Source organism: Bogoriella caseilytica (genome assembly GCF_003752405.1).
Taxonomy (GTDB): Bacteria; Actinomycetota; Actinomycetes; order Actinomycetales; family Actinomycetaceae; genus Allobogoriella; species Allobogoriella caseilytica.
This window is the reverse complement of sequence record NZ_RKHK01000001.1, coordinates 2,967,541-3,082,883: the sequence shown is the minus strand read 5'-3', so window position 1 is coordinate 3,082,883 and position 115,343 is coordinate 2,967,541. Positions and strand designations below refer to the sequence as shown.

Sequence of the window (115,343 nt, the reverse complement as noted above, 5' to 3'; positions counted from 1 at the left end):
AAGCCGACCACAGTGAAGCCGCGGTCTCGGAAGCGCCTGTGCAGTGCCTCGAGCTTCTCGTATTGCGGGCTCAGGCCGCAGCGGGAGGCGACATTGACCACCAGCGCCACCTTGCCCTCGCTGAGCGCGCCGAAGGTGGTCGATTCTCCGCTCAGTGTGGTGACGGGAACATCTGCGAGGTCCATCTGTATCCGCTCCCACCACGTGACAAAGGGCCGGCCCGAGTGCCGGCGTTCAGTAGCCAGGCTATCGCTGTACTCCCTCGTGAGTGGCCCCGGGCGATCCCGTACGCTCGACGCCGGGCCCACCGGCGGCGGCTCGGCAGAGCAACATCACGCGTGCTGTCCTGGGGAGGACGTTCATGATCTGGATCCTGCTGGTGCTCGCGGCACTCGGCACAGGCGTTGCCGCGGCCGGAGTCGTCGCCATGCGCCGGGACGGCCGACGCATGAGCGCTCTGATCTTCATACTCGTCGGCGCCGGGACAGCCCTGCTGGCCACAGCCCTGGTCCTGGCCCAGCGGGGGTATCCGACGATGCTCTACGGACTCGCCATCGCGGCGGTCGTGGTGCTGCTGCTAGGCAACCTCCTCGGATACCCGATTCTCGTCGTCTTTCTGCTGTGGAGTGGCGTGACAGTCCTGCGCAAGGAGTCGAGGACCTTGGGCAACGCTCTCGCACTCCTGGCCGGGCTTGTGCTCCTGTTCCTGCCGACCACGCTCGGCCTGCTTGCTCCCCCGGGGGTAGTGCGCGACGATCCGGCCTATATCGCCCGGTATGCCGCCCATGGCTCCGCGGTGTTGGTGGTGGGCTACCTCGCCGTGGCCTTCGCCGCCTTCCTCGGAGCTTCGCTGCTGTACCGGTGGCGCAAGAGCCCTGCGGAGCCCGAAGCGATCGTCGTCCTCGGATCCGGGCTGATCAATGGGCAGGTGCCGCCACTCCTGGCGGCCCGGTTGCAACGCGCCCTCGAGGCCCAACGGGCACAGCGTGAGACGCCGACGATCATCACCAGTGGTGGCCAAGGCCCCGATGAGCCCCGCCCCGAGGGCCTGGTCATGCGGAACTACCTCATCGAGCACGGGGCCGTCCCAGATCGCGTGCTCGCCGAGACCGAGTCGCGCAACACCGCCGAGAATCTGCGACTCTCCCGCGAGCTGCTCCCAGCACCCGAGTCTCCGATCCTTGTGGTCACGAGTAGCTATCACGTCTTCCGGGCAGCGCTGCTGACACGCACCCTGGGGCTTCGCGCCCACGTCATCGGAGCCCGGACTGCCTGGTACTACCTGCCCAGTGCGGTGCTGCGGGAGTTCGTCGGCGTGCTGCGCGACCGCTGGCGGTGGCATGCCATCGCCGTCACCCTCCTCGTCGCGTTCGCGACGGCGTTCTCGATCGTCGTGGTTCCCCTGATGGGCCCGCCGCCGGGGACCTGAGAGGGCCGGTGGCGTCAGTTGGACTCAGGCGTGCTCATCCAGCGGTGGGAGGGCGGGCTCCCGATGGGCCTTCGCTGGCTCAATGCGGACGATAGGTGGTGAGGACGACGCCGGATCGAAAGGACCTGGTTCGCAGGAGTTCGAGCCTGGGCACCGCGGACCCTGCGGGAAAGAGCCGCCGGCCACGACCCTGCACAGCGGGGTAAACAAAGAGCCGGTACTCATCGATGAGGCCTGAGGGAACGAGGGCGTGAACGAGGCTGATGCTGCCCGTGCAGACGATGTCCTGCCCGGCTGCGTCTTTCAGCGCGCGAACCTCCTCGATGGGGTCCCCTCGCAACACAACGGAGCCCTGCCAACCGGGATCATCGAGAGTGGAACTCACCACGTACTTCGTGACGGAGTTCAAGCTCTGGGCGATGCCCGTCTGGTCATCGCTCTGGTGCGGCCAGTATCCGCGCATGTCCTCGAAGGTCCGGCGTCCAAAGAGGACTGCGTCGTGAGTTTCGTCCTGGCGGGCCATCTCCTCGAAGAGGTCATCGGTATCGCTGCCGGCCTCAGGGGAGAACCAGGGATCGAGCATTTCGATCGAACCGTCCAGCGTGACGTTCTGGGTGACCACCAGTTTGCGCGTAGTGCTCATGGCCGCTCCCTTCGCCCGGGCGGCTACGGCGCCGCCCTACCGTGAAAGCTACATGCGACGGCGTCGTGTGGTGGGGTTCCACTGTCAGCCGGCAGTTCGATGCGGCTGGTGTGAAGAGGCGAGCTCACTCTGGTCGAGGAGGCGGGCAAGTCTCTTCTTGCGCCGGTTCTGCGAGATGATCCAAACGAGGTCGGGATCCCGCCCGTCGAGCGCGCCGAAAGCGGCCAGGCCAGGATCGGGGTCGGCAGCGACGGCCACACTCCAGCAATAGCCGAGCCCTTGCCGGAGGGAGCGCACACCCGGCTCACGGCGCGTGGACTGTGGCCGCCCGGCCAGGCTCGTCGTCGCGAGGCGGCACACGTCGATCGCCACCGCGGCGGCCTGTGGTGAGCGCAGCAGGCGGGGTTCGCAGATCGCGGCTGCTGCTGCCCGCTGGACCAAGGGATCGGCATCGCCGGCCCAGTCCAGCACCAGCGACTCCAGCGCGGCGAGATCGGCATCGCCGAGGCGCTGCAGCCCGATAGCGACCGCCTCGCGCACTCTCCAGCGTTCATCGGTCGCGAGCATCCGCAGCCTGGCTTCCACCCCTGGTTCAGCGGCACGGACGCCGAGGGCCAGGGTTCCGCAGAAGATCCGGTACTCGTCGCCGCTGGCGAGCAGTGACTCGACCAACTCGGCATCGGCGACCTCTGCGACGGCCATCGCCAGATCGATGTTGGCGCGCGGGCCCGGGAGCCCGGAGTGCTCGTCGAGGAACTCCGGCCATGATGAGCGGTCGAGTTCCGCGAGGTCTTCACGCCACTGCGCTTTCCCGGCCATAGGTCCAGGCTACGCCTGCACGTGGCCATCAGCGTGGCTGCGAAAAGTGCCCTCAGAATGGGTTGCGGAGAACTCGATCGATCACGGCGTCGGCTTGCTCGGAGGTGAGTCCGGAGGATCGAATCAGGGTGGCCCAGCGGTCGTGTGGGGCTGCGGCGGCGATGGTCTCGTACTCGGTGGCGAGTGGGGCGATCGAGCCCCAGTACTTCTGCTCGGCAGTGATGGTCTGGTGTGCGGACAGCTCGGCCCCGACGTGTTGGAAGACGCCGCGGCCGGTGGGGTCGAGGTTGTCATTCGGGTGGTCGTCGGGCCGGTCCAGGACCACATAGGCGCGGTTGGCGTACTTGCCGCGGGCCATCGCGACGTAGAAGGTCTCCCTCGTCGTGGTCGGTTCCACCAGGGCGTGTAAAGCTCCGACGGTGACGCCCTGCGCCCTATAGACGGTGATCGCGTGGCCAAAGTCCAAGTGCTCGGCTACGTAGAGGGCGGGCAGGACGATCCCACCTCAGCGACCTGAGCAGACTACCGAGAGTACTCCCCGGACATGACGAAGCCCCGGCGAGAAACGTGCTCTCACCAGGGCATATCCGTCGGGCTGGCGGGATTCGAACCCACGACCCCTTGACCCCCAGGCGTCCAGATGGCTCCCGAGAGAGCGATTTCCGCGTGATTCCGGACGCTAGATCATGCAGAGCGTGGCACGACATGCATGGTTCCCATGATTCTGGTCCCCTTCTGGTCCCCTCCCCCAGCGACTCAGACCCCTCACAGCCCCGGGAGGTCGAGTCATCCGGTCACGGAGCAAGCGCGACCAGCACTTCCCGTGTGAACAACTCGTCGAGGACGGAGACATCACCGCCCAGTAGTTCTACATCCGGTAGTACGTGTCCGGCTCAAAGTCAGCCTTCCACCCTCGATTCTTCGGATGCGTAGACATCCACCGCGCCAGCTCCCGGAGCGCATCGTTGAGGTCCTCGAGTAGCGCGACCTGACGATGCACGAAGGTCTTATCCGTAAGGTTGGTGCGCAATGCATGGGCTGGCTTCTGCCTGGCCTGACGTATCTCACGCAGCGGCCTCATTAGGTCTTTCACCACGGCCGCATCGATGCCCTTGCCATCAAGAAAAGCGGCGAGACGAGTGAGGCTGCCGAGGTTCTGGTCGTTCTTGTCCTTACGGGGTGCGCCCGCTGCGTCTAGGCCGTCGTGGCGGATGTTGTCAGACAGCACCTTGTCGAGCTGCACGATGAACTCGTCCCATTCACGCTGCGACGGACGCAGAAGCCATCCGAAGTCCTGCGGTCGATCGGTGTGCTTGAAGAGCGCTTCGCCGAAGGCTCCAGTCCAGAGCGCGTTGAGGTTCGCGAGCTCAATGAAGAGGTGGTCGAACGGCCCGATGCCGTCGGCCCAGTGGCCCATCTGTGTCATCCACCACGCAGGGTGCGGCTCTAGGCCGGTATCGACCACTTGATACGACTGCCAGCGTTGCTGATGCTCCGGGGTGAGTTTGGCGAGATCGCCATAGAAGGCAGCGACGCGGCGGACGATCGGCGTCGTCACGTCAGCGCGGTCGTAACCGGAAAGGTCATAGGCAAACCCAAGATGACTCAACGACACCTTGTCGCGCTCGAGCTCGGTCTCGTCGAGGTAGGCCTCATCGCCGATACCCATGTCAACGCCGAAGTCCCAGTAGCGGAAGTGGTAGCGCGGGTCGTTCCGGTATGGCTCGAGCACGTCGAAGCTGAAATAGGCGAGTTCTAGGGTGCCGCGGCCCTTCGCCATCGCCGCACCGAACGGACGCCCCTTCAGACGCGCCGGAACGCGCACACCCTTCAGAGCGAGCGGAGTCGGATAGAGCACCACGCCGTAGCCGGCCCCCGCCAACTCGTCGAGTGACTCGATCTGCGACTCGATCGTTCGCCGCGAGGGCCACGGCCGGATGTGCGGGTTCGGATAGTCAACCTCCGACACCATCACCTGAAGCTTGCCGTCGGCTACCAGCCTCTTCGCGACGTCAACCAAGGCGGGCTCGACATTCGTGTGCAGGTGGAGTCCGTTGAAGTCGCCGGACTTCAGATACCGGTCCACCACCGCCTTCATGAGGGCATCGGGGGTTGGATCGGTCACTACGCCATTCAACCGCATCCGAAGAATCCGCAATGTATTGGCTGCTGGCACAGCCCAGCGCCCACCGCAACAACGCCCCCTAGCGCCAGCGCTGCGTCGGTGCTGGCGATGCGTGCTGTCAGATCGATCGAAAGCGCTCCAGCCATTCTCAGGCGCCCTCACCGTTCCGCGAGATCGCTGCGTCCAGCCGACGATGGATCATGGACAGCGTTCCCAGAACGTCAAGAGCGTCCAGTTCGCTCATCGTCCAGTGCAACTTGGGCTCGTGGGCCACTGGGTTCCGGAAGGCGCTGAACAGCCCTTTCGCGAGGTTGGCTATACCGAGTTGCTCATCTCGCTCGGTGCGGGTTCGCCCCCCGTTGATCCTGAGTGGTGGGCTTGAGCCGGCCATCGTCTTCTCGATGAGGCCGTATCCATCGGCATCAACGCCGGTCTGAGAACGAATCCGTGCCCCCAAACCCTTGATCGCCTCGAAGACCGCTTCGTAGTAGTCCGCGCGGACGAGGTCTTCTCGACAGTATGTAAGTACCTCGGCATGCGCTCCGCTTTGTTCGAGAATCTTGTAGAGCCGTTCCGAGCGAGCCAGCGCCTCAGTATCGGTGGACGCCCTCTTGGCCGTTGCTACTCGTCCGTCGGCGAGCACTTTGAGGCTCACTAGCGATAGAACCTGATTGAGTTCATCGCGTGCGATGTCTGCACGAGACTTGCGATCGAGCGTGCGCTCCGCTCGCATTGCCGCCCGAACAAGAGCGATCAGCGCATTCCCGTTACCGGTCTTCGCTTGATTACTGGAGACGGCGTGGGCGAGTCGGCGCCACTTGGTGTGACCTTCGCCGGGGTCAGAGCGAAGCGGCACTTCGGCCATGATGCGTGTGAGTTCGGTGCCGCTGTAAAGGTCACCGACAATCTTGGAGACGCCCTCAATGGTCCCGAGGGGAAAGGCGCTGATCACATTGGTCACGTCCGGTTCACACCCACTTGGCGCGGGCCCGCTGCATCACCTTGCGCGCTCCGCTATGGTTCATTCTCCAGCGGGCGATCGCGAGGCTGACGTCGTAGGCATCCGCTGCCTCCTCGTCGGTGGCGTTCGCTCGGGCGAGCCGGAATGCTCCGTCGTTGGGGATCAGCATCTCCCCCGAGAGCCAGTCGGCTTCGGCTTCTTGGTCGCCGCCGAGCCCACACTTCCTCTCGTCGGAAAGCGAAACGCCGAACTCGTGCTCCAGGACGACGTGGGCGAGTTCGTGGCACATGGTGGTGCGACGACGAGTCAAGGGCTGAGCATCGTTCTCCAGGATGACCACGCCACTCCCGTTTGGGATCAGCGCCCCGGACAGTGCGCTTCCGTCCGCTCGCAGGAAGTGATCACGCGCGACACCATCAAGGTCACTGAGCTGGACGACCGGGATGCCGTACTCAGAAGCGAAGGCGTAGGGGTCGAAAGGCGCATGCGCGTCGAGGCCGATCTCGGCCCGTAGCTCCAGCGCGAGGCTCTTCGCCTCGGTCTTGAATCCTCGACGCACGAGTCATCCCTGAGCCCGTGCACGTTCGATGGTCGCACCGATGACCTGTTGCAGGTACTTGACGTCGGTCTCGCTGAGATCCTTCCGGGCGCGCAGGAGCGGTGCGAGCTGCGCCATGAGGTCGGGCTCACGTGCGTTGTCGTGCTGCCCCTCGTGGTCGAAGAAGTCCTCGGCCGGGAGTCGGAGCCAGGCAATGATCGTGGCGAAGCCGTCGGTGTCCGGTTTGAGGCCGTTGCCGAGCCGGGAGAGTAACGAGGGACTCACCCCTACTTCACCGGCGAGCGCTCGCCAAGAAAGCTGCCTCTCTTGACGCGCGGCGTCTAGGGCGGAGTACAGCGCGGCCGTCTTGATCGTGGTCTTGGCCATACCCTCAGTGTGTCACATCTGCGACAGCACGTCACCTTCGACAGAAGTGTGTTAGAATTGAAACACAGCATCGAGTCTGGAACATCGAGGAGGTGAGGAGCATGGCAGGCAAGAGAGGGCGCAGCGCGGTCACGGGTCGGTTCGTGAAGCAGTCCACGGTGAAGCGCCACCCAAAGACCACGACCAACGAGAGCACCGGCAAGCGCGGCGAGAAGTAGCACGCCCCCTGCCCTTCATGCTCGTCGAAGTGTCGGTGGTGTGAGGCAGGCTCAGAGAAGTCCAAGACATTCACAACAAGATCGGAGGGCCCGATGGCTCACCTCAAGCAGCAGTTCAAGGATGCGCTGAGCTCCATCGAGCCCGGCGATGACAAGGCCAACGCGCCGGAGGCGCACCGGCTGGTGCGCGATGCACTCGAAGCCGACGCTAAGCTCGCCGAGTACGGAGTGGACCCGGTGCTGATCGGCTCGTACAAGAGGAACGTGTCGATCAAGCGAGTCAAAGACGTTGACGTGTTCGTGCGGCTCCCGGACCTACCGAGCGACGTCACGTCGAAAGACATCCTCGACCGATTCTTCACCGTCCTGCATGCGGAGTTCGGTAGTGATGGCGATGGTCACCGGCGAACGAAGCGTCAGGATCGCAGTTTGCAGGTGTCGTTCCCCGAGTACGACCTGTATGTCGACGCGGTGCCTGCTCGTCCTTACTGGGACGGTGAGACGTGGGAGATCCCGCAGAAGGGCGATGAGGACGAGTGGGTGCGTACCAATCCGGAGAAGCTCACGTCGCTGTCGACCGCAATGAACTCGGCGCATGACGGCTATTACGTTCCCACTGTGAAGCTGCTCCGTCAGACCCGACGTTCGATACTCGGCTCCGGAAAGAAGCCTGGTGGGTTCTTCATCGAGGTCGCGACGTATCAAGCCTTCGCCTCCGGCCTGGTATCGGGCAACGATCATGCAGAGTATTACGTCTCTGCTCTCGAAGAGGTCAGCAAGATCATCAACGGCTACGTCACCTTCGGCCTCGGGGTAAACGACCCCACCCTGGCGGGGCACACCATCAGCATTCGTGCGACAGATGATGAGCTGGAAGCAGCCAAGACTCGTTTCGCTGAGGCTGCGGAAACCGCACGCGACGCGCTCGACGAGGAGGACGAGGGCAAGGCCGCGCTGGCGTTCCAGGGACTGCTGGGCAAGAACGGCGACGACGAGACAGTGTTTCCGATGCCGCCGGGATTCAACGAGGACGGGTCGAAGCGCGCGTCCGCCATCTCGGCTGGCGCACGGACCGTTCCGGCGGGCACGAGGACCTTCGGGTGACCCTCACCGAGTACGACGACTACGTCGCATACTCACGACAGCACTTCGAGGAAGGGCTGATCCGAGCCGGCTTCACGGAGGATGACCACGGCTGGCGAGGGACAATCGTTCACCCTGGCGGTGCAACCGAGGTTCTCATGACGCTGCGTTCCCGCTACCCCTTTCACCCTCCTCGCGTGGTTCCGCTCGACTCAGATGCGGTCGCGTGGTCCTGGCACAGGGAGTTGGACGGGGCGCTGTGCTTGGTCGCCGAAGACGATCACGACGGACTGTGGTGGACGGAAGCGCCAGCGTTCCTCGAACACGTCACTGCCTGGTTCGAACAGGCGGCAGCAGGCTGGCCAGACGATCGACCCGACCTAGACCTCGACCGTTACTTCAAGCCCTCCGAGGATGAGCGGCTTTATCTCTACGATGACCTGACCCGATATCCCAGCGGATTCGTTCGGTTCCGCCCGGCAGCGAACAACCTGATGCGAATCGCCGGCGGCGCCAAGCCAGCGAAATCCTCGAAGCACAGCAAGGATCGCTTCGGATACGTTGCCAACCTCGGCAATGTAGACGTGCCCCCAAGATCATGGGACGACATCTCCGCTCGCATCAACCCCAGCGTCGACCTGGACCGCAGAATCCGCAACCACACGATCGAGATCGTGGTGCTGATCTACAGCCGGGGCTCTCACGAGGGCGCAATCACACTCGAAGTGTGGCCCACGATAGGTGGCGGCGTCGCGGTCAGACGCCTGAGCTCGGGTGCCGACACCGATGCCGCCAAGTCCGCACGCTCAGGTCTGCTTGCTCCTGAACTCCGCGGACGTCGAGTAGCGATTGTGGGCGTCGGAGCCCTCGGCTCGTTCGTCGCGGACATGCTCGTGCGCTCCGGTGTTCACAATCTCACCCTGCTCGATGGCGACGTCGTTATGCCCGGAAATCTTGTCCGTCACCTTGTCGGCCCTGAGGCTGTGGGGCGGTCAAAGGTTGAGGCGGTCAAGCAGCATCTGGTTGACCGCAGTGGGATTGCAGCCGCCGACATTGCGGTGATCGATCACTCACTCACCTCGGGCGACGAGGCTGTCGAGCTTCTCGGAGACCACGATCTCGTGGTGAACGCGACCGCCGATTTCGCCACCACTGCACTTCTCCACGTCACTGCACGGGCATTGTCCAGGCGAATCGTCTCAGCGGCGATTCAGAACGGCGGCACGAGCTACCGAATCGATGTGCTGCCACCGCTCGACGGAGCTGAACCGTTGCCGCCCTCGTCAGTCGTTGTCGATCAGCCTGAGTCTGAACTGTTCGAAGCTGGCTGTGGCAGTCCAATCTCTCCGACGCCCCCTTACGCGGTGATCGAGGCGGCCGCAGCGACCGTGCGCCACGCCGTCGGCCTGCTCGTTGATCGCCCTCTCCACCCAGCGGGGGAAACGCGAGACCTGTCGATCGGCGCAGTGAGGAGTCACGAATGACTCGACCACCAACGCGCATCGAACTGCGCGTCGACGCTTACGAGACCATCGCCTTCGAGGCAGCGAACCACCTCCCTCGGGAGACCGGTGGCATCCTGCTCGGCTACCAGGACAACGGCACCATCGTGGCAACTCACGCCCTGGTTGTTGAGGGGCAAGGGGCAACGACGAACAGGTACGTTCGCGACGACATTCGCGCGGACGAGCTCTTGCAGGAGTTTCTGCAGCAACGAGCTGACGACGATCCGATCGGCTACGTCGGTGAGTGGCACAGCCACCCCTCCCCATCTGGACCGAGCACCGTCGATCACGCAGCGATGCGGGCGACCGCCAAGGTTAGTTCCACCCCGATCGCGCTGCTCGTCTTCGCGCCTGGCGCAACCGGTGCGATCTTCGGGCTCATCGCCCGCCGCCAACGGTTCGGGAAGACCACAACGAAGGAAGCAGTAGTCTCTGTCCCTCCTTCAAGATTCCCTCCCCTCGGTCCTTTACCGGACGGTGCCGTCCGCGGCGACGGCCCAGTATTCATCTCCTACCGCCAATCAGACGGCACCGCACAAGCCGACGCCCTCGAAGATCTCCTCCGGGCCGCCGGGCTTGTCGTGTGGAGAGACCACACCGACCTGCGACCCGGCACGACCACCGACCGCCTCGAACAGGCACTCACCCGAGGTCTCTCGGCGGGCGTGCTCGTCGTCACCCCCGACATCGCACACAGCGATATCGTCCGCGAACGCGAACTGCCACGTCTGCTCCAGCTCGACGCCGATCCCAACTTCAGCCTGTGCATCGCGAACACGATCACACGGGCAGGCGAAGAGGTGAAGTGTGACTACGACGCCCCGGATCGGCTCTTGCGACTCGCGCCAGCACGAACCCTGGCTGACAAGAAGCAGGCGAACATGCGCCAGCCGTCTGGCGAAGTCGAGATCGTGCGTGACCTTCTGATGCACCGCGTCGAGCAGCGAAAGCCGATCATTCGCGCAGAGGCACGCGATTTCACGATTCGTGTGCAAAGCCGCCCCGCATCATCTGCCCTTGACGCCGACGAGGAGGACCTTCACATCCGACTCAAACCGTCCGAGGATGGGCGGCTTCCTTCCCGAGGAGGGCTGGAACTGCTCCAGAAGACTCTCCCGCTGACCAGCGATGCCGTGTACACGGCGGACGCAAAGAGCGTGCGTATATCGGGCGGAGCTCACTTGTCAGTCGGCCTCGGAGTTGGCGCGGCGCTGCCTGAAACGAAGATCGGCAGGGTGATCGTGGTCGATCCAGAGGAAAATGCCTGGACATCCGCCGCGCCCGATGACGACCCGCAGACCACCGAGCTGACTATCGAGCCCGCCCAGATAGGGCAGGATCAAGCGGCAGCACTCAAACATCGCGTGGCGATCTTCGTGACCTTGACGCCACATGCAGATCGGACCGCTTTCGAACAGCTTGTGAACGACTCAGCCGATGGATTCGACGCAGCCGAGATCATCTCGCTTGGGAGTACAGAACGAATCGACCCACGAGAGGCAGCTCGTCTCAGCGCGGCCATCGCACAGCAAATCAAGAAATTCTCCGCCAGCCAAGGACGCGCCGAAGTACACCTCGCTTTCCACGGTCCTTACACGATGGCCGTACTCATCGGGCGCTACCTCAATACGCTGCGAACCGTCGTCTATGAATGGGATGGCAACAGGAAGGATGAGCCCCGCTACAAGCCCGTGCTCGTCCTCGAGCCTGGTGTAACGGGCGGACCGATCGCTGACGTCCTCCCGTAAGGATCGGCACGACGAGCACCGAGGATGCCTATACGCGTTCCCTCCGCAGGCACTTCCCGTCATCCAGCCAGACCAAAAGCCTGCTCAAGATGCTCAGCAGTGATGGGGTCGACGGTCTCGCTGCGCTGGATGTAGTGCTGCATCGTGATCCGCGGGTCGGTGTGCCCGAGGAGTTCGGATGCGAGGAGTGCACCTTGGGCGTCGTTGATGACGGTGGCGACGGTGCGGCGGAAACGGTGCGGGGTGACGTTCTCGATCCCGGCCTCATCCATCACGTCGCGCAGGAGCCGGCGGACGTTGTTCGTCGTGTGCGGCGTCCCGACCCGGGTACTAAACAGAAGCGCGCCCGGTTCGGTGTCTCCGCTACGCAGCAGGCGCGAGCGGATCGCCTGCAACGTGAATGACGGCAGCGCGACGCGGCGGACCGAGCGATCCGTCTTCGGATGATCCTGCCGATGCGTCGGCTCGCCTTTGCGGCTGATGATCGTCCCGGCGATCCGTGCGGTCGGGATCGGGCCGTCCAGGTCGAGATCCTGGAGGCGGATGGCGAGGACTTCGCCGATGCGGGCGGACGTGCCGAGCATGACTTCGACGATCTGCCCGAGTTGCCTATCCGGCCTCGGTCCCGCCAGTATCCGCCGGGACTCCCAAGCCTTGATCGCGGCACGGATGTCCTGCACCTCGCCGATTGTGAACGCGTCGGGGATGGTCTTCTTCCGGTGCAGCCGGGAGACGTGGTCCATCGGGCTGCGAGGCAGGATCTCATGGCGGACAGCAAGCGCGAGAGCGAGCCGGAGGACGACGCGGGCGTGCTTGGCGCGGCTGTAGCTGCGCTTGGCGAGGTGCTTGAGGAAGTATTCGCAGCGGGCGACCCCGACCTCACGGAGTGTGAGGTCTTTGAATGCAGGGAGGACGAGGCCACGCATGTCGCGGTCGTAGAGATTCTTCGTGGTTCGTGAGAGGTGGTCTTCGATCTCCATGTCTTCCAGCCAGTACGCGACGAGCTCCGGGAACGCGCTGTCGGCGCTCATCCCGTTGAATCCGGGCTGGTAGATGGAGCGTTCGGCGAGCTTCTGCTTCAGCTTTCGCTCGGCGGCGGAGCGCGAGGACCCGGTGGCCTGGACGAGTCGGCTCTTGCCGTCCCAGTCGCGGTAGCGGGTCTTCGCGATGTGGTTGCCGTTGGGCTGTGCGTTGGTGGCGAGGACTCCGAAGGTGCCGACGGCGTGCGGGGCCTACCCACGCGCGCTCTCCGCACCGCCGGGAAACCCGGCGGCGCGGCCGGGTTCGCGCGTGGCCTCCATCCAGGTGCGGACGTCGCTGACGCCGAACATGATGCGCTTCCCGAACCGGTAGGTGCGGGGACCCTTCCCGTTGGTGCGCCAGTCGTACAGGTAGAGACGGGGTCGCCGAGGTAGTCGGCGAGTTCGTTGATGTTCAGGAATAGTTCCAGCCCGTGGGAGCTGGGCTGTGGGTCATCGTTCATCCCTCCAGTCTCGAAGCCCTTGGCGTGTGACGCTGCCGCCGTTCTGGCACCGGCCCCTGAGCTGGTCTGGGAGCTGTCCGGGCTGCACATGCACTGGCAGTGCGCCTACGAGCCGGAGCAGAACGGGTCCGCACCAAGCGGCTGGCACCGCGACTTCGCCGCCACCCGCGGCTGGCTACGGGACTGGGTCGCCGCCTCCGGCACCCGCCTGGACCGCGACCGCCCCACCCGGCAGACCACCTGGCCCGGCGAGGGCCCTAAACCCGCGATCGAGGATATCGTGATCGCCGACCGCGAGCAGGTCTTCCGCGCGTTCATGGAAGCCGATGTCGCGCGTCGGGAGGAAGCCGAAGGAGCCTTCTTCGCGGCGCTGCCCGCCGGTGACCACGATGAGCGAGACCGTTGAACGTGGCGTCGGCTCGGTCGAGCCGCTGTGGTGCGCCCGGGAGATCTCGGAGTACCTGAACGGCTCCTAAGCCACCGTCTCGCGCTGGCGGTGCGAACGCATTGGCCCGCCGTTCCTCCAGATCGGCGGCGTCTCCCGCTACAACCCGGTCTCAGTCAGAAGCTGGGTGCGCGAGCAGGAGAACGGTCATGGCTGATCCGTGCAAACTCCGAATGCCGCCGGTCGGAGTGCGGCTGTCCACCGACGTCGAACGCCGCGTCGACGGGTTCCGCGCACGCGTGCGATGGACCGACCCCTAGACCAGGAAGCGCGTCGGACGAGTCAGCCACATCCGCACCACCGAGGATGTCGAGTATTCTTCGACCAGATGCGGGGCGGAGCTAGATGACCCGCTCCTACGCGGGTCACGCGGCGGCGTTTTCACCACCGCGACCTTCCGTGAGGCGACCCACTGGGATGACCTCGTGGCCAAGCTCGGCTTCTACAACCTCACCCGGCACGGGCTGCGCCACACCGGAGCAAGCTGGCTGGCCGACGCCGGCATCGCGCTGCACGTGCTCCAGAAGATCCTGGGGCACCAGTCGATGGAGCCAACCAAGGACTACCTGCAGCCCACCACCGGCACCTCGCGGAGGCCGCACGGCAGGCCAACCTGGTCTTCGCCGCACCACCGACACGAAGGAAGCCGGTCGGCGCGACAGCCCCCGCCTGTGAGTCCCGCCAAGCCCGCTCCGACCCTCCGCGGAGGAGCCGGAGCATCGCCTGCCCGCAGATTGGTCCACTCGGAAGGCCCTTTCTGGTCCACTTCCAAGCCCGCGGTCACGCATCCGCAGACGTCCTCGCCGTCCAGTGCATGAGGATCAGCACGGACGCCAGCCGGCTAGAACGGAACTGCCCCCCCCAGACACGACGAAGCCCTGGTGAAAGTTTCCTCTCACCAGGGCTTATTGTCGGGCTGGCGGTGTGTGGTCTCAGGACATCGGAATGGGGTGTCTCGCGTCATCGGAATAGGCATGTCTCAGGTGATCGGCATCAGTGTGGGTCTGGTTCCAGGCTTTGGAGATGTCGAAGCGTCGTCTGGTCATCACAGCCGTTCTTGCCGGGGCTACTCAGTCCGAGGTCGCTCGCCGCTACGGTGTCTCCCAGGGATGGATCAGCCGTTTGATGGCCCGATGGCGAGCCGAGGGCGAGGCCGCTTTCGAGCCGCGCTCACGGGCACCGAAGACCCGCCCGGGCGCCACCGCGCCGGCAACGGTCGACCTGGTTGTTGCCCTGCGCACCCAGCTGAGCGCCCAGGGTCTAGATGCCGGGGCTGAAACCATCGCTTGGCATCTCAAACACGACCACAACACTGCTATCTCCCGGGCCACGATCCACCGGATCCTCACCCGAGCAGGTCTGATCGACCCGAGCCCGAGGAAACGGCCTCGTGCTTCCTACATCCGCTTCGAAGCCGCACAACCCAATGAGACCTGGCAATCTGACTTCACCCACTACCGGCTCAGCGATGGCCGTGACGCCGAGATCATCACCTGGCTCGATGACCACTCCCGCTACGCCCTACACATCAGCGCCCACCGGCCGATCACCGCCCTGATCGTTGCCACGACCTTCCGCGACACCGCAGGCGAGCACGGCATCCCCGCCTCGACCTTGACCGATAACGGCATGGTCTACACCGTCCGCCTGGCCAGCCAAGGCCACCGAGGCGGGCGCACCGCACTCGAGGCCCAACTCCGCCTCTGGGACGTGATCCAGAAGAACTCCCGCCCGGGCCACCCCACGACCTGCGGCAAAGTCGAGCGCTTCCAACAGACCATGAAGAACTGGCTCCGCGCCCACCCCCACCAGCCCGCCACCACCGCCGAGCTCCAAGACCTGCTGGACCAGTTCCGCCACGAGTACAACACCCGACGACCGCACCGCTCCCTGCCAAACCGGGCCACCCCAGCCACGCTCTACACCTCGCTACCCAAAGCCCTCCCAGGGCCCAGTCGCGACACGCAGACCCACGAACGCGTCCGCCACGACATCATCGACGCCTCCGGCAAAGTGACCCTGCGCCACGCAGGACGCCTGCTGAAGCTCGGCATCGGGCGAGACCACGCTCGAACCCCCGCCATCCTGCTCATCCAGGACCTCGACGTCCGCGTCATCCACGCCACCACCGGCGAGATCCTGCGCGAGCTCACCATCGACCCCACCCGCACCTACCAACGCCAAAGCCAGAAACGACAAATGGGCTGAACCCCCACAACGGGGGTTCAGCCCATTCCGATGTCCTGAGACATCACATTGTCGGGCTGGCGGGATTCGAACCCACGACCCCTTGACCCCCAGTCAAGTGCGCTACCAAGCTGCGCCACAGCCCGCGGTCGTTCGGCGGATGAACACCACCGGAACGGCCTCGACGATGCTACCTCAGCCACAGCGCCGGACTCACAACCGAGCGGGTGTGAGCCTCGCGACCCTCGCCGCTCCCGGATAGGCCCCAGGCCGCCATCAGTGACCTGGGCTACGCTGGCGCCGCGATGCCGGCGGTGCAGTGGGCCCGCCGGTCGGCACCGGCGCGGGAGTGATCCATGAACGATCCACAATCCTGGGAGCGAGAACTCGCCACGGCCGGGCACGTGCGCATCACGAGTTCCCCGGGGAAGATCCTGCTCCTGATACCGATGGCACTGGTCTTCGTCGCTGTGGGCTACTGGCTCACCACGAGTTCAGACCTGACGATGCTCGTGGTCGGCTGGGTGTCGATCGTGTTCGGAGCTCTCGGCGTGGGAGCGGCCCTGCTCCAGTTGGCCATACCTGCCGTCATCACGGTGACCGCCGATCTCATTCGCGTCCGCCGCTTCACCACGACCGTCATCCCGTGGACCGCCGTGGAGGCCGTGATGCACCAACGCATTCATTCGACCAACCTGGTGACCTTCCTCCTCACCGACGAAGGCGCGGCTCAGCTCCGAGACTCCGCCACCCGAGCCACCCGGGCCGCGCTCGCCGCCAACCGGCGGAGTTTCGGGAGCGAGCAGCTGAGTCTGCCCACGGCGCTGACGGCCAGCGCCGCCGATCTCGCCGCATGGCTCGCCATCGTGCACGCCCGTGCCACGGGCCATCGAGCCCCGTGGACCGAGAGATTCCAACCACCTGCCCGGTGACGCACAGTCGCCAGAAAGGGAGAGCGTGACCGACAGCCACCACCAGGAGCCCGAGTCCTTCGAGGGGCACACGGCCATGGGTCGGCCGTTGTCCATCAACACGGCCTACAAGCGCTGGGAGCTGACCGCCAAGCGGGAGACCGTGATCGACACCGTCGCACCGCTGCGCCCGCTGCGGAGCCCCTACTTCTGGGGTTGCGTGCTGGCCACCCTCGCCAGTGTCGGGCTGCTCGTGCAAGGAGAGTTCCTCACCGGCACGCTCGCTCTGCTCGGCTTCGGGCTGCTCGGCCTACCGCTCAGCTACTTCGGCGCCACCGGTGGTCCCCAGCTGCGGCTCACGCGCGAGGGCCTGGCACTCCAGCGCCCCGGCCGGCGGAGGCGCGCACCACGCTGGACCCTTCCCTGGGACGGCTTCGACGTCGTGCGGGTGGACGCCTCACGCCGCCCTCTCAGCCTCGAGGTGAACCACCACGGCCAGCAGGCGCTGCGCGGCACGCGGGCCACGCTCGACGGAGGAGTCCTGCGCCTCCCCCGGCTCGCGTTCCCCCAGTTGTACGAAGCCGGCCCCTGGCTGGCCGAAGCGCGCGCCACCTTCGCCGGCAGTGAGGCGCGGCTCGACGACTCCGCCCGCCGCGCCGAGGCCTATCCGGAGCGCACCGTCACTGCCACCGCGCGCGAGCCAGAGAGTCAGAGCGGCCAGCAGGCCGAGTGGAACGCCCAGCTCCGCCAGGACGGGCAGGTGACCCTACGGACCTCCCGCAGAGGAGCTGCGGTCGCGACTGTCTTGTTCCTGGTGCTCGCCGCGATCTGCGGGGCCACCGCGTTGCTGGCCCCCCAGGCCCCGCCCTCACCGTGGAACTCTCCACTCGCTCTGGCCATCGTGGCGGCCGGCGCCCTGCTGCTCGTGGCCTGCGCGCTCTACACCGCCACCCGCATCCTCCGGCCCACGTCCGTGGTGATCCGGAGCGACGGGGTGCACATCGGCCAGGTCGCTGTGGCCTGGCACGAGGTCCAGGAGGTGACGAGCGACAGCCTCAGCGCCGTCCTACTGGTCCCCGAGCCCGCGCGCACCACAGCGGTGATGAGCCGGCTCCCAGCTCTGAAACGGGCGGGGCGGAGCCTCAACCGACGCACCGGGGAACGCGACGGCATCCGCATCCCCGGGCTGCTCGCCGAAGCCGAGGAGCTGCGAGGCTGGCTCCAGGAGCTGCACCGCACCGCCCGCAGCCAGTAGCTCGCACCGACGGCGCCCGCACGCGCGGTGCCGGCCCGCCGGGCAGACTAGACGAATGACCTCGGACCTACGCACCCGGCTGAGCCAGGCCCTCTTGGAGAAGGTGGCCGGCGAGGACGCCGCAGCGGTTCGCGAGCGGATCCACGCCACCCCCGGCCCGCGCTGGTTCGACGACGACTCCCCCATCCAGATCGTGCACGGTGACCCGAGCATGTACATCGGCGGCATCCGCGCGCTGCTCTTGCAGTCGCTGCACCCGCTGGCCATGGCCGCGGTGGCCGCGCACTCGGGCTACCGCGCCGATACCTGGGGCAGGCTGGCGCGCACCGCCACCTTCCTGGCGACCACCACCTTCGGCACTGCGGAGCACGCCCAGCAAGCCGTCGACATCGTGCGCGCGGTGCACGTGCGCATTGCCGGTACCGCCCCGGACGGCCGCCCCTACCGCGCCGACGACCCCGAGCTGCTGCTGTGGGTGCACTGCGCGGAGATCGACTCCTTCCTCACCGCCCACCACCTTTACGGGCGCACCCGGCTCACCCCGGAGCAGCGCGACACCTATGTGGCCCAGACTGCGGTCGTGGCCCGCAAGCTCGGCGCCCACCGGGTGCCCACCACGCACGCCGGGCTCCGCCATGCCCTCGCCGAGTTCCGCCCGCATCTGCAGAGCACCGAGGCCGCACGCGACGTGGCCGCCTTCCTGCTGCGCGAGCCCCCACTGCCGGGCTCGGCGCGCCTGGGCTACGGCCTGCTCGCTCGGGCCGCCGTCGCCACCCTGCCGCGCGCCACCCGGCCGATGCTCGAGGTGGCCGACCATCCCCGCCTGGACCGCTTCGTGCACCGCCCCGTCGGGCACCTGGGTACCGCAGCCATGCGGTGGCTCAATGACGCCGAGCCGATGGCCCGGCCTCAGCGCTCCCCCGACTGAGCCGGCCCGAGGAGACGCCGCGGCGCATCGGGTGGAGAAACTGGCGGTCAGCGCCACTTTCCCCACCCGATCGTCACGCCACGCCTCGTCACCTCACACCACTGGTGGTGCCCCTCTCCCAGCTCAGCGGCGCTTGCGCTTCTCCCGCACGCGCACGCTGATCTCGATCGGCGTGCCGGTGAACTCGAAGTGCTCACGCAGCCGGTTCTCGATGAAGCGCCGGTATCCCGGCTCCAGGAAGCCCGAGGCGAAGAGCACGAAGCGCGGTGGCCGGGTGGCGGCCTGTGTGGCGAAGAGGATGCGTGGCTGCTTGCCCCCGCGCACCGGGTGCGGGTGCGCTGCAGCCAGCTCCCCGAGGAAGGCGTTCAACCGCCCGGTCGGGATGCGGGTGTCCCAGGAACTCAGCGCGGTGTCCAGCGCGCGGGTGAGGCGGTTGGTGTGCCAGCCGGTCAACGCGGAGAGGTTCACCCGCGGCGCCCAGGTGAGCTGGACGAGGTCCTGCTCGATCTCGCGCTCCAGAAGCGGACGGCGGTCCTCATCCACCATGTCCCACTTGTTGAAGGCGATCACCAGCGCGCGCCCGGCGTCGATGACCTGCTGGATCACGCGGGTGTCCTGCACGCTCATCGGCTCGGAGGCATCGATGAGCACCAGGCCCACCTCCGCCTTCTCCAGGGCTGCCTGGGTGCGCAGCGAGGCGTAGAAGTCCGCGCCGGAGGTCTGATGGACGCGCCGTCGGATGCCGGCGGTGTCCACGAACCACCAGGGGCGCTGGTCCACCTCGATCAGCTCGTCCACCGGGTCACGGGTGGTGCCCGCCGTGGAGTCGACCACCACGCGCTCCGAGCCGGCCAGCCGGTTCAGCAGCGAGGACTTCCCCACGTTCGGCTTACCCACCAGGGCGATACGGCGGGGCCCTCCCTCGGGCAGGTCACCGGCCACCCCGGAGACCTCGGGGAGGATTCGCATCGCCTGATCGAGCACGTCGCCGCTGCCGCGGCCGTGCAACGCGGAGACCGCCCATGGCTCCCCCAGGCCGAGGGACCACAGCGCGCTGGCGTCCGCCTCTTGCATCTGGGAGTCCACCTTGTTGGCCACCAGCACCACCGGCTTGCCGGAGCGGCGCAGCAGGCGCACCACCTCCTCGTCGGTGGCGGTGGGGCCCACCACGGCGTCCACCACGAACATCACGGCGTCGGCCATGGAGATGGCGACCTCCGCCTGGTGGGCCACCGAGGCGTCCAGTCCGGCGGCGTCGACCTCCCAGCCGCCGGTGTCCACCAGAGTGAAGTCACGACCGGCCCACTCGGCCGGGTAGCTGACCCGGTCGCGGGTGACGCCGGGAACGTCCTGGACCACGGCTTCGCGGCGCCCGAGCACCCGGTTGACGAGCGTCGACTTGCCCACGTTCGGGCGGCCGATGACGGCGAGCACGGGCAGGCCGGGCCGGGGTCCCTCCTCAAAGGGAATCTCCTCGTCCTCCAGCAGAGCGAGGTCGGTCTCGTCGAGTTCGTAGTCGGCCAGGCCTGCCCGCAGCGCCTCGGCGTGGCGGGAGTCCTCGGCTGGGTCGACTACCTCGGGTCCCTCTCCCGACTCCGTGCCGGGCGTCGCTTCCGGCTCCTCGCCGATCGGCGCAGTGGCGTCGACGTCGTGGGGCTCGCGGTCATGCTCGGGGGTGGTCATGCCCCCATTCTCTCAGTCCGGCAGCTGGACGCCGGTCATCGTGATCGCGGCGTCCACGTGGGCCTTCATCCCGGTGCCGATCCCCTCCATGGCGCGAGTCAGCGCCGCGCGGCCGGTGAGCCCTTCGAGCTGGAGATCCAGCGGCCTGCCGATCACCACGTGCAACTTGGCTCGCGCAGGCGGCACATAGCCCCGCGGGTCGCCCGGGCGGCGGGTGCCGAGCACCGCCACCGGCACCACGGGCGCCTGGGTCTGGGTGGCCAGCCAGGCCACGCCGGCGCGCACCTCGGAGACATCGCCTCGCCCGCGGGTGCCCTCGGGGAAGATGCCGACCACGCGGCCCTCGGTCAACAGCTGCTTGCCCACGGCCAGCGCGGAGCGCCCGGCCTTGCGGTCCACCGGGATCTGGCCGGCCAGGGTCATGGCCGGGCCGCCGGCCCAGTGGTCCCAGAACTCCTGCTTGACCAGGATGTGACTGCCGCGCGGCAGTGCTCCGTGCAGCAGGGGCCCGTCCACGATCCCGGTGTGGTTCGAGGCGATGAGCACCGGGCCGCTCGCCGGTAGGTTCTCCTTGCCGTGCACCTGGGTGTTCCACCAGATGTGGTCGAGCACCCACCCCACCCGGCGGGACCAGATCGGGCCCCACCGGTGGATGTCCTGGGCTGTCACGCGCTGGCCACGCGTAGGTTGCTGGGTCATCGCGCCGCCTCCTCGGAGTGCGCGCAGGTCGTGTGGTCCGCGATAGCGCCGAGGACGCCCTCGACCACCTGCGAGATGTCCAGCTCGGAGGTATCGATGGTGAGCACGCCGTCGGCTGCCGTCATGAAGTTCGAGACGGTGGAGTCATCGGCATCGCGGCGCAGCACCTCATCACGGGTGGCCTCGATCGTGGCGAGGTCGGCCACGCCGTGGCGTTCCTTGGCGCGGCGGGCCAGGCGCGTGGACTCGGAGGCGGTGAGCAGGATGCGCACATCGGCGTCGGGGGCCACCACGGTGGTGATGTCGCGCCCCTCGGCGACCACGCCCGCGCCGGCGGAGCGGCCATCACGGGCCTCCTGGGCGAGGATCTCGCGCTGGAGCCGCTTGAGTTCGGCGCGCACCTCGAGGTTCGTGGCGATCTTGGAGACCACCTCGGTGAGTTCCTTGGCGCGGATGTCCTCGGTGATGTCGGTGCCCGCGCACACCACGTGCGGGTCGTGCGGGTCGGTGATCATCTCCAAGGGCATGGCGCGCACCACGGCCGCCACGGCGGCTTGGTCGTCGAGCTCCACGCCCTCATGCAGGCTCCACCAGGTGGCAGCGCGATACATGGCGCCGGTGTCGAGGTAGGACAGCTGCAGGCGGGAGGCCACCTGCCGCGAGACCGTGGACTTCCCCGTCCCCGACGGGCCGTCCACGGCCACCACGATCCCTCGGCCCGTCATACCTTCTCCTTCGTTCCTGCCGCAGATGTGCGGCCTGTCTTCCCCCGCGTCACGGAGCAACCACTTGCCAGCCCCGGCGTTCCAGCGCCTTCTCCAGCGGGCCGGCCGCAGCGGGCAGAACGGAGATCCGCGCCAGACCCACACGCTGCCCCGCGGAGTGTTCCAGGTGCAGATCTTCCAGGTTCACGCCCTCCTCGCCAACTTCGGCGAGCAGCCGGGCCAGGGCCCCGGGCTCGTCGGGCACCAGCGCGGTGACTTCGCTGTAGCGGCGCGGCGCACCGCCGTGTTTGCCCGGAATGCGCTCCACGCCGCGGTTCCCGGCGGCCACAGCCTGCGCGAGCGGCCCGGTGGCGCCCGGGGCATCGGGTCCGTGCTCAGCCGAACGATCCAAGGGCTCCAGGAGCTGGTCGAGATCCTCGCGCAACTGGCGCAGCACAGCCGCCACGGGTGCGGCATTGCCCACCAGGATCGTGGACCACAGCTGCGGATCGGAGGCCGCGATGCGGGTGACGTCACGCAGGCCCTGCCCGGCCAGGGCCAGCGCCTCCTCCGGAGCGTCCACCAGGCGGGTGGCCACCAAGGTGGCGGCGAGCTGGGGCAGGTGGGAGACCAGGGCGACGGCGTCGTCGTGCTCGCTGGCACCCATGCGCACCGGTGCCGAGCCGACGTCCGCGGCGAGTGTGCGCACCGCGAGGACGGCGTCCTCCGCGCTGCCGGCGTGGGGGACGATCACCCAGGGCCGGCCCGCGAACAGATCGGCGTGCGCGGCGGCGGCGCCGGATCGCTCCCGCCCGGCCATGGGGTGCGAGCCGACGTAGCGGGAGACGTCCAGTTCAGCCGGGCGGCTCGTGGCGAGGACTTCCTCCTCGATGGGTGCTTTCACGCTCGCCACGTCGGTGACGACCGCCCCCGGATGGGCGCGCAGCGCCTCGATCACCGCGACGGCCGCCACATCGGGCGGGGTGGCGACGACCACGATGCTCGGTGCGGCGGTGTCGGCCGGGTCGGGGATGTCGCCGGCACCGAGATCCCGGGCCAGGGCCAGGGCTTGCGGGGAGGCGTCCGCGAGCTGTACCTCGACGCCGGCGCCGCGCAGAGCCAGGCCCAGGGAGGCGCCGAGCAGTCCGGCGCCGATCACCTTGACCGGGCCGCGGGTGCCCACCGCCCCGGGGCCGTGGGTCGCGGCGGTCACAGGCCGACCGCCTGCATCAGGGCGCCGAGCTCGCGCCCAGCGATCGTGCGGGTACGGCCGGCGCGCAGGGAGCCCAGACGCACGGGCCCCACCTGGGTACGCACCAGCTGGGTGACCGGGTGGCCCACCTCGGCCAGGAGCCGGCGCACGATGTGGTTGCGGCCCTCGTGCAGGGTGAGTTCCACCAGCGAGGTCTGCCCGGAGATGTCCTTGATGGCGAAGTCCTCGACGGTGACCGGGCCGTCCTCGAGTTCGATGCCCGCGGTGAGCTTCCGGCCCAGCTTCGGCGCCACCCGGCCCTCGACGGTGGCCACGTAGGTCTTGGAGACCTCGTACGACGGGTGCGCGAGCCGGTGCGCGAGTTCGCCGTCATTGGTCAGGAGCAGCAGGCCGGTGGTCTCGGCGTCCAAACGGCCGACGTGGAAGAGCCGCTCGGCGCGGTCGGCCACGAACTGGGAGAGGTCGGGCCGCCCGTTCTCGTCACTCATGCTCGAGACCACGCCGAGCGGCTTGTTCAGCGCGATCGTCACCTGCGAGTCATCGAGTTGCACGCGCAGCCCGTCCACGTGCAGCACCGCGGTGGCCGGGTCCACCCGGGTGCCGAGTTCGCGCACCACGGCGCCGTCCACGCTCACTCGGCCCTGGGCGATCATGGTCTCGCAGGCCCGCCGCGAGCCCAGGCCGGCGTGGGCCAGCACCTTCTGCAGGCGCACGCCCTCGGCGTCGTCGGTGCTCACGTCAGCTCCTCATCGTCATCCAGGCCGTCAGGAAGGTAGGGCGCCAGTGGCGGGAGATCGTCGAGGGAACTCAAACCGAGGCGCTCCAGGAACGAGGTGGTGGTGCGGTAGCGCGCGGCACGCTCACCACCGGCGGACTCCGGCTCCACGTCCTCGATCAGGCCGCGGGCCTGCAAGGTGCGCACCACGCCGTCCACATTGACCCCGCGGATGGCGGCGATACGCCCGCGGGAGATGGGCTGACGGTAGGCGATCACCGCGAGAGTCTCCAGCGAGGCCTGGGTGAGTCGGGCTGTCTGGCCGTCGAGCACGAAGCGTCCGACCAGGTCCGCGTGCGCCGGGTGGGAGTAGATGCGCCAGCCGCCCGCGGCCTCGCGGAGCTCGAAACCCCGCGGGCGCGTGGCCGCCTCTCCCTCGCCGCGGTACTCCGCAGCCAGCCGGTGCAGCATCTCGGTCACTTGACCGGTGGGCAGGCTGAGCACCGCGGCCAGGCGTACCGCGGGCACGGGTTCCTCGGCCACCATCAGGATCGCCTCGATGGCTGCGAGCCACTCCTCGGGGGCGACGTCGTCCGGAACGGTCTCGTAGGGCAGCGGCGCCGCGGCCTCGCGGGGATCAGTCATCGAAGTCATCTTCCACCGTGACGGCGCCCATCTCGCTGCCGGACCAGCGGATGGTCAGCTCACCGAGCGCCTCAGCCTGATCGAAGACGACGTCACCGGAGCGGAAGAGCTCCAACAGGGCGAGGAAACGCGAGACCACGTGACCCAGCGTCGGGGCGTCCTCGGTAAGCTCCGCGAAGGTGGCCTGACCGGCAGCACGGAGGCGGTCCACCAGCAGCGCCGCCTGTTCGGCCACGGGTACGACGGCGTGATGCAGATGCGCGGTGGAGACCTCGGGGTCCTCGGGACGGCGCGAGAGCGCCACCGCGGCCAGGCGTGCGAGGTCGTGCGGGGAGATCCGGGTGATCAGTTCCGGCAGCAGCGCGGCGAAGCGCGGTTCCAAGGGCGCCGCTCGCGCGAAGCGGCGCGAGCCCTTCGTCCACTGCTCGTGCAGGTGCGCCGCAGCCTCCTTAAAGGCTTTGTACTGCAGTAGCCGGGCGAAGAGCAGGTCGCGGGCCTCAAGCAGCTCGAGGTCCTCCTCGTCCTCCACGGCGCCACGCGGCAGGAGGCGGGCGGCCTTGAGGTCCAGGAGAGTGGCGCCGATGACCAGGAACTCGCTGGCCTGGCCCAGGTCCCACTCGCCGCCCTCGGCGTTCTGCTGGGCGGTGATGTGGGAGATGAACTCGTCGGTGACCTGAGCCAAGGCCACTTCGGTGATGTCGAGGCGGTGCTTGGCGATCAGGGAGAGCAGGAGGTCGAAGGGGCCTTCGAAGTTCTCCAGTGTCACCGCGAAGGAACTCAGTGGCCGATGGCTGCCGGGCCGCTGGTGTTCGGTGACCGCGGTCATCAGGGTGCGTCGCCGCGGGCCACCAGCTCGCGGGCCAGGCGGCGATACGCGTGCGCCCCGGAGTGGGTGGGGGCGTAGCTGGTGATCGGCTCGGTGGCCACCGAGGCATCGGGGAACTTCACGGTGCGCCCGATGGTGGTGGTGTAGACCTGATCGCCGAAGGCTTCCTGGACGCGCTCGAGCACCTCCCGGGAGTGCAGGGTGCGCAGATCGACCATGGTGGCGAGAATGCCATCGATCTGTAGGCGCGGGTTGATCCGCTCCTGTACCCGTTCGATGGACTCCACCAGCAGGGCGACACCCCGCAGTGCGAAGTACTCGGTCTCCAGCGGGATAATGACGCCGTGCGCCGCGGTCAGGGCGTTCACCGTGAGCAGGCCGAGCGAGGGCTGGCAGTCGATGATGATGACGTCGTAGTCGTCCATCACCGGGCGCAGCACCCGCGCGAGCGCCTGCTCACGCGCCACCTCGGAGACGAGCTGGACCTCCGCGGCGGACAGGTCGATATTGGCGGGGATGAGATCCAGGCCGGGCGTGGAGGTGGCGGTCAGGATCTCGCGCACGTCCGTGCGCGGCTCCAGTAGCAGGTTGTAGATGGTGCGCTCCAGCTCGTGCGCGTTCACCCCCAGGCCCGCGGAGGCGGCGCCCTGCGGGTCGAAGTCCACGATGAGCACCTTGCGCCCGTACTCGGCCAGCGCGGCACCGAGGTTGATGGTGCTGGTGGTCTTACCCACCCCGCCCTTCTGGTTGCACATGGCGATCACCCGTGCCGGGCCATGGCTGTCCAGCGGCTCTGGCACAGGGAAATCCGGCGCAGCCCCAGGGGCGACGTCAGTGGCCGGAATCAGGCCCTCCTCGTGCATACTCACCGCGCCCAGACTAGTCGACATCAGCACCGGGGCCCGGCATCGACACCGGCGATCCGGATGCCGAGGCCAGGCCCCGTGCTGCTGTGGGTCAGTTGGTCCTCAGCTGACATCCCCACGCCAGCCACCGGTCTCGAGACCGCGACCCTCGATGAACGTCTTGAAGCGCTCGGCATCGCCCTTGACGCGCTTGCTGTCCACGCCCAGCGCCGAGCCGATCTTCTCGGCTGCGCCCTCCGGGTCCCAGTCCAGCTGGATCATGACCCGGGTCTTGTTCTCCTCCAGGTAGTGGAAGGTGACCACACCGGACTGCTTGAGGTCGCCCTCGACGGTGGTCCAGGCGATGCGCTCATCGGGATGCTGCTCGGTGATCTCCGTGACGAACTCGCGGGTCTGGCCCCCGATCTCGGTCACCCACCGGTTGCGCGTCTCGGTGAGCTGAGTGACGGACTCGACGCCCTCCATGAACTCCGGGAAGGACTCGAACTGCGTCCACTGGTTGTACGCGATGCTCAGGGGGACGTCCACATCAATAGACTGCTCAACGTTGCTCATGTCCTGCCTCCATCAGATCGATTGGCCTCCCCCAGCCTGACAAGGCATCGCCCACCCCGCGACCGGAGAGCCGAACCGGCCGTGGTTCGGCGGGGACGGCGCTGCCGGGAGTGCGCGCCCGCGATGCGTTCTGCTAACCCCGCACCCGCGATGGGTCCTGTTAGCCCCGCGCCCGGGGGTGTGCCGAGGCGTAGACCTCCCGCAGGGTCTGTGCTGTGACCTGGGTGTAGATCTGCGTGGTGGTCACCGACGCGTGACCGAGGAGCTCCTGCACCACGCGCACATCCGCCCCGCCGGCCAGCAGATGGGTGGCGAAGGAGTGGCGCAGGGTGTGCGGGGAGATGTGCTCGGCCACCCCGGAGCGCGCCGCTGCGGCCTGGAGTGCCGCCCAGGCACTCTGCCGGCTCAGGGCATTGCCGCGGGTGTTCAGGAACAGGGCTGCGTTGCCGCGACCGGCGCGGGCCAGCTCGGGACGCCCGCGCACCAGGTAGGCCTCGATGGCCTCGGCGGCGTAGCGCCCCACCGGCACCATGCGCTCCTTGCGCCCCTTGCCGTACAGGCGCAGCGCCGGAGCCTCGTCGTCGAGCCAGAGGTCGTCCACGGCCAGGCCCACGGCCTCGCTGATGCGTGCACCGGTGCCATAGAGGAGCTCGAGCAGCGCGCGATCACGGAGCGGGACCGGCCCCTCCCCCAGCGAGGCGGCCTCCAGCAGACGCTCGACCTCCTCCACGGAGATGGCCTTGGGGAGGCGCCGCGAGGGTGCCGGAGCTCGCACCTCCGCGCTCGGGTCGATCGTGGTGAGCCCTTCGGCCAGAGCAAAGCGATGCCAGCCGCGTACCGCAGCGATCACCCGGGACGCCGAGGACGCCGCCAGGGCGGTGCGGCCGTCCGAGCCGGAGCGCAACGCCTCGGCGAAGGAGGCGACATCCTCCTCGGCCACACCGCTCAGGCTGCGATGCCCGCGATCGCTGAGGTACGAGGTGTAGCGGCGCAGGTCGGCGGCATAGGCCGCAAGAGTGTGATCACTGAGGCCGCGCTCCACAGCGAGATGGGCGAGGTAGTCCTCGCGGGCGCGTTCCAGGCGCCCCCGGCCCGGCTCAGCCATGGTGCCCGGTCACCACGGGCTGCCGCACCGGAGCACCGTGCTGGCTCACCAGGGCAGCAGCGGGTCCACTGCCACCGCGAGGAAGACCACGGTGAGATAGGTGATCGAACCGTGGAAGAGCTTCATCGCGGCCTGCTTGCTGAGCTTGGCGATGTTGCCCTCGGCGCCGGGCTGGGCCAGGCGCTTCACTCGACGGAGCAGGGTGAGGCATCCGGCGAGGAACCAGGCGCCGGCCAGGGCGGCCACGCCGGTGTAGATCCACCCGAGTTCGGACAAGGGGACCAGGGCCAGAGTGCACGCCACCATGATGGCGGCGTAGACGATGATCTGCCGCGCCACGCGCACGTCGTCCGCGACGACCGGCAGCATGGGGACGCCGGCGCGGGCATAGTCCTGCTTGAACTTCATCGACAGCGGCCAGTAGTGCGGCGGCGTCCAGAAGAAGACCACCAGGAACAGCACGAAGGGCGCCCAGTCCAGGCTGCCGGTCACGGCCACCCAGCCGATGAGCACCGGCATGCACCCGGCCACACCGCCCCAGACGATGTTCTGCGAGGTCCGGCGCTTGAGCACCATCGTGTAGAAGATGACGTAGAGCAGGATCGCGCCGAGGGTCAGACCCGCCGCGGGGAGGTTCACGAAGGCTGCGAACCAGCCGATGGAACCCGCGCCCAGCACGGTGGAGAAGACCCAGGCCTGGCGCGTGGTGATCTCACCGGTGACCAGCGGCCGCGTCTTGGTCCGGTTCATGACCCGATCGATATCCCGATCGAGGATCATGTTGTAGGCGTTCGCGGAACCGGCGGCCGCCGCTCCCCCGACCAGGGTGAGCAGCACCAGGGAGATCCCGGGCCAGCCGCCCTCGGCGAGGATCATGGCCGGGATGGTCGTGACCAGCAGCAGCTCGATGATGCGCGGCTTGGTCAGGGCGACATAGGCCTTCCATCGCGGCCGGACCAGCGGGCGCAGCGCCACCTGGGCCTCGGGGTCTGCCAAGACGGCGCCGTCGGGCGCAGACGCAGAAAGGTGAGGGCTGGGCACGCACCTCACCTTACGCAAGACGACTCCCCGAAGCACTACTACGCCACGTCGGAGAGCCGGATTTCCTGGGCCAGATGTGTCACATCGAGCCGGATCCGGTCGCGGTGCGCCGCCTGGTGAGACCAGCCGCCCTCACGGTGAACGACCCCCGGTCCGACCGGTAGAGTCACCACCGACGATGGAGCGCGCGCCCGTGTCCCCGTGGGCTTTTCGGGACGTGCACGGAATGACTGGACCCCGCACGTGGTTGCCACGTGCACGAATGACTATCCCCTGCGCGTGGCTGCCACGTGTGGCTAGAGAGAGGTTCTCGTGATCGACGTCTCGCCCCTGAACTGGACAGAGCTGGACCGCCGCGCCGTGGACACCGTGCGGGTACTGGCCGCAGATGCCGTGGAGGAGGTCGGATCGGGGCACCCCGGTACCGCGATGTCCCTGGCCCCGGCCGCCTATCTGCTCTACCAGAAGGTGATGAACCTCGACCCGGCCGATGACCAGTGGCTCGGCCGTGACCGCTTCGTCCTCTCCGCGGGTCACTCCTCCCTCACCCAGTACATCCAGCTCTACCTCGCCGGTATCGAACTGGAGCTCGAGGACATCAAGGCGCTGCGGACCTGGGGTTCGAAGACCCCCGGCCACCCCGAGTACCGCCACTCCCAGGGCGTGGAGATCACCACCGGGCCGCTCGGGCAGGGCCTCGCCTCCGCCGTCGGTATGGCCTACGCGGCGCGCAAGGAACGCGGGCTCCTCGACCCGGACGCCGCCGCGGGCACCAGCCCCTTCGACCACTTCATCTACGCCATCGCCTCCGACGGCGACCTGCAGGAGGGCGTGACCTCCGAGGCCTCCTCGCTGGCCGGGCTGCAGGAGCTCGGCAACCTCATCGTGATCTGGGACGACAACAAGATCTCCATCGAGGACGACACCAACATCGCCTTCACCGAGGACGTGCTGCAGCGGTACCAGGCCTACGGCTGGCACACCGAGTCGGTGGACTTCACCCACGGGGGCACCGAGTACCGCGAGGACGTCGACGCGCTCTACGCCGCGATCGCGGCCGCGAAGGCCGAGACCGGCAAGCCCACGCTCATCCGGCTGCGCACCATCATCGGCTGGCCGGCGCCGACCAAGCAGAACACCGGTGCCATCCACGGCTCGGCCATCGGCGCCGAGGAACTGGCCGCCACCAAGAAGGTGCTCGGCTTCGACCCGGAGAAGCACTTCGAGGTGTCCGATGAGGTCATCGAGCACACCCGCGCCCAGGTGCGTGAGCGCGCCGCACAGCGCCGCCAGGCCTGGGACTCGGACTACGACGCGTGGCGCACCGCGAACCCCGAGGGCGCGGCCCTGCTCGACCGGCTGCGCGAGCGAGCACTGCCGCAGGGATGGACGGACTCCCTCCCCAGCTTCGAGGAGGGCAAGGAGGTCTCGACCCGCAAGGCCTCCGGCTCGGTGCTCACCGCCCTGGCCGACACGCTGCCCGAGCTCTGGGGCGGTTCCGCCGACCTGGCCGGATCCAACAACACCACCATGGACGGTCAGCCCTCCTTCCTCCCGGTGGCCCGCTCCTCGAAGAAGTTCCCCGGCGACCCCTACGGGCGCACCCTGCACTTCGGGATCCGCGAGCACGCCATGGCCTCGATCCTCAACGGCATCGTGCTGCACGGCCTGACCCGCCCCTACGGCGGCACCTTCCTGACCTTCTCGGACTACATGCGCGCCGGCGTGCGCCTCGCCGCTCTCATGGGCGCCCCCTCCACCTTCGTGTGGACGCACGACTCGATCGGGCTGGGCGAGGACGGCCCCACCCACCAGCCGGTGGAGCACCTCACCGCGCTGCGCGCCATCCCGGGCCTGGACGTGGTCCGCCCCGCCGACGCCGCCGAGACCGTCTACGCCTGGCAGGGCATCATCGAGCGCACCGATCGCCCGGCCGGCATCATCCTCACCCGTCAGAACGTGCCCAACCCCGCCCGCGGGGACGGCGCAGCCAGCGGCAGCACGCTCGCCTCGGCCGCAGGCACCCTGCGCGGTGCCTACGTGCTCGCCGAGGCTGCCGAGCTGCAGGACGGACTCCCCCAGGTGGTGCTGCTCGCCACCGGCTCGGAGGTCCAGCTCGCCCTGGAGGCGCGCGAGGTCCTTGCCGCCGAGGGCATCGGCGCCCGCGTGGTGTCCGTGCCGAGCCAGGAATGGTTCGACGAGCAGGAGGCCGAGTACCGCGAGCAGGTCCTCCCCGCAGCGGTGCGGGCTCGGGTCTCGGTCGAGGCGGGCATCGCGATGTCGTGGCGTCACCTGATCGGTGACGCCGGCCGGTCGATCTCCCTGGAGCACTACGGTGCCTCCGCCGACTACCAGACCCTCTACGAGAAGTTCGGCATCACCACCGACGCCGTGGTCGCAGCCGCCAAGGACTCGCTCGCAGCGGCCTCCGGCGACCCAGCCCCGAGCGGCGGGGAGTCCCCCACCGACCGCGGCACCGGCGATCTGCCTGCCTCCTGACCGGAAGGATCACTGCCATGTCCCGGCTGCCTCAGCTCCATGATCAGGGCGTGTCCGTATGGATCGACGACCTCACCCGGCGACGGCTGGACGACGGTTCGCTCGCCGACCAGGTGGCACGTGGTGACATCCGCGGCCTGACCACCAATCCGGCGATCTTTGCCAAGGCCCTGGCCGACGGCGAGGCCTACGACGCCCAGCTCCAGGAGCTGGCGGCGGCCGGGGCGGGTGTGGAGGACGCCGTGCTCGCCCTCACGGCGGACGATGTGCGACGAGCCTGCGACCTCTTCGTACCGGTCTTCTCCGAGAGTGCCGGTGAGGACGGACGCGTCTCCCTCGAGGTCGACCCGCGGCTCGCCCACGAGACCAACCGCACCATCGAGACCGCGCGGCTGCTGTGGAAGACGGTGGACCGCCCGAACCTGATGGTGAAGATCCCGGCGACGGTGCCCGGGCTCCCGGCCATCACCCAGGCGATCTCCGAGGGCATCAGCGTGAACGTCACGCTGATCTTCTCGCTGGATCGCTATCGCGCGGTGATGAACGCCTACCTGGACGGACTCGAGGCTGCCCAGGCGGCGGGCGTGGACCTCAGCACCATCCGCTCGGTGGCGTCCTTCTTCCTCTCGCGTCTGGACACCGCGGTGGACGCCCGCCTCGATGACCTCGCGGACGACTCCGCCGCTGCCCTGAAGGGCAAGGCGGCCGTGGCGAATGCGCGCCTGGCGTACGAGGCCTATGAGGCGGTCTTCTCCGGGCCCCGTTGGGAAGCGCTTTCCGAGGCGGGAGCTCACCCGCAGCGCCCGCTGTGGGCATCGACCGGAGTGAAGAACCCGGACTACCCCGACACCAAGTACGTCGATGAGCTCCTCGCGCCGGGCGTGGTCTCGACGATGCCGCCGGCCACGATCGAGGCTGCCGCCGATCATGCCCGACTCGAGCTGGGCCCCTTCCCGGGCTCCGCCTCCTACGCCGAGGCGCAGGAGGTCTTCGACGAGCTCGAGCGCCGGGGTATCTCCTACGACGACGTTACCGAGCAGCTCGAGGACGAGGGCGTCACCGCCTTCGTGGAGAGCTGGAGCGAACTGCTGCACATCATTTCTGACGCGCTGCGTGAGAACGACCCCAAGGGAAAGGCCTCAGCATGACTGCCAACGCCGCCACCATCGCCTGGGCCGGTCCGGAGGAGGGAGCTGTCGTCGAGGTCAGTGCCACCGGGGCCGCCGCCTCCGCGGTCTCGGAGCACCTGCCCGGCCTGCTCGAGGCCCAGGTCGCCAGCCGGCTCAGCGCCCAGGACCCCACCCTGTGGGGCCCGGACGCAGAGGAGGAATCCGCCAAGCGCCTCGGCTGGACTGCTCTGCACGAGACCTCCCGCGCGCTGATCGAACCCCTGACAGCGCTCTACCGCGAGCTGCAGGACGAGGGCATCGACCGCGTGGTGCTCTGCGGCATGGGCGGATCCTCGCTGGCCCCCGAGGTGATCGTCGGCACCGCTGCCCGTCAGCTCGTGGTGCTCGACTCCACTCACCCCGATCAGGTCCAGCGTGCCCTGGACGGCGATCTCGCCCGCACGGTCGTGGTCATCTCCTCCAAGTCCGGCTCCACGGTGGAGACCGACTCCCAGCGCCGCACCTTCGAGGCGGCCTTCACCGCGGCCGGTATCGAGGCGGCCAGCCGCATCGTGGTGGTCACCGACCCCGGCTCTCCGCTGCACCAGGCCGCCACCGAGGCGGGCTACCGCGCCGTGTTCGAGGCCGACCCGAACGTGGGCGGGCGATTCTCTGCCCTCACCGCCTTCGGACTGGTCCCGGCGGCACTGGCCGGCGTCGACGTCGGCGAACTCCTCGATGAGGCAGCCGCCGTCGCGCCGGTCTTCGCCGAGGACAGCGAGGCGAACCCGGCACTGGTGCTCGGCGCCGCGATCGCCGGTGAGCTGCGCGAGCACCAGGGCGTACTCGTGCCGGTGCGCGACAAGCTCGTCTTCACCGACGCCGCGTCGGGGCTTTACCACTTCGCCGATTGGGCCGAGCAGCTCATCGCCGAATCGACCGGCAAGATCGGCACCGGCCTGCTGCCCGTGGTGGCCGAGAGCGACGCTCCGGAACTGACCGGCTCACCCGCCGCCGACGTCCTGCCGGTGCTGCTGACCTCCATCGTGGACGAGGAGAACGTGGGCGCCGAGGCAGAGGCCGGTGGCGGCGAGGAGAGCATCACGGCCACCGAGGTCACCGTGGCCGGTTCCCTGGGCGGGTTGATGCTGCTCTGGGAACACGCCATCTCGATCGCCAGCCAGATCCTGCGCATCAACCCCTTCGACCAGCCCGATGTCGAATCCGCCAAGTCCGCTGCCCGCGAGATGCTGGACTCCGCCGGCGGTTCCCAGGAGCCAGCGGCCTTCACCGGTTCCGGGATCGAGGTGCGCGGCGGGGACTTCCTTCAGGGCACCGACACCGTGGACGGTGCGGTCGCTGCTCTCCTCGGTGAGCTGGACGCCGTGCCGGAGGGCCGCGGTTACCTCGCCGTCCAGGCCTACCTCGACCGGGAAGGCGCCGCCGCGGAGCTTCTCGCGCCAGTGCGTGCGGCGCTCGCCCAGCGCACGGGACGCCCGGTGACCTTCGGCTGGGGCCCGCGTTTCCTGCACTCCACCGGCCAGTACCACAAGGGTGGTTCCCCCACCGGTGTGTTCCTCCAGCTCACCGCAGACCCGGAGCACCTCGTGGACGTACCGGGCCGTGCGTTCGACTACGCGACGCTGATCGCCGCCCAGGCGGCGGGTGACGCCGCCGTGCTCGCCGGCCAGGGCCGCCCTGTGCTGCGGCTGCACATCACCAGCCCGGACGCCCTGGCCTGGCTGGCCGGGGTGCTCGCAGCGCCCGGCGCCGTGAACTGAGGAAACCACTGATGCCCAACCCGTTGCGCGATCCCTCCGACCGTCGGCTGCCGCGGATCTCCGGCCCAGCAGGGCTGGTGATCTTCGGCGTCACCGGCGACCTCGCCAAGCGCAAGCTCATGCCAGCGATCTACGACCTCGCCAACCGCGGTCTGCTTCCGCCGTCCTTCGCACTGACCGGCTTCGGCCGCCGGGACTGGAGCGAAGCCGACTTCGCCGAGATCGTCCACGACGCCGTCCGCGAGCACGCCCGCACGCCCTTCGATGAACGCACCTGGCAGCAGTTGGCCTCCGGCTTCCGTTTCGTGCAGGGTGAGCTGGACGATCCCGAGGCATTCGACCGGCTCGCTCAGACCGTGCACACCCTCGATGAGCAACGCGGCACTGGCGGCAACCACGCCTTCTACCTCTCGGTCCCGCCGAAGTACTTCCCCGGCACCCTGCAGAACCTCGCCGCCTCCGGCCTGGCCAAGCAGAGCAACGGTGCGTGGCGGCGTGTGGTCATCGAGAAGCCCTTCGGGCACGACCTCGAGTCGGCCAGGGAGCTCGACGCGGTGGTCTCCGAGGTCTTCCCCGAGGACTCGGTCTTCCGTATCGACCACTACCTCGGCAAGGAGACGGTCCAGAACATCCTGGCGTTGCGTTTCGCCAACGAGCTCTTCGAGCCGATCTGGAACGCCAACCACGTCGACCACGTGCAGATCACCATGGCCGAGTCCATCGGGATCGGCACCCGTGCCGGGTACTTCGACGGCATCGGCGCAGCGCGCGATGTCATCCAGAACCACCTCCTGCAGCTCCTGGCCCTGACGGCCATGGAGGAGCCGGTCTCCTTCGATGCCCAGGCACTGCGCACCGAGAAGGAGAAGGTGCTCTCGGCGCTGCGCCTCCCCGAGGACCTCGACCGTCACACCGCACGCGGGCAGTACGCCGCCGGGTGGCAGGGCGGCGAGAAGGTGCGCGGCTATCTCGAGGAGGAGGGCGTGGCCGAGGGCTCGATCACCGAGACCTACGCCGCGCTGCGCGTGGACATCGACTCGCGGCGCTGGGCCGGCGTGCCCTTCTACCTGCGGGCCGGCAAGCGCCTGGGCCGGCGCGTGACCGAGGTGGCAGTGGTCTTCAAGCGCGCCCCCCACCTGCCTTTCGATCTCGGCGCCACCCAGCAACTGGGCTCCAACGCCCTGGTGATCCGGGTGCAGCCCGACGAGGGCGTGACCATCCGCTTCGGCTCCAAGGTGCCGGGAACGGCGATGGAGGTCCGCGACGTGACGATGGACTTCGGGTACGGCCACGCCTTCACCCAGGCCTCCCCCGAAGCCTATGAGCGTCTCATCCTCGACGTCCTGCTCGGCGACCCCCCGCTCTTCCCGCACCAGCGCGAGGTGGAGCTGTCCTGGAGGATCCTGGACCCGGTGCTCGAGCATTGGGAGAACCACGGCAAGCCGGAGGCCTACACCCCGGGCAGCTGGGGGCCGGACTCGGCCACCGAGATGCTCGCCAGGGACGGTCGCGTCTGGCGGCGGCCATGACCGATAGCTGCACGCAAGGAGCTGCGCGATGATTGTGACGCTGACCGACACCACTTCGGCGAAGGTGGAATCCCGCCTGGTCGACGTCCGGGAGAAGGGTGGCGCCGTGGCCCTGGGCCGCGTGCTGACCCTGGTGATCCTGCCTGATGACCGGCAGGGCGCCGAGCGGGCGATCCGCACGGCCAACGGCGCCTCCTACGAACACCCCATGCGAGTGATCGTCGCGATGCCCGACGGCGAGGGCGAGGCCGGCCTGGACGCCGAGATCCGTGTGGGTGCGGACGCCGGCGCCTCCGAGGTGGTGGTACTCCAGCCCCGAGGTGGAGCCGGATCCTCCGCGGCCAGCCTGGTGACCGCCATGCTGCTTCCCGACGCCCCGATCGTGACCTGGTGGCCGCAGTCGCCGCCGAGCAATCCGGGTGAGGACCTGATGGGCTCACTCTCCCAGCGCCGGATCACCGAGGCCGCGCGCTGCGCCGACCCGCTGCGTGCGCTGGCGAATCTCGCTCACGGCTATACCCCAGGCGATACCGACCTCTCCTGGTCATCGCTGACGTTGTGGCGCGCCCTGCTCGCCGCCGCCCTGGATGAGTCGGACAACATCGCGGTGGACTCGGTGCGCGTGACCGGTGACGCGGGCCTGCCCGCTGCCTCTCTGCTTTCGGGCTGGTTGCAGGTCTCGCTGGACTGCCCGGTGGAGCTCTCCGACGATGCCTCGGGAGCACTCACCGAGGTACGTATGGACACCGCCGCGGGCCCGATCGTCCTGCACCGGCCCAACGGCTCGACCGTGGCCACGCTCTCGCGCCCGGGCCGGACCGACCAGAAGGTCAGCCTTCCACGCCGCGACAACGAGGTGGCCCTCATCGAGGAGTTGCGGCGCCTCGACCCGGACGAGATCTACGGCCGGGTGCTCACCCAGACGGTCACGGCTCGCTGACCACCTGCGGCACGAGGTCGTCTCTCGGCGGAGCCCAGGTGGCGGCCTCGGCCGCCACCTGCTCGCCCGAGCGGATGTCCTTGACCTGATCGCCCTCGTCGCCGGAGAACCACACGAAGGGGATCCCGCGACGATCGGCGTAGCGGATCTGCTTGCCGAACTTCGCGGCTGTCGGTGCCACCTCACAGGGAATGTCCCGGGTCCGCAGCGCCGCAGCCACCGCTTCGCTGGCCGCTCGGGACTCCTCGTCGGCCACGGCCACGAGCACCGCAGAGGGCACCGGCCGCGAGGCTCGCAGACCCGTGCGCGCGATGACCGGCACGATCACGCGCGACAGGCCCAGCGAGATCCCCACCCCCGGGTAGGTGGTCTTGCCATCGGTGGCCAGGGCGTCGTAGCGCCCACCCGAGCAGATCGAACCGAGAGACTCGTAGCCGGTCATCCTGGTCTCGAAGACCGTCCCGGTGTAGTAGTCCAGCCCGCGCGCGATCGAGAGGTCGGCCTCGATGCTGACGTGCTCATCATGCAGATCGGCGCAGGCGCTCAGCAGTGCGAGCAGTTCCTCGAGTCCAGTATCCAGCAGCTCGTGGGTGACTCCCAGATCGCGCACGGCCCGGGCCACCTCGGCCGGCTCGGCGGAACGAATGCCGGCCAGTTCCAGGATGCGATCGGCCATGGCTGCGTCGATGCCCTCGAGCTCGGTGAGCAGCTCCCCCACCTTCTCGGCGGGGAGCTTGTCGAGCTTGTCCACGATCCGCATGGCCTCCTCGGGATCGGGCACCCCGAGCCCGGCGTAGAACCCCTGGATGAGCTTGCGGTTGTTCACCTGGATGCGGAAGCCCGGCAGGCCGAGCAGCGCAGGGTCGGCCAGGCGCGCCATGGCCTGGGCCATCACGCGCGTGACCTCGACGTCGTGGTGGAAGGGCAGGGCGTCGCGCCCGACGATGTCGATGTCGGCCTGGGTGAACTCGCGGTAGCGGCCCTCCTGGGGGCGCTCCCCCCGCCAGGCCTTCTGGATCTGGTAGCGGCGGAAGGGGAAGCTCAGCTTGCCGGCGTTCTCGAGCACGTAGCGTGCGAAGGGCACGGTGAGGTCGAAGTGCAGACCGATCCCGGAGTGCCCCTCGACCGACTCCTCGTGCAGCCGGCGCAGCAGGTACACCTCCTTGGAGGTCTCGCCCTTGCGCAAGAGCTGGTCCAGAGGCTCGACGGCACGGGTCTCGATCCCGGCGAAGCCGTGCAGCTCGAAGCTGCGGCGCAGGGAGTCGATCGCGCGCTGTTCGACCATGCGGGTCTCGGGAAGGAGCTCGGGGAAGCCGGAGAGGGAGGTGCGGGCCATGGGTTCAGCCTAAGGCGCTGCGCAGGTGCGGATTACTCACCCGCTCGGTGGCGAGCGTGCTGGCCGGCCCATGACCGGGGAGCACCACGGTGTGCGGCGGCAGGGAATGGGCGAGGGTGCGCAGGGTGGAGGTCATCTCCTTCTCGTCACCGCCAGGCAGGTCGGTGCGCCCGATGGAGCCGGCAAAGAGCACATCGCCGGTGAAGGCCAGCACGGGCGTGAGCTCCGGGGCATCCGCCCCTCGTGGCAGCGCGATGTGAGAGGCAGGGTGCAGCTCATCGGAGAACAGGAGCACGGTGGAGCCCTCGGTGTGCCCGGGAGCGGGCACCGCCCGCAGGCTCACGCCCGGCACGATCTCCGCTCCCCCACCCTGCAGGGTGGCCGCTGGGAAGCCCGTGCCCCGCTCGATGGCCCAGTGGCGCCGGCCATAGGGCTCGGTGAGCTGAGTGAAGAGCGCGGCGAGTTCCGGTCCGAGCGCTCCCGCGGGATCGGCCAGGCGATAGCGGTCCGGGGCGCCGAGGTAGATGGGGCGCTCCGGCGTTGCGGCGTCGGTTCTGAGGTCAGCGGCGGCCCCGGGCTCGGCGTCGGGCCAAGCGTCGCCACCAGGCTCGGCGTCGGCGAGCACGATGGCGTCCCAGAGGTGGTCGGCATGCCCGTGGGTGAGCGCCACGGTGTGCACGCTGAGGTGGTGCTCGCAGAACACCTCACGGAGCGCCTCGCGTGCTCCGGCGCCGGGATCGATCACCAGGGCGGGCTGCGGCTGCGCGGGCGTGCCGGGGCCTGCGGCCACCACATAGCAGTTGGTTTCCAGCACCGGAGCGATCACACGCAGCACAAGCATGGTGACGAGCCTATGTCGCCCGGCCACCGGAACGGTTCGCCCGAAAGTGGGAAAAGTTGCCGGAATGTGACCTTCATCCTCCTAGACTGGTCGGACGCTTGACCACGACCGTCCGCGGCCTGCGAGGGCCGCCATCCGGGCAGGGCTACGGCCTGCCCTTCCACAAGGAGCACCCCACGTGACCGACCAGCCGACGCCCCGCCCGACGCCCCGGCCCTCTCCCGCGACCGTGCGCCCCAAGCCAGCTGCCCGGCCCGCTGCGTCCGGCCAGCCCGCAGCACGCCCGCCGGCCCCGCCCGTCGACCAGCAGGCCGCCGCGGAGGCCGCGAAGTGGGGGCGCGCCGAGGAGGACGGCACCGTCTACGTGCGCGAGGCCGCCGGGGAGCGCAGTGTCGGGCAGTACACCGGCGCCGACACCTCCGAGGCTCTCGCCTTCTACGTGCGCCGCTACCTCGACATCCACGCCCAGGTGGTGCTCTTCGAGACTCGCCTGCCCCAGCTCGGCCCGGGCGAGATCGATCAGACGCTCAAGCAACTCACGGAGGCCGCCGCGGCTCCTGCCGCCGTCGGTGATCTCGATGGCCTGCGCGCCCACATCGAGCGTTTGCGTGAAGCCGGGGAGGCTCGCAAGTCCGAGGTCGCCGCCGAGCGTCAGGCCGCCAAGGCCGAGGGCACGGCGCAGCGCGAGGCACTGGTGACCGAGGCCGAGAAGCTGGCGGCTCAGGATCCGCAGCGCATTCAGTGGAAGCAGACCGGCCAGCGGATGCGTGAGCTGTTCGAGGAGTGGAAGAAGCACCAGCAGAGCGGGCCCCGCCTGGACCGGCCGGTCGAGGAATCGCTGTGGAAGCGATTCTCCGCCGCGCGGACCACCTTCGACAAGAACCGGCGCCAGTTCTTCGCCGAGCTCGACGCCAAGCAGAACGAGGTCAAGGCGGCCAAGGAGAAGCTCATCAAACGGGCCGAGGAGCTCAACTCCTCCACCGACTGGGGCCGCACCACCATCGAGTACCGCTCGCTCATGGACGAGTGGAAGGCCGCCGGCCGCGCCTCGCGCAAGGAGGACGACGCCCTCTGGGAGCGTTTCCGCGCCGCGCAGCAGGTGTTCTTCGATGCCCGCAACGCGGAGAACGAGCAGATCGACGCCGAGTACAAGAACAACCTCACCGTCAAGCTGGCGATCCTCGAGGAGGCGGAGGCGCTACTGCCCGTCTCGGATCCCAAGGCGGCCCGCGAAGCGCTGCGCCCGATCCAGGACCGCTGGGAAGACGCCGGCAAGGTCCCGCGCGACGACGTCAAGCCCATCGAGGCCCGGATGCGGGCCGTCGAGCAGGCGATCCGCGACGCCGAGCAGGCCGAGTGGGACCAGTCCAATCCTGAGTCGAAGGCGCGTGCCGAGGGCCCGACGGCGCAGTTGCGTGAGGAGATCACCAAGCTCGAGGCCGAGCTTGAAGCCGCGCAGGCGGCAGAGGAGACCTCACGGGTGGCCTCCCTCCAGGAGCAACTCACCGGCCGGAAGAACCTGCTGCAGATGTTCGAGAAGGCCGCGGGCTGAGCACCTACTCCGCGGCCACTTCCTCGGCACTCGCGGCGAAGGTGTTGCAGGCCGCACTGCGGTTCTGCAGGTAGCCGGCGCTCCACCACTGCGCACGCACCGTGCCCGCGCCGTGAGTCTCCGACGGACCGAAGCTGGACATCCAGTCCAGGAAGGGCTGGTACAGCGAGCCGACGTCCAGGGTGCCTGAGGCGTCGGCCGACCCGAGGTACATGCCGGAGAAACACTCCGCCTGAGTCTCGAGCCGGCGAAGAACCTCCAGCCCGTCCTCACTGTCGTAGCCGGTGATCATTTGCTCTCGCTGGGCAGCCTCAAGGATGCCGGAGAGGAACTGGGCGTGGTGGCCGTACTCGTGAGCCACCACGTAGAGGTACTGCTCCGGTGGCACGTCGGCCTGGACCCCCATGGTGTCCATGGGGAGGTAGATCCCGTTGTTGACCGGGCAGTAGAAGGCGGCGAAGTCATCGGAGCCACCGGTGCAGGGCGAGGTGGCCTGGACAGCCTCCTCGACAATGATCACCTGGGGCGACTCATGACCCACGTTCACTGAGGCCAGGGCCGGCGCCCACATCTGGTCCATGCAATCCACCGAGCTGGTCCAGTGCGCCTCGATCTCCGCGAGCGAGGCGCCGAAGGGCGCGAGCGGGCAATCGATGTTCGGCAGACCCACATCCGGGTCGTTCAGCAGCGGGATACCCGGGAGCTCGTCGTAGGTGATGGAGCTGGTGCCCGGCGTGGGAGCAGGCGGGTCGACCGGGTCCGTCGGCGGGTCGGTGGGCTGTGGCGTCGGGGCAGGCGGGGGCGTCGGCGCCGTGGTCGGTGGGGGGTCGGGCGTGGGCACGGGACCGGGCCCAGGAATGTTGGAAACTGCGGAAAAGGCCCACGCCACGCCCAGGGAGAGCACCATCATGAAGCCCGCGACCACGCCGACCCCCAGGAGCGCGCCGCCACCACGTCTGCGGCGCGGGCGGAATCCGGGTGCGGGGAGGTAGCGAGGCGAGGTCTGGGGCGGGCCATACGGGCCCCCCGGATAGCCGCCAGAGCCCTGGGCCTGGTGCCCTGCGGTCGGAGCCGCCGGATACGGAGCGTAGCGCTGAGGCTGCTGCACGTAACCCGGGGGGCGCTGGCCGTGACCGCCGGCGTAGGCCGGAGGAGCGCTGGGCTGCCCGGGCGGCGGTTGGGCAGGGCCATAGGGCGAAGCCGACGGCCGGCGATCGGCAGGCGGACCGTAGGGAGACCGGGCCTGGGAGCCGTAGGGAGGCGGACGCTGCCCGGCTGGAGGCACATGCCCTGCCGGCCGTTGGCCCTGTTCCGGATTCCATCCGGCCATCCGCTCCCCCGATCTCCTCGTCCTGGCCTCACTGTAGAGGCTCTCTCGTATTGTGTGGCACGGCGCTGCGGATGACTCCGGCCGCGGCGTCCCTACTGCGCCGCGACCTCCTCCGCCGGAGCGCTGTAGGTGTTGCAGGAGGCCGTGCGATTGCTGAGGTAGCCCGCGCTCCACCACTGCGCCTGGATCTCCCCCGAACCGTGGGTCTCCGAAGGGCCACCCGTTCGGGTCCACTCCATGAAGCCGTGGTAGTGGTCGGACATGTCGAGATTCCCTGCGGAATCGGAGGATCCCAGGAACATGCCGGCAAAGCACTCCGCCTGGATCTCCAGGCGACGGAGCACCTCACGCGCACCAGGGCTGAAGACGCGCCGGGCGCGCTCCTCAGCATCCGAAGCCTGGCCGATACCGGAGAGGTACTGCACGTGATGCCCGTACTCGTGGGCCACGATCCAGGCGTAGTAGTGCGGCATGACCTCGGGCGGCGAGCCGAGGAGATCGACAGGGAGGTAGATGCTCTCATCCGTGGGGCAGTAGAAGGCGAGGTAGTCCGCGCCTCCGTCGCCGCAGGGCGAGGAGATCTCATCCAGGGACTCGGGCACGAACAGACCGGGCGAGCGGTGCTCGATCTCCGCCGCACGCAGGGCCGGTTCCCACATCCGATCCAGGCAGTCGATGACGTCGCTGGCATGCGCTTCGATCTCGGAGCGCGTCTCCCCCTGCGTTGCGAGGTCACACTCCAGGTTGGGCAGGCCGATGCCCTCAGCCAGGAGCGGGTGATCGGCCAGCTCATCGAAGGCGAACTCCGGAATGCTCCCGGCCGTGTCCTCGGGCCGTTCCGTACCGGCTGGGGTGCCGGGATCTGCGGCAGAGCTCTCGCCGCCCTCATCAGCCGGGGCTGACTCGGAGGCGATAGGAGTGACGGGTGCCGGCGCCGCCTCATCGGGCACCAGGCGCGCGAGCGATGCCAGGATCGCCACCACGACTGCAATCACGATGATGACCAGGACGATCACCACGGCGATCGCCGCTGTGCCGGCAGAGGACCGCGGGGCCGGTGGGCCTGGCGGTGGCTGCAGACCGTGCTGCCCAGGCCCGTATCCCGGCGTTCCGTGCCTTGGCGGTGGCGGCCACGGCGGCTGACCGGACGGCGCGCGCTGATCAGGCTCTGGGTTCCACCCGGTCATCCCACTCCCCTCGCCGCAACTGTTCAGATACTAGTGAGGGACCGGACCCGGTGATGCCACCTCTGCGCCGCCGCGCGCTACAGTTCCGGCATGCGCCGCCGTGCTCCTCGCCTCCTCGCCACGCTCGCTCTTGGCCTTGCCATCGCAGGGCTGTCCGTCACGGCCAGCGCCGACGAAGCCGAGAGCGAGGCACCTGACGAGGCGGCTCCCACCATTCGCGTGGAGTTGATGCTCGATGACGAGGGCCTCCTCGCGGTGACTGAGCGGATCACCGTGCCAGTAGGCATGGAGGTGAGCCGGGACCAGCCACTGCGGCAGCCGGCCGGTGAGGCCGCGGAGCGGGTCTACACCGTGGAGAACCTCTCCGTCTCGGGTGCCGGCGCTGCCGAGGCCGACGGGGACTCGCTGACGGCCACGGCACCGGAGGGCGAGACAGAGATCGCCTACACGGTCACCGGTGCAGTGGCCCAGGGCCCTGACGAGCAGACTCTCACCTGGTACCCCACCGGCTGGTGGAACGGGGAGATCGGACAGGTGACGGCCGCCGTGCTGGCTCCCACTCCTCGGATGGCACTCGCGGACTGCCGCTCCGGCGCCCCCGAATCCGCGGCGCGCTGCACCCTCGCGGCCCTCAGTCACTCCGGGATCCTCGAGATCGATCAGCGCGGACTCGACGCCGGGCACCGCATCGAGATCGTGGTCGGTCTACCCGATGGCACCGTGCCCGTGAGCGCCCAGTGGGACGAAGTCATGACACTGTCCCGGGCACTGTCCATGACGCTGCCGGCTGCGCTGGCCTTCGCCGGGCTCGCCGCGTTGGTCGTGCTGGCCAGCGTGTCCGTGGCGGTGACGCGCCGCCGAGACCTGGCCGCCCTCGAGTCCGGCCACGTCGACTCCATCATCGCCTACGGCGAGAAGGTCGACGTGGTCACCCCGCACAACATCCCTCCCGGGCAGGCCGGCACCCTCATCGATGCGTCGGTGGACCCCGTCGACCTCGCCGCGGCCACTGTGGGCCTGGCCGTGCGCGGGCACCTGCATTTCGCGGAGGTCCGCGATCACGACGACACGGTGGACTGGGTGGTCTCCCGCGGGGCCGGTGACGCCGATGCGCTGAGGCCCTACGAACAGACGCTGGTGGCGGGCCTTGCGCCCGATGAGCAGGCCAGGCCGGTCTCCTCACTCGGGGAAGCCACCGCTCTCGATCTGGGTGCCGTGCGCGGCGGCATCTACGGTGAGATCTTCGCCCGGGGTTGGTTCGCCGATCGCACCGCACGCGGCTGGCCCACTTGGATCGGCGGGGCCCTCATCATGCTGGGCTTCGTGGGCGGGGTCGCGCTCGCTCTCACCATCGGCCATGCTCTCATCGGCGTGGCCACCATCGGGGCCGGAGTCCTGGTCCTCCTCGCGCCGCGCTTCCTGCCCTTGCGCACCGGCCTGGGAAGCCAAGCCGCCGGTGAGGTCATCGCGATGCGCCACCACCTGCACCTGCTGGCGCCCGAAGGCATTCCCGAGGCGGACCGTGAACTGGTCTTCTCCCGCGGACTGCCCTACGCGGTGGTGCTCGGAGAGACGAAATCATGGCTCGAGAAGTTCTCCGAACTCGCTCCTGCGGCCAATGGCGAGCCCGGGGTGGCCTGGTTCGGCGGCTTCGAGAACAGCCCTGACCTGGGGCGTTTCGCCAAGCACTTCCCGCACTTCCTGGCTGAACTGGAAGGCGTCTTCGCCACCACCGACCACGTGGCCACCCTGCAGCCCAGCGACGATTAGCGGCGCTGGATCAGTGCTGGCGGCGCTGAATCAGTCCGCCGACGCCGGGCGCTTGGACCCGGTCATCCGGTAGGCGTCGAATACGCCGTTGATGCGACGCACGGCGGCCATGACGTGACCGAGGTGGGAGGGCTCGGCCATCTCGAAGGAGAAGCGGGAGATGGCGACTCGGTCCCGGGAGGTGGTCACGGAGGCCGAGAGGATGTTGACGTGATTCTCCGAGAGCACCCGGGTGACGTCCATGAGCAGGCCGTTGCGGTCGAGCGCCTCGACCTGGATCTGCACCAGGAACACCGACTGCGCGCTACCCGACCAGCTCACCTGCACCATGCGTTCGGGCTGGCGGCGCAGGGACTCGATGTTCCCGCAATCGGCCTGATGGACTGAGACGCCGGCCCCTCGGGTCACGAAGCCCACGATGGGGTCGCCGGGCACCGGGGTGCAGCAGCGTGCGAGTTTGACCCAGATGTCGGTGTCGGACATGCCCTCGACCACGATGGCGTTCTCGGTGGTGCGGGAGGCGCGCCGGCTCTCCCCCGGCATCGTCGCCTCAGCGAGGGTCTCCTCGGCGCCGTCCTCGCCACCCATGGCTTCGACAAGCTTGCCCACCACGTTGTCGGCCGAGATGTGGTGCTCCCCGACGGCCGCATACAGCGACTCCACGTCCGGATAGCGCATCTCCGTGGCCAGGGAGCTCAGCGAGGCGTGGTTCATCAGGCGCTGGATCGGTACGTTCTGCTTGCGCATGGTGCGCGTGAGGGCGTCCTTGCCGTTCTCGATCGCCTCTTCACGCCGTTCCTTGGTGAACCACGCCTTGATCTTGTTGCGGGCGCGCGGCGACTTGACGAAGCCGAGCCAGTCCTGGCTGGGCCCCGCCTCCGGCGACCGGCTGGTGAAGACCTCCACGGTGTCGCCGTTCTCCACCGTGGATTCCAGAGGGACGAGCTTGCCGTTGACCTTCGCGCCCACCGTGCGGTGACCGACCTCGGTGTGCACGGCGTAGGCGAAGTCCACCGGAGTGGCCCCGGCGGGGAGGGAAAGCACGTCACCCTTGGGGGTGAAGACGTATACCTGGGCGCCGGACATCTCGTAGCGCAACGAGTCGAGGAACTCGCTGGGATCGGAGGTCTCGCGCTGCCAGTCCACGAGCTGGCGCAACCAGCCCATCTCCCCGGCCCCGGCGGGAGCCTCGAGGGCGCTGGTGGAGCGGGACCCGCCACTGTTCGCCTGTTGCTTGTACTTCCAGTGCGCGGCCACGCCGTACTCGGCCCGGCGGTGCATCTCGTGGGTACGGATCTGGATCTCGACCGGCTTGCCGTTCGGCCCCACCACGGTGGTGTGCAGCGACTGGTAGAGGTTGAACTTCGGCATCGCGATGTAGTCCTTGAAGCGCCCCGGCAGCGGCTTCCATCGCGCGTGCATGGCCCCGAGGGTGGCATAACAGTCCCGCACGGACTCCACCAGCACCCGCACCCCGACCAGATCGAAGATCTCGTCGAAGTCGCGGCCACGCACGATCATCTTCTGATAGATCGAGTAGTAGTGCTTGGGCCGGCCGGTGACCAGGCCCTCGATATGGGAGTCCTTGAGCTCTTCCTCGATCTGGTGGGACACGATCGAGAGGTACTCGTCCCGCGCCGGCGCCCGCTCCGCCACGAGGTGCACGATCTCCTCGTACACCTTCGGGTACAGCGTGGCGAAGGACAGATCCTCCAGCTCCCACTTGATGGTGTTCATGCCCAGGCGGTGCGCCAGCGGAGCGTAGATCTCGAGGGTCTCACGCGCCTTCTTCTCGGCCTTGTGCGAAGGCACGAACTTCCAGGTGCGGGCGTTATGCAGGCGGTCGGCCAGCTTGATCACCAGGACCCGGATGTCCTTGGCCATTGCGACCACCATCTTGCGCACGGTCTCGGCCTGCGCGGCGTCGCCGTAGGTGACCTTGTCCAGCTTGGTGACGCCGTCGACGAGCAGGGCGATCTCGTCACCGAAATCCTCGGTGAGTTGCGAGAGCGGGTACTCGGTGTCCTCCACGGTGTCGTGGAGCAGCGCAGCCGCCAGTGTGGGCGCGGTCATGCCGAGCCCGGCCAGGATCGTGGCCACCGCGATGGGGTGGGTGATGTAGGGCTCGCCGGACTTGCGCTGCTGGCCCCGGTGAGCCACCTCTGCGACCTCGTAGGCGCGACTGATCAGGGCCAGGTCTGCCTGCGGGTGGTTCGCCTCGACGATGACGAGCAGCGGCTTGATCGCCGTGGGCGCGTCCGCGAGGGCATGCGGCTGCACCGATTCCTCGCTACGCACCTGCTCGCCAACCATTGGGCGATTCTACGAGAGCTGCACGGTTCCGCGTGCCCACGGTCCGAGCAGGTGCGCGCATCAGTAGACGAGGACCGAATCGACCTGGCGGCCGGTCAGTGCCGCGCGGCCCTGGAGGAAGCCGAGTTCCAGCAGCATGCCCAGCGCGACGACCTCACCGCCGGCTTCTTCGATGAGGGAGGCGGCAGCGGCCGCCGTTCCGCCTGTGGCGAGCACATCGTCGACCACCAACACGCGCGAATCAGTCACGACCGTCTCGGGGTGCAGCTCGATGCGGGCCTGACCGTACTCCAGGGAGTAGTCGACGCCGATGACCGGGCCGGGAAGACGTCCCGCCTTGCGGATGGTGATCATGCCGATCCCCAGGGTGGCCGCGATGGGCGCCGCGAGGATGAAGCCGCGCGACTCGATGCCCGCCACCGCATCGATGCGACCCCGGTACACCTCGGCCAGTCCATCCACCAGGGCCTGCAGGGCCGGGCCGTCCGCCAGCAGCGGAGTGATGTCGCGGAAGAGGATGCCCGGGCTCGGGAAGTCCGGGATGTCCCGGATGTGGCCGCGCACGAGGTTCACGAGTGAGTCCGGGAAGGGCGAGCCCGGCGCGCGGACCCCGTCCGCCTGGCTCACTTGCCGCTCTTCTTTCGCCGAGGTTGCGCAGCGGTGCCCAGGTGCCGCCCAGCGACCACAGAACCCCCCCGCTCGGTGGCCAGAGCGGCCTCTTCGTCGATGCGCTCGGCGCTCAGCGGGCCGGAGGCGACCTTCAGGCCGCTCTCGCGCCGCTCGCGCCGGTCCACCACGACCTTGGTGTGCTTGATGACCTTGGCGTCGCGCTCACGCAGGCCCACTTCGATCGGTGCCGCGAGGTAGATCGAGGAGTAGGCGGAAAGGATCATGCCCACGAACAGCGCCAGGGCGATGTCGCGCAGGGTGCCGGCACCCATGAAGAGCGCACCGATGAACAGGATCGCCGCCACCGGGAGCACACCGGTGACCGAGGTGTTGATCGAGCGCACCAGCGTCTGGTTGACGGCGCGGTTCGATCCTTCGGCGTAGGTGTGGCGATCCTGGGTGAAGAGGTCGGCGTTGTTCTCGCGCACCTTGTCGAAGATGACCACCGTGTCGTAGAGCGAATACCCCATGACCATGAGGAACCCGACCACGGCCGCAGGCGTGACCTCGAAACCGACCAGCGCATAGATGCCCACCAGGAGCACGATGTCGTGCAGCAGGGCCGCCAACGCCGCCACCGCCATCGTCCAGGTGCGGAAGTAGATCAGCATGCCCAGCACGATCAAGCTGATGAAGATCACCAGGGAGATGATCGCCTGCTGGGTGACGTCCGAGCCCCAGGTGGGGCCGATGAAGGTCGAGGTGATGTCGTCCGGGCTCACTCCGTAGGCCTCGGCCAGGCCGTCGCGCACCTGACGGGTCTCGACGTCGGTGAGCTCACCGGTCTGGACCCGCACGGTGGTGTCGCCCACCGTGGAGACGCGTGGCGGCTCACCGCCGACCTCGGAGATCACATCGTGCGCAGGCTGTTCCTCGGTGGTCTGCGCTCCGGAGACGGTGAACTGCGATCCCCCGGAGAACTCGATGCCCGGGTTCAGCCCGCGCACGAGCAGCACCGCGATCGACAGGATCATCAGTACCGCGGCGATGACGACCCAGCGGTTGCGGCGATCAACGATGTCGTAGGTCTTTTGACCGGTGTAGAGGTGGTTACCCCAGGTGCGGAAGGACATCACCGCTCACCGCCTTCCGTGGTCTGCTCATCCGGATCCGGGCCGCCGTTCTCGGCGCTCTCTGCCGCGCTCGCTTGCTTGCGTTGCAGAGCCCGGCGTTCGGCGATGGTGAGCTTGCGACCGTCTTCGGTGATGGCCGGCGGCAGGGGTGACCGGTCGTGCCGGTTCACCGCCTGGCCCGCGCCGGCGGCACCCGCACCCACCGTGACGGGGATCCGCGAGGAATGCTCAGCGTCTTCCGGTGATGCGGCTGCCTCGGCAGGGCTGGAGCGGTGACCCGGTCCGCCGAAGCGACCGCGCCCGCGGTAGGTGTACGAGGTCGCGCCCAGCGACTCGGGCTGCAGACCGGAGAGCTTGTGTCCCTGACCGAAGAACTTGGTCTTCACCAGCAACAGCATCACCGGGTGGGTGAAGAGGAAGATCACCAGGATGTCGACCAGGGTCACCAGACCGAGGGTGAAGGCGAAGCCCTGCACACCGCCGACGGCCAGCACGTAGAGCACCGCAGCGGCGATGAAGTTCACCGCGTCGGAGGCCAGGATGGTGCGCTTGGCGCGCGGCCATCCGTGCTCGATGGCGGCTCCCAGCGTTCGTCCTTCGCGCACCTCGTCGCGGACTCTTTCGAAGTAGACGATGAAGGAGTCCGCGGTGACACCCACCGAGATCGCCAGACCCACCACACCGGGCAGCGAGAGCCGATAGCCCATCTGCCACGACATCAGCGTGATGAGCCCGTAGGTGACCACACCGGCGAGCACCAGGGAGGACACGGCGACCAGACCGAGCGCCCGGTACTGCCACAACAGGTAGGCGATCACGAGCACGGCTCCGATGGCGGCGGCCAGCAGACCTCGCTGCAGCTGCTCGGTGCCCAAGGTGGCCGAGATCTGCTCCTGGGACTGGATCTCGAAGTCGATCGGCAACGAACCGAAGGAGAGCTGGTTGGCCAGCGTGGCCGCCGATTCGGAGGTGAAGTTGCCGCTGATCTCGCCGCGGCCCCCTGGGATGACGTTGTTCATCGTGGGTGCCGTGATGACGTTGCCGTCCAAGACCGCGGCGAACTGATTGCGGGGCGGCTGGCTCTCCAGGCGCACCAACTCTGCGGAGAGGTCCGCGAAGATGCGCCCGCCCTCGCGGTCGAGTTCGAAGTTCACCGCCCACTGGCCCGTGGGGGCGCCACTCTGTGTCGTCTGCATGCCGGAGGTGGCTTGCGTGATGTGCTGTCCGGACAGCGGCGAGGGCGCCAGGATGTACTTCGTCATCCCGGTCTCATCACAGGCCGCGATCGGCTCGTCCGAGGGGTGGTCCAGTCCGCCGGCACGGTTGGCCGGATCCAGGCAGTCCAGGGTGTAGAAGTCGTACATCACCTGCTCGGTGATCCAAGCCGTGTCGGTGTAGGACTCCGGCTCGGTCGCCGGCTGATCGGAGATCTCGCCATCGCCGTCCACGTCTGCGGCGATTCTGGCGGCCTCCTCGATCTCTTCCTCGGTCGCCGGCTCACGCTCGGCAGCAGCGGCCTCGGCCTCCTGCTGGAGCTCGGCGAGTGCCTCCTCGATCTCCTCGTCGGTCATGTTCTCGACATCGAGATCGGCAAAGGGATCCTCGCCCTCCTCCAGCACCGTGTGGGCGTCGATGACGCCGGGCCCACCGATCTGGAGCACGGGGCGGAAGTACAAGCGGGCAGAGCGCCCGACGAGCTCGATCGTCTCGTCCGAGGGGGTGCCGGGGAGGCCCACCACGATGTTGTTCGATCCCTGACTGGTGATCTGGGACTCGGCCACACCGGAGGCGTCCACGCGCTGACGCATGATCGCGATCGCCTGATCGATGTCCTCATCGGTGATCTCGGAGCCATCGGTGGTCCGTGGCGTCAGGATGAGCTGCGTGCCACCCTCGAGGTCGAGTGCGAGATCGGGCGTGGTCGAGCCATCGGACCAGCGGTCACCGCCGACGATCGAGGCGAAGATCGCGACCAGCAGGACGCCGAGAATGACGAGGGTGCGCGCGGGGCGCTGACGAGAGGGTGCTGCCACGACTCTGTGCCCTTAGCCCTTGTCTTGGTCGGTCAGGCGCCCGTCTTCGCCCACGGTGGGGCCTCCGGGCCGGAAACCCTCGGGCTCCGCCGTTGCACCACTGTCCGCGGACAGCTCGATGCTGGGAAGCTCCTCGCCCTCGCCCTCGCCCTCGTCGCCGTCCTCGGCGAAGGGCGGGTCCTTGACCTCAGCGATGGCGGCATCGAGCCAGATGCTGAGTTCGCCCGTGGGGCTCTCGAGCGTGACGACCTTGCCGTCCACCTCGACGACCTTGCCGAAGAACCCGGCTCGGGTCATCACCCAGGTGCCGGGATCGAGTGAGTTCAGCAGCTGCTCCTGCTGAGCCTGCTGCTTCTTGCGGCCACGGCTGGATACCAGCCACAGCAGCAGCAACATCGGCACGAGAAAGATCAAGATCTCCATAAGGGAGGCACTCCGATTGCGGTTGGGCGCGGACCAGGAGAGTCTACGCGCTAGCCGCCGAACCAGTGCACGGCCCCTACGAGCTCCGCGCGGCGCGCCCTCGGCCAGTCATCCGGGCGCAGACAAGCTCCGGCTCAGCTGAAGAGCACGTCCGAAGGCGGCGCTTCCAACCCCAGGTGGGAATAGGCCGCAGCAGTGGCCTGCCGCCCTCGCGGGGTCCGGATCACCAGGCCCTCACGGACCAGGAAGGGTTCGGCGACCGTCTCAACCGTCTCCGGCTCCTCCCCCACCGTGGTGGCCAACGTGGACAGGCCCACGGGCCGCCCGGCGAAGCGTTCACACAGGGCGCGCAGCACCGCCCGGTCCAGGCGGTCCAGCCCGAGGCGGTCGACCTCGAAGACCTCCAGCGCCCCGTGGGCGGCAGCCAGGTCCAGCGCACCGGTGCCGCGCACCTGAGCGAAGTCCTGGACCCGGCGCAGCAGGCGGTTGGCGATGCGCGGCGTGCCCCGGGACCGCGAGGCGAGTTCGCTGGCCGCATCAGCACCCAGGTCCGCCTGGAGCAGACCTGCCGAGCGGCGCAACACTTGCTCCAGGTCCGCCGCGGAGTAGAACTCCAGGTGAGCGGTCAGGCCGAAGCGGTCTCGCAAGGGCGCCGGCAGCAGCCCGGCCCGGGTGGTCGCCCCGACCACGGTGAACGGAGGGAGCGTCAGCGGGATCGACGTGGCCCCGGGTCCCTTGCCGACGACGACGTCCACGCGGAAGTCCTCCATGGCGAGGTAGAGCATCTCCTCCGCCGGGCGAGCCAAACGATGGATCTCGTCAATGAAGAGCACATCGTGCTCCTGCAAGGAGGACAAGATGGCGGCGAGATCCCCCGCATGCTGGATCGCAGGGCCGGACGTGAGCCGCAGCGCTCCGGAGGACTCGTGGGCGATGATCATCGCCAGGGTGGTCTTGCCCAGGCCGGGTGGCCCGGACAACAGCACATGATCGGGCGGGGTTCCGCGATTGCGAGCTGCCTCGATCACCAGGGAGAGCTGATCGCGCACCACCGGCTGGCCCACGAACTCGTCGAGACGCTTCGGCCGCAGCGCCGCCTCGGCCGCGCGTTCGACCGCGTCGGCTCCACCATCCATCGGTGCGGCAGAACCTTCCGGGAACTCAGCCACGTCGCGCACCTGCCAGGTGCTGCAGGGCCGCCCGGAGCACCGCCGCGCGGTCGTCGGCCGCGGGAGCGTCGGGCGAGTCCAGCACGGCGGTGACAGCCGCGCCGGCCTGCTTGTCGTTCCAGCCCAACTGGGTCAGCGCCTCAGCCACCTCCGCGGCCAGGCCGCCGGGCACCTCGGCATCCGTCGTGGCAGGAGCGGGGGCGCTGCCGCCGGTGGGCGGGCCGAGCTTGTCTCCGAGTTCCAGCACGATGCGCTGAGCACCCTTCTTGCCGATTCCGGGCACCCGCTGCAGGGCAGCGAGGTCCTCCTCGGCCACCGCACGGCGCAGCAGATCCGGAGTGTGGACCGCGACCATGGCCAGCGCCAGGCGCGGTCCCACTCCCGAGACGGTCTGGACCGCCTCGAAGACGGCGCGCTCGTCGTCATCGGCAAAGCCAAAGAGGGTCAGGCTCTCCTCCCGCACCACCAGAGACGTGGCCAGGCGCGCCGCGGCACCCACACGCAGCGACGCCAGGGTGGCCGGGGTCGCCTCGATGCGCACTCCCACCCCGCCGACTGCCAGCACAGCGTGGTCCAGGCCAAGCGCCTCCACGACGCCACTCATCGATGCGATCACTACGTGTCCTCCTGGTCGGCACGATGCCTAGCGCACGGCCGGGCCGCACTGGTGTACACCTGTACGAAGACCGTACCTGCTCAGCGCTGTTCGGCCACGGCTCCGGCACGGCGCGCCGAGCGCTCGGCCGCCGCCCACGCCCGCTGCGCCGCGGTCATCCCGGGTGCCTCGGGCGCGCTGCCTGCGCCGCCATGCTGGCCGGCCACCACCGCGCGATCGGATGGACTCGCCCCGGCCACCCCGGCACGCCAGGAGTGGCAGATCGCCAGTGCCACCGCATCGGCGGCGTCAGCCGGCTTCGGAGCGGACTCGAGCCGCAGGATCCGGCGGACCATCTCCTGAACCTGGGCCTTCTCCGCGCGGCCGTCACCGGTGACGGCCGCCTTGACCTCACTGGGTGTGTGGAGCCCCAGGGGCAGACGTGCCTGTGCTGCAGCCAGCATCGCGATGCCCGCCACCTGGGCGGTCCCCGTCACGGACCGGACGTTCGCCTGGGCGAAGACCCGCTCCACCGCGATGGCGCCGGGCCGGTGCCGGGCCATCCACTCCTCCAGCCCCTCGGCCACGGCCAGCAACCGGAGGTGGGGAGCAAGGTCGGCCGGCGTGCGCACCACGCCGGCTTCGACCAGGGAGACCTGCCGGCCGGGGGCCGTGTCGATCACGCCGATCCCGCAGCGGGTCAGCCCTGGATCGACTCCGAGAATGCGCATGGCGTGGGCGCCTCAGTCCTCGCCGAGCTCCGCGAGCACCGATTCGGGGACGTCCACGTTGGAGAAGACGTTCTGCACGTCGTCGCTGTCCTCGAGTGCCTCGATGAGGCGGAAGACCTTGGCCGCGCCATCAGCGTCGACCTCGATCTCCATCGAGGGCACGAAGCTGGCCTCCGCGGAGTCGTAGTCCACACCGGACTCCTGCAGCGCCGTGCGGACCGCGACGACGTCGGTGGCCTCACTCATGATCTCGAAGCTCTCACCGAGGTCCTGCACCTCCTCTGCGCCGGCCTCGAGCACCGCGGCCAGCACGTCGTCCTCGGTGAGCCCATCGACCTTGGGCACCTGCACGACGCCGCGGCGGTTGAACAGGTAGGAGACCGACCCGGGATCGGCCAGGGAACCGCCGTTGCGCGTGAAGGCGACGCGAACATCCGAAGCGGCGCGGTTGCGGTTGTCGGTGAGGCATTCGACCAGGACGGCGACGCCGCCGGGGGCGTAGCCCTCGTACATGATGGTCTCGTAGTTCGCGCCGCCGGCCTCCTCGCCGGAACCACGCTTGACCGCCCGCTCGATGTTCGCCGCAGGCACCGAGGCCTTCTTGGCCTTCTGCACGGCGTCGTAGAGGGTCGGGTTGCCCGCGAGGTCACCACCACCGGTGCGCGCTGCGACCTCGATGTTCTTCACGAGCCGCGCGAACAGCTTGCCGCGCTTGGCATCGATCGCGGCCTTCTTGTGCTTGGTGGTTGCCCACTTGGAGTGACCGGACATGGCTGGTGACTTGCCCTCTCGTTGTCATGACGTGGTGGCTCGACCCGTCATTCTACGCCCCGGTGCTATTCCTCGACCTCGCCCAGGTGGGCGCAGCTGCCGTCCCAGCCGGTCAGCAGGCTGCGCACCAGTGCGGGCAGGTTGCTCGGATAGACCACCGCGCCGCCGGCGAGTTCGGCCTCCAGCTCCGCGACATCCCACCAGCGCATCTCATCGAGGACCTCGCGTTCCCCGGCGGTCCAGCCGGCATCACTCAGCTCGGTGGCTGTGCCGCCAGCGAGGCGGGCCAGGAAGAACTGCTCCTCCTGCCGGCAGGTCACCCGGAAGAAGTCGAAGATCGCCGAGCGAGTGAGCACGGGGCCCTCAAGTTGCTCCGGGCGTAGCTCCAGGCCCGTCTCCTCGGCGGTCTCCCGCACCGCAGCGGCGCGCGGGCTCTCGCCGGGTTCCAATCCGCCACCCACGGTGAACCACCAGGACCTCTCCGGCTCATCGGCATCGTGCCCCCGCACCAGGAGCACCCGCCCGCTGGGGTCGAGCAGGATCACTCGCGCGGCGTGGCGCGAGAGCAGGCCATCCGGCCCCGGCACCCACTCCGGGCCCAGCCGGCTCCCACTCATGTGCTCCACCCCGCGCGGGCCCGGCTGACGGCACTCAGCAACTGGTGTTCGTCCCGGCGGACGCCCATGTCGTGCCGCCCGATGAGGACCCGCTGGCGGGTGAAGGCCAGCCACGTCGCGTAGCGCTGGAAGTCCCTCATCGCACGGTGGGCGTCGCTCCCCTGGTTCTTCGCCCAGGCCCGGGCCATCCGCCGGCCTCGCAGGGAGGTCAGCATCTCGACCTCCATCGGCGCGAACCATCCTGCGTGGGCGTACTCGGTGAGCCGGCCGCGGATGATCATCCGCTCGTCGTGGCGTAGCCACACGATGAGCGTGATGTAGGCGGCGAACAGCGGTATCTGGAAGACCACGAACAGCAGGAGGTAGACCACGCCGAGGACGGCGGAGGCGTTCCAGACGGCGTGCAGCAGGATCGCAGCCACCAGCCCCACCGGGAAGGCCCACATCCAGGTGCGGCGGCGCGCCCGGGAGGCCAGACCGAGGGCGATGCCCATGGCGGCCGTGAACAGGACGTGCGCGAACGGGCTCATCACGGCCCGGCCGAAGAACACCAAGCCGAGGTCTCCGTCCTCGGCGGCCCGGCCGAAGTAGAAGATGTTCTCGGTGAAGGCGAAGCCTGCGGCGATGACCGCGGCGTACACCAGACCGTCCACAGGGCCATCGAAGTGGCGTCGGCGGGTGAGGAAGATGATGAGCAGACCGAAGCCCTTGAAGATCTCCTCACTGAGCGGCGCGCCCACCACCACGCCGGTCACCGTGGCCAGCAGCTCGGAACCCGAGGCCTCCTCCACCGCCGTGAACCACGCGTTGTTCACCACGAGAGCTCCGGCCACGGCCGCACCGGCCCCCCAGAGCAGCGCGCCGATCAGGAGCAGCCGGGGCTCCGGCTCCCAGCGGTCGACCCACCACACCAGGACCAGGATCACCAGCAGCGGCAGGGAGGCCAGCAGAGCGGACAGCAGAGTCGATCCGGCGCCGCCCTCCGCCACGATCCAGGCCAGGGCAAAGACGCCTCCGAGCAGACCCAGCGAGAGCAGCATGATCTCGACGATCAGCGTGCTGCGACGGCGGTGAGGTGCCGTCCGCCAGCGCGGGTGCTCGGGAAGCTGCGGCTCGCCGGGCGCGCGCGTGCTCATGGGCTGAACGCTACCCGGCCGTAGACCTCCAGGAGCTGATCGGTGACCGTCGGCCAGTCGTAGCGACGGACATGCTCGCTGGCGTACTCACGCATCCGGGTACTCCCGGCGAAAGCGGCGAGCAGGCGGTCCGCGAAGGCCCTCGGCTCCCCCACCGGCACCAGGTGTCCCGCCCGGCCGCCATCGAGGACCGCGGAGAACGCGGGCAGATCCGAGGCCACCACGAGGGCGCCCGCCGCCATGGCCTCGGTCAGCACGATGCCAAAACTCTCGCCCCCCAGATGGGGGGCCACGTAGATATCCACGGACTTCAGCAGGCTGCGCTTGTCATGATCGGAGATCGCACCGAGGAACTGCACGGAGTCCCCGTAGGGCGCCAGCTGCCGTCGCTCGGCTGCGGCGTGGCCACGTCCGGCGATGAGGAAACGCACGCCCGGGTGGCGCTCCAGGACATGCGGGATGGCCTCGGCGAGCACCGCCAGGCCCTTGCGCGGCTCGTCGAGCCGTCCGAGGAAAGCCACCGTGGGCCGCTCCGCGGTTCCCACCCACCGCAGGTCGGCTTCGGCCCGGGCGAAGCGGCCGACGTGCACGCCGTTCGGGATCACCTCCGCGGATCCACCCGCGTAGTGGGTGAGGGTGCGGCGGGCTTCCTCCGAGACCGCTACCCGCGCCCCGATCTTGCCGAGCGACGCACTGAACATGGCGCCGGCGGCCCGCAGACCGAGCGAGCGGTCCATGGAGGTGTGGAAGGTTGCCACGATCGGACGGTCGGTGGTCCACAGGGTCAGCAGGCTCAGGGCCGGCGCCATGGGTTCGTGCAGGTGCAGCAGGTCGAAGTCACCCTGGCGCAGCCAGCGGTTCACCCGGTTCGCCGCCATGGGGCTGACGTTGAGCCGCGCCACCGAACCGTTGTACGGGATGGGGGTGGAGTGCCCGGCGGCCACAACATACGGTGCCACCGGAGTGCTCGCTCCGGCAGGGGCAAGCACCGAGACCTCGTGACCGCGGCCGATCAGTTCCTCAGCCAGGTCACCCACGTGTTGCTGCACACCGCCCGGGGCGTCCATCGAGTACGGGCAGACGAGACCGATGCGCATCAGCCCTCCTCCGCGCGCACGGCCGCGTCCGTGGCGGCCCCGCTCGTGGCTGACGCCGCATGCAGCCGTGCGGCGTCCAGATCCTCCACGAAAACGCGCTGCAGCATGTGCCAGTCCCTGGGATAGAGACGGATGCGTTCGGCGAGGGCATCCACCCAGCGCTGGGTGAGCTCGGCGACGCCGTTCGCGGGAGCGACGTCGTCGGGGCGCCACACCGCGGGCAGGAGTTCGATGACGATTCCCCACGGGCTCCCCGCACGACGACGGCGCGGGCCGGTCAACCGTTCACGCCGGATCATGGCCGGGTAGAGCGGCAGCTCGCCGCCGAGCGCCAGCGCCGCCGGCCCAGCCGCCACGCGCGCGCGACGGCCGGCGAGCTGCACCTCCACACCGCTGCTGCTCAGATCGCGGTCGGCCAGCAGCGGGGTGGCATGAGTGGTGCTGCGCACCCGGCGCAGCAACTCCCGGAAGACACCCGCCTGCATGGGAAGGATCTCCAGGCCGATTCTCCTGCGCATCGCGAGGAACTCCTCGAAGACCTCGGAGGGTTCGAGAACCTCGGCCACCGTCAGCACTGGCGCCAAGGACGTCGTGGCGTATGCCCCGGCAAGGTCCCAGTTCCCGCAATGCCCGAGGGCCGCTACGAAGCCTCTGCCCTCCCGGCAGTCTCTCGCGGGCTCACGGTCACCGATCACCCGCACGCGCGCCTCGATCTGCGCCGGAGTCAGGCCGGGCAGCTCCACGGCCTCGTAGAAGTTGGCCAGGTACCTCCGCAGGTTGCTGCGGCTGAGCCGGCGGATCTCCCGCCTGCTCAGATCGGGTCGCATGCGCGTGAGGTTGCGCTCCAGCAGGGTCACACCGCCTCGGCGAGTCCCCCAGGCGAGGTCCGCGGCCAGGTCGAACAGGAGCCTCCCCAGGCCCCCGGGGAGGCGCTGGGCGGCACGTGCCACCGGGAAAGCCCCTGCCAGCATCAGTCGATCGCCTGCCGGGCACTCCGGTACGCGCGTCCCATGCGCTGGAAGACAGTGATCAACGCGGCTAATGCCAGCACCCACAGCGCCACCGTCAGCACCACCGGCGGCAGGCCGAGGCCCACAAGGAAGAGCGCCACCAGGATCACCACGAGCCGGTCGGCACGTTCCGCCAGTCCGCCGTCACCGCGCAGGCCCACCGACTCCGCTCGCGCCTTGGCATAGGGCACGACGGATCCGAACACCAGGGCGGCCAGGGCCGCGGCCACGGTGAGAAGTTGCCACGTGCCCTCGAGGTGCCGCAGCGCCCAGATGATCACTGCGGCCAGCAGCGCGCCGTCTGCCACGCGGTCCATGGTCGAGTCCAGGAACGCTCCCCAGACCGACTCCTGCCCGGTGAGGCGGGCGAGCTGGCCGTCGAGGTTGTCGAGGAGGACGCAGACGGTGATCACCAACGGGCCGATGACCAGCATGTCGAGGGGAATCAAGGTCAGTGCTGCCAGGCAGGTGAGCACGGTTCCGGCAACGGTCACCACATCCGGGCTGACGCCCAGGCGCGCGAGCAGCCGGGCCGCCGGCCCGAAGAGCGCGCGGGCAAAACCTCTGCCGGTGGTGGAGAGCATGGATCAGCCCTCCCGCTCGATGGCCAGCCACGCTTCTGCGAGCAGACGGCGGGTCTCCCCCAAGACCTGCGGCAGCGCCTTGGTCCGGGCCACGATCGGCAGGAAGTTCGCATCCCCGCCCCAGCGCGGCACCACGTGCTGGTGGAAGTGCGCGGAGACACTGCCGCCGGCCACCTCGCCGAGATTGACCCCGAGGTTGAAGCCCTGCGGCGCGGAGACAGCGCGGATCGCCTGCAGTGCCTGCTGGGTCAGGGCGGCGATCTCATCGCGCTCGGCGTCAGTGAGCTCGGTGTAGTCAGCCACATGGCGGAGCGGGCAGATCAGTAGGTGACCGGGGTTGTAGGGATAGAGATTGAGCACCACGTACGCGTGCTCGCCGCGCCGGACGATCAGCCCATCAGCGTCCTCGCGCCCCGGAGCCCGACAGAAGGGGCAGGTGCTCTCCCCCGCGGGGGACTCCTGCCGCTCCGTGCCACCGACGTAGACCATCCGGTGCGGCGTCCAGAGCCGCTCAAAGGCGTCCGGCGTGCCCGGATGATCTGGGGCCTGCCCGGCTGCTGCCTGCGCAGGGCCGGGCCCGGTCACACCTGCTCCCGGGCCTCGATGGCCCGCAGGATCTCGGCGATGGCCTCCGCCACCGGGACCTGATTGCGCTGGGAGCCGTCGCGGTACCGGAAGGACACCGCACCGGCGTCGACGTCCTCACCACCGGCGATGACGGTGAAGGGAATCTTCTCCTTGGAGGCGGTGCGGATCTTCTTGGGGAACCGGTCCGCTCCATCGTCGAGCTCCGCGCGGACGCCCTGGGCTGCCAGCTGGCCGACGACGTCCGCGAGGTAGTCGTTGAAGGGCTCGGCCACCGGGATGGCGCGCACCTGAACCGGAGCGAGCCACGCCGGGAACGCACCGGCATAGTGCTCGGTCAGCACGCCGAGGAAGCGTTCGATCGAGCCGAAGAGCGCGCGGTGGATCATGACCGGGCGCTGGCGTGAGCCGTCGGCCGCGGTGTACTCCAGCTCGAAGCGCTCCGGGAGGTTGAAGTCGAGCTGGATGGTCGACATCTGCCAGGTGCGTCCGATGGCGTCGCGGGCCTGCACGGAGATCTTGGGGCCGTAGAAAGCCGCCCCGCCGGGGTCGGGGACGAGTTCGAGACCAGAGGCCTCGGCCACCTCCGCGAGGGTGCGGGTCGCTTCCTCCCAGACCTCGTCCGAGCCCACGAACTTCACCGGATCCTTGGTGGAGAGCTCGAGGTAGAAGTCCTGCAGGCCGTAGTCCTTGAGCAGATCGAGCACGAAGGTCAAGGTCGAGGTGATCTCGTCCTTCATCTGCTCGCGGGTGCAGTAGATGTGGGCATCGTCCTGGGTCATGCCACGCACCCGGGTGAGTCCGTGGATCACGCCGGACTTCTCGTAGCGGTAGACCGAGCCAAACTCGAAGAGCCGCAGCGGCAGCTCGCGGTAGGAGCGGCCGCGGGAGGCGAAGATGAGGTTGTGCATGGGGCAGTTCATCGGCTTGAGGTAGTAGTCCTGCCCCTGCCGGGTGATCTCGCCGTGCTCGTCGCGCTGCTCGTCCACGTGCATCGCCGGGAACATGCCCTCGCGGTACCAGTCCAGGTGCCCGGAGACCTCATAGAGCCGCGACTTGGTGATGTGCGGGGTGTAGGCGAACTGGTATCCGGCGGCTACATGACGCCTGCGGGAGTAGTCCTCCATCTCCATCCGGATCATCGAACCCTTGGGGTGGAAGACCGGCAGTCCGGAGCCGATCTCGTCCGGGAAGGAGAAAAGATCCAGCTCGGCGCCGAGGCGGCGGTGGTCGCGGCGCTCGGCCTCGGCCAGGCGTTCCTTGTAGGCCACGAGCTCGTCCTTGGTGGGCCACGCGGTGCCGTAGATCCGCTGTAGCTGTGGGTTCTTCTCGCTGCCGCGCCAGTAGGCGCCGGCCGCGCGCATCAGCGAGAAACCATTGGCGATCAGTTTCGTCGACGGCAGGTGCGGGCCGCGGCAGAGGTCCTTCCATGCCACCTCACCGCCGCGGCGGAGGTTGTCGTAGATGGTCAGCTCACCCTGACCCACCTCCACCGACTCTCCCGACTCCCCGGTCTCGGCTGAGCCCTTGAGGCCGATCAGTTCGAGCTTGTAGGGCTCATCGGCGAGCTCCGCGCGTGCCTCGTCCTCGGTGACCACGCGCCGGCGGAAGGTCTGACCTTCTTTGACGATGCGCTGCATGAGCTTCTCGAGCTTCTTCAAATCCTCGGGAGTGAATGGCTCGGCGACGTCGAAGTCGTAGTAGAAGCCATCGGTGATCGGCGGACCGATGCCGAGCTTGGCCTCGGGGTTGACCTGCTGGACTGCTTGGGCAAGGACGTGCGCGGCGGAGTGCCGCAGGATCGACAGTCCCTCGGCGCTCTCGATCGTCACCGCGGTCACCTCGGAGCCCTGGGGAAGACCCGAGAGATCCGTGTCCAGGTCGCGCGGCTCACCGGCGACGTGGAGGGCCACCACGTCACGGCGCCCCTCGTAGAGCTCAGTGCCGGTCGTCCCTGCGGCGATCGGGTGTTCGACGCCGTCAATGACCAGGATGTGCTCTGCAGACACGGGTGGTGCTCCTCGCGCGGGGATGGTGGGTGGACCGTCCCCGATGGTACCCAGCCGCCACGCGGGTCCGGGCGGATCATCCCGCCCGGACCCGCGTGGCGTGCGCCCCGGGCGCTCGTGCGCCTGGCACGGGGTGGCCGAAGGGCCTACCTCACTGGCTCACGGGCCCCTGCCGCGTCGGCGGATGAGGCGATCACCACAGCGCTACCGCCCGGCCACAACCCGCAGGCGCGCCCGGCTCGCGACCAGTGCCGCTCCGAGAACGCTCAACACGCCTGCCAGCATCATCAGGCCCATGGGTTCGGCGCCGGTCGCCGGCAACGGGTCAGCGCCGGGGGTGGAAGGAGCAGGGCTTCCCTCCACCACGTCGCTGGGCTCATCAGTGGCGTTCTCGGCCGGCGGGCCGGTGGGTTCCGGCTCAGGGCTCGGTTCTGGCTCCGGTTCAGGCTCGGGCTCCGGCGTGGGCTCCGGCGCTGGCAGGACGTCGAGTCGCTGCTCGAAGAGCCAGTCCAGCACCTGACTGTTGGCGTAGGTCGGCACCCATGACGCATGCGGGTTGACCGGCGTCGTGCCCGCTGGGAAGGTGGTGAAGAGGTGCCGAGCCCCGGTGGCGGCCGCTTCCAGACGAGCGTTCGCCGCCGCGAGCTCCTGCTCCGATCGGGGTGCGTTGCCGTCCCATTCGCTCCAGACCACCGGTGCGCCGGCATCCTCGAAGGCGCGCAGGATCCGCAGACCGGAGCCCGGGGCGTCATAGGGCACCACGAAGTCGTCGACCGAGTGCAGGGCCCAGATGGGCAGGTCGCTCAGGGTCTTCAGTGCGGTCTCCTCATCCCCGGCTCCGCAGACCAGCACGGCGGCGGCGAAGAGGTCGGTGGTGGTGGGCAGGATCGCCCAGGATCCGTAGGCCCCCATGGAGAGGCCGGTCAGGTAGATCCGCTCGGGGTCGATTCCCGGATACTGCTCCATGGTCTGGCGGACGAGCTCGATGACGGCTTCCTGGGTGGCGGGATCCCACCAGCCGCCCTGGCCCGGGTCGGCCCGGCCTGCCTGCGGGGAGAGCACGTAGGCAGGTGCTCCGGCCTGGCGGGCGGGGTCGGCAAAGGCCACCGAGATCTGGTTGCCCGCCACCTGCGCATAGTTGTCCGAACCGCTCTCACCGTGCCCGTGCAAGCTCACCACGAGCGGCACCTGCTCGCCCGGGCTGAGCTGCGGCTCGAAGAACCGGTAGGGCACCGTCGCGCCGGCGGTTCCGGTGTACTCCAAGGCCTCGTAGTCATCGACCACGAGCGTCCTCGCACCCGTGGTCAGCACGGCGGCGTCCTGCGCGGGAATCACGCCGTCCGCGCCCTCCAGCTCCGCCACCTGCTGGATCTCGTACGCGCCGGCGAGATCGACGAACTCGGTGAAGACGTTGTAGTAGCTCGCCCCGCCGAGGCCGTCGGACGGGTCGAGTTCGATCACCACCCAGTTTCCGGTACTCCACTGGCCCGGGCTGGGCGCGGCGGAGCTGTAGGCACGAGCCACCGTGCGGGTGCCGGAGATCGGCGTGGCGAAGTCACCGCTGACCTCGATGTCCACCGCGACCTCGAAGGCTCCGACGTCGATGCTCTCCAGATCGAGGAGAACGTCGTACTCGAGGGCTACTGCGGAGACCTGCGGCCCTTCGGGCACGATCTCCACGATGGCCACGGCGTCGAGGATCTCACCGGTGGCGACCACGTCGATGTCGGGCTCGACCTCCACCATGGTGTCCTCGGACGTGAGCTCCTCGGTCTCGACCTCCTCAGACGTGGCCTCGCCATCGACGTCGTCGCCGGGAACCTCGCCGCCCGCAACCTCGCCGTCGGCACCATCACCGGAGCCCTCCGGCTCGGCAGCGTCATCGCTTTCGGCGACCTCCTCGGACGTGGCCTCGTCCAGTGCCGCAGCTCCATCCTCGACTGGCTCCGGAGGCTCGTCGAGAGCCACCGCTGGTGTTCCCAGAGCCAGGGCCAATGGAACGGCGAGCAGACCTGCTCGCCAGTGTTTCGGCGTCATTGCCGATGCTCGTGCCATGAATGGTCCTCCTGTGCTGGCCGGAGCTCGCCGTCGCGGTTCCCGATCACCGACGACACTGACGGCAAGACCCGGTGGATGGGTATCGGGCCCGCCCATTCCAGCGAGACTCACCTCACGTTGACGCTCGCGCGGGCACAACCTGTCGATTTCCCGGCACAGGCTGCACGGGCCCGGACCAACCGTGTCCTGAGGAGCCGCCGCGCCGGGTCAGCCGCGGCGCCCCCTCACCGGGCACAGCAAAAGCCCCCGGCACTGCCGGGGGCCTGATCCACTGCGTGGGCGATACTGGGATCGAACCAGTGACCTCTTCCGTGTCAGGGAAGCGCGCTACCGCTGCGCCAATCGCCCTCGTGATAGCACGACCGCGAGGTGGCGACGGGATTCGAACCCGTGTAAACGGCTTTGCAGGCCGCTGCCTCGCCTCTCGGCCACGCCACCCTGGGAAACCCACCGGGTGGTGGGGTGTCTCCGAGCGGATGACGGGATTCGAACCCGCGACCCTCACCTTGGCAAGGTGATGCTCTACCACTGAGCCACATCCGCATGGATCGCCTGGTACTGCGAGGGCTTCTAGTGCGCCTCACGGCTCCTGACGACTCGTAGAACTTTAGACCACGGATTCCTCGTCCACCAAACAGATCGCCGGCGTGGACCGGTGAGAGATGACACAGCGCCCCGCCCGTGCCGGAGTATCGCCCGGGGCGGAGCGCCTTGTAGTATCGGTAACCGGTTCGCTGATCGGCATCATGCAGCAGGATGCTCCAGGCGGGTCCCGGGCGATTGGCTCAGTGGTAGAGCGCCTCGTTCACACCGAGGAGGTCACTGGTTCGAACCCAGTATCGCCCACGGCATGAGGAAGGCCCCCGACCGGTTTCACCGGTCGGGGGCCTTTCTCGTAGGACGGGGGCCTAGATCGCGCTCAGCCCTTGACCGCTCCGGTGGTCAGGCCGGCTACGATCCGGCGCTGGAAGGCCAGCGCCATGATGATCATCGGGATCGTCACCACCACACAGGCGGCGGTGATGGTGCCGATCGGGCGCTGGAACTCCACTGCCCCGGTGAAGGTCGCGATGGCCACCGGCACCGTCTGCGCCACCTCAGCGTTGCGAGGTGCAAAGGTGGAGGCGAGCAGGAACTCGTTCCACGCCGAGACGAAGATGATGATCGCGGCGGCGAACACACCCGGCGCCGCGAGCGGCAGGATGATCTTGTAGAAGGCCTGGAACGGCGTCGCACCATCGACCTTCGCGGCCTCTTCGAGCTCCTTGGGGATCGCGGCGAAGAAGGTCACGAGGATGAAGATGGTCAGCGGCAGAGTGAAGGCCGTGTACGGGATGACCAGCCCCTCCCAGGTGTTGAGCAGCCCCACCGAGCGCCATAGTTCGTACAGCGGCGGCACCAGGGCCACGGGCGGGAAGAGCGAGACCGCCAGCACCCCCGTGAGCCAGGCAAACTTGTTGCGCAACGGCAGGCGCGCGATGGCGTAGGCCGCCAGGGAACCGACGATGACGCACAGGATCGTGGTGGAACCGGCGACCACGAGCGAATTCCGCAGATTCAGGTGGAAGGTCTGGGAGAAGACCGCCACGTAGTTGTCGATCCCGAAGGGTCCCTGGAACAGATTGGGGCTGTTCAGCGCCCGGTCCCCGATCTTCAGGGAAGTCATGATCAGCCAGACGAAAGGCGCCATGCACCAGCCGATCACCACGACCAGTAAAGCGGTACGACCGATGTTGCGGGCGCGATCCCGCCCCGCATACGAGTTGATGACCGGGCCGTCCGGGCCCTGGTCCCTGGTGGCCGGAGCCACATCCTCCTCAGCGACAGCGCTCATCAGGACCCCTCCTTTCCGATCACCAGATCACGGCCCAGCAGAGCCACGAACACCAACCCCACACCCATGATGATGAGGAAGGCCAGAGTGGACAGTGCCGAACCGATACCCGGGTTCGGCGTCTGCACCACATATTGCTGAACCAGCATCGAGAGCGACTCTGTGCCGAAGGTCCCTTGGGTCATCACCGCCGGGAGGTCGTAGACCCGCAGCGCCTCGACGGTGCGGAAAAGCAGCGCCACCAGGATCGCGGGCCGGAGCAGCGGCAAGGTGATTGACCAGAAGCGCCGGAAGACTCCGGCGCCATCGACCTTGGCGGCCTCGTGCAACTCGTCGGGAATGGTCTGCAGGCCGGCGAGCAGCAGCAGCGCCACGAAGGGCGCCGTCTTCCACACGTCGGCGAAGATCACCGCGAACGGCGCAGTGCCGGACTGCCCCAGCCAGTTGATGTCACCGAGCCCGAAGAGATTGTTAATGAAACCGGGCGAGACGTTGAACATGAAGAACCACATCTGCGCCGCCACCACCGTGGGAATCACCCACGGCACCAGGATCGCTGCGCGGGTCACGCCACGGCCCACGAAGGCCATGTTCATCAGCAGGGCGAAGCCCAATCCGATGAGGAACTCCGCGCCCACGGAGGTCACCGTGAAGTAGACGGTGAACCACAGCGACTCCCAGAAGCGGGAGGACGACAGTGCGGTGGCGTAGTTCTCGAGGCCAGCCCAGCCGTTGTACTGGCGCCGGGTGTAGTCCTGGAAGCTGACGACTACGGCGTAGACGACCGGGAAGAGCGCCACGAGGGCCATGAGCAGAACGCCGGGGGCGACGAAAACGCGTGCGAGAGCGCGTTCGCTGAGGCCCTGGCGGCGGGTGCGGCCGGTCGGTGCAGCGGCCGGTTCCGGAAGTGTCGTATCGCTGAGAGTAGTCATCGGTCCACGACCGGCGCTCGACGTGGCCACGGGCCGCGTGTGCCAGTGGCCTGAGGGGCAACCCGCCGGCGCACGGGGGCCTCGCCCGGAGGGCTGCAATCAACATTGGTCAGCATGCGTTCTCCTCGTCAAGAAGGTGCCGGCTGTCGAGAGCATGCTCTCGCGCCCCGCCATACGCACGTCGCTGGGCGTAGCAGGCTCGTTTCTGTCACCTGATCTCGTGATGTCGCCCCGTGCTGACCTGGCAGGGCGGTCGGCACGAGGCGACATCATGGCGTCTCCAGTTCCGTTCAGAGAGTGGACTCGAGGAAGTCGTGGATGTTCTGCGCGGCTGTCTGCGGGTCGGTCTGGCCGTTGTAGGCCTCGAAGATCTGCCGGCTCATCTCGATGCTGATCTCAGCCCAGGCCGGCGACGGCGGACGAGGGCGGGAATCCTCGAGGATCTCACCGAGCAGCTGAGTGGACGGCGAGTCCGCGTCCTCATAGGCCGAGGAGAGCACCGGGGCTCCGAGTAGCGCCTGGGCCTCTTCGGAGGTTGCGGCCCAGACCACGAAGTCGGTGGCATCGTCGGTGTGGTTCGAGAAGGCGCTCACGGCATTGTTGAAGCCGCCCAGCGCCGTCACCGTGCCCTGGCCATCGAAGGTCGGCAGCGGAGCGATGTCGAAGTTCTCCGCCACCTCGTCGTCGGAGTCGGACTGGGTCAGGTCGTACACATAGGGCCAGTTGCGCTGGAAGGCGGCATTGCCCTGCGAGAAGGCGATGCGCGCCTCCTCCTCCATGGCCGAGTTGAATCCGGAGTTGAAGCATCCGGACTCGTAGGCCTCCGCCATCCACTCGAGGGTCTCCGCCGCCAGATCGACGTCGAAGGTCACCTCGGACTGGTCATCGTTGAAGAGTTCGCCGCCGTTGCCCCAGAAGTATTCGAGCCAGTTCACCACCAGGCCTTCGTACTGGGCGCCCTGAGCGATGTAGCCGCCGACCTCGTTGTCGGTCGCGATCTCGCACAGCTCATCCCAGGTGGTGGGGGCTTCCTCCGTCACATCGGTGCGGTAGACCAGGTAGCCACCGTTGGTGTTGATCGGGACGGCCCAGAGCTCGCCGCCCCATTCGGCGGACTCGATCGGTCCATCGAGCACGAGGCCCTCGATGTCACCGCGGACCCCCTCGAGAGACTCCACCCAGCCGTTCTCCTGGAACTCACCGGTCCAGATCACGTCCACGCCGAGAATGTCGAAACCCGAGCCTCCGGCGTCGAGTTCGAGGGCGAGCTGCTCGCGCTGCTCATCGGCGGACTCGGGGAGGGTCTCCACCGTGACCGGGCGGTCCGGGTTCTCCTCGTTCCACAGTTCAGCGATCTGCTGGAAGGCGCCGCCCGTCTGGGCCTCAGCGCCTCCGATGGCCCAGACCATCTCGTCGCCGCCTCCACCATCGGGCGTACAAGCGGCCAGACCGGACGCTCCCAGAGCGGCCACTGCCACCGCCGCGGTGGCCCGCCGGCGCGGCGACCGCATCGTCGTCACAGGCATGTTGTCTCCTCATCGAGTAGTAACAAGTGCGACGATCATGCTCCGACGCGTCGAAATAAGCAACGTCCGATATTCAGGAGGCCCCATGCAGCCCGAGGCGACCGAGCGTTTGCGCCGCCATCTTGAGGTGCTCTATCCCGGTCGCGGCGAGGAGGTCCTGGCTGATGTCCTCACGCTGGTCCAGAGCTGGGCGAGGTCGGGCGCATCTGCTGAGCAGGAGGGCCGGCACACCGCGGACCGGGACACGGAGAGCTGGGGTCGCCAGGGGCTGGCCGGCGCGGGCTATAGCGAACAGGACGTCTTCGTGATCGCCTATGGCGATCACGTGCGGGAGACGGGAATCGCTCCACTGCGCACCCTGGCCAGCGTGCTGTCCCGGCATGCCCCCGAGGTCAGCGCCGTCCACCTGCTCCCCCACCATCCGGCCACCGGCGACGGTGGCTTCGCGGTCGCGGACTACGAGCAGGTGGAACCAGCGCTGGGGACCTGGGCCGACGTGTCCGCCCTTGCCCAGCAGTTCCGGCTCATGCTGGACGCCGTGGTCAACCACACCTCGACCGCGCATCTGTGGTTCCGCAACTTCTGCGCCACGGATCCCGCCGACCCGACCTCCCCTGCCGGGCGGTTCTACCGCACCGCGGACCCGGCCGATGAGCGCTTGGCGCAGGTGACGCGCCCGCGCACGACGGATCTCCTCACCGCGGTCGAGGCCGTGGAGGGTAAACGCTGGGTGTGGACCACGTTCTCCGCCGAACAGGCCGACCTCGACTTCCGCGAACCCGCGGTCCTGCTGGCGATCACCGCCGTGCTCCTGGACTACCTGCGCCGTGGCGCCTCATGGATCAGGCTCGATGCCATCGCCTTCCTCTGGAAGGAGCTGGGCACCACCTGCATTCATCTCCCCCAGACCCACGAGGTCGTGCGGTTCTGGCGCACCCTGGTCGATGCCCTCGCTCCGGGCTCGGTACTGCTGACCGAGACCAACGTGCCGCATGCGGAGAACGTGTCGTACCTCGGCACCGGCGATGAGGCCCACGCGGTGTACCAGTTCGCCCTGCCACCCCTGACCCTTGCTGCCTTCCATCAACGCGATGCCTCGGCGCTGACCTCGTGGCTGGCCAACCTCGATCCCATCCCGGCCGGAACCACCTTCTTCACCTTCCTCGCCTCCCACGACGGCATCGGCTTGCGGCCGGTGGAGCAGCTGCTCAGCCGGGAGGAGGTGGCCGCACTGGGTGAGACCGTGGCCGAGCATGGCGGTCTGGTCTCCTGGCGGACCCTGCCGGATGGCAGCCGCGCGCCCTACGAGTTGAACTCGACGTACTTCGATGCTCTGCGCCCGCCGGGCGAGCCGGAGGACGAGCACCGCGCGGTGGCTCGCTTCCTCGCGGCGCACGCGATCCTGCTGAGCGTGCCCGGCGTGCCTGCGTTGTATCTCCATTCGCTGCTGGGCTCACGCAACTGGACGGCGGGTGCTCAGGAGTCCGGACACGCTCGCGACATCAACCGGGAGCGTCTGGAGCGCTCCGCGCTCGAGGCCGAGCTCAGCGATCCGGCGAGCCGGCGCACCCGGGTGCTCGCCGGACTGCGGGAGATGATGCGGGTGCGCACGGCGGTGAGTGAGACCGCGGCGTCCCCCTTCCATCCCGATGCCGCCATGGACGTCCTCGACGCCGGCTCCAGCGTGGTCGCTCTGTGCCGGCGGGCGGCAGCACGCACGGTCCTGTGCCTGCAGGAGGTGAGCGGACAGGCTCAGCGTGTGCGGATCGCTGGGCTGCCGGACGGGCTCCGGCACGCGCGCGACCTCCTCGGCCCGGAGCTGGGCTCCGGTGCCGGAGAGGTCGTACGCGCCCTCCCAGAGATTGGCGCCGACGGGCTGGACGTCGAGCTGGGAGGTTATGGGGTGCGCTGGCTGGAGCTCAGCTAGCCGGTCCGATCGTGGCCGGAGTGGTCAGCACGCGCCGCGCCCCCACCTCCCGGGTCTGCCCGGTGAGCCGCAGCTCCGCGTGGAGCGGGGTATCGGCACTGGAGCGGCCCACCCACAGGTCGGTCGAGCCGGGCTCGACGATGCGTCGAAGGTCCAGCCCGGTGAAGGCGAAACGATCCGCATGCACGCTGAAGCTCACTCGCCGGGACTCCCCCGGTTCGAGGCGCAGCCGCGCATAGCCGATCAGTTCGCGGACCGGACGGGCCACCGAGGCCACCTGGTCGCCGGAGTAGAGCTGCACGACTTCCTCCGCCGGCCGCTGCCCGCGATTGGCGACGCTGACGTGCACACTGACGGTCCCATCGACGCTGATCTCCGCAGAGCTGAGCTCCAGGGCCGAATACTCCACCTCGGTGTAGCCCAAGCCGTGGCCGAAGGGATACAGGGGGGTGGGGTCGAGGTTGGAGACACCCTGGCTGTGCTGCCCCAGCGGGGCAGCGAGGTAACCCACGGGCTGGCCGCCCGCCCGCGCCGGGATTCCGATGGGCAGTCGTCCGGCCGGCTCGACAGCGCCGGTGAGGACATCCACCACGGCCGGGCCGCCCTCTTCACCGGGGAAGAAGGCCTGGACGACGGCGGCGGCACGCTCAGCGAGGCCGCCCAGCGCGTAGGGCCTCCCGGTGACGAGCACCAGGACCACCGGCGTTCCCGAGCCGAGCACGGCCTCAACAAGCTCGTGCTGCACCCCGGGCAGCCGCAGGTCCTCCACATCGCAGCCCTCACCGGAGGTGCCCGCGCCGAACATCCCGGCGAGATCGCCGACCGTCACGACCGCGAGATCAGCAGCAGCAGCGGCCTCGACAGCGGCGGGAATGCCGGAGCGATCCTCGCCCGTGATGGCGCAGCCCTGCTGGGGCGTGAGCGTGGTGCCGGGCAGTCCGGAGCGCAGGGCATCGAGGATCGTAGGCACCTCGATGCCGAGGCCCTGGCCGGCGAAGGTTCCGGCCGGGTACTTCGCCAGCACGTGGTTGGGAAAGGAGTAGCAGCCCATCATGGTGCGGGCCTCTCCAGCTGAAGGGCCGATGACCGCCACGGTCCGGCCGCTCCAGGCGGAGGGCTCCAGTGGCAGCACCCCATCGTTCGCGAGCAGCACCACCGAGCGTTGCGCCACCTGCCGGGCGAGTGCACGGTTGCCGGGCGAGTCGAGGTCTCTCGATTCGTCCACCTCGGGCTGCCAGCCGTCCTCTGAGCCGTCCTCTACGTCGAGCATGCCCAGGGCCAGTTTCTGGCGGAGGACGCGACGAGCGGCGGTATCGATCACCGACTCCTCCACCAGCCCCTCGCGGACCTGCTGGACCAGGGTGCGGTACCCACCGGTGTGGGGCAGTTCAATATCGAGACCGGCCGCCACCGCCAGGCGCGCAGCATGGGCCTGGTCCTCGGCAACCCGGTGCATCTTCTCCAGGAAGGCCACCGCCCAGTAGTCCGCGACCACCGTCCCGGTGAATCCCCAAGTCTCCCGGAGCACCTCGGTGAGCAGCCAGCGGGAGGCTGCCGGCGCCTCGCCGTCGATGTCGGCATAGGAGTTCATCACCGAAGCCGCACCGGCTTCACGCACGGCCATCTCGAAGGGCACCAGGATGAGGTCGAGCAGAGCTCGGCGCCCGAGGTGGACGGGGGCATGGTTGCGCCCGGCGGTCGACGCGGCGTAGCCGGCGAAGTGCTTGAGGGTCGCCATGACACCGGCACGCTGGAGACCTCTGACGTACGCGGAGCCAAGGGTGCCGACCACGTACGGGTCCTCGCCCATGGTCTCTTCCACCCGGCCCCAGCGAGCGTCGCGTACGACGTCGAGCACAGGTGCCAAACCCTGCTGGACGCCGACCGCGGCCATGTCCGCCCCGATCCGGGCAGCCATCTCCTCAACCAGGGCGGGGTCGAAGGTTGCGCCCCACGCCAGGGACGTGGGGTAGACGGTGGCCTGAAAGGCGGTGAAGCCGGTGAGGCACTCCTCGTGGGCAATCGCGGGGATACCGAAACGGTTCGCCGCTATGACCGCACGCTGTCTCTCCCGCAGGTCGCGGGCGCCTTCCGCCACACTGAGCGGCACTGTGCCGTAGGTGCGGGTGAGGTGTCCGAGGCCGTCGACGATCTCGTCCTCGAAGTCCAGCTTGCCTGCGGACATCGCGTCCTCCATGGGCGCGACCTCGCCCTGGGCCTCCTCGTCGTTGCGCATCTCCCAGTGCGCCCCCAGCTGAGAGACCTTCTCCTCCAGCGACATCTGCCCCAGCAGTGCCGCCAGGCGCTGCTCCGGACTCAGATCGACGTCGTTCCACGGACCGGTCACGCGTCCGACCGTCGCCCGGCTCATCCCTTGACCGCCCCGGTGAGACCACCGACGATGCGGCGCTCGAAGAGGCTGAAGAAGATCAGCGCGGGAATCATCGACAAGGAGGTGAAGGCAAGCACTCGAGCAGTATCCACCGAGTACTGCGACGCGAAGACCTGCACCCCCAGAGGCAAGGTGTACATCGCCTCGTTGTTCAGGATGAACAGCGGCAGCAGGTAGGCGTTCCAGCTCGCCACGAAGGCCAGGATGCCGGTGGTGATGACGCCCGGCAACGACAACGGCACGACCATGCGGGCGAAGAAGCCCAGGCGGCTCGCGCCGTCGATGGCGGCAGCCTCCTCCAGTTCTCGCGGGATGGCCCGCAGGAAAGGCACCAGGATGATCACGGTGACCGGCAGCGCGAAGGCGATCTGCGGGAGGATCACCCCGCCCAGGGAGTTCATCAGACCCAGGTTGCGGATGAGGATGTACAAGGGCGTGATCGCCACGGTGAGCGGGAACATCAGACCGGCGGCGAAGAGCGCATACAGCGCACTGCGTCCGCGGAAGGGGTAGCGGGCGATCACGTAGGACGCCATCACGCCCAGGGTCACCACGCCGGCAGTGGTCGCCAGACCCACGAGCGTGGAGTTCCCGACCTGGCGCCAGAACTCGGAGGAGGCCAGCACGCCGAGATAGTTGTTCACCACCCATGGATCCGGCAGACCGGAGGGGTCAGCGGTGATCTGGGAGTTGGTGCGGAATCCACCAAGAATGATGTAGATCACCGGCGCCAGGCAGACCCCGACGAAGAGGAAGGCGACGAGGTAGGTGCCCACGCGGCCCCACGTCAGGGGGCGCTGTTGCGGGCGTGGACTCAGCCGTCGTCGTGAGTTCGGGCGCGAGCGCAGTGTCGTACTCATCGCATCCTCCCGCCGGTCAGTGCACCCTCGGTATCCCGGCGGAGCACGAATCGTTGATAGATCAGGGCCACCGTGAGCGAGATGAAGAACAACACCACCGCCACCGCGTTGCCGTAGCCGAAACTGCCGGCATTGCGCCCCTCGGTGACCATGTAGGTGGCCATGGTCGAGGTCCCGACCGTGGCGGCCACGTACTGGCCCCAGATGATGTAGACGAGATCGAAGAGCTGGAGGGAACCGATCATCGAGAGGAAGGCCCAGATGCGAATGGTGGGGCCGAGCAGCGGCAAGGTGATCCGCCGCTGAATCTGCCAGTAGGAAGCACCGTCGATGGCTGCGGCCTCGAAGAGCTCCTCCGGGATGGACTGCAGTCCGGCGAGGAACAGGATGACCGCGAAGCCGATGTACTTCCACGAGATGATCGCCAGGAGCGTCCAGATGGCCACATCGGAATCAGCGAGCCAGTCCACCCGCCATTGCTCGAGCCCGATCTTGATCAAGAAACTGTTGATCGCTCCCGTGGTCTGCAGCATCAGGGCGAAGCCCGTACCCACGATGACCTCGGAGAGGACGTAGGGAACGAAGATCAGCACCCGGACCAGGGATCGCCCGCGGATGCGCTGGTTGAGCAGCAGGGCAATGGCGATGGCCACCGGACCCTGGGCGACCAGCGACATCACCAGCAGGAACCCGTTGTGCCGCAGCGCCGCATGGAAGCTCGGATCGGTAAGGATGATGCGGTAGTTCTGCAGGCCCACGAAGTCCGTGGCAGGGCCGTAGCCACTCCAGCGGAAGAAGCCGTAGTAGGCCGCCATGATCACCGGGAAGATGACGAAGGCGACGAAGACGATCACCGCCGGGCCGGCGAGGAGCGCGATCTCAGCGCGGATGCGCCAGCGTCCGGCTCCGGCCCGTCGGGGAACCGCGGGGGGCGGCGCCTTGACGTCGCCCCCCGCGAGCGGGGCCGGTCCGGTGGCGAGGGAGCCGGTCGAAACGGCCACGGTGCCCTCAGCCTCGGGCGGCGGCGTCGTTCACGGCCTGAACCACGCCCTCGGGGTCGGTGTTGCCCGCCAGCAGATCCACCACCGCGCCGTTCAACGCGTTGCCGACGTTCTGCCCGTACAGCGTGTCGAGCCAGACGCTCACGTACGGCGCCTCGGAGTAGGCCTCGAGGATGTTCTGCAGCGCAGGCTCCTCCACGGCTCCCTGGGCGTCGGCGTTCGCGGGGATCGTCACAAAGGCCTCGGCGTAACCCTCCTGGTGCTCCTGCCGCATGTAGAAGTTCAGGAAGTCGACGCACTCCGCCGGAGCATCGACGAAGCAGGTGTAACCGTCGACGCCACCCATCATGGCGGCGGGATCGCCGTCACCACCCTCAACGGCCGGGAACGGGAACCAGCCCAGGTCTTCCATGGGCTGCTCGTCCGGGGTGAGCGAGGCAATGACTCCGGGGTTCCAGGCACCCATGAGCTCCATGGCGGCCTGCTTGTTGGCGAGCAGACCAGCGGAGGAGCCAGCGCCCTGCTGCGCCGGGGTGGTCAGGAAGCCTTCGTTGAAGGGCTCCTCGGCCACGAGGGCCTCGAGGTCCTCGGCGGCGCGCAGCCAGCAGTCGTCGTCGAAGCTACGGGACTCCGCAGCAGCGTTCATGGTGTCCTCGGAGCACTGGCGCAAGGCGAAGAAGTAGTACCAGTGGGCTGCGGGCCAGGCGTCCATGGCGCCGATGGCAATCGGCGCCACGTCGATGGCCTTGAGCGCCTCGGCGGCGTCCAGCATCTCCTCGATGGTGGCGGGCGTACTCTCGATGCCCGCCTCCTCGAAGAGGTCCTCGCTGTAGAAGATCCCGCCCGGTAGCACGGCCGTGGGCATTCCGTAGATCTGCCCGTCGATCGCGAAGGCGCTCAGTGCGCCACCCACGGCCTCCTCGACCTCTGGGTCGACCAGATCGGTGATGTCCATCGCCTGGCCGGCATTGACGACATCGGCGAGCTTGCCGCCGCCGCGGGACATGAAGATGTCCGGGGCGTCCCCGGAGTTCAGGGCGGTCTGCAAACGGCCGTCCATGTCCTCGTTCTGAATGGACTGCACGGTGATGGTCACGTTCGGGTACTCGTCCTGGAAGGCCTGGACCGTCTCGTCCCAATAATCGCGGCCCGCGCCGGTGGTCGAGTTGTGCCAGAAGGTCATGGCGACCGGTTCGCCTTCGCCCTCGGCTCCGCCTCCGTTGTTGTTGTCGCCATTGCTGTCGCCACCACACGCGGCGAGCACCAGGGCCATGGTCATGCCGACAGCGGCCGCAGCCGCTCGGCGATAGTTCCTTGTCATCGGGAGACTCCTTCGTCGTCATTGACGGAACAGGACATACGGTGACACCCCACACAGACCATGTCAAACGTTATCGATAACGTTTTCGACACGGTGTGAGAACGCGTCGTCCGGGAGCGTCTGAGGAGCTAACGTCTCCCTATGAGCAGCGACGCTTCTCCCGTGCGGCCCGCGCGCAAGGCCCGGGTCACCATCACTGATGTGGCCAGGAGCGCCGGCGTCTCGGTGGCCACCGTCTCGAAAGTGATCAACGATCGCGACGGCGTTGCACTGGGCACCGCCGAGCGGGTCAAGGCAGTGGTGTCCGAGCTCGGTTACGAGTCCTCCCTGGTCGCCAGCTCCCTGCGACGCGGGCGCAGCGGCGTGCTCGGAGTGCTGCTCGCTGAGTTCGAGCCCTTCTCGACCGAACTCCTCAAGGGCATCTCAGCCCGATTATCCGGCTCCGACTACGACCTCATGGCGTACACCGGCGCTCTGGGGCCACATCCCCAGGATCAGGCAGGCTGGGAACGTCGCTCCCTGTCGAGCCTGGCCGGGACGCTCATCGACGGCGCGATCATCGTGACTCCGACGGTGGAGCTGCCCGACACCACCATCCCCGTGGTGGCCGTCGACCCCCATGCCGGCCCGTCCGGCCCGGCGGCCATCGACTCCGACAACCTCGGCGGCGCCCGGGCCGCGACCGAGTATCTGCTCTCCCTCGGGCACCGCCGCATCGCCCACTTGCGCGGCCGGGCCGATCTGCAGTCCGCACTGCTCCGCGAGCAGGGTTACCGCGAGGCGCTCACCGCGGCGGGCATCCCCGAACGCCCGGAGCTGATCGCCGACGGCGGTTACCGCTCCAGCCCTGCCGCTGAGTCCGCCCGGAAACTGCTGACACTCCCCCAGCCGCCCACGGCGATCTTCGCCGCCAACGATCTCTCCGCCATCGCCACCATCGACGTCGCTCAGAGCCTGGGACTACGGGTGCCCGAGGATCTCTCCGTGGTGGGCTTCGACAACGTTCCTGAGGCCGTCGGCACGGCGCCGCCGCTGACCACGGTGGCCCAGCCCTTGCGGGAGATCGGGCAGGAGGCCGTGCGGATGTTGCTTGACCTCCTCGCGGGGCACAGCCTCGCCCAGCCTCATCTGCACCTTCCGGCGCAGTTGGTGGTGCGCGGAACGACCGCGCGCCCCGCTGACATCGTTGCGCGGGCGTAGCCGTGAGAGCCTAGGCGACATGCAGATCTGGCCAGGCAAGCCCCATCCTCTCGGCGCCACCTTCGATGGCTCCGGCACCAACTTCGCCATCTACTCCTCCGTGGCAGACATGGTGGAACTGTGCCTGCTGCCTGGCCCTGGCGAGGAGGGCGAAGAGGTCCGCATCACGCTCACGGAGGTCGACGCCTTTGTTTGGCACGCCTACCTTCCTGGAGTGCGCCCGGGCCAGCGCTACGGCTTCCGCGTGCACGGACCCTACGCACCCGAGGCCGGGCATCGCTGCGACCCCTCCAAGCTGCTGCTGGACCCCTACGCCAAAGCCATCCACGGCCAGATCGATACGGATCCGAGCCTCTTCTCGTATCAGTTCGACGATCCGGAGGAACGCAACACCGCCGACTCCGCGCCACACACGATGACCTCGGTGGTCGTCAACCCCTACTTCGACTGGGGCTATGACCGACCGCCGGACCACGAGTACCACGACTCGGTGATCTACGAGGCACACGTCAAGGGCCTCACCCAATTGGCCCCGGATCTGCCTGAGGACCTTCGGGGCACGTATGCCGGCGTGGCGCACCCCTCGATCATCCAGTACCTCGTGGACCTGGGCGTCACCGCGATCGAGCTGATGCCGGTCCATCAGTTCGTCAACGACCCGCACCTGCAGCAGAAGGGCCTGGCGAACTATTGGGGCTACAACACCATCGGATTCTTTGCCCCGCACAACGCCTACTCCGCCTCCGGCAGCCTGGGAGCGCAGGCCGAGGAGTTCAAGACGATGGTCAAGGCCCTGCACGAGGCGGGGATCGAGGTCATTCTCGACGTCGTCTACAACCACACGGCCGAGGGCAACGACAAGGGCCCCACGCTCTCCTTCCGGGGCATCGACAACAAGTCGTACTACCGCCTCGTCGACGGCGACGAGGCGCACTACTTCGACACCACGGGCACGGGGAACTCCCTGCTCATGCGCTCGCCCCACACGCTGCAGATGATCATGGACTCGCTGCGCTACTGGGTCCAGGAGATGCACGTGGACGGCTTCCGCTTTGATCTGGCCTCCACGCTGGCGCGCGAACTGCACGAAGTCGATCGGCTCTCCGCCTTCTTCGACATCATCCAGCAGGACCCGGTCATCAACCAGGTCAAGCTCATCGCTGAGCCGTGGGACGTGGGCGAGGGCGGCTATCAGGTGGGCGGGTTCCCCCCACTGTGGACCGAATGGAACGGCCAGTACCGCGACACCGTGCGCGACTTCTGGCGCGGAGAGCCCGCGACCCTGGCGGAGCTGGCCTCCCGGATCACCGGCTCGGCCGACCTGTACGAGCACACCGGCCGCCGCCCGATCGCCTCGATCAACTTCGTCACCGCCCACGACGGCTTCACCATGCGCGACCTGGTCACCTACAACGAGAAGCGCAATGAGGCGAACGGTGAGGACTCCCGCGACGGCGAGGACCACAACCGCTCCTGGAACTGCGGCATCGAGGGCCCCACGGAGGATCCGGAGATCAACGCGCTCCGGGCGCGCCAGCACCGCAACTTCCTGGCCACCTTGATGCTGAGCCTGGGTGTGCCCATGCTCTCCCACGGTGACGAGGTAGCCCGCACCCAGCAGGGCAACAACAACGTGTACTGCCAGGACAACGAGCTGTCCTGGATCGATTGGGAGCTCGACGAGGAGCGCGAGTCGCTGCTGCAGTTCACGCGGCGGCTGATCGAGCTGCGCCGGAACCAGCCGGTGTTGCGCCGCCGCCGCTTCTTCAAGGGTTCGCCCGAGCACGGCGGGGAGTCCGAGCAGGGTGAGATCGAGTGGTTCACCCCGGCCGGCAGTCACATGGACGACGAGGACTGGCAGACCTGGTATGCCCGCTCGATCATGTACTTCCTCAACGGCCAGGCCATCCCGGAGCCCGACGCCCGTGGCGAACAGGTGCTCGGTGACTCCCTGCTCGTCCTCGTGAACGCCGATGCCGAGGACAATGACTTCACGCTGCCGGGGTGCGAGTACGCACCGAGCTGGCACGTGGCGGTCGATACCGCCGAGCTCGCCGCACAGCCCGAGGAACGCACCGTCCAGGCCGGCGAGACCATCACCGTCACCTCCCGCTCCGTGCTGGTGCTGCTGGCGCCGCTGGAGGAGGAGAACGGCGCATGAGCCAGCCGCCCTCGGCCGGCCGCCGCACACCGGTCAGCACCTACCGGCTCCAGCTCACACCGGATTTCGGCTTCGGCCCAGCGGCGGAGCTCCTGCCCTACCTCGATTCCCTCGGGGTCACCGACCTCTACCTCTCCCCCGTGCTGCAGGCCGCTCCCGATTCGCAGCACGGGTACGACGTCGTGGACCACTCGCGCATCCGGGCCGAGTTCGGCGGGCGCGAGGGACTCGAGACCCTTGCGGCGGCCGCACATGCCCGGGATATGGGTCTGGTGGTCGATATCGTCCCGAACCACATGACCGCCCCGGTTCCGGCCTTCCTCAACCCCGCCTGGTGGTCCTTCCTGCGTGACGGGCCGGACTCTCCCTACCGCCACTGGTTCGATGCCGACCTCCCCACCCTGGTCCCGGTCCTCGGCGCCCCGGTGGATGAGGTGCTGGCCTCCGGTGAGCTGGAGCTGACCCACGAGGTGGTGCCGGGCGAGGAGCGCCGCGGTGCCCAGCCGGTGCTGCGGTACCACGAGCACGTGCTGCCGGTGCGGGAGGGCACCGAGCACCTGGCGCTGCCGGACCTGCTTGTTGCCCAGCATCACCGGCCGGCCTGGTGGCGAGTGGGCGACGAGGAACTGAGTTACCGCCGCTTCTTCGACGTGACCACCCTCGTGGGGTTGCGCATGGAGGACGAGCGCGTCTTCGAGGCCACCCATGCCCTGCTCTTCGAGCTCTTCGACGCCGGGGTGATCGACGGTTTCCGGGTGGACCACCCCGATGGCATGGCGGACCCGCGGGAGTACTTCCGCCGCCTGCATGACCGCACTGGCGGCGCCTGGGTGGTGGCCGAGAAGATTCTCGAGGGCGAGGAGCACCTCCCCGAGGACTGGCCGGTGGCCGGCACCACCGGATACGACCTCGCCTGGCGCCTGCACGGCCTGCAGGTGGATCCTGCCGGCGCCGAGCCCTTGGCCGCCCTGGCCCGGGATCTCGGCGCGACCACCGAAGCTGTGCCCGTCCTGGCCGAACGGGCCAAGAGGGAGATCATCGACGGCTCACTCCGTGCCGAACTCACGCGGCTGACCTCCGCCGTGCGGGCGGTGCTATCGGAGAACGGACAACGTGACCACACCACGAGCGCCGTCCGGGCCTGCCTGATCGAACTGCTCGTGACCTTCCCGCGCTACCGCGCCTACGTGGTGCCCGGTGAGCCCATCCCCACCGAGTCGCGGGAGATCATCGGTGCGTGTGCCGACCGTGCACGCGAGTGCGTCAGCGAGGTGCACCGCCCCACGCTGGACGCGGTCCTGGCCGTGATCCTCGGTGACGGGCTGGACTCCCCTGCGGCGGGCGAGGCCATCATCCGCTTCCAGCAGGTGTGCGGTGCACTGACCGCCAAGGGCGTGGAGGACACCAGCTTCTACCGGTGGACGACCTTGACGAGCCTGTGCGAGGTGGGCGCTGCCCCCGAGCGCTTCGGGGTGGACATCGAGGAGGTTCACGCCTGGGCCCGCCGCACCACCGCCACCCATCCCGCCACCATGACGGCGGGATCCACACACGACACCAAGCGCGGTGAGGATGTGCGTGCCCGCCTCAGCGTGCTCGCCGGCGATGCCGAGGCGTGGGTAGCACTCATTCGGCGGCTGCGCGGCGACGACCGTCCCGCGAGCCTGGACGGTGCGGCGGAGAACCTGCTCTGGCAGACCCTGGTGGGAACCTGGGGGCCCTCGGGCCCCATCGAGCTCGAACGGATCCACGACTACCTGCGCAAGGCCGTGCGGGAGCAGAAGTCCTGGACCACCTGGACCAGTCCCGACGAGGCGGCGGAGCAGGACCTCTTCCGTTATGCCTCGGACTTGCTCTCCGACCCCCGCGTGCGGGCCGAGCTCAGTGCGTGGCATGCCGAGCACGCGCAGGACATCCGGCGCGCGGTGCTGTCCACGAAGCTCGCGCAGCTCACCATGCCCGGCGTGGCCGACATCTACCGCGGGACCGAGGTGGTCGAGACCGCCTTGGTCGATCCGGACAACCGGTTGCCGGTCGACTTCGCTGCGCTGGCCACGGCCCTGTCAGAGGTGGACGCCGAGCAGGAGCCCGCAGGGTGGTCCGCGCTCGACCTCGAGAAGCTGCGGCTGACTGCGGCGGCACTGCGCTTGCGGCGCCGCCACGCCGCGGCCTTCGTGGGACCGGCCTCCACCTACCTGCCTCTGCCGAGTTCCAGCGGGACTCTGCTGGCCTACGCACGAGGAGACGCCGGCGGTCCGCAAGCGGTGGTCCTGGCGACGCGGCTGCGCGCACCAGAGCCGGACGCCTCAGTGGTGCTCCCCGACGGCCCCTGGCGCAACCTTCTCCGGCCCGGATCAGCGCCCTGGCAGGGCAACGTCACCGTCGGAGAGGTGCTCGACGCCTCCCCTGTCGCCCTGCTCGAGAAGGACGCCACATGAGTCAGACCCTGCGCGTATGGGCCCCGGCTGCGCAACACGCCGAGCTGCTACTCGGCGCACCGGGCTCCGCCGAGCGCTCAGCCATGGTGGCCGAGGACGGCGGCTGGTGGCGCTCAGCCGACGTGCTCGCCCCAGGCACCGACTACGCCTTCTCCCTCGACGGCGGACCGGCCCTGCCTGATCCCCGCTCACCGTGGCAGCCCCACGGTGTCCACGAACCATCCCGGACCTTCGACGCCGCGGCCCATCGCTGGCAGAGCGAGGACTGGGCGGGACGCTCGGCGCTCGGCTCGGTGATGTACGAGCTGCATATCGGCACGTTCACCGAAGCCGGGACCCTCGACGGCGCCATCGAGCGGCTGTACCATCTCGTGGACCTTGGCGTGGAGACGGTGGAGCTCATGCCGGTCAACGCCTTCCCCGGCACGCGGGGCTGGGGCTACGACGGCGTCGCGCTGTGGGCGGTGCAGGAGTCCTACGGCGGGCCAGCCGCGCTGCAGCGATTCGTCGACGCGGCGCATCAGCGCGGCCTCGCGGTCTGCCTGGACGTCGTCTACAACCATCTCGGCCCGGACGGCAACTATCTCGCCCAGTTCGGTCCGTACTTCACCGACCAGCACAGCACTCCCTGGGGTCCGGCCGTCAATCTCGACGCCGAGGGAGCCCACGAGGTGCGGCAGTTCGTCATCGACTGCTCCCTGCGCTGGATGCGCGACTTCCGCATCGACGCCTTGCGCATCGACGCCGTGCATGCGCTGCGGGATGATTCGCCCCGGCACATCCTCTCCGAGCTCGCCGATCACACAGCCGCCCTCAGCGAGGACCTCGGCCGGCCGCTGACCCTGATCGCGGAGTCCGATCTGAACGACCCCGTGATGGTCACCCCCACCGGGGACGGAGGCTTCGGCATGGACGGACAGTGGGCTGACGATGTCCATCACGCGCTGCACAGCTACCTCACCGGTGAGCAGCACGGCTATTACAGCGACTTCGGTTCGGCGCAGATCCTGGCCAAGGCGCTGACCGGCGTCTTCGTGCACGACGGCAGCTACTCCAGCTTCCGCGGCCAGCACTGGGGGGCGCCGGTGCCGGAGAGCATCAGCGGGCACCGCTTTGTGGTTTTCGACCAGAATCACGACCAGGTGGGTAACCGTGCCCTGGGCGACCGGCCGAGCCAGGCCCTCTCCCCTGGTGAACTTGCCGCCTCAGCCGCTCTGCTCCTGCTGGGCCCGTACACCCCGATGCTCTTCATGGGGCAGGAGTGGGGCGCGCGGACACCCTTCCAGTACTTCACGGATCACCGCGGGGATCTGGGCGAAGCGGTGCGACAAGGCCGCACGGCAGAGTTCGGCACCCATGGCTGGGCAGAGCTCTACGGCACCGAGGATCTCACCGTGCCGGATCCGCAGTCCGAGCAGACCTTCCGCGACTCCACCCTGGACTGGCAGGAGGCTGATCAGCCTGGGCCGCATGCCGAGCTCCTGGACTGGTACCGCCAGCTCATTGCGCTGCGTAGGGCCGAGCCCGACCTGTCAAGTGGTGACCGCACAGCGACCACCTGCCACTGGGGCGAGGGATGGCTCGTGATGCGCCGCGGGGATATCGAGGTGGCTGTCAACCTGCCGCGCGGCGAGACTCCTCCCGTGGGCGAGGGCACGATCCTTGCGGAGTGGCCCGGTGCGGTGACGATCCGGACGTGAGCGGGTTCCGTGGCCGGCCGTCGAGGAGTCAACCCTGGTCGGGGCGGTAGTAGACCGCCATGCGGTGACCTGATTCCTCGATGACCTTCATGGGCGTGCGGAAGACCTCGGTGAGGATGGGCTCGCGCATGATCTCCTCCGGCGTGCCCTGGTACCGGATGCGCCCGTCGGTCATGGCCACGATCCGGTCGGCGTAGGCCGCGGCGAAGTTGATGTCGTGGATGACCAGCACCACGGTCTTGCCCAGTTCATCGGCGGCCTGGCGCAGCTGCCTCATCATCGAGACCTGGTGCTGCATGTCGAGATTGTTCAGCGGTTCGTCCAGCAACAGATAGTCCGTGTCCTGGGCCAGCACCATCGCCACGTAGGCACGCTGACGCTGGCCGCCGGAGAGCTGGTCGAGATAGCGGTGCTCCAAGGGCCCGAGATCCAGGAAATCGATCGCTTGGGAGATCAACCGCTCGTCCCCCAGGGTCAGCCGTCCGCCGGAGTGGGGGTAGCGCCCGAAGCCCACGAGCTGACGGACGGTCAGCCGGGTGACGAAGTGATTCTCCTGCCGCAGGACGGACAGCACCCTCGCGATGGTCTTTGAGGGCGTGGTGGCGATGTCGTGCCCGGCCACCTCGATGGCGCCGCCATCCAGGTCCAGGAGCCGCCCGATCATGGTCAGGATGGTGGACTTCCCCGCACCGTTCGGCCCCACGAGCGCGGTGATGCCTCCTGGCTGGAGTTCGACGCTCACCGGGCCGATGGCGACCTCGGAGGAGTACTCCTTCATGACGTCAGTCAGGGTGATCACAGCCGGCCCTTTCGCATGAGGAAGATCAAGAAGACGACTCCACCGATCAGTTCGACGATGACGGTGACCGCACCGCCGGCGTCCCAGAGGTGCCGCAGCACGAAATAACTGCCCGCGAGGATGGAGTAGGCAGCCAGGAAGCCCATCGGGAACAGGTGCCGGTGGGAGTAGGTGTCTGCCAGCTGGTAGGACAACATGGCGGCAAGGAAGCCGAGGAACATCATCGGCCCCACCAGGGCCGTGGCCAGGGAGACCAGCACCGAGACCAGCATGAGCAGCGCGATGAGCTCACGCTTGTGGTTCAAGCCCAGGTTCAGGGCGGCATTGCGGCCCAGGGAGATCACGTTGAGCCGGTGGGCACGGGCGAAAAGCACCGCGGCCGCCACCAGCGCGATCGGGATGGCGTAGGGCAGGTACTCGGTGCGGGCGTTGGAGATATTGCCGAAGAGCCGGGCGGTGAGCACGTCGAACTCACTCGGCGTCAACATGCGCTGGAGGAAGTTCGACACCGAGCCGAGCGTCCCGCCGATCACCACGCCGACCAGCAGCATGATGTGCACGTTCGAGAAGCGGCCACTGAGCAGCCAGGTGTAGAGCGCGGTGGCCAGCACCATCATCAGTGCCATCTGCAGGAAGAACTGCGGCACGCCCACCAGCATGACCACACCGGCCATGCCGAAGAGGTAGACGAACACGGTCTGGATCGCGGTGTAGAGCGAGCCGAAGCCCATGATGCCAGGCGTGAGGATCCGGTTGTTCACCCCGGTCTGGAAGGCGATGGTGGCCACCGAATGGCACAGCGCCACCACGCCGATCGTGAGCAGCGAGTCGCGGCGCATGCCCAGGATGGTCCACCAGCCGGCGGAGCCAGCCGGCATCGGGTTGTTCCAGAACAGGATGCCGAGGGTGGCGGCGAGCGAGACCAGGCCAAGCACCGCCACCGCGAGAAGGTAGCTGCGTCGGTGACGGCGGCCGGTGATCGGGCGGGAGTGCCGCTCCTCGCGCGCCATGAGACGCTCCGGCAGTGGCGGGGTCATCCGCTGCTGATCGGGCGGGGCCTGCTCACGCGGCAATTCCGCGCCACTGACCGAGGTGCCGGTACGGATGCTCATGCTGCGACCAGCCCGCCCTTCTTGCGCTGGCGCATGAGCAGGCCGACGAAGACCACCCCGCCGAGGACGCCGAGCACCATGGAGATCGGGATCTCGAAGGGCGCGATGATCAGGCGGCCGATCAGGTCACACACGGTCACGGTGCAGATGCCCACCACGCAGACCCAGGGCAGATTCGAGCGCAGATCATCCCCGCGGAAGAGCGAGACGATGTTCGGCACCACGAGTCCGAGGAAGGGCAGTGTGCCCACCACGGTGGCGGTGACACCGGTGGCCACCGCCACCATCGCGGTGCCCAGGAAGACCACGGCACCGTAGTTCAAGCCCACATTGGTAGCCATGTCCTTGCCTAGGCCGGCCACGGTGAAACGGTCGGCGACGAAGAAGACAGCCAGCGTGACCAGCGCGACGATCCACATCAGCTCGTAGCGTCCCTCGATCACCCGGGTGAAGGAGCCGGCGAACCAGATGCCCAGGGTCTGCAGCTGGTCGAACTGCAGCGCCAGGTAGGTGGTGAAGGACGAGACCACTGCGCCGAGCATGATGCCGATGATCGGCACGATCAGGCTGGACTTCAGCGACACCCGGCGCAAGAAGGCAAAGAAGACCATGGTGCCGATGAAGGCCATGATGACGGCGCCCACCATGCGCTGGAAGAAGGTGGGCTGCGGGACGAGCCACATCACCAGGACCAGCCCGAGACCGGCCCACTCGGTGGTGCCCGTGGTCGTGGGTTCTACGAAGCGGTTCTGGGTCAGCAGCTGCATGATCACACCGCACATCGCCATGGAACCGCCTGCCAGTACCAGCGCCACCGTGCGCGGAACGCGGGTGACGCCGAACATCCAGAAGTTCTCCCCGTCGCCACCGAAGACATCGAACTGGCCGACGAGGAGCGAGGCGCTCAACAGGGCGAGGGTGAGAGCGATGGCGATCCCGAAAGCGGGCGTCCAGAGCCGGCGGTGCCGGCGCGTACGTGCATCCTCAGCGAGGAGTTCACGCGAGGTGTGCGCGATATCGAGGCGAAGACTGCCGCTCATGACCGTGGGCTTCCGATGTCGAGGACTTCGTCAGGGGTGGGACCCGCGCCGCGGGGCCGCACGTCAGCAGACGCGCGGCCCCGCGGCTCTCATCACTCGGCCGATTCGAGGGCTTCGGCCAAGGAGACCAGCAACTCGGTGTAGGCCAGGATGTCTTCCGTCAGGTACATGTTCTGCGGCATGTACACGACCCTGTCTTCCTGAATTGCGGTCACGTCGCGCAGCGCCGGGGACTCAGCGATGAGTTCCTGGGCCGAGGTGTACTCGGGGTCGTTCGGGTCCATGCCGTCTCGGTCCAGCACGATGATCCAGTCCGGATTCGATTGGGCGATGGCCTCGACCGAGATGTCATCGCCCTCGTGGTCGCTGGACTGATCCTCGACCTCCAGGGCGGGCACCAGATCGAACTGCTGGAAGATCGGAGCCACGGCGCGACCCTGGGTGGGGCCCGCGTAGTTGATGTTCCCGCCCGAGGTCAGCAGGCCCATGACGGTCGATGCGCCGTCATAGGCAGCCTCCACCCGGTCCATGGCATCCTGCAGGTCATCGACGAGGGCCTGCGCCTCCTCCTCGGCCTGGAAGAGTTCGCCCAGCACCTCGGTCTGCTCGATCAGGTTCGCGAAGAAGGTGTTCGGGTCGTCGAAGCCCTCATCGAACTGCAGGATCACGGCATCGTCGGAGAGCAGTGCGGCAATGTCGTCGTAGTACTCCGAGTACCGCTGGCCGTTGAGGACCAGGTCGGGATCGGCAGCCACGATCATCTCGAGGTTCGGCTCGCGGTGGAAGCCGGTGTCGAGGATGTCCTCGTTCTCGGCGTAGCCATGAATGTGCGGTTGCATGAGCGAGCGGGCCGCTACGGAGAGCTCGACTCCGAACTCCTCGAGCACGCGGAAGACCCGGTTGTCGAAAGCGCCGATCGACTCGATCGCGGCCAGGTCGATCTCGTGCGTGCCGAAGTCGTCCTCGATGGTGACCGTGCCGGCGGCGCTCTCCTCCGCGTCCTCGCGGTCTTCGGTCCCGTCGGTGCCGGCGGCGCCGGTCTCCTCGACATCGGAATCCCCGGTGCGGTCGACGCTGCCTTCGGCGTCGCCGCCACACGCGGCCAGAGTCAGCGCCAGAGCGAGCCCGGCAGCGATACCGGCGCTACGCCGGGCGAGAGGTCGAGTGGTCACAGTCGCTCCAAGTGAGGTGAGGCTTACCTTGTGTGGCGACTCTAGACAAGAATTACGGCAGAGTCACCTGCGCTTAATCGGTGAGCCGAACCTACGGAACAGACGCGCAGATGCCGACGAAGGAGCCGAGGTGCGGATATCGGCGCCATCATGCGGCAGAAGACCCGCGCAGGATGCTGACATCGGCGCCCCGGCCACAGCATGCGGCCCCGAGAATGTGACGCGCGCTACGGCAGCCGGCGAGCGGCGCGGCGCAGCGATCCGAGCGTGCGCTGACCCGCGCCACTGAGGTTCTGCGGGAGGTCGCGCGCCCCGCTCAGCGCGGAGCGCAAGCCATGGCGCGCGGTGCGAGCCGCACCGAGCGCGCGGTAGAGCGCCGGTCGGGCGGGGATGTCGCGGGCTGCCGGATAGGGCACCACGTGTTCGTTGAACTTCGTCTTGAACTGAGTGAGGTTGTTCAGGCCCGGGTAACGCTCGGAGCCCGCACCGCCCATGTCGAAGGTGCGCACCCCGGCTGCGTTCAAGGTGGTCAGGATCAACCAGACCATGGCGTCAGCGGCCAACGCGGACCGTCCCTCAGCATTCGAGGCCGCCCAGGAGTAGGCGGCGAACTCGCCGTGAACTGTGACCAGACCCCAGGAGAGCGGGCGCCCGTCGCGACGAGTGACGAAGAGCCGTGCGTGTCCTGGTCCGAGCGAGTCCATCATGGCGTGGTAGTGCTCGGCCGGGTGGACGCCATAGCCGCCGCGCTCCCCCGTCTCCTCCAGCAGCGTGTAGAGCTCCCGGAAGCCCTCCAGGGAGATACCGGTCTCCTCCGAGACCGTGAGGCTCTCATCGCGCAGCGCCTTGCGCACGTCTCGCCGTCCGCGCTTCTTCAGCGAGGCCATCAGCTCCTCATCGCTGACCCCGAGGGTGACCACGACGGTCTGGTCATAGGTGATGCCGCGCATCATGGGCAGCACATCGCCGGCGTCGTGCTGGACGTGCATCCGGGCGAAGACCACGCGTGGGTCGGTGCGGCGCAGTGCGGCCACCAGGAGGCGGCGCAGGTCCGCCTCCTGCTCGGCCGTGGGCTCCTGCCGCCACACCGGTCCGAGCTTGGCCCAGAGGAAAGCGAGACCGCCGGGCAGGTCAAGACGGGTGAAGGACACCAACGCATCAGGGCGATCGCCAGAGACGTTCTGTGCCGAGTAGAAGGCCAGGCGCCCCCACGGCCTGCGGTCGGCCACCGCAGTGTCGAATCGATCCCACACGGGTGCCTGTTCCGCGGGCAGGGGGAATCCCTCGGCGAGACGCAGGTACTCCTCGTCATCGGTTACCGGCACCAGGCGAGCGGTCACATCAACTCCATCATCAACAGCAGGTCACAGTGAGACTAACCAGCCCAGCGGCTCCGGGCGTCCCGGCGCGCGGGATGGACCGCCGGGAGCGCCCGCATGCGCCCCTGTCCAGAGCCCGGGACCGGGCAGGGCAGGCCGGGGCGGCACTCGGGGCTGGGCGGCTAGAAGCTGGTGGGCGTGGGCGCGGGATAGTGCCGCCGGAAGTCGCGCCGGAGGTTGGCCGCGGCGGCCACGCGGTAGGCCAGACGGCGAGGATGACGATCAGCGGCATAGGCCAGGGGGTGCACCAGACCGCGGCGCCGCCGCGCGACCTTGACCCGATCGAGAAGTCCGGGCTCGAGGTAGCGTCGCAACAGGGTCCAGGGCACATAGGAGTAGAGGCCCACCGCGCGTGCCTCCTCGCGCGGGAGATCCTCGGCATAGCCGAGTTCCTCCGCATAGTCTGCCACCAGGGCGCGCACCGGGTTCACCCCGGCCACGTTGGCGTAGTAGTGCGAGCGACCGATGCGCGTATTGAGGTCAAGCACGTGCGCGACGCCGTTGCGCGGATCGACGCGGAAGTCGAAGTTGGCCAGCCCTCGGTAGTCCAGTGCCTCGAGGATCGCGGCGGCCTGCGTCTCGAGTTCGGGCTGCGGTTCCGTCAGGATGGCCGCCCCGTTGCCGACCAGCATCGGGCTGTGCAGGCCCAGAAGCACCTGTCCTGAGGCCATGGCGGTGATCCGCCCGGCACGGTCGCGGTAGCACGTGACCACGCGCGAGGCGGTGTCGTCCCCCGGAATGAGCTCCTGGACCAGGACCTCACCGGTGACCCCCTGTGCGACGAGGAGTCGAAGGATGCGCTCGAGCTCCGCACGGTCCTGGGCCGCGTAGACCTTGCGCTGACCGGGGAAGTTGCGCAACAGGTAGTCACCGGCCTCAGCCATCTTGACCACCACCGGCAGCCGGAGCTCGGCAGCGTGCTCCAGCCCCGCCGATCCGGTGGCCAAGGACTCGAGCGCGATGCCGACGGTGCGCGGTGAAGCGACGCCCAGCTGCTGGCAGACCGCTGCCAGCGCGGCTTTGTCCTGGCCCCGGGCGAGCACCTCGTTCGGGGGGTAGGGCAGCACGTATCCGCGGGCGAGGCGCTCGCGGTGGGCTCGGATCATGCCGAGCTCGTGCTCGGAGTTGACCATCAGGAGCAGACGCGAGCCGCTGTGTTGCTCCGGGAGACGATCAAGAACCTCTAGGGTCTGCTCCTGGGTGGCGCCGCGGCCGACCAGCACCTGATCGAGGATCCGCGAGTCATTGATCGGGCCGCGCGGCGAGTTGGACACCACCAGGGAGCGCACACCGCAAGCCTCGTGGAAGGAGCGCGCCATGGAGTAGACGCCGAGGTCGGTTCCCAGGATCACCGGGCGGAAAGGGTCAGTCACGGCGACCAGACTACGGCGGGCCCGCCCCGCACCGCTCAACCGACCCATCCCAGTTCGTGACGGCGTCCCCGGCGTGGCAGTTCTTCGCGGTGACCCGCCGCGCCATAGCCTTGCGCCATGGCGACGAGCGGGCATCCCAGCGGTCGCGGTGCCGGTTCCGAGGTGCCCGCGGACTTCCATGCAGCGCTGGAATCTCTACGCGACCACAGTGGCGAACTCCGCCCAGAGCTGCACCTCGAAGAGGTTCCGCCTCCCACGCGCATGGCGCCCTACTCCCTCGCGCTCACCGGAGAGGTCAACGCTGATCCGCAGCTCGATCCGGACGAACTGCTGGGACACGGCCGTTTCGTGGTACTCCACGACCCAGCAGGTCAGGAGGCCTGGCACGGCCCCTTCCGTGTGATTGTGATGGCGAAGGCGGCCCTGGAGCCAGAGGTGGGGCAGGATCCTCTGCTCGGCGAGGTCGGCTGGTCCTGGCTGATCGACGCCCTGGGCGATGCCGGAGCCGGCTTCCACCACCTCTCCGGCACGGTGACCCGGGTGCTCTCGGAGACCTTCGGCGGGCTGGAACTGCGCTCCGGCGAGGTCGAGATCGAACTGCGCGCCTCCTGGACGCCCACCACGCCCGATCTCGGCCCGCATCTGCAGGCGTGGGCCCAGGCGGCCTGCGCCGCCGCCGGCCTGGAGCCTCTGCCCGAGAACGTCGCTGCCCTAGGGAGAAGACGGTGACCCACTCACCCCAGGCCACGGGCTCCCCGGATGCCGTTGAGGTGCCCGCAGTGGAGGATGCCGGGCCTGCCCTGACGCCACTCACGGAGCCGGCTGCCGGCGTTCCGCCCCTGACCGATTCGCCCGCGCGCCTGGCGGAGGCCGTAGCCTCGCTGGCTGCGGGTTCAGGCCCGATCGCAGTGGATGCCGAGCGCGCCTCGGGTTTCCGCTATGGCCAGCGGGCCTACCTGATTCAGTTGCGCCGCGCCGGTTCTCCGACGGTGCTCATCGACCCTATTGCCGTGCCGGACCTGTCCTCCCTGGCAGCCGTGATCAACGATCAGGAGTGGATTCTGCACGCGGCCGATCAGGATCTGGGCTGCCTGCGCGAGCTCGGCCTCGATCCGGCGGCATTGTTCGACACTGAACTTGCCTCGCGGTTGCTGGGGCGTGCGAAGGTGGGCCTGGCGGCAGTGGTCGCCGAGAACATGGGCTTCGAGCTGGCCAAGGAGCATTCTGCGGCGGACTGGTCAACCCGACCCTTGCCGGACTCGTGGTTGCGCTACGCCGCGCTCGACGTGGAGCTCCTGGTGGAACTGCGCGAGATTCTCATCCGAGATCTTGAGGCCGCCGGAAAGCTGGAGTGGGCGCGTCAGGAGTTCGACCATGTGCGCGACGCTCCCCCGGCGCCCCCGCGCACCGAGCCCTGGCGCCGCGTGTCTGGTCTGCAGCAGATCAAGGACCTGCGTGGTCTGGCCGTGGCGCGCGAGCTCTTCACCGCCCGGGAGGACCTGGCCCAGGAGATCGACCGCGCTCCCGGGCGGGTGCTCTCCGCCTATGCGATCGTGGCTGCGGCCCGGAGCAAGCCGGGCAGCGTCGAGGAACTCGGACAGCTGAAGGAGTTCTCCGGCAAACGGGTACGCCGCAGCTACTGGTATGCAGCCATCGCCCGCGCGCTGGCGCTCCCGGAGAGCGAGCTGCCCTCCCGGCGGGCGGCCCGGCAGCCGGGCACGCTGCCGCCACCGCGTTCCTGGCAGGATCGCAACCCGTTGGCGGCGGCCCGTCTGGAGGTCGTGAAGACCACGGTTCGGGCCCGTGCCGAGGAGATCACCCTGCCCCAGGAGAACCTGCTCTCGCCAGCCCTGCAGCGACGGCTTGCCTGGGAGCTTCCCGAGCACGCCCCGGCCGAGGCCATCGAGTCAGCACTGCGCGGCTTCGGCGCCCGGCCCTGGCAGATCGAGCAGCTCGCTCCCAGGTTGGCCGCGGCACTGGCCACTTAGTCCCCGACCAGGGAACCCGGGCCTACGGAACTTGAGCGCGCATGCGGATGTGGCGGTTCCCGATCAGGGCTCGGTGCCCTCCGGCACGGGGTCGGTCGCCCAGAGCGCAGCGGCCGCGGCCAGTGTCTCCCGCGCGATGTCCTGACCGCGCAGCGAGAAGGCGTCGATCAGTTCCGCGCGGGAACTGTGCTCCAGGAAGGCGTGCGGGATGCCGTGGCTGCGCACGGGCACATCCGTGCCTGCCGCGGCCAGCGCGTCGCGCAGCGCGGAGCCGATGCCGTTGGTGACCAGGCCGTCCTCGACCGTGACCACCAGGTCGTAGTCGGCGGCGAGCTCCGTCAGCTCCGCGCTGATCGGCAAGACCCATCGTGGGTCGACCACCATGGAGCCGACGCCGTGTGCGTCGAGGGACTCCGCAGCGTCGATGGCCGTGCGTGCCATCGCGCCAATGCCGACGAGCAGCACCCGCGGAGAGCCGGAGTGACGGCGCAGCACATCGATGGATCCGTGACGAGCCACGGCGGGCAGCGGATCGGGCACGGAACCCTTGGGGTAGCGCACCACGGTGGGTGCGTCGTCCACTTCGACGGCTTCGTTGACCGCGGCCCGCAGTGTGACTTCGTCGCGCGGGGCGGCCAGGCGCAGGCCTGGCACGCTGCGCAAGAGGGCCATGTCCCACATGCCGTTGTGGGAGGCGCCGTCATCACCGGTCAGTCCCGAGCGGTCGAGCATGAAGGTCACACCGGCCCGGTGGAGCGCCACATCCATGAGAACCTGGTCGAAGGCGCGGTTGAGGAACGTGGCGTACAGGGCCACGACGGGGTGCATTCCGGCGTAGGCCAGGCCGGCGGCGGCGGTGGTGGCGTGCTGCTCGGCGATGCCGACGTCGATGACGCGCTCCGGAAACTCCTCCGCCAGCAGCTTCAGCCCCACCGGCTCGAGCATGGCCGCAGTCAGGGCCACCACGTCACTGCGTCGGCGGGCCACGCTGCGGATCTCGTCGGCGAAGACGGCCGTCCAGCCGAAGCGTGAGGGCGCCACCGGCAGGCCGGTCTCGGGATGGATCGCGCCCACGGCGTGGAAGCGGTCGGCCACATCCTCTTCGGCCGGGGTGTAGCCGCGCCCCTTCTCGGTGATGGCGTGCACGATCACCGGTCCGCCATAGCGCTTGGCCCGCTTCAGCGCGGTCTCCATGGCCAGGACGTCGTGGCCGTCGATGGGACCGAGGTACTTCATCCCGAGGTCTTCGAAGAGGCCCTGCGGCGCGACGGCGTCCTTGAGGCCCTTCTTCATGCCGTGCAGTGCTTCGAAGGCGAAGCGTCCAGGAGGGCCCCCGGCCTGCAGTGCCCGCCGGCCCCAGGAAAGCACCTTCTCGTAGGACCGGGTGGCGCGCAGCGCATCGAGGTGGAGGGCGATCCCACCGATGGTCGGAGCGTAGGACCGGCCGTTGTCGTTGACCACGATCACCAGCGAGCGATCGGTGCCGCCGGCGATGTTGTTGACCGCCTCCCAGGCCATCCCTCCGGTGAGTGCTCCGTCGCCGATCACTGCCACCACCGGGCGGTCATCTCCGCGCAGCTGGTTGGCGCGGGCGATGCCGTCTGCCCAGCTCAACGCTGTGGAGGCGTGGGAGTTCTCCACCACGTCGTGGTCGGATTCCGCGCGGGCGGGGTATCCGGACAGCCCGCCGGACTTGCGCAGCCGGGAGAAGTCCGCGCGCCCGGTGAGCAGTTTGTGCACGTAGGACTGGTGGCCGGTGTCGAAGACGATGTGCTCGGCCGGGGAATCGAAGACCCGGTGCAGCGCGATCGTCAGTTCGACCACTCCGAGGTTCGGGCCGAGGTGCCCTCCGGTCTTGGCCACCTCGGCGACCAGGAAGTCGCGGATCTCCTTGGCCAGCACGTCGAGTTCGCTGCCGTGCAGGTCGCGGACGTCCGCAGGCTTGCGGATGCGCTCCAGGTAGGTCATCGGCTCCTCGTCTCGTTTACGGATGCCAGGATACGGCCCCGGCCCCGCACCCGCGCGGAGGATCAGCCCTGCGCGCTCGGGTCGTTGATCACGGCGAGGAACAGTGGCCATCCGGTCTCGGTGTGCACGATCCGCACCAGGTAGGGGCGGTCGATGAGCATGTCCACCTCCGGAGGCGCCGGCGCTGAGGTCACGCCGATGCCGAGTTCGGTCACGGCGGCGGCCACGGTGCCCTCCTCGTCGACGTTGAGCACGGCCTGGTGCTCGGCTTGGCCGATGAAGAGCTCCTCGCCGTCGCCCGCGTGCTGGGTCATCCCGGTCAGATCAGCCGTCTCCGCCTCGAAGAGATCACCGAGCCCGAGGTCAGAGAGAGGATCGGTCAGCCCGAGCTCGGTCCGCACCTCGAGCTGGGGAAGCCCCAGGTTCACCTCGCTCTGCTGGTCGCCTCCCACGGCGCTCCCGAGTTCGTCCCACGCGCTCGCGTCGAGAGCAGCCGGATCACTTCCCGGCGCCGGGAAGTAGACATCCATGGCGAATCCCGAGCTGTAGGGCAGGCGAAGGGCCTGGCCCTGATCGTCCTCGGCGTAGGGCGCGACCACCGTTTGGTGCATCCGCTCGACCTCCACCTCCTCGCCCGTTCCGGTGGTGAACGGGACCAGGTGGGTGTTGGAGTCCTCGAAGGGCATCTGCCACCGGGCGGCGAGCACGATGGCGTTCTGCAGCACCAGCGCCAGGGTCGGGTCAGGCTCGATCGCCGATTCCTCGATCAGGCCACCGGTGTGCTCCTCCACCCACGCATCCAGAACGTCCTTGCCGGCATCGGAGCCGAGGTCGGCCACGGCGGTGCCGGCATCGAAGTGGCGGGCGAGGGAATCCAAGAAGTCACTGGAGACCAGCGTTTCGAAGTCGTCATCGAGAGCGATGCGGTTCGCAAGGTGGAGGACCGGGTCCTCGGGGAGTTCGTCCTCCTGCACCACGGCGGGGTCTCCGTCGTAGGCAAGGACCGCGGCCTGCAGAGCACCGAAGGTTTCGGCTCGCTCGGTCCCACTGGCACCGAGCACCTCCTCGAGTGCTTCGAGGCTCTCCCCGTCGGCGCCCTCGGCGAGCATGGCCAGCGCCACCGCGACCGAGGCCGGCGAGACCACCCGGTTCTCAGCCACGTCGGTGCTGCTGACCAACCCGGTCCCCAATGCGGAGGTGGCGGCCACGGCGTCCTCGAGCGCGGGGGCGGCCGAGACGTCGGCCGGCTCGTAGGGCTCCTCGGAACGCAGCTCTTCCGCGCCGCTGGCGGCACTGCCGCAGGCAGCCAGGGCGAGAACCGCCAGCGGGGCGATGATACGGGTGGGACGAACAGGCATGGTGACTCCTTCTCCGGGCTCCCTCTGGAACCTCCTGACCGGCCTGTGTCGCCAGCGGTCTGAGGCTTGCAGCGGCGGGTTGTCCCGAAAGGTCCTGAAGCGCCCGGTCCGTGACGGAATCGCGTCAGACGTGGTCGCGCCAGCTGTGCTGCGGCTCGTACCCGAGCAATCGGCGGGCCTTGTCGATCGAGAGCATCGTCTCGTGCTCACCGAGCTCCTTGACGACCTCCACGCCCGGATAGACCTCCGCGGCCAGCTCGGCCGAGGAGCGTGTCATCACTGTGTCCGCATTCGCGATGACGAAGGCCTCGAAGCCCGGTTGTGCCCGCTCTAGGGCGCGCGCCACAGCCTGGGCGCCGTCCCGTCCGTCGATATAGGACCACAGGTTCCAGCGCCGCAGCATCGGGTCGGCATCGAAGGCGGGGAACTGCACGTAATCCGCCACGTCCATCACGTTCGAGAATCTCAGCGCGGTGATGCTGAGGTCCGGGTCCCACCGGGTCAGTTGGACCGCCATCTGCTCCTCGAGGTGCTTGACCAGGGAGTAGGTGCTCTCCGGACGTGCCGGGTATTCCTCGTTGACCGGGATGTACGGCGGGGGTGTGTCGAAGGGTAAGCCCAGCACCGTCTCGCTGGAGGCGTAGACGATGCGCCGGACACCCGCCCGGCGTGCCGCCTGGAACACGTGGTAGGTGGACAGGATGTTGTTGCCGAACGTCGCGGAGTCCGGGTGCAGGCCAGGGGCCGGGATGGCCGCGAGGTGCACGAGAGCGTCGAGGCCCCCGTGACGCTCTTCTACGCCCAGGACTGCGTCGAGCACTTGCCCGTAATCGGTCAGGTCGACCCTGATGAGCCCGGGATCACGGACCCCCTCACGATCCAGGTTCAGCACCTCGTGGCCGTCGGCCCGCAGCCGGGTCATCACGTGACGGCCGAGCTTGCCGCTGCCGCCGGTGACGGCGATCCGCATGGTCATCTTCGACGCCTCTCCTCGGGGGTTCGACGAATGGTACTGCTCCGCGCCCGCATGGGCCCGACACGGCAAGCCCTGGCACAGAAGTGCCCCCTCCCAGCGGGGAGGGGGCACTTCGTGAGCCGAACCGACTTAGCTCACGCCGCGATCTGGCGCAGCACGTACTGCAGGATGCCGCCGTTGCGGAAGTAATCCGCCTCTCCGGGGGTGTCGATGCGCACCACGGCGTCGAACTCCACCGGCTCACCGCCGTCCTTCGTGGCGGTGACGTGGACGGTCTTCGGAATGCCGCCCTCGTTCAGCGCGGTCACCCCAGTGATGTCGAAGGTCTCCGTGCCATCCAGGCCGAGCGAGTCCGCAGACTCGCCCTGGGGGAACTGCAGGGGCAGCACGCCCATGCCGATCAGGTTCGAGCGGTGGATCCTCTCGAAGGACTCAGTGATCACCGCGCGCACGCCCAGCAAGCGCGTGCCCTTGGCCGCCCAGTCACGGGAGGAACCGGAACCGTACTCCTTGCCACCGAGCACGACCAGCGGAATCCCCTGCTCCTGGTAGGCGCTGGAGGCATCGAAGATCGACTCCTGCTCGCCGGTGAGGAAGTTCTTGGTGAAACCACCCTCCACGCCGTCGAGCAACTGATTGCGCAAGCGGATGTTCGCGAAGGTCCCGCGGATCATCACCTCGTGGTTCCCGCGGCGCGAGCCGTAGGAGTTGAAGTCGCGGCGGGCCACACCCTTCTCAGCCAGGTACCGCCCCGCCGGAGAGTCCGGCTTGATCGAACCGGCCGGGGAGATGTGGTCGGTGGTCACCGAGTCGCCGAGCTTGGCGAGCACCCGGGCGCCGGAGATGTCTTCCACCGGGGTGAGATCGAAGCTCATGCCGTCGAAGTACGGGGGCTTGCGCACGTAGGTGGAATCGGCGTCCCACTCGAAGGTGTCGCCCTCGGGGGTGTCGAGCGACTTCCAGCGCTCGTCGCCGGTGAAGACGTCGGCGTAGTCCTTGGTGAACATCTCCGAGTCGATCGCCCCGGCGATGGTCTTGTCCACCTCGTCCGGCGTCGGCCAGATGTCCTTGAGGTAGACGTCCTGACCCTCGGAGTCGGTGCCCAAGGGCTCGTTCTCGAAGTCGAAGTCCATGGAGCCGGCCAGGCCGTAGGCGATGACCAGCGGCGGTGAGGCCAGGTAGTTCATCTTCACGTCCGGGTTGATCCGGCCCTCGAAGTTGCGGTTACCGGAGAGCACCGAGGCCACCGAGAGGTCGTGAGCGTTCACGGCCTCGGAAATCTCGTCGGGCAGCGGGCCGGAGTTACCGATGCAGGTGGTGCAGCCGTAACCGACCAGGTGGTAGCCCAGCTTTTCCAGGTAGGGCCACAGCTCCGCCTTCTCGTAGTAGTTGGTCACCACCTTCGAGCCAGGGGCCATGGAGGTCTTCACCCAGGGCTTGACCTCCAGGCCCTTCTCCACGGCGTTCTTGGCCAGCAGGCCGGCGGCCATCATCACCGAGGGGTTGGAGGTGTTGGTGCAGGAGGTGATCGAGGAGATCACGACGGCGCCGTGGTCGAGGGTGGTCTCCCGGCCGTCCGCCATGGTGACGGGCACCTGCTTGACGGCGCGGCGCGGGGCGGAGGCCACGGTGGAGCGGCTCGGTGCGCCTGCCGGGGAGGAGTCACGCGTGGCGTCGTGCGTGGGGGCGTCCGAAGCCGGGAAGGTGTCGGCGAGTTCGTCGTCCAGCTCGGACTTCTCGATGCCGTTGCCCTCGACCACGTAGTTCTTCAGGTCGGCGGCGAACTGCTTCTTGGCCTCGGAGACCGCGATGCGATCCTGCGGGCGCTTCGGCCCGGCGATCGAGGGCACCACGGTGGACAGATCGAGCTCGAGGTACTCGGAGAAGACCGGCTCCACGTAGTCCGGGTGGGACGGGTCGAGCCACATCCCCTGTTCCTTGGCGTAGCTCTCCACGAGCTTGACCTGATCGGCCGGGCGGCCGGTGAGGCGCAGGTAGTCCAGCGTGACGCCGTCGATGGGGAAGATCGCCGCAGTGGAGCCGAACTCCGGCGACATGTTGCCGATGGTGGCGCGGTTGGCCAGCGGCACCTGAGCCACCCCCTCGCCGTAGAACTCCACGAACTTGCCCACCACGCCGTGCTTGCGCAGCATCTCGGTGATGGTCAGCACCACGTCGGTGGCGGTCGCGCCGGTGGGGATCGACCCGGAGAGCTTGAAGCCCACCACCTTCGGGATCAGCATGGAGATCGGCTGGCCGAGCATGGCGGCCTCGGCCTCGATGCCGCCCACGCCCCAGCCCAGCACACCCAGGCCGTTGACCATGGTGGTGTGTGAGTCGGTGCCCACGCAGGTGTCGGGGTAGGCGCGGACCGGGCTGCCCTCGACGCCGGGCTCGGCCGCCCGGGTCATCACGGTGCGGGCCAGGTACTCGATGTTGACCTGGTGGACGATGCCGGTGCCCGGGGGAACGACCTTGAAGTCGTCGAAGGCGGTCTGGCCCCAGCGGAGGAACTGATAGCGCTCATGGTTGCGCTCGTACTCGATCTCGACGTTGCGCTCGAAGGCGTCGGAGCGGCCGAAGACGTCGATGACCACCGAGTGGTCGATGACCAGCTCAGCAGGGGCAAGCGGATTGACCTTCTCGGGATCTCCGCCGAGCTCGGCGACGGCCTCACGCATGGTGGCCAGGTCGACCACGCAGGGCACGCCGGTGAAGTCCTGCATCACCACGCGTGCCGGGGTGAACTGGATCTCCGTGCTGGGCTCGCTGGTGGGATCCCAGTGTGCGAGGGCCTGGACATGCTCGGCGGTGACGTTCTTGCCATCCTCGGTCCGCAGCAGGTTCTCGGCGAGGATCTTCAGGCTGTAGGGCAGCTTCTCCAGGCCCTTGACCGCGCTGAGGCGGAAGATCTCGTACTCTGTGCCGTCAACGTCAAGCGTCCCCTTGGACGCGAAGCTGTCAGTGCTCACTGGTGACTCCCTCGATTCTGGGATGGTCACTCGCCGCAGATACGACCGACCATCCAGGTTTCCTGGGAGCAATGCTCCCACGCACCGGGCCGCCAAGCAGGATCGGCGACATTGCACCAGCCCACCATCAGCGCGGTATCTCGATATCAAGATACTTTGCCGCGGGCCGCACTGTCCACTCGGCACGCGGGCGGCGCGAGGGGCGCTCCACCACAGTCAGCGCGGTGCCAGCAGACAGTTCTCAGCGCACGAGCGTCGTGACAACCTCGACGTGATGGGTATGCGGGAAGAAGTCCAGCGGCACCATCCGCTCCACCCGGTAGCCGCGGCCCAGCGCGTCGGCCGCGTCACGAGCCAGTGCAGCCGGATCGCAGGAGACGAGCACGACTCGGCGGGCCCGCACCGCGGCGATCGCCGCCATGACCTCCGCACCGGCGCCGGCGCGCGGCGGGTCGAGCACCACCACGTCGGGCGCACCACCGAACTCAGCTGCCGCCTCGCGGACCGTACCGGCGTCAATACGCGCCTGTCCGAGCGTGACCTGATTCTGGCCGGCCAGGTTGCGACGGGCGTCCTGGACGGCGCTGGCTGCACCCTCGACCGTCATGACGGCACCGCTCGCACCCACGGCGTGAGCGAGGGGCAGGGTCAGCAGTCCAGCCCCGGCGTAGAGCTCCAGGATCTGGGCGCCGGCAAGAGCGTTCGCCGTGTCGCCTCCAGCCGCAGCGGCGGCAAGAACCTCCTCGGCCAGGACGGCGGGGGCCTGGCGATGGACCTGCCAGAAGCCGGCTGTGTCCACGCGGTAGTCGAGGGGACCGACAGCGGTGCTCACCCGTTCGCGCACACTCCGGCGCGGACGACGGCGGCCTGGTAACGAGGCGGGTTTGCCATCGATCAGGAGAAGAGGCTCATCGGCCGAGGGTGCCACCGCGGTCAACCGCGCGCCGGGGTGCCACAGTGACCGCCAAGGGCTCTCCGGCCCCAGGAGATCGAGATCCGCGATCCCCGGGGCCGCCAGGGGCATGCCGCCGAGCGAGCGGACCTCGTGCCCGCGGTGGGCATGCATGCCAGCGGTGCCGTCCTGCGCCACGGTCAGGCTCACCCTGGTGCGATAGCCGAGGCCTCCGGCCTCGTCATCACCGGGCAGCGCCCGTGGCTCGGGGACCTCCCCCGCCTGCTCCGCGAGTTCGGGCCCGCCGATCCGGCGCAGGGTCTCGGCCAGCACGTGCTGCTTCCACCGGCGTTGTGCGGGCAGGCTCGCGTGCGCGAGTTCACCGCCCCCCACGCCCCCGGCGCCGGCCTCCGGCCAGGGCGAATCCACGCGGTCCGCCGAGGGCTCGAGGATCTCGACGGCCTCGCCGCGCAGGAAGCTCGAGCGATGTTCGGTGATCGTCACACGCACCCGCTCACCGGGCAGCGCGTGGCGCACGAACACCACACGCTCCCCCTCGCCGTCGGGGACACGCGCCACGCAATGCCCGCCGTGGGCCGGCTGGCCCACGAGCAGCTCTGTGAACGGCATCAGTCGCGTGAGGAGTCGTCGATGATCACGGGCGCCGGCTCGGTGGCCGCGGCGCTCTCGGTCGCCTCCGGGGTGGCTGGTTCGCGCACCAGCAACCAGGTCAGATACAGCACCAGGGCCCACAGCGGTATCCCCATGGCCAGTCGGGCGGTGCCGAGCCAGGCCACCGCAGCACTGAGGTACAGCGGAACCTGCACGGCCAGACGTAGGGCGAACATCCCCACCCACACCCAGGTGGCCTGGGTGAAACGGCGGCGACGCAGGCTCTGCTCGGGATCGGTGCGCCAGGCGAAGCCATCGCCACGTAGCAGCGCCACCACCACACCCACCACAGGCCAGCGCACCAGGATCGAGAGGAGCACAGCGAGCAGGTAGGCCGCATTGATCACCAGGCCCATGACGAAGAAGTCCTCGGGCTCGCCGGTGACCAGGGCCCACACCACGCCGATCGCGACACCGACGAGCCCGCTGAGTGCCTGGGAGACCGGGGTGCGCTGGATCAGGCGCACGAGCGTCAGCACCGCCGCGACCGAGAGCGAGGCGATGAGCGGCGGCATGAGATCCCGCGTGATGATGAAAGCGACGACGAAGACCGCGCCCGGGAGCACCGACTCGACCATCCCGCGCACGCCGCCGATGGCTTCCTTGACCGAGTACTGCTCGGCATTCAGCTGCCGGAACTTCGATCGGGCAGCTGCCTCCCGGACCGCCTCGGCCGGCTCCTCATGCGGGGTACTCACGGGCGCACCGCGGTGCCATCTGTTGCGGTGGTCTCCACCTCTTCATCCGCCGCGTCTCCGGGGTGACGCAGCACCAGCACCTCGCGGGGTGCGTGGGCCTCGGGGCCGCGCACCACCACCACGCCGCGCAAGATGTCGAGATAGGGAGCGGCGGCGGCTTCGTCGACCGCTGCGCGGCCCGCAAGCATCGCGCGCAGGAACCATCGCGGCCCGTCGACCCCGATGAACCGTGCCGGGCGGTGCCCGACTCCCCCCTGTGGTGTGCGCACGGGAATACGGGTGAGCAGCTCATGGCCGAACTCGCCCTCCACGTCCTCGCTGGTACCACGCTGGGTGGTGATCGACTCGGCGATCTCCTCGCGGAGCTCGTCCCACAGCCCCGCCGACCGCGGGGCGGCAAAGACCTGCAACTGCAGCGATGAGCCATTGCCGGCGAGCGTCGCCGCGACGATGTTGCGGGACTTGCGTTCCATGTCCAGGCGCAGGCGCATCCCCGGGCGCACCGGCACACGCAGAGCACCCAGATCCGCTCGGGCGCCGAGGTCCGGCAACTCGGAGATGTCGTAGGGGCCGGGGTGGTCCGGGATGATCGGTCCGGCGGGCGTGGCCTCGTCGGTCTCGGCGGTGCGGCGCTTTCGGCGCGAGAACCAGCTCATGACGTTCGGTGATGCTCCTTGGTTGGTGGTGGCCGGACGGCGCCCTTGATGCTACTAGCGCATGGCACAGTGGTGGGGTGCGCTACTCGGAACGACTCGTCCCCGGCCCGGGCTTCCACCTGATCTCCGTGCTCTGCGGTGGCGCTGCGGCCTTGGTCTTCTCGCTGTGGGGCCCGCTTGCCGCCACGATGGCGGGGGTTGCGACGGTGGCGGCCTTCTCCCTGCTCGGCATCATCACCGCGCCGCAGGTCCGCGTCATCGATGGTGGGGATTGCGCCGATGGCGGCACTGCGGACGAGGCCCGTCTCCGTGCCGGTGGCGCCACGATCCCCCTGAGCGCCCTCGGTGAGATCGAGAGACTCGACGAGGCCGGTCTGAAGGAGTGGATGGGCACGCGCGCGGACGCCCGTGCACACACTTGCCATCGGGCGTGGGTGCGCACGGGCGTGCGAATTGCCGTAGCCGATGCGCGTGACGCCACACCGTACTGGTTGGTGTGCACGCGGCGGCCCGAGGAACTGGAGGCCGTGCTGTCCGAGGCCCGCCGTCAGGCGGCGCACTCGGAGCAGACGAGCTGACCGGCCTCCTCGTAGGCGAGCTGACTGCGGTGATGGACGAGGAAACACCGGGAACAGGTGAACTCGTCAGCTTGACGCGGAAGCACTCGTACGGAGAGCTCCTCGCCTGACAGGTCGGCGCCCGGGAGCTCAAAGCCCTCGGCCGCCTCGGCCTCGTCCTCGTCTACCGCAGGTTGCGCATTCTCAGAGCGTCGTGCCTTGAGCTCTTCGATGGAGTCCTCGTTGAGGTCCTCTTCGTTCTTGCGCGGTGCGTCGTAATCGGTCGCCATGCGGGCGTCACGCTCCGGATCTTCTGGTTGGCGTGAGGAGGAGGATTCCTTCTCACGCACGGTGTGGGGAGTTCTGCCGGGAACAACGTGTGGGGCTGGGGATTGTTCCCGCGAACACGGGATTGTGCCCCACCCGACGCCTGATAGCGACCGGGTCTTAACGGGAGGGCGCCGGACGTGACGCAGATCATGCGATCTTCCTGCCGATCCGCACGTCGAGGGAGGCCCCCCGGTCATGCACGGCAGACCGGTCAGCGAATCGCCGCGAGTCCTCCCGCGGGTGGCAGCTCGGCGGTGGCACGCTCGTGACATGGATGAGCTGACGCTGCTCGGTCCGGCCGGAGACGGTGAGCACCTCACTCTCGTCGACGCCGCAGGCCAGCGCTACCGCCTCGCCGTCAACGGCGCACTGCGCTCTGCCGTGCGCGAGAGCCGACCGGCCGGCGGTCCGGACGACGCCCCGACGATGAGCCCGAAGGACATCCAGGCATCTCTGCGCGCCGGCGCCACAGTCGAAGAGGTCTCGGAGAGCACCGGCGTCGACGACGAACGCATCCGGCGCTATCTGGGCCCGGTGCTCGCTGAGCGCGAGTGGGTGGTGCAGCAGGCACAGAGTCTGCGTGTGGGCCGGGACCACGAGGCACCCCAACTCGGTGACCTGGCACTGGATCGCCTTGCGACTCGAGGCGCCGATATCGACGAACTCAGCTGGTCGGCCACGCGTCGGGCCGGGCGACCCTGGGAGGTCACGGTTCGCTTCGTGGCCGGCGGCAAGGAACGCGCGGCCACCTGGAGCGTCGAGCTGTCCTCACGCACCCTGGAGGCCATCGACGACGAAGCGCGCTGGCTCTCCGAGACCGATCTGAGCGCCCCGGCGCGCCCCTCGCGCTTCTCCCCGGCAGCGCTCAGTCCCCTCACCCCCATGACCGCAGCCTCTCCCGGCCTCGCCGCTGGGAACGCGGAGATCCCGGCCGGTCAGGACCCGCAGGAGGATGAGGCCGACGGCGGCACCGAGGCGCTTCTCGATGATCTGGCCGCCCATCGCGGCAGCCGGCAGGACCTCCAACCCGAGCTTGAACTCGAGGATGAGGACGCACCACTGTGGGGTGCGCACCCGCCGGCATCGCAACCTGAACTTGCGCGCGACGCCCACGTCCTGACCCTGCCCAAACGGCGGAAGGAACCAGCGGCACCGGAGCAGGCGCAGCCTGACACGGAGACGTCCCCGAGTCAGCCAGAGGAGAGCCTCCGCGCCGAGGATCCCACAAGCCAGGAGTCCGACGACGACTCCAAGCCGCCCGAGCGGCGCGCACGCCGCCGCGACCGGCGCTCAGTCCCCAGCTGGGACGAGATCGTCTTCGGCGCCCGGCCGGACTGAAACCCGGCTGAGAGCACGGTCGCCGTGGCGCGGGATCTCCGGTCGCGCGCGCCGCTGATCAGCTGATCAGCTCGGCCAGGAGGGGAACCTCGAGCTCTTCAGGGCTCAGGCCACCGTGGACGCCCTTCATGGCCAGAGCTCTCGCAGGCTGGCTGCGAGAGTCCACAATGCCCCAGCCGAGTGCGGGAATCGCGACGAGGTCACCGGCGACGCTCAACCGTGAGAGATCCGAGCCCACCAACCCGGAGGCGCCCAGCTCAGCACGGGAGAGCACCTGAGCACGATCGCCCAGTACCGCACGCCAGCGCGCCGTGACCGACTCGGCCTCGCCCGCCTGGCAGTAGACGTGGGCAAAGCGCTCCTCGCCCGCCACGAGCTTCACGCCGGCGGTGAGCCTGGGGTCCTCGGCCACGTCGATGCGCTCCCCGGCATCGACCATGCCGTGGTCTGCAGTGACCAGCAGCAGCGTGCCACGCGGGAGCCGACGAGCGAGCACGGCGAGTTCGGCGTCGACCCGCTCGACCTCCTCGCCCCACTCCGTAGAGCGCCAGCCGTGCGCATGACCGACGTGGTCCACTTCGCTCCAATAGAGGTAGGCCACCCTGGTGCCACCACGAAGCACCCGGACGGCTGCCTCCACGCGATCGGACATCGACTCCGCAGCCACGTACTCCATGCCCCGGAAGGCGCACAACGTCAGCCCTGAGGAGGCGAACTTCGCCGGTCCGATCTGGGCCACTGCCATGGAGCCGCCTTCGCTGCGCTGCTCACGAAGCTGCTCCGCCAGGGTCGGTCGTGGCTGCCAGGTACGAGGGTCGAGGGTGGTATCGCGCCAGCCCACCAGCGAGACGGCACTCGGGCGGTGGGACGGTGACATGGGGTCGAGCAGGCTGTATCCCAGCATGCCCGTGGCGCCACCGAGTTCGCCGGTTCCGAGCGCGGTCAGGGCGGTGGCCGTGGTCGAGGGAGTGGTGGTGCTCAGGGTCTGAGTCTGTGGCAAGCGAGAACGCAGGAAAGGCGCGTGCCCGCTGCGTTCGGCCAGCTGCCGCAGGCCCAGTCCGTCAATGAGCACGACGCACACCGAGGTGGCTTCCGGCAGGCCCAGATCCGCGCGATCCCGCGCTGAGTCGCGGTCGGCGGAGGAGGTGGTGACTCCGGTCGCGTCGAGCGCAGCCGGCAGCACCGCGCGCAGCTGGCGCCCCGGGTGTGGCACCGGCAGTTCGCTCGGGGCCATCACGTCAGCGCCGCGCGGTCGCAGCCGAGAGCTCACGGGCGAAGGCGATCGCCGCGTGGAGGGCCTTCTCGCCCTCCGCCGGAGCCGCCACGCGCAGTTCCACGCCCTCGGGCGCCAGGGCCCCGGTGTAGCCATGGTCGGCCTCGCAATCGGGATCGCCGCAGCCCGCTGGTGCCAGGTCCACGGATTGGCTGGCGCCCCACGTGACCGAGAGGGTGAGTTCTTGAGTGCGGGCGGCGCGAGCCTGCTCGGGGTCGGACACGCCGTGGGTGAGGCTCACGGAGCGGATGTGGTGCAAGCCGACCGCCTCGGTGGTGGCCAAGGCGGCGGGGGGCGCATCGGGGTTCGATCCCGGGGCGTCATCCACATGGCCGATGATCAGGCGGCTCTGCGTGAGCACCATGGCAGTCAGATGCCGGAAAACCTCGGTGTGGTCGAAGGTCGTCTCCGGGTGCACCAGGAAGGCATGCACCTCCTCTTCGGCCACAGCTACGTCCAGCACCCCAGCGACCAGCTCCGGGTAGTACCCGGCCCGGTCGAGTTCGGCGCGCAGTCGTTTGGCGTAGTCGGTCAGCACGCTTCCAGTCTCCCACGAGGCGCCCACATCGCATTCAGGCCGGGGCGTGATGCGGGGACGGCAGTGCCCGCCGCCCGGCGTCCTGGCGGGCCGGGCGCGCGATGCGCACCGTGAACCCGGCCACCTGGGCACCTCCTGGGCCGGCAATCACCGGGTTGAGGGAGACCTCGGCGATCTCAGGCAGGTCATCAGTGAGCAAGGAGACCCGCGAGAGCAGGTCCGCCACCGCGTCGAGGTCGGCGCGCGGCAGCCCGCGCTGACCCATCAGCCGTGGTGCGGCGCGCACCGAGTGGATCATGGAGGTCACATCTGCTGCGGTGAGCGGTGGCACCCGGTAGCTGACGTCACCGAGCAGCTCCGAGGCATCGCCGGACAGGCCGAAGGAGACGACGGGACCATAGAGATCGTCCTCGCTGCCACGGATGATGCAGGCCACACCTGGCGGAGCCTGTGGCTGCACCGCCACCGCGACCTCCCGGCCGAGCAACTCCCGGCTCCGTTCGGCCAGGCGATCGAAGGCCTCGCGCACCTCGTCGTCGCTTCCCAGGTCCAGGCGGACACCGCCGAGATCCGCGCGATGGCGGAGCGCATCGCTCACAGTCTTGAGCACCACGGGATAGCCGCAGGTGCGCGCGGCCGCCACCGCTTCCTCAGCGTCGGCGACCACCGTCGAGCGAAGCACTGCGATGCCGTAGCTGGCCAACACCGCGGCCGCCTCCTCGTCTTCGAGCGTCACGCGCCCGCCCGGGCTGAGGTCCTGAAGGCGGTCTGCGATGATCCCTCGGGCTGCTGCTGGATCGATGCCGGGCAGGTCGAGGAACGGATCCTCCGCCCGGGCGCGCCAACGCGCATGACCCAATGCCCCGGCCAGAGAACGCACGGCATCCTCGATGGTGGCCAGTGCCGGGACCGTGCGTTCGCCACTCATCGCCGCTTCCGCCGTCAACGTGGGGTCGAGGCCGTGCAGGCCGGGTGCGACCATCACCCACGGGCGTTCGTCCCTGGCAGCCGCCGTGGCCACGGCTCTCGCGATTGCTGGATCCGTCTCGCCCACCGGCGGGGCGTGGGCGATCACGACGGCATCCCAGTCCGCGCGGGCACCGAGGTCCTCCAGCGCGCGGGCGTAGTCCGCGGCGGTGGCGAAGGAGCCGAGCAGGATCGGCGCACCCGCCGGCTCCAGATCGTGCGCCGAGGCGATGTCCCTGAGCTGGCTCGCGAGTGCACCGGAGGTGGAGACGACGGCCAGCCGTGGTCCCCGAGGGAGAGGCTGGGCCAGCAAGAGCCCCGCGACGTCGAGCATCTCCCGGAGACTGCGCGCACGGACGATTCCCGCCTGGCGCAGCAACTCGGTGAGGACGCTCTGGGGTTGCTGGGAGGTACGGACGGCGTGCCCAGGAGGGGTCGCCTGGCCGGTCTGGCCGGAGACCACAGCCACCAGTGGCTTGTCGGCCGCCAGCCGGCGCGCAATCCGGGAGAACTTCCGCGGATTGCCGATCGACTCCAGGTAGACCGCGCCCACCGCCGTCGGATCGTGCGTGGACCAGAACTGCATGCTGTCATTGCCGGAGACGTCGGCTCGCAGCCCGGAGGAAAGGAAGCTGGCCAGGGGAAGGCCGCGCCTCGCGGCCGTGGTGAGCAGCATGCGCCCCCCGGGGGCAGACTGGCAGAACAGCCCGATGCCTCGCTCGACGGAGTCCTCAGCCACTGCCCCGTTGTCGAAGAGCGTGAGGTCATACCGGCCGGCCTCGCCAGCGCCGATCACCCCGTAGGAGGCTGGACCGACCAGGCGGATCCCGGCGGCTCGGACCGCGCGGAGCAGCTGACCCTGTCGCGCCATGCCCGCAGCGCCCGCCTCACCGAATCCGTCGGAGACCACCACCATCGCGCGCACGCCCAGGGCCGCCAGGCGGGGCACCGCCTCGACCACATCGGCGGGCTGCCCGGCCACCACGGCGATCTCGGCACTCACGTGCGAGGCGGAGAGTTCCGTGAGCGACTCCGCCTGAACCGAAGCCGGTGTGGGCCGGTGCCATGCCGGCAGACCCACCAGATGAATCGGGCCGGTGAAGATCCCGGCCTCGGCCTGGGCGAGCAGCCCTGCGGCCGCGGCCCCGGCGAGCGACCTGCCGTGGTCGCCGTCCTGACCGGCGCTCAACCGCACCACCACGACGGAGGACGCTGCGAGCACTGCCTTCATGGAAAGGGCTTCGGCGTGCCGCTCCCGCTCGGCCATCACCCGCCAGGACCGTTCGGTCTCCGCAGTGGAGAAGCTCACCGAGATGACGCCGTCCTCCAAATGCTGGGAGATCTCGTAGCCCGCGTCGGTGAAGACGCGGATCATCCGGGCATTGGCCGGCAGCACATCCGCGAGGAAGGTGAAGACCCCGCGTTCTCGCGCAGCCGCCGTGAGGTGTTCCAGGAGCACGGAGCCCAGGCCCCGCCCCTGCTCGGTGTCCGCCACGTTGAAGGCCACTTCGGCGGTGCCCGGTGCCACGACGTCGAACCGGCCCACCGCACGGATCTCCTCGTCCTCCCCCGTGAGCACGAGCGCGACGCGGTCCACATGGTCCACGTGGGTGAAGCGGTGCAGGTCGCGGTCGGAGAGCCGCTCCATGGGGGCGAAGTACCGGAAGTACCGGGACTGCTCGGACTGAGCCATGTGCATCCGCTGGAGTGCCTCGGAATCCTCGGGCCGGATCGGGCGGATATGCATGGGTGTCCCATCGCGGAGGACAACATCGGCCTCCCAGTGGGGGTAGTGCACCATGGTCCAAGACTAGGACGCCCGGAGCGGATCCCGGAGCGCTTACGGCAGAGTGGTGGCATGACTCTCGCCGCAACCGCCGCACCACTGGAGGCCGAGCTCGGCCTGACGGCCTTCGTTCACGCCCGCGACCTGGACTCCGACGCCCAGGTGGGCCTGCGTTCCGAGGATCTCGTGGTGACCGCCTCGGTGTTCAAGATCCCGGTGCTGCTGGAGGTGTGCCGGCAGGTCGCGGCCGGTGAGCGTGCGGCCACCGACCGGATCGATCTCGGTGCCGAGGACTTCCAGGTGCTCGGCGGCACCGGAATCGCGGCCTTCTCCGACCCGATCTCGCTGTCCCTGCGAGACCTGTACCTGTCGATGATGAATGTCTCCGACAACCGCGCGACCGACGTGGTGATGGACCTCGTGGGCTGGGATCGGATCGCGGCCACGCTGGCCGAACTCGGTATGACTCAGACGGTGCTCGAGGGTGACACCGCGGCGCTCTTCGCCTCCATGCGTGACGACCTCGGCATCGAGCCGGGCGGGTCCATGGACGGTGTGGCCAAGAACCGCACCCGGGAGTACCGGGCCATCCGCGCGCAGGATCCCCGGCACTCCCACCGCTCCACCCCGGAGGAGACCACCCGGCTGCTGGGACGGATCTGGAATGCCGATGGCATCGATGCCAGCGCCTGCGCCGAGGTGCGCCGCGTGATGGGCATGCAGGTCTACGGCCACCGCCTGCGCACCGGCTTCCCGGGCTCGGTCTCGGTTGCGGGGAAGACCGGGACACTCTCCTTCATCCGCAACGAGGCGGGTGTGGTCACCTTTCCCGATGGCCGTCGCTATGCCGTGGCGGTCTTCCTGCGCCACCGCACTGCGGACTCGGTGGCTCCCGACCTGGACCGCGCCATCGGTACGCTCGGCGCCGCCGCGGTCGGTGAGCTCCGCGGCGAGGAGATCGTCCTGGAGGGCCCGCTGGACTCCGACATGCTGTGATGCGCGCCCCGCACAGGCCGGGGCGGCGCGCCCCGCCCGGTCGCTCGGGCAACGTCAGGGACAATAGCGGGCATGCCGCGCCGGAACAGCTCCGCCACTCCCCCGCCTGACATCGCGGAGAAGATCGTCGACATCGATGTCTCCCAGGAGATGCAGGGTTCTTTCCTGGAGTACGCCTACTCGGTGATCTACTCACGGGCCCTGCCCGATGCCCGCGATGGGCTCAAGCCGGTGCAGCGCCGGATCCTCTACCAAATGGACCAGATGGGCCTGCGTCCTGATCGAGGGCACGTCAAGTCCGCGCGCGTGGTCGGTGAAGTCATGGGACGGCTCCACCCCCACGGTGACGGCGCCATTTACGACGCGATGGTCCGCATGGCCCAGCCCTTCGCCCTGCGCCTGCCGATGGTCGACGGTCACGGGAACTTTGGCTCCCTGGACGATGGTCCCGCAGCCTCGCGCTACACCGAGGCCCGCCTGGCCGCCGCTGCGCTGGCGATGACCGCCGACCTCGACGAAGACGTCGTCGATCTCGTCCCGAACTACGACAATCAGCTCACCCAGCCCGAGGTGCTGCCCTCGGCCATCCCTAATCTGCTGGTCAACGGCGCCTCCGGGATTGCCGTCGGCATGGCCACCAACATGCCGCCGCACAATCTCGGCGAGGTCGTGGCCGCAGTCCGGCAACTCATCGCCGCTCCCGAGACGAGCCTCGATGAGCTCATGCGCTTCATCCCCGGGCCCGACCTGCCCGAGGGCGGCAAGATCGTGGGGCTGGAGGGCGTCCGGGAGGCCTACGCCACCGGCCGGGGCTCCTTCCGCACCCGAGCGACCACACGCGTCGAGAGCATCACGGCCCGCAAGAAGGGCATCGTGGTCACCGAACTGCCCTACATGGTGGGCGCGGAGCGAGTGATCGAGAAGATCAAGGACGCCGTCGGAGCCCGCAAGCTCCAAGGCGTGACGAACGTGCAGAACCTGACCGACCGGCACCACGGCCTGCGGTTGGTCATCGAGATCAAGAGCGGATTCAACCCCGAGGCCGTGCTGGAGCAGCTCTTCAAGCACACCCCGATGGAGGAGTCCTTCGGGATCAACAACGTGGCGCTGGTCGACGGACAGCCGCGCACCCTGGGGCTGCGTGAGCTCCTGCAGGTCTACGTCGCCCACCGCCTTGAGGTGGTGCGCCGGCGCACGGCCTACCGCCTGGCGCGAGCCACCGAGCGCGCGCACCTCGTGGCAGGCCTGTTGATCGCCATCGCGGACATCGACGAGGTCATCCAGGTGATCCGCAGCTCCGATGACGCCGAGACCGCACGTGCCCGGCTGATGAGTGTCTTCGAGCTGGATGAGCCGCAAGCGGAGTACATCCTTCAGCTGCGGCTGCGTCGCTTGACCAAGTTCTCCCGCCTCGAACTCGAAGCCGAGCAGGACGAACTGGCCCGGCGTATCCAGGAACTCACCGACATCCTCGATTCCGACGAGCGTCTGCGCGAGGTGGTGTCCGAGGAGCTGGCCGCCATCGCCGCCGAGCACGCCGATCCGCGGCGCACCGTCCTGCTCGAGCGCCCCGGTGGTGAGGCCGTGGGAGCCTCCGCCGGCAAAGCCAGCGGCAAGGCCGGTTCCGTGCCGTTGGAGATCCCGGACGACCCTTGCCGCGTGCTGCTCTCCGGCACAGGGCTGGTGGCTCGCACCGCCGAAGCTGAGGCGCCGATGCGCTCCGGCGGCCGCGTCGCGCACGATGCGCTCACCGGGGAGGTTCCGGCCACCGCGCGCGGGCACGTGGGCGTGGTGACCTCCACCGGGCGCCTGGTGCGCATGGAGGTCATCGACATTCCCGGCCTACCTCCCACTTCTGGCCCGCCCAGCCTGTCCGGGGGCATCCCGCTGAGTGAGCTCGTCGCCCTCGACGCCGGCGAGCACGCAGTCGGCCTGGCACGGCTCGAGGACGACGCCGCACCCCTGACCCTGGCAACAGCGCGCGGCACCATCAAGCGGGTCCGCCCCGGTGATCGGCCTGGAAACAAGGAGTCCTGGACGGTCATCTCGCTGGAGGAAGGCGACCGGGTGATCGGCGCCCTGCACTCCGGAGATGAGGATCAGCTCGTGTTGATCTCCTCCGGCGCGCACCTGTTGCGCTTCTCCGCCTCACTTGTGCGGCCCCAGGGCCGTTCCGGGCAGGGCGTAGCCGGCATGAAGCTCGGCGACGGTGTCGAGGTGCTCCACCTGGCTGCCGTGGCTGAGGCGGAACTCTCCGCCGCCGTGGTCGTCACGGTGGCCGGCACCTCCGCGGCGCTGCCGGGCACCACGGCGGGCAGCGCCAAGGTCACACCCTTGGATCGCTACCCCGGCAAGGGGCGTGCCACCAGCGGGGTGCGCGCTCAGCGCTTCCTGCGGGGCGAAGACGCACTGGTGCTCGCCTGGGCGGGCCCGGAGCCCGCCCGCGCCGTGGGTTCGGGTGGACAGCCCGTCGAACTGCCAGAGATCGATGAGCGGCGCGACGGCTCAGGCCGGCCGTTGAGCGCCCCGGTGGCCGCCGTGGGGTGAGCGGGTCTCCCTTCCCACCCCGCGGTCCTCAGACCTCGAACTCATGGTCGGCGTTCCTCAGCTCCGCTGCGGGCGGGCGCTCGTCCCTCGCTCCCACCTTCCGCTGCGCAGTCGTCACACCTCGAACTCATGGTCGGCGTTTCTCAGCTCCGCTGCGGGCGGGCGCTCGTTCCTCGCTCCCACCTTCCGCTGCACAGTCGTCACACCTCGACGGTGTAGACGGCCGAGCCGCGCACCCGCTCGAAACCGAGCCTTTCGAACAGACCGATGGCTCCGGTGGGGTTGTCGGAGTCCACGTCCATGCCGGCGTACTGCATACCGTCATGCCGGTAGGCCTCCATGGCGCGGGTGAGTAGCGCCGTCGCCACGTGCCGGCCCCGCCACGCCGGCAGCACTCCGAGGTTCTCGATGTATCCCTCGGTCCAGCCCAGAGCGGGCCAGTCCTGCTCATAGCGTCCGGAGATCAGGTAGCCCGCGACCTGGGCCCGGTCGCTGCTGCGATCCAAGGCGACGAAGCTCCACTCGGGCGCGTGATGGGTGCGTTCCTGCTGCCATGCCTGCGGGGTCAGCGGTTGGCTGCCCCAGAGGTCCCGGAACGCGGTGTTGTGCGCTCGCCGGACGGCGTCGTCGAGTGCCTCGGTCCACGGTTCCACGGTCACGCTGCGCTCGAGGCTGATCGTCGGTAGCGGCTGGGAGAGGTCCCGTCGCAGCTGACTGTAGGTCCGCCGCGGGGTGAAACCGCGGGAGGTCAGCAACTGGGTGAAGTCCTCGCGGTCGTCGTCCACGTGCGCCACGATCCGCGCGGCGACATCCTCCTCGGCCTCGGCGCATTCGGCGAGGAGCTGGCGGGCACGGCCGAGCTGCCAGTCCATCAGAGGGGAGCCCATGCCGCGGTCGCGGAAGGTGGGAGCCACCCCACCGGAGACGAAGACGCGCTTGACCTGCCGGTCGGCCTGAGAGAGGCGAACAAAGCCGTAGGCTTGCATGAGCTCGCCCTGGTCATCGTCGGCGAAGCCGCCGATGCCCGCAGTGTCGTAACCCGGAGCGAAGTAGTCCTCCACTTCCTCCACGGTGGTGCGATAGGGGGGGTGGTCAGCCTCCTCGATGCGCCCGATGACCTCCACCAGTGCCGGGATGTCCGCGCGCGTCAGCTCGCGCCAGGACACCTCGGCGGCATCCGGTAGCGGTAGCTCCGACGGCGCCTGGGCGCGCGACCGCAAGGGTCCGCGCGGGGCGCTGTCGGGCGTCATCGGGGTCTCGGGCACGTCCGCACCCTACGGCGTCCCCCGGTTGCCGTGCAGGGTAGGACGCGCCCGTGTGTGTGAACTCTCAGCGCGCCGGTGCGCCGGAACTACGCGTCGATCCGGTCCATGTCGATGCGCTGCGCACCGTCGATGATGAAGTCCTTGCGCGGTGCAACATCGCTGCCCATCAGCAGCTCGAAGACCCGCTCCGCTTCGGTGACGGCGGCCTCGTCGGCCATGGAGATCCGGCGCAGCGTCCGCCGGCTCGGGTCCATCGTGGTCTCGGCGAGCTGATGGGCATCCATCTCGCCCAGGCCCTTGTAACGCTGAATCGGGTGCTTGAACCGCCTGCCGGTGCGCTCTAGCTTCTTCAGCAGGGCGTTCAGCTCGGCCTCGGAGTACGTGTAGACGACCTCACCCTTCTTTCCCCCCGAGCCGACGATGTCCACGCGGTGCAGCGGCGGCACGGCAGCGAACACCCGGCCCGCTTCCACCAGAGGCCGCATGTGGCGATAGAACAGGGTCAGCAGCAGGGTGCGGATATGCGCTCCATCGACATCCGCGTCGGTCATGAGCACGATCTTGCCGTACCGGGCCTGACTGAGATCGAAGGTGCGCCCCGACCCCGCGCCGATCACTTGGATGATCGACGCGACCTCCGCGTTCTTGAGGATCTCCCCGGCAGCCGCCTTCTGCACATTCAGGATCTTTCCGCGCAGGGGCAGCAGCGCCTGGAAGTCGCTGGAGCGTGCCAGCTTGGCGGTGCCGAGCGCGGAGTCACCCTCGACGAGGAAGAGCTCCGACGAGTCCACGTCATTCGTGCGGCAATCGGCGAGCTTGGCCGGCAGCGAGGAGGACTCCAGGGCGTTCTTCCGCCGCGAGATCTCCTTGGTGAGCCGCGCCTGCACGCGCGCACGCATCTCGCCGACGACCTTCTCCATCACGGCGGTGGCCTGCGTCTTGGCGTCACGCTTGGGCGAGGTGAGGCGCTCGGTCAGGCCGTCGGAGACCACCTTGGCCACGATGGCGCGGACCGGGGCGGTGCCCAGCACCTCCTTGGTCTGACCCTCGAACTGCGGTTCGGGCAGGCGCACGGTCACCACAGCGGTCATCCCGGCCAGGACGTCGTCCTTCTCGATCTTGGGATCCTTGGCACTGACCTTCAGCCGCCGGGCGTTGGTCTCGATCTGCTTGCGCAGGGTGCGCAGCAGTCCCTGTTCGAAACCGGTCTCGTGGGTGCCTCCCTTGGGGGTGGCGATGATGTTCACGAAGCTGCGCAGGGTGGTGTCGTAACCGATCCCCCATCGCAGGGCGACCTCCACCTCACAGGTGCGCTCGACCTCCTCGGGGGCGAGGTGGCCACGTGCGTCGAGGCGCTGAACGGTCTCGGTGAAGGTGCCGGAGCCGGTGAGGTGCCAGACATCCGAGACGGCTCCGTCCGTGGCGAGGTGCTCGGCGAAGTCGACCACGCCGCCGTCGTGCCGGAAGACCTCTTCGACGGGCCCCTCGGCTCCTGGGGTGCCGGCCAGGCCACGCTCGTCGCGGACCACGAGCGTCAGGCCCGGGACGAGGAAACTGGTCTGCCGCGTGCGCTGGATCAGTTCGTCATAGCCGAAAGCCGCAGTGGCCGGGAAGATCTGGCGATCCGCCCAGTAGCGCACCCGGGTGCCGGTGCGCTTCCTGGGCACCTTGCCCACGACGGCAAGCTCGGACCGGGAGGTGAAGGGGGCGAAGTCGTTCTCGGGCGATGGGCCGGCCGTGCCGGCGTCGCTGAACTCTCCCGGTTCGCCCCGCCGGAAGGTCATGCGATGGGTCTTCCCGCCGCGATCGACCTCGACATCAAGCCGTGCTGAGAGCGCGTTCACCACGGAGGCACCCACGCCGTGCAGACCGCCGGAGGCCGCGTAGGAGCCACCGCCGAACTTGCCACCGGCATGCAGCTTGGTGAAGACCACCT

93 protein-coding genes, 5 tRNA genes and 2 pseudogenes (2 of these 100 only partly in view) are annotated in these 115,343 nt (G+C 68.7%); 29 read left to right on the top strand and 71 right to left on the bottom strand.

All coding sequences use genetic code 11. From position 1 onward, the window contains the following. Positions 1 to 185 carry the start of a glutathione peroxidase gene (locus tag EDD31_RS13850; protein WP_123304664.1) on the bottom strand. The gene continues 310 nt to the left of window position 1, outside the view, so only the first 185 of its 495 coding nucleotides appear in the window; the start codon lies at positions 183 to 185; its stop codon lies off the left edge, out of view. 176 nt (positions 186 to 361) lie between these two features. Here EDD31_RS13850 and EDD31_RS13845 point away from each other — a divergent pair, with 176 nt between their 5' ends. Next, positions 362 to 1,429, top strand: a complete 1,068-nt coding sequence (locus EDD31_RS13845; RefSeq protein WP_123304663.1) for a YdcF family protein — start codon at positions 362 to 364, stop codon at positions 1,427 to 1,429. 79 nt (positions 1,430 to 1,508) lie between these two features. On the opposite strand, the gene EDD31_RS13840 is transcribed toward EDD31_RS13845, so the two are convergent. The 7 genes and pseudogenes from EDD31_RS13840 to EDD31_RS13810 form a co-directional block, all read right to left on the bottom strand. Continuing rightward, positions 1,509 to 2,072, bottom strand: coding sequence for a dihydrofolate reductase family protein (locus EDD31_RS13840; protein WP_123304662.1), 564 nt, complete (start codon positions 2,070 to 2,072; stop codon positions 1,509 to 1,511). Positions 2,073 to 2,156: 84 nt separating this feature from the next. After that, on the bottom strand, positions 2,157 to 2,891 hold the full coding sequence (locus EDD31_RS13835; protein WP_123304661.1) for a HEAT repeat domain-containing protein: 735 nt from the start codon (positions 2,889 to 2,891) through the stop codon (positions 2,157 to 2,159). 76 nt (positions 2,892 to 2,967) lie between these two features. Next, positions 2,968 to 3,396, bottom strand: a pseudogene (locus EDD31_RS13830) (MobF family relaxase); the annotation flags it as partial. 363 nt (positions 3,397 to 3,759) lie between these two features. Next, complete coding sequence (locus tag EDD31_RS13825) at positions 3,760 to 5,016, bottom strand: hypothetical protein (protein ID WP_245991231.1); 1,257 nt, start codon at positions 5,014 to 5,016, stop codon at positions 3,760 to 3,762. A gap of 148 nt (positions 5,017 to 5,164) precedes the next feature. Next, a complete protein-coding gene (locus tag EDD31_RS13820) occupies positions 5,165 to 5,977 on the bottom strand; it encodes a TIGR02391 family protein (protein ID WP_245991229.1) in 813 nt (270 codons plus the stop codon). Positions 5,978 to 5,984: 7 nt separating this feature from the next. Next, positions 5,985 to 6,536, bottom strand: coding sequence for an ImmA/IrrE family metallo-endopeptidase (locus EDD31_RS13815; RefSeq protein WP_123304660.1), 552 nt, complete (start codon positions 6,534 to 6,536; stop codon positions 5,985 to 5,987). Between the two features lie 3 nt (positions 6,537 to 6,539). Further along, positions 6,540 to 6,902: a helix-turn-helix domain-containing protein gene (locus tag EDD31_RS13810; protein WP_123304659.1), complete on the bottom strand. Its 363-nt coding sequence runs from the start codon at positions 6,900 to 6,902 to the stop codon at positions 6,540 to 6,542. A gap of 311 nt (positions 6,903 to 7,213) precedes the next feature. Between EDD31_RS13810 and EDD31_RS13805 the strand changes: the two genes are divergently transcribed. From EDD31_RS13805 to EDD31_RS13795, 3 genes are read left to right on the top strand one after another with little or no spacing between them, the layout of a single operon-like run. Further along, entirely contained in the window at positions 7,214 to 8,224 is a 1,011-nt protein-coding gene (locus EDD31_RS13805; protein ID WP_123304658.1) for a nucleotidyltransferase domain-containing protein, read from the top strand. Then, the gene (locus EDD31_RS13800; protein WP_123304657.1) at positions 8,221 to 9,687 is read left to right on the top strand and encodes a HesA/MoeB/ThiF family protein; all 1,467 of its coding nucleotides are present in this window, start codon (positions 8,221 to 8,223) and stop codon (positions 9,685 to 9,687) included. The genes EDD31_RS13805 and EDD31_RS13800 overlap by 4 nt, the downstream gene beginning before the upstream one ends. Continuing rightward, positions 9,684 to 11,456 carry an SAVED domain-containing protein gene (locus EDD31_RS13795; RefSeq protein WP_123304656.1) on the top strand — a complete coding sequence of 591 codons (1,773 nt, stop codon included), beginning with the start codon at positions 9,684 to 9,686 and terminating at the stop codon, positions 11,454 to 11,456. Before EDD31_RS13800 ends, EDD31_RS13795 begins: the two co-directional genes overlap by 4 nt. 59 nt (positions 11,457 to 11,515) lie before the next feature. Here the strand turns inward: EDD31_RS13795 and EDD31_RS13790 are convergent, their stop codons facing one another. Further along, a complete protein-coding gene (locus EDD31_RS13790) occupies positions 11,516 to 12,487 on the bottom strand; it encodes a tyrosine-type recombinase/integrase (RefSeq protein ID WP_245991227.1) in 972 nt (323 codons plus the stop codon). Positions 12,488 to 12,971: 484 nt separating this feature from the next. Here EDD31_RS13790 and EDD31_RS13780 point away from each other — a divergent pair. From EDD31_RS13780 to EDD31_RS13765, 3 genes and pseudogenes are all read left to right on the top strand, one after another. Next, positions 12,972 to 13,345, top strand: a pseudogene (locus EDD31_RS13780) (hypothetical protein); the annotation flags it as partial. Between the two features lie 464 nt (positions 13,346 to 13,809). Further along, positions 13,810 to 14,202 (top strand): tyrosine-type recombinase/integrase, encoded by a 393-nt coding sequence (locus tag EDD31_RS15025; protein WP_245991225.1) that lies wholly within the window; start codon positions 13,810 to 13,812, stop codon positions 14,200 to 14,202. Positions 14,203 to 14,407: 205 nt separating this feature from the next. Beyond that, entirely contained in the window at positions 14,408 to 15,592 is a 1,185-nt protein-coding gene (locus tag EDD31_RS13765; RefSeq protein WP_123304654.1) for an IS481 family transposase, read from the top strand. A gap of 51 nt (positions 15,593 to 15,643) precedes the next feature. On the opposite strand, the gene EDD31_RS13760 is transcribed toward EDD31_RS13765, so the two are convergent. Continuing rightward, positions 15,644 to 15,717 (bottom strand) — tRNA-Pro (locus EDD31_RS13760). Positions 15,718 to 15,927: 210 nt separating this feature from the next. On the opposite strand from EDD31_RS13760, the gene EDD31_RS13755 reads away from it, so the two are divergent. The 3 genes from EDD31_RS13755 to EDD31_RS13745 are packed head-to-tail and all read left to right on the top strand — an operon-like array spanning position 15,928 to position 18,665. Continuing rightward, the gene (locus EDD31_RS13755) at positions 15,928 to 16,503 is read left to right on the top strand and encodes an STM3941 family protein (protein ID WP_123304653.1); all 576 of its coding nucleotides are present in this window, start codon (positions 15,928 to 15,930) and stop codon (positions 16,501 to 16,503) included. A 25-nt stretch (positions 16,504 to 16,528) separates the two neighbouring features. Further along, on the top strand, positions 16,529 to 17,737 hold the full coding sequence (locus EDD31_RS13750) for a hypothetical protein (RefSeq protein ID WP_123304652.1): 1,209 nt from the start codon (positions 16,529 to 16,531) through the stop codon (positions 17,735 to 17,737). A 55-nt stretch (positions 17,738 to 17,792) separates the two neighbouring features. Continuing rightward, complete coding sequence (locus EDD31_RS13745; RefSeq protein ID WP_123304651.1) at positions 17,793 to 18,665, top strand: oxygenase MpaB family protein; 873 nt, start codon at positions 17,793 to 17,795, stop codon at positions 18,663 to 18,665. Between the two features lie 123 nt (positions 18,666 to 18,788). Here EDD31_RS13745 and der read toward each other — a convergent pair whose 3' ends face one another. The 11 genes from der to EDD31_RS13690 all read right to left on the bottom strand — a co-directional run bounded on the left by der (position 18,789) and on the right by EDD31_RS13690 (position 28,672). Then, entirely contained in the window at positions 18,789 to 20,348 is a 1,560-nt protein-coding gene (der, locus tag EDD31_RS13740; protein WP_123304650.1) for a ribosome biogenesis GTPase Der, read from the bottom strand. 12 nt (positions 20,349 to 20,360) lie between these two features. Further along, positions 20,361 to 21,047 (bottom strand): lysophospholipid acyltransferase family protein, encoded by a 687-nt coding sequence (locus tag EDD31_RS13735; RefSeq protein WP_123304649.1) that lies wholly within the window; start codon positions 21,045 to 21,047, stop codon positions 20,361 to 20,363. Beyond that, on the bottom strand, positions 21,044 to 21,772 hold the full coding sequence (gene cmk / locus EDD31_RS13730) for a (d)CMP kinase (RefSeq protein ID WP_123304648.1): 729 nt from the start codon (positions 21,770 to 21,772) through the stop codon (positions 21,044 to 21,046). Before cmk ends, EDD31_RS13735 begins: the two co-directional genes overlap by 4 nt. A 49-nt stretch (positions 21,773 to 21,821) precedes the next feature. After that, positions 21,822 to 22,964: a prephenate dehydrogenase gene (locus tag EDD31_RS13725; protein ID WP_123304647.1), complete on the bottom strand. Its 1,143-nt coding sequence runs from the start codon at positions 22,962 to 22,964 to the stop codon at positions 21,822 to 21,824. After that, positions 22,961 to 23,701: a pseudouridine synthase gene (locus EDD31_RS13720; RefSeq protein ID WP_123304646.1), complete on the bottom strand. Its 741-nt coding sequence runs from the start codon at positions 23,699 to 23,701 to the stop codon at positions 22,961 to 22,963. The genes EDD31_RS13725 and EDD31_RS13720 overlap by 4 nt, the downstream gene beginning before the upstream one ends. Beyond that, positions 23,698 to 24,324: an SMC-Scp complex subunit ScpB gene (gene scpB / locus EDD31_RS13715; RefSeq protein ID WP_245991224.1), complete on the bottom strand. Its 627-nt coding sequence runs from the start codon at positions 24,322 to 24,324 to the stop codon at positions 23,698 to 23,700. The genes EDD31_RS13720 and scpB overlap by 4 nt, the downstream gene beginning before the upstream one ends. Next, positions 24,317 to 25,150: a segregation and condensation protein A gene (locus EDD31_RS13710; RefSeq protein WP_123304644.1), complete on the bottom strand. Its 834-nt coding sequence runs from the start codon at positions 25,148 to 25,150 to the stop codon at positions 24,317 to 24,319. Before EDD31_RS13710 ends, scpB begins: the two co-directional genes overlap by 8 nt. Continuing rightward, positions 25,150 to 26,013, bottom strand: coding sequence for a ParA family protein (locus EDD31_RS13705; RefSeq protein WP_123304643.1), 864 nt, complete (start codon positions 26,011 to 26,013; stop codon positions 25,150 to 25,152). The genes EDD31_RS13710 and EDD31_RS13705 overlap by 1 nt, the downstream gene beginning before the upstream one ends. Before the next feature lie 105 nt (positions 26,014 to 26,118). After that, positions 26,119 to 26,571, bottom strand: coding sequence for an SRPBCC family protein (locus EDD31_RS13700; protein ID WP_123304642.1), 453 nt, complete (start codon positions 26,569 to 26,571; stop codon positions 26,119 to 26,121). Between the two features lie 160 nt (positions 26,572 to 26,731). Further along, positions 26,732 to 27,676, bottom strand: a complete 945-nt coding sequence (gene xerD / locus EDD31_RS13695; RefSeq protein ID WP_123304641.1) for a site-specific tyrosine recombinase XerD — start codon at positions 27,674 to 27,676, stop codon at positions 26,732 to 26,734. Positions 27,677 to 27,721: 45 nt separating this feature from the next. Then, on the bottom strand, positions 27,722 to 28,672 hold the full coding sequence (locus EDD31_RS13690) for a heme o synthase (protein ID WP_425453728.1): 951 nt from the start codon (positions 28,670 to 28,672) through the stop codon (positions 27,722 to 27,724). Between the two features lie 357 nt (positions 28,673 to 29,029). Here EDD31_RS13690 and tkt point away from each other — a divergent pair, with 357 nt between their 5' ends. Genes tkt through EDD31_RS13665 form a run of 5 tightly spaced genes read left to right on the top strand, consistent with a single transcriptional unit; the run spans position 29,030 to position 36,575 of the window. Then, positions 29,030 to 31,216, top strand: a complete 2,187-nt coding sequence (gene tkt / locus EDD31_RS13685; protein ID WP_123304640.1) for a transketolase — start codon at positions 29,030 to 29,032, stop codon at positions 31,214 to 31,216. Between the two features lie 17 nt (positions 31,217 to 31,233). Beyond that, positions 31,234 to 32,364, top strand: a complete 1,131-nt coding sequence (gene tal, locus EDD31_RS13680; RefSeq protein WP_123304639.1) for a transaldolase — start codon at positions 31,234 to 31,236, stop codon at positions 32,362 to 32,364. Continuing rightward, positions 32,361 to 34,106, top strand: coding sequence for a glucose-6-phosphate isomerase (locus EDD31_RS13675; protein WP_123304638.1), 1,746 nt, complete (start codon positions 32,361 to 32,363; stop codon positions 34,104 to 34,106). Before tal ends, EDD31_RS13675 begins: the two co-directional genes overlap by 4 nt. Positions 34,107 to 34,117: 11 nt before the next feature. Beyond that, the gene (gene zwf, locus EDD31_RS13670; protein WP_123304637.1) at positions 34,118 to 35,635 is read left to right on the top strand and encodes a glucose-6-phosphate dehydrogenase; all 1,518 of its coding nucleotides are present in this window, start codon (positions 34,118 to 34,120) and stop codon (positions 35,633 to 35,635) included. 28 nt (positions 35,636 to 35,663) lie between these two features. Then, positions 35,664 to 36,575, top strand: a complete 912-nt coding sequence (locus tag EDD31_RS13665; RefSeq protein ID WP_123304636.1) for a glucose-6-phosphate dehydrogenase assembly protein OpcA — start codon at positions 35,664 to 35,666, stop codon at positions 36,573 to 36,575. Here EDD31_RS13665 and hisS read toward each other — a convergent pair. Further along, positions 36,562 to 37,911, bottom strand: a complete 1,350-nt coding sequence (gene hisS, locus EDD31_RS13660; protein ID WP_123304635.1) for a histidine--tRNA ligase — start codon at positions 37,909 to 37,911, stop codon at positions 36,562 to 36,564. The two genes, EDD31_RS13665 and hisS, sit on opposite strands and share 14 nt — an antisense overlap. Positions 37,912 to 37,915: 4 nt before the next feature. Next, a complete protein-coding gene (locus EDD31_RS13655; RefSeq protein WP_123304634.1) occupies positions 37,916 to 38,752 on the bottom strand; it encodes an MBL fold metallo-hydrolase in 837 nt (278 codons plus the stop codon). A 178-nt stretch (positions 38,753 to 38,930) separates the two neighbouring features. Between EDD31_RS13655 and EDD31_RS13650 the strand changes: the two genes are divergently transcribed. Then, complete coding sequence (locus EDD31_RS13650; protein ID WP_123304633.1) at positions 38,931 to 40,304, top strand: DUF349 domain-containing protein; 1,374 nt, start codon at positions 38,931 to 38,933, stop codon at positions 40,302 to 40,304. A gap of 4 nt (positions 40,305 to 40,308) precedes the next feature. Here the strand turns inward: EDD31_RS13650 and EDD31_RS13645 are convergent, their stop codons facing one another. Next, positions 40,309 to 41,229, bottom strand: a complete 921-nt coding sequence (locus tag EDD31_RS13645) for a neutral zinc metallopeptidase (protein WP_123304632.1) — start codon at positions 41,227 to 41,229, stop codon at positions 40,309 to 40,311. 497 nt (positions 41,230 to 41,726) lie between these two features. Then, positions 41,727 to 42,653 (bottom strand): neutral zinc metallopeptidase, encoded by a 927-nt coding sequence (locus tag EDD31_RS13640; protein WP_170163310.1) that lies wholly within the window; start codon positions 42,651 to 42,653, stop codon positions 41,727 to 41,729. A gap of 258 nt (positions 42,654 to 42,911) precedes the next feature. Here EDD31_RS13640 and EDD31_RS13635 point away from each other — a divergent pair, with 258 nt between their 5' ends. Then, a complete protein-coding gene (locus tag EDD31_RS13635; protein ID WP_123304630.1) occupies positions 42,912 to 44,591 on the top strand; it encodes a DUF2207 family protein in 1,680 nt (559 codons plus the stop codon). A gap of 30 nt (positions 44,592 to 44,621) precedes the next feature. Here EDD31_RS13635 and EDD31_RS13630 read toward each other — a convergent pair whose 3' ends face one another. From EDD31_RS13630 to EDD31_RS13535, 20 genes are all read right to left on the bottom strand, one after another. Continuing rightward, on the bottom strand, positions 44,622 to 46,904 hold the full coding sequence (locus EDD31_RS13630) for a RelA/SpoT family protein (protein ID WP_123304629.1): 2,283 nt from the start codon (positions 46,902 to 46,904) through the stop codon (positions 44,622 to 44,624). 60 nt (positions 46,905 to 46,964) lie between these two features. Further along, the gene (locus EDD31_RS13625) at positions 46,965 to 47,531 is read right to left on the bottom strand and encodes an adenine phosphoribosyltransferase (protein ID WP_123304628.1); all 567 of its coding nucleotides are present in this window, start codon (positions 47,529 to 47,531) and stop codon (positions 46,965 to 46,967) included. Continuing rightward, on the bottom strand, positions 47,528 to 48,646 hold the full coding sequence (gene secF / locus EDD31_RS13620) for a protein translocase subunit SecF (RefSeq protein WP_123304627.1): 1,119 nt from the start codon (positions 48,644 to 48,646) through the stop codon (positions 47,528 to 47,530). The genes EDD31_RS13625 and secF overlap by 4 nt, the downstream gene beginning before the upstream one ends. Next, positions 48,646 to 50,679, bottom strand: a complete 2,034-nt coding sequence (secD, locus tag EDD31_RS13615) for a protein translocase subunit SecD (RefSeq protein ID WP_123304626.1) — start codon at positions 50,677 to 50,679, stop codon at positions 48,646 to 48,648. The genes secF and secD overlap by 1 nt, the downstream gene beginning before the upstream one ends. A 12-nt stretch (positions 50,680 to 50,691) precedes the next feature. Next, on the bottom strand, positions 50,692 to 51,102 hold the full coding sequence (locus EDD31_RS13610) for a preprotein translocase subunit YajC (protein ID WP_123304625.1): 411 nt from the start codon (positions 51,100 to 51,102) through the stop codon (positions 50,692 to 50,694). Between the two features lie 134 nt (positions 51,103 to 51,236). Next, positions 51,237 to 52,238: a Holliday junction branch migration DNA helicase RuvB gene (ruvB, locus tag EDD31_RS13605; RefSeq protein WP_123305576.1), complete on the bottom strand. Its 1,002-nt coding sequence runs from the start codon at positions 52,236 to 52,238 to the stop codon at positions 51,237 to 51,239. Between the two features lie 25 nt (positions 52,239 to 52,263). Next, on the bottom strand, positions 52,264 to 52,887 hold the full coding sequence (gene ruvA, locus EDD31_RS13600; protein WP_123304624.1) for a Holliday junction branch migration protein RuvA: 624 nt from the start codon (positions 52,885 to 52,887) through the stop codon (positions 52,264 to 52,266). An 80-nt stretch (positions 52,888 to 52,967) separates the two neighbouring features. Then, complete coding sequence (gene ruvC, locus EDD31_RS13595; protein ID WP_123304623.1) at positions 52,968 to 53,597, bottom strand: crossover junction endodeoxyribonuclease RuvC; 630 nt, start codon at positions 53,595 to 53,597, stop codon at positions 52,968 to 52,970. A gap of 12 nt (positions 53,598 to 53,609) precedes the next feature. Beyond that, on the bottom strand, positions 53,610 to 54,368 hold the full coding sequence (locus EDD31_RS13590; RefSeq protein ID WP_123304622.1) for a YebC/PmpR family DNA-binding transcriptional regulator: 759 nt from the start codon (positions 54,366 to 54,368) through the stop codon (positions 53,610 to 53,612). A 65-nt stretch (positions 54,369 to 54,433) separates the two neighbouring features. Continuing rightward, positions 54,434 to 54,985 (bottom strand): NUDIX hydrolase, encoded by a 552-nt coding sequence (locus tag EDD31_RS13585; RefSeq protein WP_123304621.1) that lies wholly within the window; start codon positions 54,983 to 54,985, stop codon positions 54,434 to 54,436. Further along, a complete protein-coding gene (locus EDD31_RS13580; RefSeq protein ID WP_123304620.1) occupies positions 54,982 to 56,121 on the bottom strand; it encodes a PrsW family intramembrane metalloprotease in 1,140 nt (379 codons plus the stop codon). Before EDD31_RS13580 ends, EDD31_RS13585 begins: the two co-directional genes overlap by 4 nt. Then, positions 56,118 to 57,218, bottom strand: a complete 1,101-nt coding sequence (locus tag EDD31_RS13575; protein ID WP_123304619.1) for a glycosyltransferase family 4 protein — start codon at positions 57,216 to 57,218, stop codon at positions 56,118 to 56,120. Before EDD31_RS13575 ends, EDD31_RS13580 begins: the two co-directional genes overlap by 4 nt. Beyond that, positions 57,218 to 58,189: a phosphatidylinositol mannoside acyltransferase gene (locus EDD31_RS13570; protein WP_123304618.1), complete on the bottom strand. Its 972-nt coding sequence runs from the start codon at positions 58,187 to 58,189 to the stop codon at positions 57,218 to 57,220. Before EDD31_RS13570 ends, EDD31_RS13575 begins: the two co-directional genes overlap by 1 nt. Further along, positions 58,189 to 58,812, bottom strand: coding sequence for a phosphatidylinositol phosphate synthase (gene pgsA, locus EDD31_RS13565; RefSeq protein WP_123304617.1), 624 nt, complete (start codon positions 58,810 to 58,812; stop codon positions 58,189 to 58,191). The genes EDD31_RS13570 and pgsA overlap by 1 nt, the downstream gene beginning before the upstream one ends. Before the next feature lie 3 nt (positions 58,813 to 58,815). Continuing rightward, entirely contained in the window at positions 58,816 to 59,397 is a 582-nt protein-coding gene (locus tag EDD31_RS13560) for an HIT family protein (RefSeq protein ID WP_245991222.1), read from the bottom strand. Continuing rightward, entirely contained in the window at positions 59,394 to 61,406 is a 2,013-nt protein-coding gene (gene thrS / locus EDD31_RS13555) for a threonine--tRNA ligase (protein WP_123304615.1), read from the bottom strand. Before thrS ends, EDD31_RS13560 begins: the two co-directional genes overlap by 4 nt. 204 nt (positions 61,407 to 61,610) lie before the next feature. After that, a complete protein-coding gene (locus EDD31_RS13550; RefSeq protein ID WP_170163309.1) occupies positions 61,611 to 63,461 on the bottom strand; it encodes an LPXTG cell wall anchor domain-containing protein in 1,851 nt (616 codons plus the stop codon). A 279-nt stretch (positions 63,462 to 63,740) separates the two neighbouring features. Then, positions 63,741 to 63,812 (bottom strand) — tRNA-Val (locus EDD31_RS13545). 19 nt (positions 63,813 to 63,831) lie between these two features. Beyond that, positions 63,832 to 63,902 (bottom strand) — tRNA-Cys (locus EDD31_RS13540). A gap of 33 nt (positions 63,903 to 63,935) precedes the next feature. Next, a tRNA-Gly gene (locus EDD31_RS13535) sits at positions 63,936 to 64,007 on the bottom strand. A 231-nt stretch (positions 64,008 to 64,238) separates the two neighbouring features. On the opposite strand from EDD31_RS13535, the gene EDD31_RS13530 reads away from it, so the two are divergent. After that, a tRNA-Val gene (locus EDD31_RS13530) sits at positions 64,239 to 64,310 on the top strand. Positions 64,311 to 64,383: 73 nt separating this feature from the next. Here EDD31_RS13530 and EDD31_RS13525 read toward each other — a convergent pair. From EDD31_RS13525 to EDD31_RS13515, 3 genes are all read right to left on the bottom strand, one after another. Beyond that, positions 64,384 to 65,298, bottom strand: a complete 915-nt coding sequence (locus EDD31_RS13525; protein WP_123304613.1) for a carbohydrate ABC transporter permease — start codon at positions 65,296 to 65,298, stop codon at positions 64,384 to 64,386. Beyond that, positions 65,298 to 66,230 (bottom strand): carbohydrate ABC transporter permease, encoded by a 933-nt coding sequence (locus EDD31_RS13520; RefSeq protein WP_123304612.1) that lies wholly within the window; start codon positions 66,228 to 66,230, stop codon positions 65,298 to 65,300. The genes EDD31_RS13525 and EDD31_RS13520 overlap by 1 nt, the downstream gene beginning before the upstream one ends. Positions 66,231 to 66,520: 290 nt before the next feature. Next, on the bottom strand, positions 66,521 to 67,756 hold the full coding sequence (locus EDD31_RS13515) for an ABC transporter substrate-binding protein (protein WP_123304611.1): 1,236 nt from the start codon (positions 67,754 to 67,756) through the stop codon (positions 66,521 to 66,523). Positions 67,757 to 67,841: 85 nt separating this feature from the next. Here EDD31_RS13515 and EDD31_RS13510 point away from each other — a divergent pair, with 85 nt between their 5' ends. Then, on the top strand, positions 67,842 to 69,683 hold the full coding sequence (locus EDD31_RS13510) for a sugar phosphorylase (RefSeq protein WP_170163308.1): 1,842 nt from the start codon (positions 67,842 to 67,844) through the stop codon (positions 69,681 to 69,683). Here EDD31_RS13510 and EDD31_RS13505 read toward each other — a convergent pair. From EDD31_RS13505 to EDD31_RS13490, 4 genes are read right to left on the bottom strand one after another with little or no spacing between them, the layout of a single operon-like run. Then, a complete protein-coding gene (locus tag EDD31_RS13505) occupies positions 69,676 to 72,054 on the bottom strand; it encodes a glycoside hydrolase family 3 N-terminal domain-containing protein (RefSeq protein WP_123304609.1) in 2,379 nt (792 codons plus the stop codon). The genes EDD31_RS13510 and EDD31_RS13505 overlap by 8 nt on opposite strands. Continuing rightward, a complete protein-coding gene (locus EDD31_RS13500; RefSeq protein ID WP_123304608.1) occupies positions 72,051 to 72,935 on the bottom strand; it encodes a carbohydrate ABC transporter permease in 885 nt (294 codons plus the stop codon). Before EDD31_RS13500 ends, EDD31_RS13505 begins: the two co-directional genes overlap by 4 nt. Next, positions 72,932 to 73,936: a carbohydrate ABC transporter permease gene (locus EDD31_RS13495; protein ID WP_170163307.1), complete on the bottom strand. Its 1,005-nt coding sequence runs from the start codon at positions 73,934 to 73,936 to the stop codon at positions 72,932 to 72,934. Before EDD31_RS13495 ends, EDD31_RS13500 begins: the two co-directional genes overlap by 4 nt. A gap of 7 nt (positions 73,937 to 73,943) precedes the next feature. Then, positions 73,944 to 75,257: an extracellular solute-binding protein gene (locus tag EDD31_RS13490; RefSeq protein ID WP_123304607.1), complete on the bottom strand. Its 1,314-nt coding sequence runs from the start codon at positions 75,255 to 75,257 to the stop codon at positions 73,944 to 73,946. A gap of 141 nt (positions 75,258 to 75,398) precedes the next feature. On the opposite strand from EDD31_RS13490, the gene EDD31_RS13485 reads away from it, so the two are divergent. Genes EDD31_RS13485 through treZ form a run of 4 tightly spaced genes read left to right on the top strand, consistent with a single transcriptional unit; the run spans position 75,399 to position 82,756 of the window. Further along, a complete protein-coding gene (locus EDD31_RS13485) occupies positions 75,399 to 76,457 on the top strand; it encodes a LacI family DNA-binding transcriptional regulator (RefSeq protein ID WP_123304606.1) in 1,059 nt (352 codons plus the stop codon). Between the two features lie 19 nt (positions 76,458 to 76,476). After that, positions 76,477 to 78,618, top strand: a complete 2,142-nt coding sequence (gene glgX, locus EDD31_RS13480; protein ID WP_123304605.1) for a glycogen debranching protein GlgX — start codon at positions 76,477 to 76,479, stop codon at positions 78,616 to 78,618. After that, entirely contained in the window at positions 78,615 to 81,056 is a 2,442-nt protein-coding gene (gene treY / locus EDD31_RS13475; RefSeq protein ID WP_123304604.1) for a malto-oligosyltrehalose synthase, read from the top strand. The genes glgX and treY overlap by 4 nt, the downstream gene beginning before the upstream one ends. Beyond that, the gene (gene treZ, locus EDD31_RS13470; RefSeq protein WP_123304603.1) at positions 81,053 to 82,756 is read left to right on the top strand and encodes a malto-oligosyltrehalose trehalohydrolase; all 1,704 of its coding nucleotides are present in this window, start codon (positions 81,053 to 81,055) and stop codon (positions 82,754 to 82,756) included. The genes treY and treZ overlap by 4 nt, the downstream gene beginning before the upstream one ends. 28 nt (positions 82,757 to 82,784) lie before the next feature. Here the strand turns inward: treZ and EDD31_RS13465 are convergent, their stop codons facing one another. From EDD31_RS13465 to EDD31_RS13440, 6 genes are all read right to left on the bottom strand, one after another. Further along, positions 82,785 to 83,555, bottom strand: a complete 771-nt coding sequence (locus EDD31_RS13465) for an iron ABC transporter ATP-binding protein (RefSeq protein WP_123304602.1) — start codon at positions 83,553 to 83,555, stop codon at positions 82,785 to 82,787. After that, positions 83,552 to 84,667: an iron chelate uptake ABC transporter family permease subunit gene (locus tag EDD31_RS13460; RefSeq protein WP_245991220.1), complete on the bottom strand. Its 1,116-nt coding sequence runs from the start codon at positions 84,665 to 84,667 to the stop codon at positions 83,552 to 83,554. The genes EDD31_RS13465 and EDD31_RS13460 overlap by 4 nt, the downstream gene beginning before the upstream one ends. Next, a complete protein-coding gene (locus EDD31_RS13455; RefSeq protein ID WP_123304601.1) occupies positions 84,664 to 85,707 on the bottom strand; it encodes an ABC transporter permease in 1,044 nt (347 codons plus the stop codon). The genes EDD31_RS13460 and EDD31_RS13455 overlap by 4 nt, the downstream gene beginning before the upstream one ends. A 92-nt stretch (positions 85,708 to 85,799) precedes the next feature. Next, the gene (locus EDD31_RS13450) at positions 85,800 to 86,879 is read right to left on the bottom strand and encodes an ABC transporter substrate-binding protein (protein ID WP_123304600.1); all 1,080 of its coding nucleotides are present in this window, start codon (positions 86,877 to 86,879) and stop codon (positions 85,800 to 85,802) included. 227 nt (positions 86,880 to 87,106) lie between these two features. Then, complete coding sequence (locus tag EDD31_RS13445; RefSeq protein WP_123304599.1) at positions 87,107 to 88,219, bottom strand: lipid II:glycine glycyltransferase FemX; 1,113 nt, start codon at positions 88,217 to 88,219, stop codon at positions 87,107 to 87,109. Between the two features lie 161 nt (positions 88,220 to 88,380). Further along, a complete protein-coding gene (locus EDD31_RS13440) occupies positions 88,381 to 89,631 on the bottom strand; it encodes a carboxylate--amine ligase (RefSeq protein ID WP_123304598.1) in 1,251 nt (416 codons plus the stop codon). Positions 89,632 to 89,748: 117 nt separating this feature from the next. On the opposite strand from EDD31_RS13440, the gene EDD31_RS13435 reads away from it, so the two are divergent. Continuing rightward, positions 89,749 to 90,360, top strand: a complete 612-nt coding sequence (locus EDD31_RS13435; RefSeq protein ID WP_123304597.1) for a DUF3000 domain-containing protein — start codon at positions 89,749 to 89,751, stop codon at positions 90,358 to 90,360. Further along, on the top strand, positions 90,357 to 91,619 hold the full coding sequence (locus tag EDD31_RS13430) for a ribonuclease D (RefSeq protein WP_123304596.1): 1,263 nt from the start codon (positions 90,357 to 90,359) through the stop codon (positions 91,617 to 91,619). Before EDD31_RS13435 ends, EDD31_RS13430 begins: the two co-directional genes overlap by 4 nt. A 63-nt stretch (positions 91,620 to 91,682) precedes the next feature. Here EDD31_RS13430 and dxs read toward each other — a convergent pair whose 3' ends face one another. The 7 genes from dxs to EDD31_RS13395 all read right to left on the bottom strand — a co-directional run bounded on the left by dxs (position 91,683) and on the right by EDD31_RS13395 (position 101,811). Then, positions 91,683 to 93,587: a 1-deoxy-D-xylulose-5-phosphate synthase gene (dxs, locus tag EDD31_RS13425; protein WP_123304595.1), complete on the bottom strand. Its 1,905-nt coding sequence runs from the start codon at positions 93,585 to 93,587 to the stop codon at positions 91,683 to 91,685. A gap of 62 nt (positions 93,588 to 93,649) precedes the next feature. Beyond that, complete coding sequence (locus tag EDD31_RS13420; protein WP_123304594.1) at positions 93,650 to 94,945, bottom strand: serpin family protein; 1,296 nt, start codon at positions 94,943 to 94,945, stop codon at positions 93,650 to 93,652. 124 nt (positions 94,946 to 95,069) lie between these two features. After that, complete coding sequence (locus EDD31_RS13415; RefSeq protein WP_123305570.1) at positions 95,070 to 95,915, bottom strand: NAD-dependent epimerase/dehydratase family protein; 846 nt, start codon at positions 95,913 to 95,915, stop codon at positions 95,070 to 95,072. A 140-nt stretch (positions 95,916 to 96,055) separates the two neighbouring features. Beyond that, the gene (locus EDD31_RS13410; RefSeq protein ID WP_483964257.1) at positions 96,056 to 98,923 is read right to left on the bottom strand and encodes an aconitate hydratase; all 2,868 of its coding nucleotides are present in this window, start codon (positions 98,921 to 98,923) and stop codon (positions 96,056 to 96,058) included. A gap of 211 nt (positions 98,924 to 99,134) precedes the next feature. Next, positions 99,135 to 100,415 (bottom strand): class I SAM-dependent RNA methyltransferase, encoded by a 1,281-nt coding sequence (locus EDD31_RS13405; protein ID WP_123304592.1) that lies wholly within the window; start codon positions 100,413 to 100,415, stop codon positions 99,135 to 99,137. Then, positions 100,415 to 101,155, bottom strand: coding sequence for a DUF3159 domain-containing protein (locus tag EDD31_RS13400; protein WP_245991219.1), 741 nt, complete (start codon positions 101,153 to 101,155; stop codon positions 100,415 to 100,417). Before EDD31_RS13400 ends, EDD31_RS13405 begins: the two co-directional genes overlap by 1 nt. Continuing rightward, entirely contained in the window at positions 101,152 to 101,811 is a 660-nt protein-coding gene (locus EDD31_RS13395) for a DUF3710 domain-containing protein (protein WP_123304591.1), read from the bottom strand. The genes EDD31_RS13400 and EDD31_RS13395 overlap by 4 nt, the downstream gene beginning before the upstream one ends. A gap of 77 nt (positions 101,812 to 101,888) precedes the next feature. On the opposite strand from EDD31_RS13395, the gene EDD31_RS13390 reads away from it, so the two are divergent. Next, positions 101,889 to 102,389 carry a DUF3093 domain-containing protein gene (locus EDD31_RS13390; RefSeq protein WP_170163306.1) on the top strand — a complete coding sequence of 167 codons (501 nt, stop codon included), beginning with the start codon at positions 101,889 to 101,891 and terminating at the stop codon, positions 102,387 to 102,389. Here the strand turns inward: EDD31_RS13390 and EDD31_RS13385 are convergent. Then, the gene (locus EDD31_RS13385) at positions 102,359 to 102,658 is read right to left on the bottom strand and encodes a DUF4193 domain-containing protein (protein WP_123304589.1); all 300 of its coding nucleotides are present in this window, start codon (positions 102,656 to 102,658) and stop codon (positions 102,359 to 102,361) included. The genes EDD31_RS13390 and EDD31_RS13385 overlap by 31 nt on opposite strands. A 310-nt stretch (positions 102,659 to 102,968) precedes the next feature. Here EDD31_RS13385 and sepH point away from each other — a divergent pair, with 310 nt between their 5' ends. Beyond that, positions 102,969 to 104,036, top strand: coding sequence for a septation protein SepH (gene sepH / locus EDD31_RS13380; RefSeq protein WP_170163305.1), 1,068 nt, complete (start codon positions 102,969 to 102,971; stop codon positions 104,034 to 104,036). Between the two features lie 58 nt (positions 104,037 to 104,094). Here sepH and EDD31_RS13375 read toward each other — a convergent pair whose 3' ends face one another. From EDD31_RS13375 to EDD31_RS13365, 3 genes are read right to left on the bottom strand one after another with little or no spacing between them, the layout of a single operon-like run. Beyond that, a complete protein-coding gene (locus EDD31_RS13375; protein ID WP_211336128.1) occupies positions 104,095 to 105,306 on the bottom strand; it encodes an alkaline phosphatase family protein in 1,212 nt (403 codons plus the stop codon). Continuing rightward, positions 105,275 to 105,847: a DUF5998 family protein gene (locus EDD31_RS13370; protein WP_245991218.1), complete on the bottom strand. Its 573-nt coding sequence runs from the start codon at positions 105,845 to 105,847 to the stop codon at positions 105,275 to 105,277. The genes EDD31_RS13375 and EDD31_RS13370 overlap by 32 nt, the downstream gene beginning before the upstream one ends. A gap of 34 nt (positions 105,848 to 105,881) precedes the next feature. Beyond that, positions 105,882 to 108,614: a GNAT family N-acetyltransferase gene (locus EDD31_RS13365; protein WP_123304587.1), complete on the bottom strand. Its 2,733-nt coding sequence runs from the start codon at positions 108,612 to 108,614 to the stop codon at positions 105,882 to 105,884. Between the two features lie 57 nt (positions 108,615 to 108,671). Here EDD31_RS13365 and EDD31_RS13360 point away from each other — a divergent pair, with 57 nt between their 5' ends. Both EDD31_RS13360 and EDD31_RS13355 read left to right on the top strand, forming a co-directional pair. Next, the gene (locus tag EDD31_RS13360) at positions 108,672 to 109,595 is read left to right on the top strand and encodes a serine hydrolase (RefSeq protein ID WP_170163304.1); all 924 of its coding nucleotides are present in this window, start codon (positions 108,672 to 108,674) and stop codon (positions 109,593 to 109,595) included. Positions 109,596 to 109,667: 72 nt separating this feature from the next. Continuing rightward, positions 109,668 to 112,142 (top strand): DNA gyrase/topoisomerase IV subunit A, encoded by a 2,475-nt coding sequence (locus EDD31_RS13355; protein WP_123304586.1) that lies wholly within the window; start codon positions 109,668 to 109,670, stop codon positions 112,140 to 112,142. Positions 112,143 to 112,342: 200 nt separating this feature from the next. Here EDD31_RS13355 and EDD31_RS13350 read toward each other — a convergent pair whose 3' ends face one another. Together EDD31_RS13350 and EDD31_RS13345 are read right to left on the bottom strand one after the other, a co-directional pair. After that, positions 112,343 to 113,407 carry a GNAT family N-acetyltransferase gene (locus EDD31_RS13350; RefSeq protein ID WP_148058957.1) on the bottom strand — a complete coding sequence of 355 codons (1,065 nt, stop codon included), beginning with the start codon at positions 113,405 to 113,407 and terminating at the stop codon, positions 112,343 to 112,345. A gap of 86 nt (positions 113,408 to 113,493) precedes the next feature. Then, on the bottom strand, positions 113,494 to 115,343 hold the 3' portion of the coding sequence (locus EDD31_RS13345) for a DNA gyrase/topoisomerase IV subunit B (RefSeq protein WP_123304584.1). It continues 289 nt past the right edge of the window; the window shows 1,850 of its 2,139 coding nt (coding positions 290-2,139); its start codon lies beyond the right edge, outside the window — the gene reads right to left on this strand; the stop codon is at positions 113,494 to 113,496.

Excerpts from the sequence above, each read along its gene's own strand:
- EDD31_RS13745 (WP_123304651.1), top strand. The coding sequence starts at position 17,793 with ATGACCTCGGACCTACGCACCCGGCTGAGCCAGGCCCTCTTGGAGAAG.
- EDD31_RS13665 (WP_123304636.1), top strand. The coding sequence starts at position 35,664 with ATGATTGTGACGCTGACCGACACCACTTCGGCGAAGGTGGAATCCCGC.
- EDD31_RS13505 (WP_123304609.1), bottom strand. The coding sequence starts at position 72,054 with ATGAGCCGGGCGACGGTCGGACGCGTGACCGGTCCGTGGAACGACGTC.
- EDD31_RS13635 (WP_123304630.1), top strand. The coding sequence starts at position 42,912 with ATGCGCCGCCGTGCTCCTCGCCTCCTCGCCACGCTCGCTCTTGGCCTT.
- EDD31_RS13655 (WP_123304634.1), bottom strand. The coding sequence starts at position 38,752 with ATGCTTGTGCTGCGTGTGATCGCTCCGGTGCTGGAAACCAACTGCTAT.
- cmk (WP_123304648.1), bottom strand. The coding sequence starts at position 21,772 with ATGACGGGCCGAGGGATCGTGGTGGCCGTGGACGGCCCGTCGGGGACG.
- treZ (WP_123304603.1), top strand. The coding sequence starts at position 81,053 with ATGAGTCAGACCCTGCGCGTATGGGCCCCGGCTGCGCAACACGCCGAG.
- EDD31_RS13455 (WP_123304601.1), bottom strand. The coding sequence starts at position 85,707 with ATGAGCGGCAGTCTTCGCCTCGATATCGCGCACACCTCGCGTGAACTC.
- xerD (WP_123304641.1), bottom strand. The coding sequence starts at position 27,676 with ATGGCTGAGCCGGGCCGGGGGCGCCTGGAACGCGCCCGCGAGGACTAC.
- EDD31_RS13435 (WP_123304597.1), top strand. The coding sequence starts at position 89,749 with ATGGCGACGAGCGGGCATCCCAGCGGTCGCGGTGCCGGTTCCGAGGTG.
- EDD31_RS13675 (WP_123304638.1), top strand. The coding sequence starts at position 32,361 with ATGACTGCCAACGCCGCCACCATCGCCTGGGCCGGTCCGGAGGAGGGA.
- EDD31_RS13355 (WP_123304586.1), top strand. The coding sequence starts at position 109,668 with ATGCCGCGCCGGAACAGCTCCGCCACTCCCCCGCCTGACATCGCGGAG.
- EDD31_RS13385 (WP_123304589.1), bottom strand. The coding sequence starts at position 102,658 with ATGGCGACCGATTACGACGCACCGCGCAAGAACGAAGAGGACCTCAAC.
- EDD31_RS13835 (WP_123304661.1), bottom strand. The coding sequence starts at position 2,891 with ATGGCCGGGAAAGCGCAGTGGCGTGAAGACCTCGCGGAACTCGACCGC.
- EDD31_RS13510 (WP_170163308.1), top strand. The coding sequence starts at position 67,842 with ATGCAGCCCGAGGCGACCGAGCGTTTGCGCCGCCATCTTGAGGTGCTC.
- ruvB (WP_123305576.1), bottom strand. The coding sequence starts at position 52,238 with ATGGATGGTGGAGCCGACGCGGTCGAACGCGCGGCCGAGGCGGCGCTG.
- EDD31_RS13735 (WP_123304649.1), bottom strand. The coding sequence starts at position 21,047 with ATGACCCAGCAACCTACGCGTGGCCAGCGCGTGACAGCCCAGGACATC.
- tal (WP_123304639.1), top strand. The coding sequence starts at position 31,234 with ATGTCCCGGCTGCCTCAGCTCCATGATCAGGGCGTGTCCGTATGGATC.
- ruvC (WP_123304623.1), bottom strand. The coding sequence starts at position 53,597 with ATGCGCATTCTCGGAGTCGATCCAGGGCTGACCCGCTGCGGGATCGGC.
- EDD31_RS13810 (WP_123304659.1), bottom strand. The coding sequence starts at position 6,902 with ATGGCCAAGACCACGATCAAGACGGCCGCGCTGTACTCCGCCCTAGAC.
- EDD31_RS13755 (WP_123304653.1), top strand. The coding sequence starts at position 15,928 with ATGAACGATCCACAATCCTGGGAGCGAGAACTCGCCACGGCCGGGCAC.
- pgsA (WP_123304617.1), bottom strand. The coding sequence starts at position 58,812 with ATGCTCTCCACCACCGGCAGAGGTTTTGCCCGCGCGCTCTTCGGGCCG.
- EDD31_RS13765 (WP_123304654.1), top strand. The coding sequence starts at position 14,408 with ATGTCGAAGCGTCGTCTGGTCATCACAGCCGTTCTTGCCGGGGCTACT.
- EDD31_RS13520 (WP_123304612.1), bottom strand. The coding sequence starts at position 66,230 with ATGACTACTCTCAGCGATACGACACTTCCGGAACCGGCCGCTGCACCG.
- EDD31_RS13500 (WP_123304608.1), bottom strand. The coding sequence starts at position 72,935 with ATGAGTACGACACTGCGCTCGCGCCCGAACTCACGACGACGGCTGAGT.
- hisS (WP_123304635.1), bottom strand. The coding sequence starts at position 37,911 with ATGGCCCGCACCTCCCTCTCCGGCTTCCCCGAGCTCCTTCCCGAGACC.
- EDD31_RS13630 (WP_123304629.1), bottom strand. The coding sequence starts at position 46,904 with ATGGTTGGCGAGCAGGTGCGTAGCGAGGAATCGGTGCAGCCGCATGCC.
- der (WP_123304650.1), bottom strand. The coding sequence starts at position 20,348 with ATGACCACCCCCGAGCATGACCGCGAGCCCCACGACGTCGACGCCACT.
- sepH (WP_170163305.1), top strand. The coding sequence starts at position 102,969 with ATGGATGAGCTGACGCTGCTCGGTCCGGCCGGAGACGGTGAGCACCTC.
- EDD31_RS13405 (WP_123304592.1), bottom strand. The coding sequence starts at position 100,415 with ATGCCGTTCACAGAGCTGCTCGTGGGCCAGCCGGCCCACGGCGGGCAT.
- EDD31_RS13570 (WP_123304618.1), bottom strand. The coding sequence starts at position 58,189 with ATGCTGGCAGGGGCTTTCCCGGTGGCACGTGCCGCCCAGCGCCTCCCC.
- EDD31_RS13845 (WP_123304663.1), top strand. The coding sequence starts at position 362 with ATGATCTGGATCCTGCTGGTGCTCGCGGCACTCGGCACAGGCGTTGCC.
- EDD31_RS13795 (WP_123304656.1), top strand. The coding sequence starts at position 9,684 with ATGACTCGACCACCAACGCGCATCGAACTGCGCGTCGACGCTTACGAG.
- EDD31_RS13805 (WP_123304658.1), top strand. The coding sequence starts at position 7,214 with ATGGCTCACCTCAAGCAGCAGTTCAAGGATGCGCTGAGCTCCATCGAG.
- EDD31_RS13360 (WP_170163304.1), top strand. The coding sequence starts at position 108,672 with ATGACTCTCGCCGCAACCGCCGCACCACTGGAGGCCGAGCTCGGCCTG.
- secF (WP_123304627.1), bottom strand. The coding sequence starts at position 48,646 with ATGTCCTTCCGCACCTGGGGTAACCACCTCTACACCGGTCAAAAGACC.
- EDD31_RS13550 (WP_170163309.1), bottom strand. The coding sequence starts at position 63,461 with ATGGCACGAGCATCGGCAATGACGCCGAAACACTGGCGAGCAGGTCTG.
- treY (WP_123304604.1), top strand. The coding sequence starts at position 78,615 with ATGAGCCAGCCGCCCTCGGCCGGCCGCCGCACACCGGTCAGCACCTAC.
- EDD31_RS13460 (WP_245991220.1), bottom strand. The coding sequence starts at position 84,667 with ATGAGCATCCGTACCGGCACCTCGGTCAGTGGCGCGGAATTGCCGCGT.
- glgX (WP_123304605.1), top strand. The coding sequence starts at position 76,477 with ATGCAGATCTGGCCAGGCAAGCCCCATCCTCTCGGCGCCACCTTCGAT.
- EDD31_RS13575 (WP_123304619.1), bottom strand. The coding sequence starts at position 57,218 with ATGCGCATCGGTCTCGTCTGCCCGTACTCGATGGACGCCCCGGGCGGT.
- EDD31_RS13420 (WP_123304594.1), bottom strand. The coding sequence starts at position 94,945 with ATGCCTGTTCGTCCCACCCGTATCATCGCCCCGCTGGCGGTTCTCGCC.
- EDD31_RS13365 (WP_123304587.1), bottom strand. The coding sequence starts at position 108,614 with ATGGTGCACTACCCCCACTGGGAGGCCGATGTTGTCCTCCGCGATGGG.
- EDD31_RS13790 (WP_245991227.1), bottom strand. The coding sequence starts at position 12,487 with ATGAGCGCCGACAGCGCGTTCCCGGAGCTCGTCGCGTACTGGCTGGAA.
- EDD31_RS13415 (WP_123305570.1), bottom strand. The coding sequence starts at position 95,915 with ATGCGGATCGCCGTCACCGGCGGCAGCGGCAAGCTCGGCCGTCACGTG.
- scpB (WP_245991224.1), bottom strand. The coding sequence starts at position 24,324 with ATGACTGATCCCCGCGAGGCCGCGGCGCCGCTGCCCTACGAGACCGTT.
- EDD31_RS13705 (WP_123304643.1), bottom strand. The coding sequence starts at position 26,013 with ATGCACGAGGAGGGCCTGATTCCGGCCACTGACGTCGCCCCTGGGGCT.
- EDD31_RS13525 (WP_123304613.1), bottom strand. The coding sequence starts at position 65,298 with ATGAGCGCTGTCGCTGAGGAGGATGTGGCTCCGGCCACCAGGGACCAG.
- EDD31_RS13485 (WP_123304606.1), top strand. The coding sequence starts at position 75,399 with ATGAGCAGCGACGCTTCTCCCGTGCGGCCCGCGCGCAAGGCCCGGGTC.
- EDD31_RS13580 (WP_123304620.1), bottom strand. The coding sequence starts at position 56,121 with ATGAGCACGCGCGCGCCCGGCGAGCCGCAGCTTCCCGAGCACCCGCGC.
- EDD31_RS13840 (WP_123304662.1), bottom strand. The coding sequence starts at position 2,072 with ATGAGCACTACGCGCAAACTGGTGGTCACCCAGAACGTCACGCTGGAC.
- EDD31_RS13590 (WP_123304622.1), bottom strand. The coding sequence starts at position 54,368 with ATGTCCGGTCACTCCAAGTGGGCAACCACCAAGCACAAGAAGGCCGCG.
- EDD31_RS13700 (WP_123304642.1), bottom strand. The coding sequence starts at position 26,571 with ATGAGCAACGTTGAGCAGTCTATTGATGTGGACGTCCCCCTGAGCATC.
- zwf (WP_123304637.1), top strand. The coding sequence starts at position 34,118 with ATGCCCAACCCGTTGCGCGATCCCTCCGACCGTCGGCTGCCGCGGATC.
- EDD31_RS13610 (WP_123304625.1), bottom strand. The coding sequence starts at position 51,102 with ATGGAGATCTTGATCTTTCTCGTGCCGATGTTGCTGCTGCTGTGGCTG.
- dxs (WP_123304595.1), bottom strand. The coding sequence starts at position 93,587 with ATGACCTACCTGGAGCGCATCCGCAAGCCTGCGGACGTCCGCGACCTG.
- EDD31_RS13585 (WP_123304621.1), bottom strand. The coding sequence starts at position 54,985 with ATGAGTGGGAGCCGGCTGGGCCCGGAGTGGGTGCCGGGGCCGGATGGC.
- EDD31_RS13515 (WP_123304611.1), bottom strand. The coding sequence starts at position 67,756 with ATGCCTGTGACGACGATGCGGTCGCCGCGCCGGCGGGCCACCGCGGCG.
- EDD31_RS13710 (WP_123304644.1), bottom strand. The coding sequence starts at position 25,150 with ATGACCGCGGTCACCGAACACCAGCGGCCCGGCAGCCATCGGCCACTG.
- EDD31_RS13395 (WP_123304591.1), bottom strand. The coding sequence starts at position 101,811 with ATGAGCTGGTTCTCGCGCCGAAAGCGCCGCACCGCCGAGACCGACGAG.
- EDD31_RS13490 (WP_123304607.1), bottom strand. The coding sequence starts at position 75,257 with ATGACAAGGAACTATCGCCGAGCGGCTGCGGCCGCTGTCGGCATGACC.